We start from the raw sequence: 86,826 nt of genomic DNA, 5'->3' as shown, positions 1-86,826 counted from the left end.
TACGTCTGGCGACCATAGCGAGTTGGCCCCACGCCTTCCCATCCCGAACAGGACCGTGAAACGACTTAGCGCCGATGATAGTGCGGATTACCCGTGTGAAAGTAGGACATTGCCAGACACCCATATAGAACGCCCGTACAGATACCTGTACGGGCGTTTTGCTTTTACCCCCGCATTGCGCGTTCCGCGCTGCCGGTCATCGATATTTCAATCGCTTTGACCGATAAATTGATCATTTAAAATCCTTTATATTCAATTGCTTATCAATTATCTGGAGTTTTACGGATTTTGATTGTCGATTTCTCGTTGGCTGATTCGTCGTACCCTTGAGTGCCGCAAATCATCAGCGCCTGCCGTGCTGGATTTTCTTCAAGGCACAGAAGGAATATGACAATGCGATTCATGATTATCCGTAAAGCAGATCAGGCGACCGAGGCCGGGGTGATGCCCAGCCAGGAATTGATCAACGCCATGATGAAATACAACGAAGAGATGATTCAGGCCGGTGTGATGCTGGATGGGGTGGGGCTGCAGCCTTCCGCCAAAGGCATGCGCGTCAGTTTTGCCGATGGCAAGCCTGTGGTTACAGATGGGCCATTTGCCGAGGCCAAAGAGCTGATTGCCGGCTTTACGATGATTGAGGTCAAATCACGCGAAGAAGCGCTGGAATGGGTCAAGCGCTGGCCCGCCATAGATGCTGGCGGCAAGGTGCAACTGGAGTTACGGCAGGTTTTCGAGGCTGAAGATTTTGGCGCGGAAATGGCCGATGCTGTACGCAAGCAAGAAACAAATCTGCGCGAGCGCGCTACTCACTGAACGGAAGGAGTCGGTAATGGATTTCACGCCTTATCTGAATTTTGACGGTACCTGTGAAGAAGCATTCAATTTCTACGCCAAATTGTTTAACGGCAAGATCCTGATGATGATGAAGCACGGCGATATGCCGCCGGGCAATGAACCGCCGCCGGAATGGGGCGAGAAGATCGTGCACGCCCGCCTTGAAGCAAATGGCCGCATCTTGATGGGTTCTGACGCGCCGCCCGTGTACGCCAAAAAGCCGCAAGGTTTTGCCGTGTCTGTGCTGCTGGATACGCCGGAAGAGGCTGATCGGGTTTATGCCGGTCTGGCCGACGGTGCTGTGGCGGTTGATATGCCGATCCAGGAAACATTCTGGGCGCAACGTTTTGCCATGCTGACCGACCGTTTTGGCATCCCCTGGATGATCAACTGTGAAAAACGCGGCTGATTGATGCGGCCAGCTTCAAAGAAAAAATGCCGGCATGCAAGCCGGCATTTTTTATGGGCAAAACGTGGCGGCTACCAGGTCTGGCGCGTAATGCTGTAACCAAAGCGTACGACATTGCTGTGCGATTTGTAGTCCAGCATGTTCTCGCCATAGCCGGTAAAGAAGTCGGCAAAGAAGAACCCGCCCACCGCAGGCCAGAGCCGGGCCATGGGGTAAGTGAACTGGAATTCCGCGCTGCCGTAGTCCGACTGGGTGCCTTTACGCAGTGTGGTAGCCAGTTGCCAGCCATCCTGCGTGCCATAGATGACATCCAGATCAAGAAAGCCGCGATAGTTGCGCATATCGGCGTTGTCGCTGCCGGGCGGGTAATAGTACAGCTTGGGCGCGACCACCCACTCGCCCTTGAGCGGGTCGCCAAAATGCAGGATGGGCCGCACAAAGGCGTAGTTGATGCTGCGCGAGTCGTCCCCGGCCTTGCCATTGGATTCGTGCCGCACGCCGGTTTCAAGGCCCAGCCGGCTGAACCAGTCTGCTTTGATGCCCGTATCGGGCACGTAGTAGAACAGGCTGGGCATATAGCTGCTGTCTTCAAACGGGTGCGAGTCTTCCGAGAGATTCCACATGGATCGCTCGGTGAAGCTGAAGTACAGGTTGTCCAGAAAACTGCGCGAGGCCGGGTTCTCCGGCAAGCCCAGCCGGTATTTAAAGCTGATCTGGAACTTGGACGTCACGTCGCCATTTTTGCCAATGCCAAAGTACATGGGTTCATAAGGCGATAGCCGTGCTTCGGCTGCCCGCAGCAAAGTGGGCGGTGTCGCCTGCTGACCGGGCGTTGCGACGGTGGCCGGTGGCGCGGGCACGCCGTCATCTTGCGGAGACTGATGCGGCGCGGCGCTTTCTGCTGCCGACGCAGTAGTGGCGGTCGCACCAGTGTCTGCGGTGGCAGGCTGGCCGGTCGGGGCCGCGCCCAGCGCGATCAGGACGGGCGCGGTATCAAAGCCATTGAGTTGAACCCGGATGGTGCCGCGCAGATTGGCCGGCAGTGCCGCTTCATAGGCCACCTTGCGGTAAGCCCCTGGCGCCAGGGTGACGGTATCCGGGCTGTTGGCAGCGCGTTGCAGCTCGACCGGCACGACGGGAAAGTCCGGGCTGCTGACCATGGCGTGCAAGGTCGCGGGCAGGGTGATGGTGGTGTCTTGCTGGCCTGGGTTGTCCAGCAACAGCGTAAACGAGAGCGGGCTGCCGGTCTTGAGCGTGCTGGAGGGGTGCAGTAGCGTGATTTCGGCCTGTGCGGGCGCGTAAATCAGCGCCAGGAGCGCGGCAAGCTGACTGATGACAAACATACCGACTGCGCGCTGGCGTGGGCGGATGCAGGCATTCACGGTGTTTCTCCCTTGATTTGTTATTGCTGTTCCGGGTCGCACTGTGTGTGCCGCACCGTGGTTCACGGGGGATCACTGTTGCCCTGCATCAATCTTCTGACAGTGTCGCTTACGGTGTAGCCAGTAGCGGGCGCAACGCCGTGAAGGAATATTCCTGCACGTCGCGCCGGATCAGCCCTTGCCCGGGGCTGTCCAGGTCCAGCGTCACGTACACCACCATGGCGGTTAGCAGGGCAAAACCCAGATAACCCGCCCAGCTGAAACGGCCCCGGCCGCCATGAACATACCCGCTGGTATACGCGGTGGCCGTCGCCATGATGAACAAGAGCCAGATGATGGTGCCGGGCAACCGGGCCTGAGCGGCGATCTGCCGGCTGGCCGCCAGCGAAAATGCCCGGTCCAGCGCATTGATCGTCTGGGTGCTGGCAAGGCCGTTGGCGGGTTCGTGCGACCAGTTCGCCACCTTGTTCCAGATTTGCTGCTGCAGATCGTCGCTGCGCTGAATGATGTTCTGGCGGGCCGTTTTGTCATGCTCCTCGTCATAGAAGGCGATCTGGGCATCCAGATAAAGCCGCAGCGCGCTGCGCAGCTCGGCCCGTTCTGCCGGCGGGTAGAGGTCTGCCCGCAAAATGACGCCGTGCAAAGCATTGGCGGCATCCACCAGCAGGCTGGCGCGGTTATCAAAGCGTGATGCCGCGCCAGAAAAGGTGAAGGCCAGCAACAGCCCCAGCAAACCAAACAAGCCCGTTTCGACGGCACTCAGGCTGCTTTGGGATGCGCTGTTTGCGCTTTGGTTGCGCTGCCGGGCAGACCACGCGGCGCCTGCAGCGGCGGCCAGCAACATCAGGAATGCAAGAAGCACGGCAATGGGCAAGCTGCTCATGGTCGGCAGTGTCCGCAATGAAGGTAAAAACAGATTGGATGAAGGCCCCGGCAGATGCTGGCCGGGGCGAAGGGCTTACCAGGTGCTCATGAAGTCGGCAACTGCGGCTTCAAATTCGGGCTGGAGGGCCACATATTTGGGATTGGTCAGTTCTGGCGGCTCGATGGCGGTGCCGGGGGCGTCCAGCTTTTGCACTTCGTTGAGCCCGTCAGCCCACAGGTTGGCGACGTAGACGACATCTGCCAGCGAACGCAGATGCTCGACCGGCGTCGTGCGCGGGAAATCATGGTCTGCGGCGGATTCGACCACTTCTTCCGGCAGGCCCAGCGCATCCAGCAAGATCACGCCGATGCTTTCATGCCATTGCGCTACCAGATACTTCACCGAATCAGGCCGTTCTACGAGTTCCGGGTAACGCACTGCGTGGTGCAGGATGTAGAACGCGCCCAGATCATGTACCAGACCTGCCAGCATGGCGCTGTCGGCATGCAGGTGCGGCGCCAGCTTTTGCGCCAGTACCCGCGCCACCATCGATGCTTTCAGGCTGTGCAGCAGAATCTCGCGCGAGAAAGCTTCAAACGGCGAGACCGCCTTCGATTGCGACATCTGTTCCATGGCGCACGCCAGGGCCAGCGAGCGCGTCGCCTGCATGCCGATGCGCATCAAGGCCTGGTTCAGATCGGTGACATTGGCGCCGCCGGGGTTGTAGGTCACAGAGTTGGCCAGCTTCAGGATCTTGCTGGTAACCAGCGGGTCTTTCTGGATCTCGACTGCAATTTTCTGAATGGTCGGCGCTTTGCTGCGCATCACCAGGCTGATCTTGGCGGTAATTTCAAAGCAGACCGGGAACACGATATTGCCGCCCATTTCCTGGGCAATCTGCTCCAGGATATGAAAGCGCTGTTCGTTAAGCTTGGAACCGGAAATATCAGGCGATTGGTGTTCAGACATAATCTCTTGCAATCGGGTGTCAACATGACGGCTTTATTCTAGTTCATAAGCTACAAAGCGTGCAGGCTCAGATGAATCGTACTGTCAGCAACTGTACGCTGGTTGCAACGTTGGGGAACCGAGCCGGGTTTTGCGCATCACAACGCAGACCCCGCCGTGACCGGGGCGACTGATCACAAGCAAGGAGGCGTTGCCATTTCTGCTGACACTCTGACCGATATCCAGCGCGCGGCTTTTGGTTATTTTGAGCACGAGACCAACCCGCACAACGGCCTCGTGCTCGACAAGACCGCGCCTGACTGGCCGGCCAGCATTGCCGCGGTGGGCATGGGGCTGGCGTCCTGGCCTGTTGGCGTCATGCGCGGTTTTGTGCCGCGGCAAACGGCCGTGGCGCGGGTGCTGGCCACCTTGCGTTTCTTCTGGCATGCCCCGCACGGGCCAGAGCCCGATGCCACCGGGCATCACGGGTTTTACTATCACTTTCTGGATATGCAGACCGGCCGCCGTTTTGGCCAGTGCGAGCTTTCCACCATCGATACCGCGTTTTTGCTGGCTGGCGCGCTCAGTTGCGCCCAGTTCTTTCAGCAAGATGATCCGGCCGAGTGCGAGATTCGCAGCCTGGCGGATGAGTTGTATCGGCGGGCAGACTGGGTGTGGGCCATGGGCGGGTTTTCTGCCGTGTCCATGGGCTGGACGCCGGAGGCCGGGTTTTTGCCATCGCTGTGGGAGGGCTATGACGAAGCCTTGCTGCTCTATGTGCTGGGCCTTGGCTCGCCCACGCATGCCTTGCCGCCAGAGAGCTACCAGACCTGGGCGTCGGGCTATCAATGGCAGCGCAATTACGGCGTGGATTATCTGTATTCCGGTTCCATGTTCACGCATCAGTTGTCGCATGTGTGGGTGGATTTCCGGGGCATTCAGGACGAGTTCATGCGTGGCAAAGGCATCGATTATTTTGAGAACAGCCGCCGCGCCACGCTGGTACAACAGCGCTACGCCATGGATAACCCGCGCGGCTTCAAAGGCTATGGCGAGTACTGCTGGGGTATTACGGCGTCTGATGGTCCTGGCCCGGCCCGGCGCATGGTCGATGGCGTCATGCGCGAGTTCTACGACTACGTCGCACGCGGCGTGCCGCACGGCCCGGATGACGGCACGCTGGCGCCGTGGGTGGTGGTGGCCTCGTTGCCGTTTGCGCCCGATATCGTGCTGCCGTGCATTGATTACTTTGTGCATGAACTGGATCTGCACACGGGTAATCCATATGGCTTCAAGGCCAGTTTCAATCCGACCTGGCCGGAGTCAGTGGACGGCCCATACGGCTGGGTTTCGCCCTGGCATTTCGGTATCGATCAGGGCCCGGTGGTGTTGATGATCGAGAATCATCTGCACGGCACGGTGTGGGACTGGATGCGCCAGTGCAGCTATATTGGCGCCGGTTTGCGGCGGGCGGGCTTTGCGGGCGGCTGGCTGGATGCAACGGTTTAGCCGCGTGAAAAGTGACACGCAGCGCTGAAAACTTGTCATGCCACCGTCACAATCAGCCCTTAAGATGCGTGCATTCCCAAGGGAATGACTTCTGCAGGGCTGAGTCCGAGATGCCTTGCACCAGTTACCAGTACAAAGCCCCGCCAGCGCGGGGCTTTGTTGTTTCTGGCGTCAGGCGGGCACTAATTGACGGCAAAAGTGTGTTTGCCGCTGGCTTTGGCGCGATACATGGCCGCGTCGGCCACGGCCAGTAGCTGATCGGCCGTCAGCGTGCATGCGCCAGAGCAGGTGGCAATGCCGATACTCGAACGCAGCGCCACGGGCTTGCCGGCAATCTGTGCCACTTGCCCGATCTGATCAAGCACCTTGGTCGCGACAAGACTGGCGGCGGCCTCCGGACTATCAAGCCCTTCCAGGATGATGGTGAATTCGTCCCCGGCCAGCCGCGACACAATGTCGGTTTCACGCACGGTACGGCTGAGCGTATCGGCAAAGGTTTGCAGCACCTTGTCGCCAAACTCGTGGCCGAGCGTGTCGTTGATCTGTTTGAAACCATCCAGATCAAGAAACAGCAAGCCGATCCCCAGCGCGCTGCGGCGGCTGCGGGCAATGGTTTCATGCAGGATGCGCATGAAGGCGCGGCGATTGGGCAGCCCGGTCAACGGGTCATGCGCTGCCTCAAACGCCAGTTTGTTTTCCAGCACCTTGCGCTCGGTGATGTCTTGCGAGAGCGTGTAAAAGCCCTGCACATGACCATCTGCACGGATTTCCGGCACCAGCGTGGTGTGGGTATACAGCGTGCCTTCCGGGCGGACCACCTGGTTTTCATAGGTGACCTGCTTGCCGGCCAGCGCCTGGGCAATATAAGGCTGCGCCGTGGCCAGCGCCGCTGCATCCACAACTTCGGCCATATGCTTGCCAAGCAGGCTGCCATTGCTGCCGCCAAACCAGGCTTCATAGGTGCGATTGGTAAACAGGTAGCACAGGTTTTCGTCCACGTGGCTGATCGGGCCGGGCATGTTGTCCGTCAACAAGCGCAGGCGCCAGCGGCTGGAGAGAATCTCTTGCTCGTCGGCCTTGCGTTGCGAGATATCCCGCAAGAAGGCGTTGACGATACGCTGGCCTTCAATGGTGTTTTCCGCCAGCGTGAGTTCAGCCGGAAACTCGGAGCCGTCTTTGCGCAACGCCGGAAACTGGATGTGCGATTTCTTGCCGCGATCACTACCGACGAACTGGTCAAACCCCTTACGGCCAGGCGCGCGCAAGCCGGCGGGGATCACCAGCTCCTGGGCCTGGCAGTGCAATACTTCGTCGCGTGACCAGCCCAGAATCTGCTCCGCAGCCTGATTCCAGGCGGTGATGGCGCCTTGCGGGTCCAGTTCGATAAACGCGTCGGTCGCATTGGCCAGGGTAAGGCGAAAACGCTCTTTTTCCAGCTGCAATGAATGCTGCATGGCCTCGCGCAGGCCCATTTCTTCCCGCAGTTGGGCCAGCGCGGATGACAACTCTTGCGTGCGCGTCTGCACCCGCAGCTCCAGATCCGCCTGCAGGCTCAGCAGCTCGTTTTCCATCTGCTTGCGCTGGGTGATGTCATTGATGATGGCAATGAACGAGCGCGACTTGTCGAACTCGTCATAAAAGAGTGAAACGGTCAGCAAAACCCACACCACCGCGCCGTTGGCGTGCAGATAGCGTTTTTCCAGTGTGTAGCTGTTGATCTCGCCGGCGAGTACTTTGCCAACCAGTTCCAGATCGCCCGCCAGATCGTCCGGGTGGGTGATTTCCTGAAAAGTCTTGTGCAGTAATTCGGCCTCGGTGTAGCCCAGCATCTGGCACAGCTGCTGGTTAACGCGCTGCCAGCTGCCTTCAGTAGAAACCACCGCGATACCGACGGCGGCGTGTTCGAAGGTTTTCTCGAACAGCGTCTGCGAATGCGCCAGTTCCCGCTCGGCGCGGTGCGCGCGCATGAACGATTCTTGCTGGCCGAAATACTGTTCAACAATCGCCCCCAGATCACGCAGGGTATCGGCATCGGTATCGGAAAACTCGCGCGGGTGCGGGCTGATCAGGCACAAGGTGCCGATCGGGTGGCCTTCCAGCGAGCGGATCGGCTGGCCGGCGTAGAAACGGATAAAGGGCGGGCCGACGACCAGCGGGTTGTCGGCAAAGCGCACGTCACGGGTGGCATTGCGCACGACAAGCGCGCCCGGCGCCAGAATGGCGTGGCCGCAAAACGAGATATCACGGGGTGTTTCCGACGCGTCCAGACCCACGCGCGACTTGAACCACTGCCGGTTGGTGTCAACCAGCGACACCAGCGCGATGGGCACGTCAAACAGCCGGCTGGCCATCCGGGTAATGCGATCAAGCTCGTGCACTGGCGGCGTGTCCAGTACACACATGGTTTGCAGCGCTTCGAGTCGGGCCTTTTCCTCAGGATGCAGGCTGGGGGCGATCAATGCTTTATCTCCGGAAAGTACAAAGTCATGATAAATCATCCAGGACAAATTCCTACCTCGCGCTGTCACGGGCACGAAGGGCAGGTTGTCAGCCTTTTGCCGGGGTGTGACAGACAAGGACTGACGCAAGAAACGGCTGCGTGCCCACAGTTTGCTTGCGTCGCACGCCGTACCATGATTTCCGTGCAGAGCGATACCGGGATGTCTTCCGGCAAACGCTGAATACCTGCATTTCCTGTCATTTTCTGAACAGACAAAGAGGAAAGCATCATGAACAAGGATCAAGTGAAAGGCCGCATCAATGAAGCCAAGGGCGCCGTCAAGGAAACCGTGGGCAAGGCCACCGGTAATCCGGGCACCCAGCTGAAGGGCAATCTGCAAAAGAACGCCGGCAAGGTCCAGGCTGCCGTGGGTGACGCCCGCGAAGACGCAAAGCGGACTGTGCGTACTACCAAACACTGATTGTCCGTACCGACTGCACGGGGTAGCCGCCTGGCTACCTGACTTGCACCCGCCCAGACCGCGTCTGCGGTTGCCTCTCCTTTGTCAGGGTGCTGCCGCGTTGTGAGAGCCGCCATCTCGCAACGCGGCTTCTTTTTTTTGCCGCGTTCTGCGCGCAACGTCTTCGAAAATCGGCCTTGTTGTAGGAAGTAGACGACAAAAAAATGGAGCTTGCAGCGACATTCCCGCGCCGGGCGAGCAGTTACATTGGTATCACCCAACAGCGGCGCGCCTGCCGCGCGACCCACAACACACCAAGGAGAGTTGTCATGAAACGAGTTTGCGTACTTGCTGCCTTGTTGATCGCCGCCAGCCTGTCTGCCTGCAACACCGTCAAGGGTGCAGGGCAGGATATCCAGAAGGGTGGCGAAAAACTGGAAAACTCGGCTGACCAACACAGCTAAGCGCCGCCCTGAACCGGCTCACTCAAGACAGCACCTTCGGGTGCTGTTTTTCTTTGATGAAGGTGCGCGGCAACAGCACGCGGGTATACATCCCCTTGCCTGGCTCGCTGCGCATTTCCAGCTTGCCGCCAATGGCGGTGGCGCGATGGCGGATGCCTTGCAGGCCGTGTGTGTCGCCAGGCAGGTTATCCAGATTGCAGCCGACGCCGTTGTCCTCGATCTCCAGCTTCATGTGTTCATCGTCGACCATCAGCGTGATCCCGATCTTGCTGGCCTGGGCATATTTGGCGGCATTGGACAGGCTTTCCTGCACGATGCGGTAAATGATCAACGACAGCGTTTCGTCGATTTTGGTCTCGTCATCGGGCAAGGACAGCTCCATTTGCCAGTTGCTGCGCTGGGCCGCGTCTTCGGCCAGTGAGCGGATCGACGCGATCAGGCCGAACGTGGACAGCAGCGACGGATGCAGTTCCTGCACCACGCGGCGTTTGAACTGGATGCCCTGATCCAGATTGCGCAAGGTGCGTTTGAGCTTTTCAAAAATGGCCGGGTACTGTTCCTTGATCTCGCGCTGCACCCAGGAGATATCCATTTTGGTGGCGGTCAGGATCGAGCCCAGCTCGTCGTGCAGTTCCCGGGCCAGCTTGGCCCGTTCACGCTCCACGCCCATCTGGTAATCCATCGACAAGGCAGTCAGCGCGCTGGTTTTTTCGTGGATACGGGCGTCAAGCACGGCATGTCGCTGGGCCATGTCGCGCGCCTGACGGTTCTTTTGCGCTAGCAGATTGGCAAACAGCAGCAACAAACCCAGGTTGAGGATCAGCACCAGTACCCAGGCGGCTGCCACCGCCAGCCGCACATACAGCACCACGCGCAGGCGGGCCGCCCGTTCTTGCTCCAGAATCTGATGTTCATTGGTCAGCAGGTCATCGATCCGGCGGCTGATCGACGCGGCCAGTTCAAAGCCGCGGTTGGTGTTCACCAGCTCCCGCCCGCGTTCCAGATCACCATTGCGCGCATAACTGATGCCGATATCCATTTCAGACAGTTTCTCGCCGATCTCTATCGATAACTGCTGTACCCGGCGGGCATCTCTGGGCGGGCTGTTGGGTTGCACCTCGGCGTAGCGGTCCACCATCTGGCCAGACAACTGACGGATTTTGGGCACGGTCTGGTCATACGCCATCTGGTATTGCAGATCGCCGTTGACCAGAAAACCGCGCTGGGCGGATTCTGCCTCCAGCAACAGCCGTTGCAAGTCCTGGAAGGCCCGGATGCGTTGATGCGTGGCGATGATGGCCGTGTTGTCTTCTTCTGCCTGGCCAATCCAGGTGTCAGACAAAAAAGCCGCCAGCACGGGCAGCAAGACTGCCAGCGCCAGCCCCGCCTGCAAACGCCAGCCCAGTGCCATGAGCATGCCGGGCAGATTACGCAGCATTTTCTTCATGTGATCTGTGAACTCCAGTACGCGAACCGAGCATGCATCATGCCCTGGACGTCATCGCGCACCCGCCCGCGCGTTGCCGTTTGCCTTGTAGGAATGAGCTGACAGCACCTTCAGCGACGCCCGCCTGTGGCCGGCTGGGCAAGGTGCCTATAGTGGGTTTCAACACTACTGATACCGCTTGCCCCGACCGACAGCCTGGCTGCCGGTGCACAGGGCGGGTTGTTGTGTCAGATACCGCGTATTTTACACCACAGCGCGTAACCTGCTTGTGGCCGTAAGGGTCGGCAGTTGCGCCACGCTTTGGAGCCAAACATGTCCCATACCGATGATTTTGTACTCGATATCGGAGAGATTCGGGAAAAAGCGCGCAAGGACGTGCTCGACGGTGCCCAGACCTCTACCTATACCGGCGATATTGGCACGGTGATCCGCCTGCTGAACGAGGCACTGGCCACTGAACTGGTCTGTGTGCTGCGCTACAAACTGCACCACTATGTGGCCAGAGGTATCCAGTCTGAAGCGATTGCTGCCGAGTTCGAAGTACACGCGGCGCAGGAAATGGAACACGCTGACAAGCTGGCGGCACGGATTGTGCAACTGGGCGGCAAGCCGGATTTCTCGCCCAAGGGGCTGTCAGACCGGGCGCACTCTGATTATGTCGAGGTCGATACCCTGCATGAGATGATCCGCGAGAATCTTGTGGCCGAGCGCATTGCCATTGACGTGTACCGCGAACTGGTCCGCTTTATTGCCGACAAGGACCCGACCACGCGGCGCCTGCTGGAAGATATCCTGGCGGTAGAGGAAGAACACGCCGATGAACTGGCCGACTGGCTGGTCAAAACCAAATAAACTCCGTTTATCCAGATAGAGAGGCAGTGGGGTGGTCCGTGCATCGCCCCCAAAGACAACCATGGTGAACAGCACAAACAAACGACGCATTTTGCTCGTGGACGACCACGGCATTGTCAGATCGGGTATGCGCTCACTGATCGAGCTTGAAGACGATCTGGAAGTCACGGCAGAGGCCAGTTCCGGTATGGAAGCCCTGCAATTGATCCGCAAGCAGGATTTCGACATTGTCTTGCTGGATATCTCCATGCCCGACAAGAACGGCGTGGATACTCTGCGCGACATGCAGCGCATCAAGCCTGATCTGGCGGTGCTGATTCTCTCCGGCTATGCCGAAGAGTTGTACGCACTCAACCTGATCCGCTCTGGCTGCCGCGGCTACCTGTCCAAAGATGCCGATCCGTCCGAGATCATCAAGGCCATCCGCACCATCTGCAATGGCCGGCGCTATGTCTCGGCTGAACTGGCAGATCTGCTGGCCAACGAGTTGATCAAGCCCAGCGACAAGCGCATGCACGAAATGCTCTCAGAGCGCGAGTTCCAGGTGTTCTACAAGCTGGCCAGCGGCAAATCGCCCACGGACATCGCCAACGAACTCTTTTTGTCCGTCAAGACCGTGAGCACCTACCGGGCCCGCGTGCTGGAAAAGATGAACCTGAAAACCAATGCTGATCTGACCTACTACGCCATCAAGAATGAACTGATCAACTGATCAACTGATCAACTGATCAACTGACCGGGCGTTGCGGCCAGTGGGCCGCATCGCCGCCGGACATGAAAAAACGGGGGGATGGTTTGAGTGTCGAATGCCATATAGATGCACACAGTGAACTCGGCTGTCGGCCTGGCCATCATCTCTTTGTCGCATGCATAACAATGAATCACTTCGGTAGCATGCGCTGCCGGATGACGCCAGCGCCTGACCGCGCAGTCCGGAACGGATCATGAGTACAGAATTGACGTCCCCGCCGTCTGAAACCGGGACCGGGCAGGTGGTTACCGCCTTGCTGGTCGAAGACTCCGTATTGATCCGCGAAGCGCTGGTCGAAGCCTTGTCGGCCAGCGGACATGTGGTGTTTACCGCCTTTGCCGCGACAGCCAACGATGCCATCGCCGCGCTCAAGCAACAGCGCTTTGATCTGGCGGTGATTGATCTTGAATTGCTGGAGGGCACGGGTTTTGATGTGCTGTCCTACATCAAGAACAACGAGCTGAACCCACCCGTACGCGTCGTGCTGACCAATCATGCCTTCAGCCTGTACGAACGGCGGGCGCGCATGCTGGGTGTCGAGCACTTTTTTGACAAATCCATGCATTTTTCCGAAGCGGTGCAGACGATTGAAAACGTCCACCCGCGCCAGCCTGATCTGCCCGCCTGAAACCACCACCCGTACCCCGGCCCGTGGCTGACCCCAGGGGCGGGGTGGTGTCAGACAAGACCCACAAACGCACCATCTGGCCCCTACAGGGCAATCAGGACCCGTGGGACATTCCGCAGCAGGGCATCGTCATACATTGTAATCACCGAGCAATAACATCAAGGTGACGACGATGGCCAAATATCTTGTTGCGTGGATTTTGGGGGTGCCGTTTTCTTTGTTGCTGATGTGTTACCTGCTGTTTCACTGACCCTCGTCCCGGCCGCGCAGGCCGGGCACGCCACCTGATCTGATCGTTTGTTTGTCCATCGCGCTCAAAGCAAAGGAGTTAACCCAATGCCCGTCAAGCGTATCTTGAGTTCTACCCCATCTGTGCTGGCCCTTAGCGTGCTGGCGTTCAGCGTACTTGCAGGTTGTCAGAAACATGACGACAACGAGCCCGTGACCGCATCCAGCGTGGCGTCCGGCGCGGCGATGGAGGCCTCGGTGCCAGAAGCACCCGCCACCTCGCAGCAATCGGGCAGCGGCGATTCTTCTGCGTCGGCCAAGCTGCAAGATGCCGCCTCTGACATGGCCGCAGCGGCCTCCAGTGCCAAAGACGCGCTGGCAGATTCCTCTGCCAAGGCGGGGGCAAAACTGGATGACGCCACCGTCACCACACGCGTGAAAGCGGCCCTGGCCAAAGACGCCGGCCTGAACACGCTGGCGCTCAATGTCTCCACCAGCGCCGGCGTGGTGACGCTGTCGGGCGAGATCAATACCGAAGCCAAACACGCCGAGATCAAATCGGTGGTGTCCGGTGTCGATGGCGTGACTTCCCTGGTCGACAACACCACGGTGAAGAGTCAGTAAGCAGCAGTGTCTGACCCGTTCCGGCAACGCCAGCGCCTTTTGCGCTGGCGTTTTGCTTTTCCCGCAGGTGATCCCGCCGGATAATGGCGTTTTCTCACGCTACAGAAGCTTGCCGTGCCCAGTGCAGCGCTCCCCGTTCTTTACACCTTCCGCCGCTGCCCCTACGCCATCCGCGCCCGGCTGGCGCTGGCGGCCAGCCAGATCCCGGTGTTGCATCACGAAGTCAGCCTGCGGGACAAACCGGCCGCCATGCTGCTGATCTCGCCCAAGGGCACGGTGCCCGTGCTGCAGCTGGCCGATGGCACGGTGCTGGAACAAAGCCTGGACATCATGTTGTGGGCGCTCCACCAGCATGACCCGCTTGGCTGGCTGCCCGGCTGCGGTTGGGATGACGCCGCGCGCGAGCTGGTGGCCACCAACGATGGCGAGTTCAAACGCAATCTGGACCGCTACAAATACCCAGAGCGTTATCCGGAACTGGATCAGGCCGGGCATCGGCAACAAGGCGAGGTGTTCTTGCGCACGCTGGAACAGCGTCTTGACGGCCAGCCGTGGCTGGCAGGTGCCCATGCCGGCCTTGTGGATATGGCGATCCTGCCGTTTGTGCGGCAGTTTGCCCATGTCGACAAAGGCTGGTTTGCCAGCGCGCCTTATCCGCAAGTACGGACGTGGCTGGATGGCTTTCTGGAGAGCGCGTTGTTTGCAGGGGTAATGGAGAAGCGGTGAGCGCGCTCAGGGCGTTGCGCGCGCGGTGTAGATCAAACACTGCAGTAGTACCCGTGTGAGTCGAGCCGGGCCCCAGCCCTGGACCCTTGCGCGTGGCCAGTTCCTTGCTACCCGCAACCACGCCATCGAGTATCCCATCCTGACCCCGCCCAACACTCCGTCATACCAGCCCTGAGCCGGCATCCACGACAGCCGCCGCAATCCTGGTGCCCATCCAGCCTGTCTGCACAACCCCAAGCGCCCGCGCACGCAAATGCGCCGCCCAAAAAAAGACCGGATAACCCATCAGGGACTATCCGGTTGCCGAAGTAGAGCAGGGAGGGGAAAACAGGTTCAAAGCTCACACGATGGATCAGTAACGACAGGTAAGTCGTGACTGTTCAGCGTGCGCTACCAGCCTCTGAGGAAGCCCAGCACGATGCTGACGAGGAAAATCACGATGAACAGGAAGAACAGGATACGGGCGATGTCCGCTGCGCCAGCGGCGATGCCGGTAAAACCCAGCAGTGCGGCGATCAGGGCAATCACAAAGAACACAACAGCGTAGTGCAACATGACGGACTCCTTTGCGGTTCTGGCGTTATTGGAATAACGGTCTGGCAAAAAAGGCGCACAGGTTTCGTTGTGCGCAATGGCTTAAGCCATGCGGCGCTCTTGCCCTGCGTAGTGGCTGCCGGTGGCAAGCCGCAGGTCCGGGCGCAGCGGGGGTTCTGGCTGGATGGCGTTGATGCTGGTATTGATCGCGACGCTTTGTCCGAAGCCAAATTCGATCTCGTTCAAGGCAAACAGCAGCTCGTCGCGGCAAGAGGCCACCATTTCGCACACGGCACCGCGGTGGATGGTTTTCCAGCCTTCCAGGCAGCGCATGGCGGGTACAAACGGGCGGGTTTCCGCGTTGAGCTGGGCGACAAGCTGGCGCGGCCAGTTCTCGCGCAGTTCGTCATCATGTTTGCCCAACAGATACGGCATGTAGTCAGACACCGGGTTGCGCAAGTGGCTGTAGGCCAGGTCTTCACGCAGCCAGGCGGGGATCAGCTCGCCCGAGATCAGCATGGCGTCAATCACCACCTGGTTGCCCTGCAAACGTACCCACGCCTGCGCGCTGACGACGCGGTATTCGGGCAGTGCTTCGTCATCTGGATAACCGTTGAGTTCATGGTCAGCCCAGCGTTGCACCCGAACGTTACCAGCAGCAATGGCCAGCCGTTGCGTGCGTTTGAGCAAACTCACAAGACTGGTGGTGCGGTTATGCAGTGCGTCCCGGATGGCTTTGCATTCGTTCATGATGTGCTGCCTTTCTCTATGGGTTTTATTCAATCAATCCGTCCCTGGCGTTTGAGCGGGTGCCTGGCCGGGCCGGTATTCGCTTGTTCGATGGATGCATCGTACGGCGTACTGCGCTACAGAAATGTCGGGCGGCGGACGCGATGTGCTGTCGGCAGGGCTGACTGCCCGGGTAGTCCGCATCTGACATGGCGACAACCACGGCACGCCGCATGAAAAAGGCCGCCAGCACAAGGCTGGCGGCCATTTGCGCCCCCATGGGGCGGGGCGGGAACAACGTGCCGGCATCAGTGCGGCAGGTTGTCCTTCCAGTACGGATCGGCCCGGTAATAGCTATGCAGGTTGCTGGCCCATTGCTCGTCGGCAAAGGTCGGCCAGTGGTCCTTGTCGAACCCGGGCGCGTTCTTGAGGGTGTCTTTGTCCACGCCGATCAGCATGAACTCTTTATTGACTTCATCCAGTCTGAGGGCCGACCAGGGAATGGCGAACAGCTTGTCGCCCATGCCCAGAAAGCCGCCAAAAGACAGCACTGCGTACGCGACGCGACCATTGGTGACATCCAGCACAAACTGGTCAATCTTGCCCAGATGTTCGCCTTGCTCATTGACCACCTTGTAGCCTTCGACCTCGTGCGAGGCAATAACCTGTGCGTTTATGCCGGCAGCGTTCGTGGTGGTGGTTCGCGGTGTGGAGGTATACGACTGATTGCCTGGCAACGTCATGATGAACTCCTTTGATAGCGGATTGGCAATATGCCGGAACGGGGCTACCGTTCTGCCCCGGCAGCGTGTCCCGAACCGACAAGTCCATCTTGAACCGCCGGCCAGTGCGGAAATGTCGGTGAAGGACGGGATTGCTGTGCGGGTTTACGCAAGGGCGCTATGGGGAGAGGACTACAGCGACGCTGCGGCCCTGGTTTTGCGCTGATCCGCAAAAAAACCAGCCCGCAGGACTGGCACGTCCATGCGGGCTGACAGGGGCAGGGTTGAACTGAGCTGCAACGGGGCCTGGCCCGTTCAGATCAGGCGCAGGCCATCTGGCTGAACCAGTTCGTGTTCTTCGTTCAATTGCAGCCGGACGGTCGATGGCCGTGCGGCCGTGGCGCTGTGTTTGAGGGCACAACTGCCGGGCAGGCTGAGTAGATCACCGGCCGCCAGGGCGTGCTCTGCGATCAGGTAACGGCCGTAACCCCGCAACAGCGGGGATTCGGCGTCCTCAATCGGCGTACACGCCGTATTGGCGCGCCCCTGCGGCATGATCAACCCGGTGGGGCTGATGATGGCGACTGGAACGGGCGACTCCTCGGCGGCTGCCGCAGCCGGTCTACCCATATTGAGTGCCTGGGCAATGGCCATGCACAGGGCGGCGGCGGCCAGCAGATCAAGCATCAGCCCGCCGGCCCGCCAGCGTTTTGTTGAAGTGTCCATGACAGCATCTCCTCGATCCTGAAACGGCGCGTTGTTGAAAAAGAGCATGGTTTTTGACAGGGGTGAACAGTGAGTTTCAAACCAGGCGGGTCAGACCACGCCCATGACCAGCAGCACGATCAGCACCACCAGCAAAACGCCGGTGCCGCCGCTGGGCCCGTAGCCCCAGTTACGGCTATGCGGCCAGGCAGGCAGCGCGCCGATGAGGATCAGGATAAGAATCACTAACAAGATGGTGCCTAACATTGCGGTCTCCTTTGTGTGTTGTCGGTTTGCCGCAGGAAGCCCGGCAAGCCGGTATTCCACGTGATAGAGCTTACTTGCTGGGCCTGGCCGGACATGTCGGTGGCATACGCGGCCTGCAGGGGAAAGCCTCGCGTCGCCGTGTAGGACAATGCCGACATGGACGCCGTGTAGGTGTTTTCTGGCGTGGCAAGGGGCGGTGGGCGGATGGCGCGGGGACGATGGCGGCGAATAATGGTGACAGGGGGCGTATCCAACACCAAAGCTGCGGGGTATCCGGTTCATGACCACAAAACGCAGAAGACGCTGGCCTGCCGTGCTGGCGGTGATCGTGGCGCTGATTGCGCTGGCCATTTATCTCTTTAACTGGAACATGCTGCGCGGGCCGATTGCGGAACGCGTATCGGACAAGCTGGGCCGGCAATTTGCCATTACTGGCAATCTGGACGTCAAGCTGGGCTGGACGCCGACCATCACGGCCGAAGGGCTGACGCTGGCCAATGCGCCGTGGAGCAAGACGCCCACCATGGCGAGCTTGCAAAAACTGGAGTTCGACCTGCCGCTCAAGCCCCTGCTGCACAAGGAAGTCCAGTTGCCGCGTGTGGTGCTGACCGGCCCGGATGTCACGCTGGAGCAAAACGCACAGGGCCAGAATAACTGGACCTTCGACAAACTGGCCACCAGCAGCAATGACCAGACCAGCAGCAGCGCGCCCGCCGTGAAACTGGGCCAGGTCAATGTCGAGAACGGACACGTCCATTACCTGGATACCCAGGGTTCTGATGTCAACGCGACTGTGGCCACCCGAAACGGCTTGGAAGGCGCCGAAGCCGCGATTGATATCGCCGCGAAAGGGGCGTTCCGCAAGCTCGATTTCAATGTGAATGCCACCGGCGGCGGCGTGCTGGACCTGCGTGAAGCCGATAAACCATACCCGCTGGAAGCTTCCGGCGTGGTGGGACAAACGCGTTTTGCCGCCAAAGGCACCGTGACCAATCCGCAAAAGCTGGGCGTGTTGTCGCTCAACTTCAATCTGTCAGGCCAGAGCCTGGCGCAACTTTTTCCCATTCTGAAACTGCCGCTGCCCGCCACGCCGCCGTACCGCCTTGCCGGGCATTTGCAGCACCAGAATCAGGTCTGGCAATTGCAGCGCTTTACCGGGCGCGTGGGTAGCAGTGATCTGTCCGGCAATTTTGCGGTCGATCTGGCCCCAAAAACGAAGATGATCACGGCGGATCTGCAATCGCAAAAGGTGGATCTGGCCGATTTCTCCGGCTTTATCGGCGCCCGTTCGGAAAGCGGTCAGCCGGCGCCGCCCAAAGGTGATCGGGTACTGCCGGATAACCCGTTCAACGTGGAAAAGCTGAACGTGGCCAATGCCGACGTGAAGTTCCATGGGGCGCAGATCGTCAATGCCAGCTTGCCGCTGGATAACCTGGACGCGCATTTGCTGCTGCAAGATGGCGTGCTGCGGTTTGACCCGCTCAACGTCGGTGTGGCCGGTGGTCATGTGGTGTCAAAGCTCAGCCTGGACAGCAATGCCACGCCGCTCAAAACCGCGGTGGATGCTTCGGCCAGCCGCCTGCAACTGACGCAGCTGGTGCCGGAACTGGGTAAGAGCAAAGAGGCCAGCGCCGGTCTGGTTGGTGGCAAGGCGCGGCTGGATATGCAGGGCAACAGCGTGGCGAAAATGCTGGGCTCGGCCAATGGCAATGTGGCGGTGATCATGGATGGCGGCCAGATCAGCAAGCTTTTGATGCGGCTGACCAATCTGGATGTCGCCAACCTGGTGCCGATCCTGTTTACCGGCGACAAGCCCGTGCCGGTGCGCTGCATGGTGGCGGATCTGGGGGCAACCAATGGCGACGCCACCATCAAAACGCTGATTCTGGATACCGATAAACAGGTGGTCACCGGCAGCGGCAATATCAATTTCCGCGATGAGCACATTGATATGGCGCTCAAGTCCAACCCCAAGGACATCAGCCTGGTGGCGTTCCGCGGGCCGATTAATATCAGCGGCCCGTTCAAAAAGCCGTCGGTGCGCCCGTCGTTGCCGCAACCGGTGGGGCGTGCGGCCGCCGCGGTCGGGCTGGCGTTTATCTCGCCGCCGCTGGCGCTGCTGCCGCTGGTGGATATCGGCACCGCCAAAGACACGCCTTGCGCGCAGATGATGGAGACCGCCAGCGCGCATGCGGTGCAGACGCCAACGACGGTGCACAAGGCGCGGCCCTAAACGTTATGCGGACGCCTTGCCAAACTGCGCCTCGCAACACTGCAGCCAGCTACGGCCCGCGCGGGAGAGGTAATCGTGGCGCCAGACAAAGCCCAGTTGCCAGACCAGCGTCGGGTCTGCCAGGGGCCGCAGCGCCACCCGCGCCGGGTCCAGTTGCCGGGCAATGGGCTCCGGCAGCAGGGCAATGCCCATCTGCGCCGCGACCATCTCGCCAATGAAATCCCAGTGCCGACTATGCCCGGCCACTTGCGGCGAAAAACCGGCTTGCTCACACGCCGCGACAATCATGTGCGCCAGCGCAAAATCATCTTCGTACATCACAAAGGGCCAGTCGGCCAGATCGGCAATGGCCACCGGCGCAGCGCTGTCCGGTGCTTGTCCGGCGGGGTAAACCACCACCAGCGCCTGGCGGGTGACGGGCAGGGTGGCCAGGCCGGATGTGGTGGCCGGCAGCACGGTAATACCCAGATCAAGATCACCATTGACCACGCTTTCTTCCAGCGCGCGGCCACCTTGTTCCTGCAAGCGCAAGGTCACACCGGGATACAGCTTGCGAAACTGCCCGATCACCGGCGCCAGATAGCGCCCGGCCATGGGCGGAATGCCCACTTTCAACTCGCCCCGCGCCATGCCATCGACTTCGGCCACTTCCTGGCGTAGCCGCGCGGCTTCGGCCAGTACCGCCTGCGCCCGGATGTACGCCACCTTGCCGGCATCGGTCAGCAGTACCTTGCGGCCTTCACGCAGCAGCAACAGGCCGCCCAGCTCATCTTCCAGCTGTTTGACCATTTTGCTCACGGTCGGCTGGGTCACAAACAAGGCCTCGGCCGCGCGGGTAAAACTTTGCTGGCGGACCACTTCGACAAAATAACGCAGGGCGCGGATATCCATGACGATCAATGCATTCCATATTGGAATTGATCTGGTAATTATTATTCATTTTATGTCTGGATAGGACGTTTTTATACTGACGGCATTACTTAATGCATCGCCTTTGGTTTGCGCATCATGTCCAGTTCAATCACCTCTGCCGCTTTTGTCTCCGCCGCGCCCGGCAAGCCGCTGGCGCTACGCGTGCGCCAGTTCTCCAGTGTCACGGTGCAGGTGCTGGCGCTGTCGGCTTTATGGCTGCTGGCCGCGTGGATGCAGGCGCGTTGGCATGTGCCGATTCCGGCCAGTTTGCTGGGCCTGCTGATGCTGACCGTGTTGCTGTTTGCCGGCGTGGTGAAAACCGGCTGGATTCGTCACGGCGCCAACTGGTTGCTGGGCGAAATGCTGCTGTTCTTTGTGCCTGCCGTGCTGGCCGTGGTCAACCATCCGGAACTGATTCGCAGCGAGGGCTGGCGCGTGTGCACGGTGATTGGTGTCTCTACCGTGGCGGTCATGGTGGTGACCGCGTTTGTGGTCGACGTGGTGTACAAGTTTGAGCTCAAACTGGCCCGCCGCCGGAGTAACCGTCATGTCTGATTCAATGCTGGCCGCGTTCTGTTTTGTGCTGACCATTGCGCTGTATTACGCCAACAAGCGCATTTATGACCGCAGCTTGCGCATCGTGCTGATGCCGCTGCTGCTCACGCCGGCCATTCTGATTGCCATCGTGTTGCTGGCCGATATCCCGTATCAGGACTACATGGCGGATTCGCACTGGCTGATGTGGTTGCTGGGCCCGGCGACCATCGCGTTCGCACTGCCCATTTACGATAACCGCGCCATGGTGCGCAAACACTGGCTGTCGATCAGTGCCGGGGTGATTGCGGCGGTGATCACATCGGTGGTCAGCTCGGTCATGCTGGCGCGCTGGCTGGGCTTGTCGGTCATGCTGCAAAAGGGGCTGGCGGTACGCTCGGTGACCACGCCGTTTGCCATTGAAGCGGCCAGATCCATGGGCGGCCCGGCTGATCTGGCGGCGGTCTTTGTGGTGATTACCGGCGTGTTGGGGATGGCGATTGGTGAAACCGTGCTGGCCTGTTTGCCCATGATCCGCAGCCGCTTGGCCCATGGCGCCATTTTTGGCGCGGCGGCCCACGGCGCCGGCACCGCCAAAGCCCGGCAGATTGGCGAAGTACAAGGGGTAGTGGCCAGCCTGGTCATGATGACTGCCGGGTTGATCAGCGTGCTGGCCGCGCCGTTGATCGGGCATGTGTTCTTCTGATTCAGCCCGGCTGGCCGTCGGCGCGGGCTTGCCAGTACATCGGCACATAACGCCAGCCCCACGTGGCGACGGTCAGTAAAGCCAGGACTGCGGCCATGCTGAACCAGAGCGTGGCGGCATGGGGAAAGAATTCTCCTGCCAGCCGCGCCAGCGCTACGGCATGCATCAGCCAGTACAGCACCCACGTCACCCGCGTGATGGCGAGCGGCCGGCCGGAGTGGCCCAGCGAGACGCGCGTGACAAACCCCAGCAAGGTGCAGCAGAAAAACCCGATAGTCAGCGCGTGCAGCGGCGCCAGCCCACCCGCATACAGGCCAACTGAGGCCGCCCGACCCTGCGCGGCATACAAGGCCAGCGCGATCCCGGCCCACAGGAAAGCTGCATGCAACATCGCCAGCAGGGGCACTTTGAAGCTGCGCCGTAAACACCAGCGGTAGCTGGCGTACAGCAACAAACCGGCGAAAACCAGATCAGTGATACCGCTATTGATGCGTGGCGCAAACCAGCTGACAAGGCTCAGCCCGGCGTGCGCCAAAGCCAGCAGCAGCCACGCATACAGCAACCAGAAGGGTCGCCAGGCCTGATAAGGCTGCAAAACGGAGGCAGAAAAGAACGGCACCATGCGGTGACTGACAATCAGGAACACGGGTAGCAAAAACGCCCAGATGCCGATCTGGATGGCGCATTGCACCCATAACGCGGTGTACACGGTGGCGGGGTACAGACTGGCTGCCAACTGGAAGGCCAGTGCGGGTAATGCCAGCACAAAGGCCGCCAGCACCAGCCAGGCATGGCGGCGATCTGCCACTGCACTGGCCCGAATGCGATCCGCCCAGATCCACACTGCAAACGCCCAGGCTACGACGTGCAATGCATCTCCGGCCACCTGCAATGGCGGCAGCAGCGCGGCCAGCGCCACCAGCACGGACCCCAGCGCGTACAGGGCAATGCTGCCAACCCAGTGCACTTTGGCGGGGGCGGCGACATTCAGCCATTTGGGGCCGGCAGTATTGATAAAACCCAGCATGAACAGCGGAAAGAAGCCAAAGATCATCAGATCGGCATGCAGCCAGGCCGGCGGGATGGGCGAGGCCACGCTGACCCCGGTCAGCCGCAGCACAATCACCCAGGCCCACCAGGCCATGGCGGCCAGCAAAACCACGCTGCCGCTGAAAAAGCCGGCGCGATGCGGGGCCGACAGCAAGTTTGATCCGGGCATAGGGGGGGTCCTTCAGGCCTGCGTGAACAATGAAAAGGGCCATCGGGCCAGGCCAGGCCCGGATGGCCGGACGCTGCAGCAGCGCCGGGAAGGGGGTGAAGTCGTTACAGCAGATGGTCCAGTAGCTCCGGGCCAAATACCTCGCGGTGGATACGCGCTGGCGAAACCCCCATGGTCAGCAGCGCTTGCCATTGTTGCTGCATGAAACCCATCGGCCCGCACAGGTAGTACCGGGTGTCCGGCGTATCGGCAGCCAGCACGCTGGCCAGATGCATGCGGCCGCCGTGGGTGAAGTCCAGCCCGGCACGGTCTTCATCGCGCGGGGTTTCGTAGAAGGTGATATCACGCAGCTGGCGCATGGCCCGGCGGGCCACGGCAACGTCGTCGCGCAGTGCATGTTGATCACCATGCCGCGCACCGTGCACAAACGTTGTTGGCCGGTGCGGGTTGCGGGCAACCAGCGTGTTAAGTACCGACACCATCGGCGTAATGCCGACACCGGCACTTAGCAGCACGATGGGATGCTCACCCTCCAGCGTCGGATGAAAGTCGCCGTAGGCCACGGTGGCATTCACTAGGTCGCCCGGTTTCAGGTGCTGGTGCAACCAGCTGGAGACCTGGCCGGCCGGCGTGGTTTCATCGCCATCTTCACGCTTTACGGTAATGCGCCACCACGGTTTATCGGGCGAGTCTGACAGGCTGTACTGGCGGCGCTGGGTCAGGTCCTGGTCGTCCAGACGCACGGACACGCTGATGTACTGACCCGGCAAGAACGCGCCCGGCGAGCCGCCTTGCGGTTTTTCCAGGTAATACGACACGGCGTTGCTGCTTTCGCGACGGATTTCCATCACGCGCAGGGTTTGCAGGTGGCCAGCCTCTGCGCCGGATTGCTGATACAGACGCGCCTCGGCGGCGATCAGCTCGCCCGCCAGCAACCAGTACGCTTCATCCCACGCGGCCAGCAAGGCCGGTGTGGCGGCCTCGCCCAGCACTTCGTGAATGGCGGCCAGCAAATGGCGGCCGACAATTGGGTAGTGCGCTGGCTTGATACCGACCGCAGCGTGCTTGTGCACGATGCGTTCCAGCACCGGGCCCAGCGCGGCGGCGTTATCGATATTGGCGGCATAGGCAAACACGGCCGCAGCCAGGGATTGCTGCTGGCTGCCGTTGGCCTGGTTGCCCATATTGAACAGGTTGGCCAGCTCCGGGTGGGCCGCAAACATGCGCGCATAAAAGTGGCGGGTAATGGCCAGACCGTGTTCACGCAGAACCGGCACGCTGGCATCAATATACGGGCGGGAAGTGGCGGAAAGCATGCTGTTTGCCTTTTAAGTGGAATATAAAATGCATATTTAAAGGGGAAGAAAAAGGCCGTGATTCACGACCTGGTTTCTTGCCGGTTTATGGCTATCTGTGGCTGCAGTCACGGCGTTGTGTGCAGCAATGTGGTTAGCCTAACAAATATGTATTTTAAATGCAATTAATGCGGACAGAATACCAGGCACCGTGTTACGCCATCAGCGCGGCCTGGTTTTTGTACAAGGCAGCCAGCAAGTCAGACTGGGTGATCATGCCCACCAGGCGCTCGCCATCGACCACCGGCATGTGGTGCAAGCCGCGATCAGAAAACAGGGTCACCAGTTCGTCGATCGGTTGTTCTGCCCGGGCGCGAAGAACGCGCGTGGTCATGATGCTGGCCACTTTGTCTTCCAGCTCCACCCGCCGCAATTGCGGCAAGGGCTGTCTGGCTGCGCTATCGATCAGAAAATCGTGCAGCGACACAATACCCACAACCTGTTCCTGCGCATTCACCACGGGCAGGGCGGTGACGCGGTGTTCTGCCAGCAAGGCCCAGGCCTGGCCCAGCAGCGTGTCCGGCCGTACCGAGATCACATCACGCGACATGATTTCATCGCACCGTACCGTGCCAAAGTGGCGGCGGTGCGCCCGCAGTTCGGCGGCGAACAGGATGTCTTCCAGATCGTCGCGGCTGATATCCACTTCTTCGCCGCGGCTTTTCAGTACGGCTTCAAGATCGTCGGGCGTGACACCAATGCGCAGTGTGGGCTTGGGGTCAGAGGTGTGATGCACATTGGGTTGGACATGCGGCCGGTGCGGATAACGTCGTTGCAGGGCGTTGTTGAAAACCAGCGCAAAGGCCAGCAACAGCAGCGAGTTCAGCAACACAGGCCAGATCACAAAGTGAAACCCCAGTTGCGCTACCGCCGGCCCGCCAATCACGGCAGTGAGCGCCACCGCACCGCTGGGCGGATGCAGACAACGCAGTTTGAACATAGCGCCAATGGCCAGCGCGCCGGCCAGACCTGCGCCCAGGCCGTTGTGGCCGATCAGCATGCCGCAGGCCACGCCAATGGTGGCCGCCACCAGATTGCCGCCGATGATGGACCATGGCTGCGCCAGCGGACTGGAGGGCACCGCAAACAACAACACGGCCGAGGCCCCCATGGGTGCGATGAACCAGGGGTTCAAGCCACCCAGCGCATGGCGGCTGATGGTCTCGGTCACCAGCAAACCCAGGCCGGCACCCACGCAACCCAGCAAGCGCTCGCGCAAGCTGGCGGTTGATGGCGCCGGCACAAAGCCGCGCAGCCATTGTAAAAAGTGCGTCATTTCAAACGATTCCAGAGGCAGAACGTACGTTGGCGCAATGTATGCGCTCAGATTTTATGGTAAGTCGGCAAATATATCATATTGTGATATAAATGACGCTCCCGAATGTGCCTGTCGCCCCATGCTTACCAAAAAACACTACGAAGCGTTGTCCGAGTTCCGATACCAGTTGCGCCGTTTCATGCACTTCAGCGAAACCGCCGCCCGCCAGGAAGGGCTGACCCCGCAGCAATACCTGTTGATGCTGCACGTGCGCGGTTTCCCGGGGCGCGACTGGGCCACAGTGGGCGAACTGGCTGAACGGCTGCAGCTGCAGCATCACGGCGTGGTGGCGCTGGTCACCCGCTGCGAAGAAAACCATCTGGTCACGCGCAAGAAAAGCGAGACCGACCGCCGTCAGGTGGAAGTCCATCTCTTGCCGACTGGGCAAGCCTGCCTGGAACGCCTTGCCGCCTTGCATGAGGCAGAGTTGCAGTCCCTGCAAGGGGTATTCCGGGTCGCCCAGATCACTGCGTTCAACGATGCCGATATCGGCCACAAGAAAGAGGGCTAGCCCATGGCTGAAGCAAGCATCAAGCAGACCCCGCAGCATGCGCACAGGGATCACCGCCGCGACTACACCGTAGATCACCGGCTCTTGCTGCTGGCCGCTCTGGCCGTGCTGGTTGGCGGCCTGGGCACGCTGGCGGCGTTTGTGTTGCTCAAGCTGATCTTTTTCTTCACCAACCTGTTCTTTTTTCAGACGCTGTCTTTGGCGGAACACTCGCCCGCGCAGCATCATCTGGGTCTGTGGGTGGTGCTTGTGCCGGTGCTGGGTGGTTTGATGGTCGGGCTGATGGCGCGTTTTGGCAGCGACAAGATTCGTGGCCACGGTATTCCGGAAGCGCTGGAAGTCATCCTGTTTGGCAAAAGCCGCATGTCTGGCCGCGTGGCCGTTCTGAAACCGCTGTCTTCCGGCATTGTGATTGGCAGCGGCGGCCCGTTTGGCGCAGAGGGTCCGATCATCATGACCGGCGGCGCACTGGGATCATTGCTGGCGCAGTTCCTGCACCTGACCGCGGCCGAACGCAAAACCCTGCTGGTGGCTGGCGCTTGCGCGGGCATGACCGCCATCTTCGGTACGCCGGTCGCCGCCGTATTGCTGGCCGTGGAGTTGCTGCTGTTCGAATTGCGCCCACGCAGTTTGCTGCCGGTCGCCGTGGCCTGTGCCGTGGCCGGTTTTGCCCGGCCGCTGCTGTTGGGCGCCGGTCCTTTGTTTGCCCTGCAAACGCCGCCGGCGACCGATATGGCGCTGGTGTCGTGCGTCATTGCGGGCTTGCTCAGCGGTGCGCTTGCAGCGGTGGTGACGCTGGCGCTGTACAAAACCGAAGACCTGTTCGGCCATCTGAAACTGCACTGGATGTGGTGGCCGGCCATCGGCGGGCTGGTGGTCGGCCTGGGCGGATTGATCGAACCGCGCGCCCTGGGCGTGGGTTATGACGTGATTGGCGATTTGCTGAACAACCGGCTGGCGCTGGGCGTGGTGGTGGCGTTGCTGACGGTCAAAGCCGTGATCTGGGTGGCTGCGCTGGGCTCTGGCACCTCTGGCGGGGTGCTGGCACCGCTGTTGATGATCGGCGCTGGCCTGGGTGTGGCACTGGCGCACGTGCTCCCCGGTGGATCGCCCCAGTTGTGGGCGCTGGTGTGCATGGCCGGCGTGCTGGCCAGTGTGCTGGGCGCGCCACTGACAGCCATCGTGTTCGCGTTTGGCCTGACGCACGACACCGAAGCCTTGCTGCCGCTCTTGCTGACCACCGTTGTGGCCTACGGCTTTACCGCACTGGTGCTGCGCCGCTCCATCATGACCGAGAAAATTGCCCGTCGTGGTCTGCACATTTACCGCGAGTACGGTATTGATCCGCTGGAAAGCCAGCACGTGGCTGATCTGATGACGCGCAAGCTGGTTACGGTGGATGGAGCAGAGCCGGCCGCCGCCGTGTTTGCGCGCTATTTCAGCGGGCCGCAGGGGCACCGCCGTTATCCGGTGGTTCACAAAGGGCGCCTGATCGGCATGCTGGAGCGCGAAGTGTTGCGTGATCAGGAGCATAGCCTGCAGCCGTGTGCCGCGTTGTTCTGCGATATACCGGCGACCGCCCGGCCCGAAGAAACCGCGCGGGCGGTGGCGGGGCGGATGACGGAACTGCGGGTGTCCAGTTTGCCGGTGGTGGCAGATGAGGTGTCGATGCGGTTGGTGGGGGTGATTGCGTTGAGTGATTTGCTGCGGCCGCAGCAGGCGGTGGTGGTGGCGGAGACTGTGCGGGAGAGGTTGCGGTGAGGGGGGATGGTGGTTTTGTGCTGCTGTCTCTGCTGTCTTTAAAGTTTTTGCTGTTGTTAGCGCCTGACGGCGCGGTGTTTTGATACCGGCGGTGGCCGGAGCACGTTACTTTCTTTTGCTTCGCCAAAAGAAAGTAACCAAAGAAAAGGCGACCCCTGCGACGGCGCTCGCTGCGCGAGTTCCCTGTGCTTCTCGCAAGGCGCGGCTGGCTCGCGAGTTCGGCCTTTGGCCTACCGCTTCGCCTTGATCGCCGCGCCTTGCTGCGATGCTCGGCGCAGTCAAGGGGGAGGTACGTCAAAAGCAACGGCAACCCCAACCCCCGCAAACCACTATTCGCAAGAATGATTGGCTGGCCTCACCACTTTTCGTCATTCCGGACCTCGGCGGCCCCTTGGCCGGAATCCAGAACGGCCAAGGGGCGAAGTAAAGAAAGCAGGTGGGCCCGGCACCCCGCGTATCCAGACCACCCCACCGCAAGCGCTAACACCCTTCAATCATGCGGCAGCCAGAACGTCACTGCGTACCACATCACTTTCCCCAACCGCCTGGCCGACCAGAATAATCGCCGGACTCGCAAACCCTTGCTGCGTGCTACAGGCGGCGAGTTGATCCAGCGTCGTCAACAACCGTCGTTCCGTCGCAGTGCTGGCGTTCTGCACTACTGCGGCGGGGGTTGAGCCTGGCAAGGTGGCCATCAGGCCAGCGGCCAGGCTCTCGATCCGGCTCATGCCCATATAAATCACCAGTGTGGTCCCGGTGGCGGCCAGGGTGTGCCAGTCTGGTTCGCTGTGGTCTTGCATGTGGGCGGTGACAAAGGTGACGCCCTGGCAGTGTTCCCGGTGCGTGAGCGAGATATGCATGGCTGCCGCAGCCGCCAGGCCAGAGCTGATGCCGTTGATGATCTCGACGGCGATGCCATGTGCGCGCAGCCAGCTGATTTCTTCACCTGCGCGGCCAAATAGCAGCACTTCGCCACCTTTCACGCGTACTACGTGTTTGCCTTGCACGGCGTAACGGCGCATCAGGCGCTGGATGAAATCCTGCGGGGTGGATTTGCAGCCGCCGCGTTTGCCCACGCGGATCACGCGCGCCTGCGGGGCGAGGGTGGTGATGTCGGCGTTGGCCAGGTCATCCAGTAACAGGATGTCCGCCGCGGCCAGTGCGCGTACCGCTTTCAGGGTCAACAGTTCCAGGTCGCCAGGGCCTGCGCCCAGCAGCGTGACTTTGCCGTGATCCATGGTGTTCTCCAGTCTTGTCTTTATGCGTTACGGGGCAACGGCAGTGGTGCTGCACATGCGCTTGAGTTCGGGGACACAAGAGCCGCAGACGGTGCCGCAGCCCAGTTTGTTTTTCAGGCGATCCACATCTGCGCCCTGGCCGACCAGTTCGCGGATTTGCGATTCCTTGACCTGCTTGCAGTTGCAGACCACGCGGTCGCGCGTGGCGGTGCCGGTTTTGGGGCTGAATACGGTAATGCGCGCGCCTTGCCACGGTTCGCCGGCAATCAGTTGTTCCAGCAACTGGTCTGATCCGGTCACGTCGCCGGCCCAGACAAAGCCATGCAGCGCGCCATCTTGCCAGCCCACACGCTTGACCATGCCGCGGCGCACGTCGCGGTATTCCAGCACGTCGGCGCCGGGGAACAGGTTCAGCGCGGCGAAGAGTTGTTCCAGCCAGCCAGCCGGGGCGCTGTCGGCGGCGGCTTTCAGGATCACCACGTCTTCACCGGCCATGGTGAGGGCGGCGTAGGCGCAGTCTTTGAGCAACGGTTGCAATGCGGCTTGCAGCGCTTGCGTATCGCCCCGGCAAGCGGCGGTCAGGCGCCATGGCAGGTCGGCGCGTTCAACCCGTACGGCGGCGTGTTTGAGTTCCGGCTGGAACGATTTGCGATCCACCGCGCCGATGGTTGATTCGTTGATGCCACCGCTATTGAGGAACTGGCCGTTCCAGTGCATGGCGGCAAATACGCTGCCGGTGGTGACTTCGTCTGACAAACTCAGCGGCAGAATCAGCCCGCCGCGTTTGCTGGATACCTTCACCAGTTCGCCAGCCTTGAGACCACGGCGTTCGGCGTCCATCGGGTTCATGGTCAGCGCGGCTTCCGGTGTGTGCGCAAACAGGCGCGGCACGCGGCCGGTGCGGCTCATGCCGTGCCATTGGTCACGCAGGCGGCCCGTGAGCAAATGGAACGGATAGCGCGAGTTGGTCGGCTCGGCCACCGGCAGATACGGCGTGACATTGAAGCGGGCTTTGCCATCGGCGGTGGCGAACACGCCATCTTCATACCGGCGGGCCTGACCGCGCGTTTCGCCATACGCTTCGACAATCGGCATGGGCCATTGCTGCGGGCCGTGGCTGTCCAGAATGCCGTAAGAGAGACCCGTGATATCCAGGTCCTTGCCTTCAGTCAGCCGGCGGTGTTCGTTAAAGACTTGTTCTTCATTGGCAAAGCCAAACAGGCTGAAACGGGCAGGGTGGATTTGCGCTTCCAGCCGGCGCGCGACTTCATTGGCAATCCACCAGTCGCCGCGCACCTCGCCCGGGGCCGGAATGGCCGGCCGCACGCGAGAGATACGCCGTTCAGAGTTGGTCACCGTGCCGGATTTCTCGCCCCATGTGGCGGCCGGCAGGACAACGTCTGCATACTGCACGGTGTCGGTGTTCAGAAACGCTTCCTGGACGACCACAAACTCGGCCGTTTCCAGGGCTTCGCGCACCAGGTTGATATCCGGCATCGAGTGCACCGGGTTGGTACAGGCAATCCACACGGCCTTGATTTTGCCGGCGCGGATCGCGTTGAACATCTCTACCGCCGGCAGGCCCGGCGTAGGGGAGAGCCGCCCGGTATCGATCCCCCACAATCTGGCAACTTCCGCACGGTGATCGGCATTGGTGATATCGCGGTGCGCGGCCAGCATGGTGGCCATGCCGCCCACCTCACGCCCGCCCATGGCATTGGGCTGGCCGGTAAGCGAGAACGGCCCGGCGCCCGGTTTGCCAATCTGGCGCGTGGCCAGATGCAGATTGATCAGCGCCAGGTTCTTGTCCGTGCCGTGGGCCGACTGGTTCAGTCCCATGCAGTACAGCGAGAGCGCGCCCTGGCTGCGGCCGAACCATTCGGCGGCGGTCATCAGGTCGGCTTCAGTGATGCCGCACATTTCTGCCGCCATGCGCGGCGTGTAATCGCGCACCAGCTTTTTCAGCTCGGCAAAGCCTTCGGTGTGTTCGGCCACAAATGCCGGGTCGATCAGGTCTTCCCAGATCAGGTGATGCAGCATGCCGTTAAAGAGGGCGACATCGGTCCCCGGCTGGATTTGCAGATGCAGATCAGCCATGGCGGCGGTATCGGTGCGGCGCGGGTCGATGACAATCCATTTCACGTCGGCGCGGGTGGCTTTGGCGGCCTCAAGACGGCGGAACAGCACCGGGTGGGCCCACGCCATGTTTGAACCGGCAAACAGCACGCAGTCGGCCAGTTCCAGGTCTTCGTAGCAAGTGGGCGGGCCGTCCGCACCCAGGCTTAGCTTGTAGCCCGACACCGCGCTGGACATGCACAGGCGGGAGTTGGTATCGATATTGTTGGTGCCGATCAAACCCTTGGCCAGCTTGTTGAAGACGTAGTAGTCCTCGGTCAGCAACTGGCCAGAGATATAAAACGCCACCGAATCGGGCCCGTGCTGGCGGATGATGTCGGCAAATTTCAGCGCCACGGTGTCCAGCGCCGTATCCCAATCCACGCGCTGCCGTGCGCTGTCGCGATTGATGCGGATTTCCGGATACAGCGCGCGGTTGGTCTGGCTGGCCGCCGTCAGCGGCAGGGTCATGCCCTTGGTACACAAGCGCCCGAAATTGGCCGGATGCGCCGGGTCGCCCTGAATACCGGTGATGGTCTCGCCATCTGATTCAATCAGCACGCCGCAGCCGACGCCGCAGTAGCAGCAGGTGGATCGGGTGGTGGTTTTCATCTGTTGGCCTCCGGCTGTGAATCCGTGTTACGGGCAATGCGCAATCAACAATCAGGACAGGCTGACAAACACCTGGCCGTCTTCGACCTTGGCGGCAAAGCGCCGCGCACAGCCTTCATCCGGCGCGCGGGCCTGGCCGCTGGCCAGATCGATATTCCAGGCATGCAGCGGACAGGTCACGCTCTCGCCGTGGACAATGCCTTGCGACAGCGGGCCGCCCTTGTGCGGGCAGTGGTCCAGCAGGGCGAAGACGCTGTCGGTGGCGGTACGGAAGATGGCGACGTTGCCGGTGGGGCGTTCCAGCACGCGGCTGCCGAGCTGGGGGATGTCTGCCAGTGCGCAGATTTGCACCCAGGGGGTGGGGGTGTTCATGTTCATGGTGGTGGTCATCCTTTGTTGTTCCTGGTTTGCTATTCCTGGTACGCGCCAAGTGCAGCTGAATCTGATTGTTAGCGCCCTTCGGCGCGTTGTTTTACAACCCGGCGGTGGCCGGAGCACGTTACTTTCTTTTGCTTCGCCAAAAGAAAGTAACCAAAGAAAAGGCGACCCCTGCGACAGCGCCCTTCGGGTCCCTTGCGCTTCTCGCAGGGCCGGGCTGGCTCCAGGGAACTCGCTTCGCTCAAACACCCTTACGCCGAAACCCCCGGCCCCGCTGCGATGCTCAGCGCAGTCAAGGGGAGGCAAGTCAAATGCAACCTCAACCCCGCAAACCGTCTGTGTGCAAAGACCGTCGCTTTGCGGTGTTGCCGTTGCCGTCGCTTTTGACTTTCTCCCCCTGTCGAGGACTTTTCCGATTGAGGGAGGGAGACCTTAGGCTCCCGACTGATTGAGGGAAGCCCGGAGGGCAAAAGTCCGGGGTCGCCTTTCTTTTGGGTACTTTTCTTTGGCGGTGCAAAGAAAAGTACCGTGCTCCGGGCACCCCCGGTATCAAATGTCTTTCAAACCCGTGCCGAAGGCACTAACACCGTCAACCCTGACAAACAGCTCATGCCACCACCTTCAACGGAATAAACTCGTGCTTTTGCTTGCCGGCAATCCGTTCCGCCCACGGGTCCCGTAACCCTTCCAGCGAGTACAACAGCCGTTCAAACAACGCCTTGCGGCCTGCCTCGTCCTCGACCACTTTTTGCTTGATGTAATCGAGCCCCACGCGGTCGATGTAATGCACCGTGCGGTCCAGGTAATACGCTTCTTCCCGGTACAGCTGCAAAAACGCGCCGCTGTATTCCTTCACTTCCTCGGCTGTTTTTACCTTGCACAAGAACTGCGCTACTTCGGTCTTGATGCCGCCGTTGCCGCCGACATACAGCTCCCAGCCACTGTCGACGGCGATTACGCCGACGTCCTTGATCCCGGCTTCCGCACAGTTGCGCGGGCAGCCAGAGACGGCCAGTTTTACTTTGTGCGGGCTCCACATATTGGCCAGCATGGTTTCCAGATCAATACCCATCTGGGTGCTGTTTTGCGTGCCAAACCGGCAGAATTCGCTGCCGACGCAGGTTTTTACGGTACGGATGGATTTGCCGTAGGCGTGGCCCGATTGCATGCCCAGATCGGCCCACACGTTGACGAGGTCTTCTTTCTTTACGCCCAGCAAATCAATGCGTTGGCCGCCGGTGACCTTCACCATGGGGATGTGATACTTGTCGGCCACGTCGGCAATGCGGCGCAGTTCAGACGGGTTGGTTACGCCGCCTTTCATTTGCGGGATCACGCTGAAAGTGCCGTCTTTCTGGATGTTGGCGTGGGCGCGTTCGTTGATGAAGCGGCTTTGCGGGTCGTCCACGGCTTCTTTGGGCCAGGTGGAGAGCATGTAGTAGTTCACAGCCGGGCGGCAGGTGGCGCAGCCGTTGGGCGTGCGCCATTCCAGGAATTCGTACACGGCTTTGTGCGTCAGCAGTTTGTGCTCGCGGATAGCCTTGCGTACCTCGGCATGGGTGCGATCAGTACAGCCGCACACGGCCTTGGTCTTGGGCGTTTCCTGAAAGCTGGAGCCCAGCGTGTTCATCAGGATCTGTTCCACAAGGCCGGTACAGGACCCGCAAGAGCTGGCGGCCTTGGTGTGCTTCTTCACGTCATCCACCGTGAACAGACCCTTGTCCTTGATCGCCTTGACGATGGTGCCTTTGCATACGCCATTGCAGCCGCAGACCTCGTCGCTGTCCTGCATGGCGGCGGCGCGGCTTTGGCCTTGCACGCCAGAGTCGCCAATGGCGGATTCGCCAAACATCAGGTGGTCGCGCAGGTCGTGAATGGTGCGGCCTTCACGCAAGAGCTTGAAGTACCAGCCGCCGTCGGCGGTGTCGCCGTACAGGCAGGCGCCGACCAGTTTTTCGTCCTTGATCACCAGTTTTTTGTATACGCCGCCCGCCGGATCAGACAGCACGATGTCTTCAGTGCCTTCGCCGCCCATGAAGTCGCCCGCGCTGAAAAGGTCGATCCCGGTGACTTTCAGCTTGGTCGACAAGACGGAGCCCTTGTACTGGCCGATGCCCAGATGAGCCAGGTGATTGGCGCAGACCTTGGCCATTTCAAACAGCGGGGCGACCAGGCCGTACGCCACGCCACGATGGTTCACGCATTCGCCCACGGCATAGATGCGCGGGTCGTAAGTTTGCAGCGCGTCGCTGACCACAATGCCGCGGTTGCAATGCAAGCCGGCCGCTTCGGCCAGCGCGGTGTTGGGGCGGATGCCGACGGCCATCACCACCAGATCAGCTGCAACCTCTGTGCCGTCCTTGAAGCGCACGCCGGTGACCTCACCGGCTTCGTTGCCGAGGATTTCTGCGGTCTGTTTTTGCAGCAGAAAACTCAGGCCGCGTTCTTCCAGCGATTGCTGCAACAGCTTGCCGGCGGTGACGTCCAGTTGCTTGTCCAGCAGCCATTCGCCCAGATGCACCACCTTGACATCCATACCGCGGATTTTCAGGCCGTTGGCGGCTTCCAGACCCAGCAAGCCACCGCCAATGACGATCGCGTTGCGCTTTACTCTGGCGGTATCGATCATCATCTCGGTATCAAAAATATCCCGATAGCTGATCACGCCGCGCAGCTGTTTGCCTGGCACCGGCAAAATGAACGGCATGGAGCCAGTGGCCAGCAACAGGCGGTCATACGGCACCACCGTGCCATCATCGGCAATCACTTCGCGGCGGGCGCGGTTGATCTGGGTGATGGTCTTGCCGGTATGGAGTGTGATGCCGTTTTCTGCATACCAGGACAGCGGGTTCAGGATGATGTCCTTGAACTCCTGTTCGCCCGCCAGTACCGGCGAGAGCAAGATGCGGTTGTAGTTGGGGTGGGGCTCGCTGCCGAATACCGTGATGTCATAGTGGCCTGGCGCGAGCGCAAGCAGTTCTTCCACCGTACGGATGCCGGCCATACCGTTGCCGACGACGACGAGTCTGGGTTTGTTCATGGAGCGCTTTCCTGTTCAGTTACGGCAATCTTGCAAAGCGGGCGAGCAACTCAGACCCGCGCGGTGGCGACGGCCCAGCCGCTGCGCCATTTGGCTTTTACTTGCGACAGGCTGATCCAGCCCAGTGCGGTCAGGCAGGCAAACAGCCACAGGCCGGCGGCGTAGCTGCCGGTGCCTTGTTTGATGGCGCCAAGGCTGGCAGTCAGCAAAAAGCCCCCGACGCCACCGGCCATACCGATCAAACCGGTCATGACGCCGATCTCTGCACTGAAACGCTGCGGCACCAGCTGGAACACCGCGCCGTTACCGGCACCCAGACACAGCATTGCGCCGATAAACAACGTGATGACGCCTGCGGCCCCGCCGATATTGAAACCGGCTGCGGCAATCAGCACCGTGACGGCGGCATAGACCGACAGCAGCGAACGGGTGCCGCCAATGCGATCGGCAATCACGCCACCCAGCGGGCGCATGGCCGAGCCGGCAAACACACAGGCGGCGGTACACCAGCCGGCGGTTTTGGCATCAAAGGCAAACTGGTCATGAAAGAACCCGGGCAGTGCGCTGGCAAAGCCGGAGAAACCGCCAAAGGTCAGCGAGTAGAAGAACATGAACCACCACGCATCTTTGTGGCCCAGCATCTTGATGTAGTCGCCAAAGGTCTTGGGCTTGACGGTGGTGGGCGCGTCTTTGGCGCATGTCCAGTAGTAGCCCAGCACCAGCACCAGCGGAATGCACGCAATGCCGAACACGTTCTGCCAGCCAAACGCGGCGGCCAGGGTGGGGGCAAACAGCGCCGCCAGCACTGTGCCCGAGTTACCGGCACCGGCAATCCCCATGGCCGTGCCCTGGTGTTGCGATGGATACCAGCGCGAAGCCAGCGGCAGTGCCACGGCAAAAGAGGCGCCAGCAACACCGAGGAACAGGCCGAGCAGCAAGGCGCCACCCATGCTGGAAAAGCCCAGTTGCCACGCGGTCAGGAGGGCGGCGATCACAATCAGCTGGCCAATCAGACCGGCGCGTTTGGCACCGATACGGTCGCTCAACACGCCCATCACCACCCGCAATACCGCGCCGGCCAGAATCGGCGTGGCCACCATCAGGCCGCGTTGCTGGGTGGTCAGATGCAGCGTTTGGGCAATCTGGATCTGCAAGGGGCCCAAAAGGTACCAGACCATGAAACTCAGATCGAAATACAGAAAAGCTGCAAGCAGCGTGGGGGTATGACCAGAACGCCAGAAACTACGATCCATGTGCGTATCTCCAGATGCCTTGCCGTCTGTGTATCCAGGCGTGTGGGCAGGTGTGTGGCTGAAAAACAAAAACGGCGTCCGTTCCGCTCTTTGAAAGAGGGAAGGGACGCCGTTGTCCGCAGGTTGCTTGCCGTCGTTGGCCGCTAACCCGATGAAGTAATCCGGTGCACTACAGACCCGCCGCACGCCATTGCACGGGGGCAAGGGTGATGTAGCAAGCGGCGTGCCAGATCATGCTGCGGTCATGAAAAAAGTGCGGAAAGTGTGTGGCGACGCGGCCTGGCGGCCGGTGGAGGCGTGCTGCAACGCAGCCATGGGCGTGCTGCGTTGCGGTGCATCAAGCGTAAGCAAACGTGGGCGGTGCACTGGCCAAGTGCATTACAAGGGCGCGCTGATACCCTTGCGCGCGGCGACCTCGGCATACAGTGCGCTCTGGTTGACTTGCAAGGCGACGGCTTCCGGATCGACCTCGCTGCGGGTCAGCAAACCCCAGCGCTGGTACTGCTGCACAAACCAGGCGCCGTCGGCCACTTTGGGATAGTTGACCGTGCCATCGCCAAAAAAACGCAAGCCGGGCGGCTGGGCCAGCGCGCCGTAGTCGCCCAGAAAACGCGGCGTGATCCATTCTGCCGGGCAGCCGACGTACTCAGGCTGCGCCAGCGTTTGCGCGCATTCACGCCGGTGTGCGGGGTTATCCAGCCACTGGCAGGCATCCAGCAGCGTGGCGATCAGCGCTTTGGCCGTATTGGGGTAGAGCGCGGCAAAGTCGCGTCGGCAGGCCAGGACTTTTTCCGGGTGATCGGGCCAGATTTCGCTCGTCGCCAGCAAGGTGCGGCCAACGCCTTCGGCTTCGGCTTTGGCATTCCAGGGCTCGCCCGCACAAAAGCCATCCAGCAGGCCGCTGGCCATGGCGTCGGTCATTTCCGGCGGGGCGATGACCACACTGCGGATCTCCCGCATGGGGTCGATGCCTTCGCGTGCCAGCCAGTTATACAGCCACATGGCATGGGTGCCGGTGGGGAAGGTCTGGGCAAACATCAAGGGCTTGCTGGCGGTATCGACAATCTGGCGCAGGGTGCGGCCACTTTTAAGCAAACCGGCCAGCTGGCTGGAAACCGTAATGGCCTGGCCGTTCTGGTTCAGCGTCATCAGCACGGCCATATCGGCTTGCGGGCCGCCAATGCCCAGTTCCACGCCATACACCAGGCCGTACAGCGTATGCGCGGCATCCAGTTCGCCACTGATCAGCTTGTCACGCACCGCCGCCCAGGACGATTGCCGGACCAGTTCCAGTTCCAGCCCGTAGCGCTGGCCCAGTTGCCGGGTATGCGCCACCACCAGCGGGGCGCAATCGGTCAGCGGCACAAAACCCAGGCGCAAACGGGTTTTCTCCGGGGCGGCAAAGGCGGGGGCGGTACTGAAAAGCGAGGACATCCGGTTTCTCCGTCAGCCGAGCAGATCGGCCATGGCGATGATCTGGCGGGCCATTTCCGCCAGCGTCACGCCCTGTTTCATGGCTTGGGTGCGCAGCATTTCAAACGCGGCCGCTTCTGTCATGCCGCGTTTGTCCATCAACAAGCCCTTGGCCCGATCGATCAGTTTGCGATCGGCCAGTTGCTGTTCCACCTTGGCAAGGCGCTGGCGCAGTTTGTCGTCTGCGGCAAAGCGCACCATGGCCACTTCAATAATCGGTGACAACTTGTCGGCATCGAGCCCGTCGACCACATAGGTGGTGACGCCGGCGCCCACGGCGGCGCGGATCAGTTGCTGGTCTGAGTCGTGCGTGAACATCACCACCGGGCGCGGTGCCAGGGCGTTCATGACCGACAATTGCTCCAGCGTATCGCGCGAGGGGCTTTCGGTATCAATGATGACGACATCCGGCCGCTGGCGCTCGACGCTGCCGAGCAAGGCAGTCGAACTGGCCACGTCGGTGAGCACGTCGTAACCCTGTTGCAGCAAGGTTTCGCGCAGCTCGCCAATCGGTTTGGCGGTGTCGGTAACAAGCAGGATACGAAGCATTGAATCCGCTGAATCGGGGTTGGTTGCAGAAGTGATTCAAGCAAAAAACCGGCCAGACGTGCGGCGAATCTCGCGCTGCGCCGCCCGCCGTGCCAGTGTAGACCGCAAACGAACGCAGTCAGATCAACGTGCTGCTTACCACCAGGCGTGAAAGTGATGCACCGGGCCGATGCCGTGGCCCACATCCAGCCGGTCTGCCGCCTTGAGCGCCTCTTGCAGCCAGGCGCGGGCGGCGGCGACGGTATCTACCCAGTTGTCATGCTGCGGGCGCAAGGCTGCCAGCGCGGCAGACAAAGTGCAACCGGTGCCGTGCGTGTTGCGGGTGGCAATGCGCGGGTTGGCAAAGCGGGTTTCCGACTGCACGGTGATCAGCCAGTCCGGGCTCTCGCTGCCGCCCAGGTGGCCGCCTTTCATCAACACTGCTTTGGCACCGCCCGCGATCAGCGCATGGCCCTGACGGCGCATTTCCTCTTCGGTGGTGGCGACTTCACAATCCAGCAATGCGGCGGCTTCCGGCAAATTGGGTGTAATCAGGGAGGAGAGCGGTAACAGGCGTTCGCGGATGGCGCTGACGGCGTCGGCGGCCAGTAGCGGGTGGCCGCCCTTGGCGATCATCACGGTATCAAGCACAACGTGGGTGGGCTGGTAGCGGGCCAGACCAGCGGCGACGGCTTCAATGATGGGCGCGGTGGCCAGCATGCCCAGCTTTACTGCATCAACCCGGATGTCGCTGAACACGGCATCCATCTGCGCGGTGACAAATGCCGGTGGCACCGGGTGCACGGCGCTGACGCCGGTGGTGTTTTGTGCGGTCAGTGCGGTCAGTACGCTCATGCCGTACGCGCCCAGCGCAGAAAAGGTTTTCAGGTCAGCCTGGATACCGGCGCCGCCGCCAGAGTCAGAACCGGCAATGGTTAAAGCGTGGGCAATCATGAACGTGCTCCGGTAATTTCATTGAGTAACTGGCGGGTGGCGAGGGCCGGATCGGCCTGGCCGCAAATGGCTGAAACCACCGCCACGCCTTCCACGCCCGCGGCGATCAGCGGGGCGGCGGTGCCGTGCTTGATGCCGCCAATGGCCACGGCTGGCAATGTTTTGGCGCGCATCAGTTGCGCAAATTCATCCAGCCCGATCACGGGTGAGGCATCGAGCTTGGTGCCGGTGGGGTAAACCGGGCCGACGCCGATGTAGTCGACCAGATCCAGCGGCACGGCTGCCAGTTGCGCGGCATTGCTGGTAGAAAGCCCCAGAATCTTGTGCGGCCCGATCAGTTGGCGCACGGCTGCCGGCGGCAGGTCTGATTGCCCCACGTGCACGCCAGCGGCATCTACCGCCAGCGCAATATCAATATGGTCGTTGATGATCAGCGGCACGCCCAATGGGTCCAGTGCGGCCTTGAGTTGTTGTGCGGCGTCCAGCCACCAGCGTTTTTTCTGGTCGGGCGCGCGCAATTGCACCACGGTCGCACCGTTTTGCGCGGCGCTGCGGGCGGTCTGGACCATGTTCTCAAGACCGCCGCACAGGTCGGGGTCCAGCACCAGGTAAAGCGTCAGATCAACCGGGTTCACGCACTGATCTCCGCCAGGTTATCCGGCTGGATGTGATACAGCGCATCCAGAAACGCGGCCTTGAACGAACCCGGGCCCTGACTGTGTTTTTGCGCATGCTGGCCCGCCATGCCAGCCATGGCGCACGCACTGGCCACCGCGTCCAGGCGGTTGCGGGCGCCGGCGGTAAAGGCCGCAACCAGCGCCGAAAGCGCACAACCGGTGCCGACCACCTGCGTCATGATCGGGTGTCCCCAGGGCGTGGCCAGCGTGGTTTTGCCATCGGTGATGTAATCGGTCTCGCCTGTCACGGCGACAATGGCGCCGGTTTCATGCGCCAGAAAGCGGGCGGCATCCAGTGCGGCATCAGAGCCAGATGTGCTATCGACACCGCGGCCGCCCATGCCGGCACCGGCCAGGGCCATGATCTCGGAGGCATTGCCGCGAATGGCGGCGGGTTTCTGGCGGATCAGCTCACGGCAAAAGTCGGTGCGGTATTTGAGTGCGCCCACGGCAACGGGGTCGAGCGTCCATGGCACGCCGGCTGCGTTGGCGGCATTGACGGCTTGTTCCATGGCGGCAAGGCGTACGCTGTGCAATGTGCCAACATTGATCAGCACAGCGCCGGCGATCGCGGCGAAGGCGGGGACTTCTTCTTGCGCCACGATCATGGCCGGCGCTGCGCCCGCCGCCAGCAAGACATTGGCGGTAATTTCCTGCACCACTTCATTGGTCAGCACGTGGACCAGCGGCCGGGTGGCGCGAAAACGCGTCAGTTCCTGGGCCAGTGTGGCCAGTGGCAAAGGGGTAGGGGCGGAAGAGGGCATCCTGGAAGGCTCCTTGTAGGCAGCGGATGACGCGCAGACAGGGAGCCATAAGACTTCCCTACGCCAGCATTATCCGGATCAGGTAACGGGTATCTCTCAGCCTTTGCTTGTGCAAAAGCACCCCGAGTCGAGGGAGAGATTGTCCGCCCAACCGGTGGCAGCGGCAAGCTGCGCAGGTGCCGGAACACGTCGGGAAACTGGATCATTATCAAACAGGACAGAAAAGTCTTTCCGTTTCTGGCCAGATTATCGTCGCCAGCCATAAGGCCTACACTGCGCAGCATACCAACGCAGTTCACAGGAGATGATCATGACAACCTTGCAACATTTTGCGCAGCAACGGGTTCTGGTGGTGGGTGGCAGTTCTGGTATCGGTCTGGCGGTGGCGCAGTCTTTTGCCGCAGCAGGTGCCCGCGTCACCATCGCTTCGCGCTCTGCCGACAAGCTGGCCCAGGCCGCTGGCCAGATTGAGGGCGAGGTGACCTCCGTTGCGCTGGATGCCACCGACAACGCTGCCATCGAGGCTTTTTTTGCCCATGCCGAGCCCTGGGATCACATTGTGATTTCCGCCGCGCAAACCCCGACCGGGCCGGTAGGCAAGCTGGCGCTGGAAGACGCTTACCGCGCCATGGACAGCAAATTCTGGGGCGCCTACCGCATTGCCCGCGCTGCGCGGTTTGCTCCGGGTGCTTCGCTGACTTTTGTGTCGGGCTTTTTGTCGGTGCGCCCTAGCAAAAACTCGGTTCTGCAAGGCGCCATCAACGCGGCGATTGAATCGCTGGCGCGTGGCCTGGCGCTGGAACTTTCGCCGGTGCGCGTCAACACGGTATCCCCTGGCGTGATCGTCACGCCGCTGTGGGACAAGCTGCCAGAGGCAGACCGTGAGCAAGTGTTTGCCAAAACGGCAGACCACCTGCCGGCAAAACGGGTCGGGCAGCCGCAGGATATCGCCAATGCGGTGCTCTATCTGGCAGGCACACCGTTTGCGACGGGCTCGACCGTGCTGGTGGATGGTGGCGGGGCGATTGCGTGAGTCCGCAAACCGCCCATAACGCGGCCGCGCGCTGGGTTCCCTTCCTGGTGGCGGCGGCGTTTTTTATGGAAAACCTGGACGCCACGGTCATCACCACGGCCTTGCCGCAAATGGCCGTCAGCTTTGGCGTGGCACCGGCGCGGTTATCGGCCGGGATGAGCGCCTATATGCTGGCGCTGGCGGTGTTCATTCCGCTCAGCGGCTGGCTGGCAGACCGCTTCGGGCCGCGCCGGGTATTTGGTGCGGCCATTTTGCTGTTCACCTTTGCATCCTTGCTGTGCGGACTGTGCACCAGCCTGGCGCAATTTATCGCTGCACGGGTGCTGCAGGGCCTGGGCGGGGCGATGATGGTGCCGGTAGGGCGACTGGTGGTCTTGCGCAACACCCGGCCGCATGAACTGGTGCGCGCCATTGCCACCATTACCTGGCCTGGTCTGGTCGCCCCGGTGATCGGCCCGCCGGTGGGCGGTTTGATCAGCACCTGGTTATCCTGGCACTGGATTTTTCTGCTGAATGTGCCGCTGGGGCTGGTCGCGCTGGGGTTCGCCCTCAAGCTGGTGCCACCGGGCGGTGCCGGCAAACGCGCGTTCGATCTCTGGGGTTTTGTCAGCAGTGGCCTTGGTTGCAGTGCGCTGATGATGGGGCTGGATGCAGCCAGCCATCAGCCGGTTGATCTGGTCCTCACGGCCGGTTTGCTGGTGCTGGGTGTGGTGGCGCTGGCGGTAGCCGCCTGGCATATGGGCCGGGTCAGCCAGCCGCTGGTTGATCTTGCCGCCTTGCGCATTCCCACGTTCAGGGTAACGGTAGTGGGCGGGTCGCTGTTCCGGATCGCCATTGGCAGCGCGCCGTTCTTGCTGCCACTGATGTTCCAGCTGGCCTTTGGCTGGAGTGCAGTCACGTCCGGTTTTCTGGTGCTGGCGCTGTTTGCCGGCAATCTGGCCATGAAGCCGGGCACCACGTGGATCATGCGCCGGCTGGGTTTTCGCACGGTCATGGTTGGCAATGGGTTGCTGGTAGCCATCGGCTTTGCGCTGTGCGCCATGTTCCAGCCAGAGACCCCGCTGTGGTTCATCTGCCTGGTGCTGTTCTTCTGCGGCCTGTGCCGCTCCATGCAGTTTACGGCGCTCAATACCATCGGTTTTGCGGATGTCCCCCAGGCCCGCATGACCGGCGCGACGACGCTGTTCAGCGTGTTGCAGCAAATGAACGCGGGCATGGGGATTGCTTTGGCAGCAGTGGCGTTGCGGCTGGCTGACGCCGGGCTGGGACATGCCGGAGCACAACCGTCCGTGCTGGCATTCCGGCTCTCTTTTGCGCTGATTGCCGTGGTGGCGTTGCTGGCGGTGATCGATAGCGTCAGACTGGCGCCCGATGCGGGTGCAGCAGTCAGCGGGCATGGCGCACAAGATGCCCAACAAAAGTGAGGGAACTGTCATAATGCGGTTCGCATAAGAACGGCATACTCAAGCCGCAACAAAACTAATCGACTGGTCAATTCGCAATGGCGGTGTGGCAGACGCACCGGTAACAGGAATACACGATGTACCTTGCTCTACTGGCACTTGCCGCCGCTGCATTCGGAATCGGCACCACCGAGTTCGTCATCATGGGCCTTCTGCCCGAAGTCGCCAAAGATTTTGGTGTATCCACCCCGGCTGCCGGCATGCTGATTTCCGGCTACGCCATTGGTGTGACCATTGGTGCGCCGATCCTGGCCATTGTCACCGCCAAATGGCCGCGCAAGCAGGCGCTGGTGGGCTTGATGGGGCTGTTTATTCTGGGCAATGCGCTGTGTGCGTTGGCGCCGGGCTACTACGCCCTGATGGCCGCGCGCGTCATTACTGCGTTCTGCCATGCTGCATTTTTCGGGATTGGCTCGGTGGTGGCGGCAGATCTGGTGCCGCAGAACAAGCGCGCACAGGCGGTGGCGCTGATGTTTACCGGCCTGACCGTCGCCAATATCGTCGGCGTGCCGTTCGGTACAGCGCTGGGGCATGTGCTGGGCTGGCGTGCGCCGTTCTGGGCGGTGGTCGGCATTGGCGTGCTGGCGGCAAGTGCGTTGTCCGTCTGGTTGCCGCAAGTACCCACGCCCAAAGGTGACGGCATTCTGGGTGAGTTCCGCAAGATTGTGGATACGCAAACCCAGCTGGCGCTGCTGACCAGCACGCTGGCCTCGGTCAGCATGTTCAGCGTGGTGACTTATATCGCCTACATCTTGCTGGATGTCACCGGCTTTACCTCCACGCAAGAGAGCTGGGTGTTGCTGCTGTTTGGCGCAGGGATCACCGTGGGCGGCCTGTTGGGCGGGCGCCTGGCAGACTGGAAACTCATGCGCGGCATGGCGATCACGTTCTTCATGCTGGCGCTGATCCTGGCGGTGTTCTCCTGGGCGTGCCATTACAAGATTCCGACGCTGGTGGTGGTGTTCCTGTGGGGCATGTTCTCGTTTGCCGTGGTGCCGGCCGCGCAAGTGCGCGTGATCGACAAAGCCCATGGCGCACCCAACCTGGCGCCAACCTTGAACCAGGGCGCGTTCAATCTGGGCAATGCCTCTGGCGCCTGGCTGGGCGGTGCCATGATTGGCGCGGGTTTCCCGCTGTCTGATTTGCCGTGGATGGGCGCTGCTGTGGCATTGCTGGCCATGGGTGTGGTGGTGTTCTCCGGCCTGCTGGACCGCAAACTGGTTCCGGCCGCCGCGCAGGGTTAAAAGCACAATCGCGGGTGTATACGGGAATCTACGGACTCTTTCCTGTGTCAGATCGATATGATGAGAACTGTATCTACCCGCACCCGTGCATCGGGCTGACAATCTGTACGTATGGATAAGCTGGATCCTGTCTGCATGACCTTGCCCCGTTCTGTTTCTGATGGCGCCGCCCTGGCGCTGTTGCAGCATGCGCTGACGCAGCAGGGCTATTGTTTTGTGCCCGCCGCGCTGACCCGGGCACTCTTGGGCGCCGACGACGCCTTTGCGTCGGCCTGGCCGGCGTTTGCTGCCAGCTGGAACAACCTGGTGCTGGATGAATACATGGCCGATGGCGGCAAGTACCGCCAGCGTCGCCATGCCACGCTGAGCCTGGCGGCAGGTCAATCATCTTTCTGTCTGGAACCGCACCAGCCGCATTATCAAAGCCTGGAATACAACCCGCTCAACGGGGGCGTGGTGCGCCATTACCAGCCGGTTGAAGACGCCGTGATCCACAATCCGGTGCTGGCGCATTTGATGGCCGCTGGCAGCCAGGTCTTTGGCGCGATCCGCCCGGGTGTGGCCTGGCAGGTAGAAATGCACCAGTTCCGCATCACCACCGACGGCAGCAGCGCAGGCCAGCCCACGCCCGAAGGCATGCACCGCGACGGCGTGGATTTTGTGCTGATGGTGCTGATCAACCGCCACAACGTGCAACAAGGCATGAGCACGGTGCAAGACCCGGCCGGCAAGGTGTTGCAAACCTTCACCCTGACCGAAGCGCTGGATATGGCCGTCGTCAATGACGAGCGCGTGCGCCACGGCGTGACGGCGATCACGCCTGATCGCGCAGGGCAGAGCGCGTATCGCGATATCCTGGTCCTGACCTTCCGCCGCAAGGCCTGAACGCAGCCCGCCAGGGCGCTACATCGCCATGGGCGGGCTGGTTGCGCCCAGCAAGGCGGCGCAGACAAATACCCCGACAAACGCCAGTGCTTCCAGCCACAGCAAAGCCAGAAAACGCTGCCGGGCACCGCTTTGCTGCAAATCCAGCGCGGGCAGCACACTCCAGCGGTTGCTTGCGCCCAGAAACACCGCAATGCCGACAAACAGCAATTTCACCTTCAGTATCAGGCCCCAGGGTTGCTGCCAGAACCCGCTCACCATCGGGCCGGCCATGTTCAGCATGCGCCAGACATTGGCCGCGCCGCTAAGCGCAATCAACAGCAAGGCCCACGCCGCGATTTGTGACAAACGCCGGGCCGCATGGGCATCAAACGTGCGCTGGCCAAAGCCGTAACGCGCCACAAAGACCAGTACGCTGCCCGCCCAGGCGCCTGCCGCCAGCAGGTGCAAGGTGTGCACCAGCGCTGCCAGGCTCAGCATGCCGGCATCAGCCACATGCCCGGTACAGGCGCGCAGATAGGCCAGGGCCAGCAACGCCATGCCGCTTAGCCGTGCATCAGGCTGCTGGCGCAGCGCCACGCTGATCAGGCACGCCATCACCACGATGCCAGCCAGCCAGGTAAACCCGAAGTGCGTACTTAAAATGGCGGGCAGGGCGGGTATGACTGCGGTGATCTCGATCCCTGCCATGCCGGCGCCATTCACGGGCAGCAGCAGCAAAAACAGCAAACCGGCCAGGGCCGCCAGACGCCAACCCAGCCGGCCGCGATCCAGCAGCCACTGGCCTATCAGCAAGGCGGTCAGCGCATCAAGCGCCGCCGCCAGCGCAAACGGGCCAGGGCCGGCCCATTCCATGTTCATCACTTTATTTGACGGTAAAGCTGTATTTGCCTGTGGTGCGGTGACCATCTTCGGCCACGGCCACCCACTGCACCGTGTACTGACCTGCTGCCAGTTGCGGCAGCGGCAGATGCAGCACCTTGTGGTCCTGCGCGTCGATCACCGATTTATCCGCCAGCGTCTTGCCCGAGCTATCGCTCACTTTGATGCTGGACAGCGACGCCTCCAGCGCCTCGGTATACGCGATGCGCACTTCCTGCGGCGCGCTGACGGTGCTATCTGGCGCCGGGTTTTGTTCGTGCGGGTGAGCGTGAGCCTGGGCCAGGCCAGCGGCCAGCATCAAGGTGGCCGCAGCAAGGGCCAGGGTGGCGCGAATGGATTTCATGATGGTTTCCTGCAAAGGGGTGAGCGCGTTGCGCTGCGCAACGCGTGATGCATCACGCCGCACCATGCGGTCGTGACGCCGGTTCATTACGAATGCGTGATCCAGAACCGGTTTGCAGGCGGGGCGCGGGCAGGTGGGGTAACAAAAAGCGGTAAAGGCCAGTCCGGCAAGCGCTGTGGCAACAGCACCAGCCAGACATTGAAAGGCGCCAGCAAAGCCAGTTGGGGCGGGCCTGGCAGCGCAGGAATATGACAAAACAGCGAGCACAACGGGCAGCTTTGCGCCGAGCCTGAAGGGTTGCCGTCTGCGTGGTTGTCTGGCGACGGGGACGACGTCATGCCCGGCATGCCGCAATCACTCATCGGGGCGGGCGCGGCCAGCGGCGCCAGCGGCACCGGGTTGAGCATCTGCATGACCGGTGGCACCAGCGCGGCCGCCAGCATTGCCAGCAAGGCGGCAATCAGGGCAAGGCGGAAATGACGCAGGGACCAGTACATGGGGCGATTGTGCCGTTGTAACAGCGGGTTGTCGAGAACGGTTCTCAATTCAAGCGCTGCAACCCTTTAACCGGTTGGCCACGCACATTATTTCCAGGCTAGAAAGAATTCCCGACTAACGGTGGCATGGACTTGCCTGTTTTGGGGGCCCAATCTGCAGCAGATTTACCACAGTTCATCCGGTGCGCGGCGCTGGCGACACAGCGTTCCCAGGCCATATTAGCGACCGTTAATCATTGATACGGGCGTTTAATGCCCGGATTATCAGCAAACAGGGGAAGCGCGGATATGGACCCAATCGCTGGTGTGATCAGTGGGCCGTGATTGATTTTCTGGATTGATGTATTTGAAGGATTCATGTGCAGATATTTCTGATAGATTAGTTGTTGCTTGATCTTTGATTAAAAAAGGTGGATAAACCGGTTGCCATAAAACACGGTTTTTAATCAATTGCATTGGCAAAAATGATGAATCTGGTTTGAGATTTCATTGCGGGCCGTGACTGCCATAAGTGACAGGCAGATTTCTGCCGTCATTTGCTGCACAATCTGCCCGGTGATGAATGCCATATGGCATCAGCAATATCAATGAGAGGGTAGTGCAGGGGCAGCTCATCAAGGGGAAACGCCGGCTAATGCCGGCGTTGATGGTCAGCCCGGATATCCGGTTTTCAGATCAAACCGGATCAGAGCAGGCCGCGCAAAGCAGCCTGGACAACAGCGGAAGTTTTGTTGGCCGCATTCAGTTTGGCCAGCGTGCTGTTCACATGAAAATTAACCGTGCGTTCAGCAATATTCAGGATATCGCCAATTTCGGCCGATGTTTTGCCTTCGGCTGTCCAGCGCAGGATCTCTGTTTCACGCGGGGTCAGTTTGACTTCATGCCCGTAGGAGGAATGTTCAAGGAAAAACCGTGACAATCCGACATGTGTGACCTGGGTCAGGTAGGCCAGCAGCGGCTCTTTTTCGCCAAGCTCCGTTGCGGTGATGGACTCGCCAGAGCGGGCCACGGTCAACATGCCCACGACACCATTGCCATCGCGGCAACCTTGCGCCCAGCCATTGCGCAGGCCGTAGGAGCGGGCGTCCTCCCACAGATCCCTTGAGTCCGCGAACAACTCGTCGCTCCATACCAGCGGGACCATGGAACGCGCACCGTGGGCCACGGTGGGGTCCTGCATGATGTAGTGATGTTCGGCGTAGCAGTTCTGCCATGCGGCCGGGTAGTTGTTGACCATCTCGGTGCGGGGTGCGCTCAGCGGAAAAGGCATGCGCGCGCCGTAGGCGCAGAACTCGAAACCAATGGCCTGCGCCAGTTGTGTAACTTTGCTGAAATACAGGTTCTGGTCGTGAATAGTCAGCAAAGAGTGAAGATTTTCTTCAATAAAAGGTGACATTGTATTCCCCCGTTTTGCCCGTCTCGCCCCGTCATGGTGTGGCGCCAGAGGCCTGACAATCTGACAACTCTGACACTGGCAACGCTTTTGGCTTCTTTTATAAACTGGTCAACCCTGAATGCAGTAAAGGCTGCCGGAAATGTCTTCCCCCATTGTTTTGAAAACCGGCCCGGTTTTAACCGGCTCTTTGGGCCTGTGCGAAGACGGTTATATCCGGCTTGATTGCAAGGCACTTCTGGATACAGAGCTGATACATCTCGTGTCCGGGCTTGACGACGCGCCCACCGGCGGTTTGAAATGCGGCACCGGCGTGGCGGCCATCAGTGGCTTTACCGAGTGGATCAGTACTGCACGCCCCATATTGTCTGTAGGCTGGGACTGGGTAATTGGTTCGCGTGATGGCCGGGCGCATTACGTGATGAGTGGAAAACCCCGAAGCAACATCATGCTGGTGGATGATCAATGCCGTGATCTTGGATTCGAGGCGACGGCGGATTTGCTGATTGCCCGACTCGAACGATTAATCTGGCAAGACGCCACCAATGCCGCTATCACTTCCCGATACGCTTAGAAACTGTCGCCGTTGACAGCTTTTCCTTTCCCCGGGCCTGGCAAATTATTTCCCCTGCTTTAGCAACATATTCTATTGCGGGGTGATATGCATATATTGTCCGGACAGTCGGCACACCTTCCTGACGGTGTCGCCAATGCATTGTCGGTTTACCGCCACAAAGTTTTCGTGGAAATGCTGGGGTGGCAATTGGATACCCCGCCGGGAATCGAACAAGACCAATTCGACCGCACGGATACGGTTTATATCGTATCTCATGATGAAAGAGGCCAGATCAACGGCTGTGCGCGCCTCTTGCCTACCACGCGCCCCTATTTGCTCGGGGACGTATTTCCGCAATTACTCAATGGGCTTGCCCCGCCTGCATCGCCTGATATCTGGGAGTTATCGCGTTTTGCCGCTGTCGACTTTAGCGGCCAGACGCCGGTAGCTGCAGGCCAGTTCAGTTCGCCCGTCACGGCCCAATTGCTGCATGAATCAATTCGGTGTGCCGGGCAACTGGGCGCCAGAATGGTGATTACGGTGTCGCCACTGGGCGTAGAGCGCTTGCTGAGAAAACTGGGTTATACCGCCCGCCGCGCCGCACCGCCCATGGTGATTGATGGCTATCCCTTGTTTGCCTGCCTGATTGAGGTGCCGGAACCGGACTGAACCGTTTGCCAAAACAGTAAGCACCTGGGCACAGGTCAGGTAGCGCCTACAGACCTGTGCCTTTTGTCTTGCATAAAGCTGAAAGAGTGGATGACTGGCCGCCAGCGCGACGCCGGGTAGGGTAGAGCTGTGGCAAGCGCAGTGCTGCCGGTCATCTTCCCTGCCACGGTTCGTGCCGGCGTAGTCGCTGCGTTTGCCCTTTTTCTCATACAGATAAAAAGGTGCCGACATGCGTCAACTTGCTCTTCGTTCCCTGATTGCTGCCGCGCTGGTAGCGACCCCGGCCTTGAGTTTTGCCAAGCTGGCAACCGATCAGTACAACGCTCGCAAAGATGCGATCAGCCAGCGTTACGATGCCGCCAAATCAGAATGTAAATCCCTGGCCGGTAACGGCAAGGACGTCTGTGAAGCACAGGCTGATGCCGATAAAAGCATCGCCATGGCTGATCTGACGGCCCAGGACAAAGATACCGACGCCGCCCGCATTGACGCCGCCAAAGAGCGCGCCAAATCGGGCTATGACGTCTCGGTAGAGAAGTGTGGCCGTCTGGCCGGTAACGACAAGGATGTCTGCAAGCAGACGGCCAAGGCGGACCGCGACAAGATGCTGGCCGACATTGATGCCAACAAGGCGCGCTACAAGGCCGACAACGAAGCCGATCAGGCCCGTCGCGATGCCGACTACAAAGTGGCCGCGCAAAAATGTGACGCCTACAGTGGTGATCGCAAGGACAGCTGCGTAGCCCAGGCCAAGGCTCAGTACGGCAAGTAAGCCGCCGGCTTGATCAGACCGTTACGCCATGCCATACGCGGCTTGGCGTATCCCGAACCCTCCCGCACCGTGTGTGCCGGAGGGTTTTTACGTTTTCTTTGCACTTGCAGAGATTGCAACTTTCAAGGATTCCCGATTATCTTTCATCGCTAAATGACGATGTACTCATGTTTTGCGGCCAGCCATGAACCAGGCCGCGCCCAGGGCCGGTTTTGCCTGGTTTCTGGCCAGGTTCTGCCGGTGTTTTTGCCTTGTATCGGTGGCATGTAAAGCCTTTGTAAAGACAGTCAACGCTATGTAACTGATTGCGTTTTGCAGACTGGAAGGTGTTTTGACGCACTGCAAAAGACGCCGGGCGCGCCGGTTTTGCCACCGGCAGGCCGCCCAATGGTTATTCCCGCAGCGCCGGACAGGCGTAATTTGAAGGGGCTGCGGCAGGGAGAAGCGGGTCAGCCGGACAGGCGGCTCGCGCAATAACAACGGTTTCAATCGCATCGATGGCGCGAGCGGTCTGACCGTCCTGCGCTGTCCGGATATAAAACAGGCGCCAGTGTTAGCCTGGCCCAGCACAAGGTGTGAAGAAAGTCATGACCCGGCAAAGAAAAACCCAGTCCGCCATCGCCATTGCCTCTGCCCTTGTGGTGGTGGGCGGCGTGGTTGTATGGACCAGCACGCGCAAGGCCGATGCATCTACCCAGCCACCCGCGGCCGCTCCTGCCATCCGGGTGACCACGGTCAAGGCCGGCGACGAATCCGTGCCGGTGTACCTCACCGGCGTGGGCACGGTTCAAGCCAACGCCTCGGTCACGGTGAAAGTGCGTGTCGATGGCCAGTTGCAGAAAGTCGGCTTCCAGGAAGGGCAGGACGTGAAGGCCGGCCAGATGCTGGCGCAGATCGACCCCAGCCCGTTTCAGGCGCAGTTAGGCCAGGTGCAGGCCGCCAAAGCCAAAGATCAGGCCCAGCTGGATAACGCCCGTCGCGATCTGGCCCGTTACAGCGACCTGATCAAGCAGGACGCCACCACCCAGCAAACGCTGGACACCCAGAAGGCCCTGGTCGCGCAGCTGGAAGCCGCAGTCAAGAATGACGACGCGCAAATCCAGTACGCCCAGGTTCAACTGGGCTACACCACCATTGTTTCGCCGTTGTCTGGCCGGACCGGGGCGCGTCTGGTTGATCCGGGCAACATTGTGCACGCCACGGATACGACCGGTCTGGTCGTGATCAACCAGATTGATCCGATTGCCGCCACGTTCACCTTGCCGGAAGACGCCTTGCAACAAGTGAACAAGGCGTTGCAAGGCGGCAAATCGCTCAAGGTCGTGGCTTATGCCCGCACCGGCGGCGAGGCGCTGGCCCAGGGCACGCTGTCGCTGGTGAATAACCAGATCGATACCACCACTGGCACGGTCTCGCTCAAGGGGACGTTCCCCAACCCGCAACATGCCTTGTGGCCGGGGCAGTACATCAACGTGAATCTGGTGCTGGGTAACCGGGATCACGCGGTGACGCTGCCGGCCGCCGCTGTGCAGCGCGGCGTGAATGGTACTTATGTCTATACCGTGAACGGCAGCAATGCGGCCCAGACACAGCCGGTGAAAGTGGCGCTGATCCAGGACGGCAAAGCCATCATTGATGACGGTGTGCATGCCGGGGATCGCGTGGTGATCGATGGCCAGTACAAGCTCAAGCCCGGTGCGGTTGTGGCCGAAACCGAGAAACAGGCTGCGGCTAGCCACTAAGTAGAGACATCACCGTGAGTATTTCTGCTGCTTTTATCAAACGTCCCATCGGGACGTCGTTGCTGGCCGCGGCCATTTTGCTGGTCGGTATCGCGGTGTGGAGCCTGTTGCCGGTGGCACCGCTGCCGCAGGTGGATTTCCCGACCATCCAGGTCTCTGCCAGTTTGCCTGGCGCCAGCCCGGAAACCATGGCGTCCAACGTGGCGCAGCCGCTGGAACGGCAGTTCTCGCTGATTGCGGGGCTGTCGCAAATGACGTCATCCAGCGCGCTGGGCACCACCCAGATTACGCTGCAGTTTGATCTGAACCGCAATATTGACGCCGCGGCAGTGGATGTCCAGGCTGCCATCAATGCTGCGACCGGCCAGTTGCCCAACAACCTGCCCAACCCGCCGACCTGGCGCAAGATCAACCCGGCCGACTCGCCCATCATCGTGATGGCGGTGCAGTCTGACACCTTGCCGCTGACCGAGGTCAACGACTACGCCGATAACATCCTGGCGCAGCAGATCTCGCAGATTCAGGGTGTGGGTCTGGTGAACATTGGCGGCCAGCAAAAGCCGGCGGTGCGTATCCAGCTTGACCCGGCCAAACTGTCGGCCATGGGCATGAGCCTGGAAGACGTGCGCGCGGTCATCGCCACCACCACGGTCAATGCGCCCAAGGGCACGGTGGACGGTGATCGGCAAAGCTTCACGGTGTATACCAATGACCAGATTCTGAAGGCCGGCCCGTGGAACGACATGGTCATTGCCTACAAGAACGGGGCGCCGGTCCGGATCAAGGACATCGGCACCGCGATTGACGGCCCGGAAAACACCAAGCTGGCCGGCTGGGCTTATGCCGGCCAGGCCGTAGAGCCCAGCGCCACCATTCTCAATGGCCAGCGGGCCATTGTGCTGGCGATTACCAAGCAGCCAGGCGCCAACGTGATCGAGACCGTCGAGCGCGTCAAGGCGGCGCTGCCACGCCTGCAAGCGGCGATTCCGCCCACGGTGCATGTCAACATTCTGACTGACCGCACTCAGACCATCCGTGCCTCGGTGCGGGATGTGGAGTTCACGCTGGTCCTGACCATCTTGCTGGTGGTGGGCATCATCTTTGTGTTCCTGCGCAACGTCGCCGCCACGCTGATCCCCAGCGTGACCGTGCCGCTAGCGCTGATGGGCACGGCAGCGGTGATGTACCTTGTCGGCTTCAGCCTGGACAACCTGTCGCTGATGGCGCTGACCATCGCGGTCGGCTTTGTGGTGGATGATGCCATCGTGATGCTGGAGAACATCTACCGGCATGTGGAAGACGGCATGTCGCCGATGGATGCGGCCTACAAAGGCGCGGGCGAGATCGGCTTCACCATCATTTCGATCTCGGTTTCGCTGGTGGCGGTGTTTATTCCGCTGTTGTTGATGGGCGGCATCGTCGGGCGCCTGTTCCGCGAGTTCTCTATTACCGTTACGCTGACCATTGCGGTGTCGGTAGTGATTTCGCTGACGCTCACACCCATGTTGTGCTCGCGCTTTCTGAAAGACCATCACGGCGACAAGCACGGCAAGCTTTACCAGATGTTCGAGCGTGGTTTTGATGCCATGTTGTCGGGCTATCGCCGCGGGCTGGATCTGGTGATGAAGCACCAGTTCATCACGCTTTGCGTATTCCTGTGCACCGTGGCGCTGTCGGTCGTGCTGTTCATTTTCATTCCCAAAGGGTTCTTCCCGCAGCAAGACACCGGCTTTGTCTTCGGCTTTGCGGAAACCGCGCAAGACTCTTCGTTCAAAGCCATGAACGAGCGCATGCGCGCGCTGGCCGATGTCATCCGGCAAGATCCGGACGTAGCCAGCTTTGCCATGGTGGGCGGGCAGAGCACCTTCAATACCGGCAATTTCTACATCAACCTCAAGCCCAAGGATGAAGGCCGGACCTTGAGTGCGGATGAAGTCATTGCCCGCCTGCGCCCCAAACTGGCCAAGGTGGAAGGGGTGAACCTGTTCCTGCAGGCCGGTCAGGACATCAACGTCGGCGGGCGCCTGTCGCGGACGCAGTATCAATACACGCTGACCGACTCGAACCTGGATGAACTGAACAACTGGGCGCCGAAGTTGCTGGAGCGCTTTCGCAAACTGCCAGAGCTGACCGATCTGGCGTCTGACCAGCAGAACGCCGCCGCAACGGCCGTGCTGACGATCGACCGCGCCCGGGCCTCCAGTTTCGGCATTTCGCCCTCGCTGATCGACGCCACCTTGTACGACGCCATTGGCCAGCGCCAGGTTGCGCAGTACTACACGCAGGTGAATACCTATCACGTGGTGATGGAGGTCAACCCGCAGCTGCAGCTTGATCCGGCGCTGTTCGACAAGCTCTACCTCACCTCGCCGCTGACCAACCAGCAAGTGCCGCTGTCGACCTTTGTGCATATCGACACCAACAAGACGGCGTATTTGTCGATCAGCCACCAGAGCCAGTTCCCGGCGGTGACGATCTCGTTCAACCTGGCGCGTGGTGTATCGCTGGGCGAGGCGGTGGACGCCATCAACAAGGCGCAGACGGAAATGGGCGTGCCGCAAACGCTGACCGGCGCCTTCCAGGGCACGGCCAAGGCGTTTGGTGACTCGCTGGCTTCGCAACCGTACCTGATCGCCGCAGCGCTGATTGCCGTGTATATCGTGCTGGGTCTGCTGTACGAGAGCTATATCCACCCGCTGACTATCCTGTCGACGCTGCCGTCGGCCGGGGTGGGGGCGCTGCTGATCCTGATGGCGGCGGGGTTCGATCTGTCGGTCATCGCCTTGATCGGGATTATCTTGCTGATCGGTATCGTCAAGAAGAACGGCATCATGATGATCGACTTTGCGCTGACCGCAGAGCGCGATCACGGCATGAGCCCGCAGGAATCAATCTATCAAGCGTGTATCTTGCGGTTCCGCCCGATCATGATGACCACCATGTGCGCCTTGCTGGCCGGTCTGCCGCTGATGCTGGGCCATGGCGCCGGTTCTGAATTGCGCCGACCGCTGGGTTACGCCATGGTGGGGGGCCTCGTGTTGTCGCAAGCGTTGACGCTGTTTACCACGCCGGTGGTGTATTTGTATCTGGACCGCTTCAGCCATTGGGTCCAGACCCGCCGCGCCGCCAAAAAACAGGCGCGCAAGGAAGCCGCGGTCTTGCAAGGGGCGGGCGAATAAGCAGGCAAACAAAAAGCCGCATCGTGTGATGCGGCTTTTTTTATGGAAAACGCGTCTGAGGTGTAGCTCAGGCAGCAGCGCCGTTGGTCAGCGGGGAGCGCGGGCCGGCATAAGCACCAATACGGGCAGCCAGAGAGACTTCCAGGCAAATCTGCAAAAAGCGCTCGGCCGGATAAGACGCGCGCCCCACCAGGACGCCGTCGATCTCGGCCCCGATCATCAAACCGGCGGCGTTGTGTTCATCCACGCTACCGCCGTAAAGAATGCGCTGCGGGAACCCGACGCCGTTGTCTTCATGCAGTTCCAGCAACAACTGGCGCAGCGTGCGGATGGTACCGGCCAGTTGAATCACCGAGATCACCGTGGTGTCATCCAGCGCCCATTGCGGCTGGTACACCACAATCATGCGCGACCAGTTGGCGCCGAACAGCGCAATGGCCTGCTGCAATTGTTGCTGCAAGGCTTTGGTGGTCTGGTTGCTGCGGCGCTGGTCCGCGTCTTCGCCCAGACACAGCACAGGCGTCAGACCGGCCTGGATGGCTTGCTGAACCTTGTGGGCAATCTGATGATCGGCTTCGGCAAACATGCGGCGGCGCTCGGCATGGCCGACCACCACGTATTTACAGCCGGCGTCCACCAGCGCGCTGGCCGGGACATCAACGGCATCGGGCAGGTCCGGGTCAACGCTGCAGCTCTGGCCGCCCAGCACATAGCCATTGGCCAGCAGGGGCGCGGCGGTTTCTGCCAGCAATGTGTGCGAGGGGCAAACGACCGTTTCCACATCCTTGGGGTGTGGTACTTCGGCCAGCTCGGTCAGGACACCGGCGCTGGCCTCGCGTGAGACGTACGTCTTCCAGTTCCCGATCACCAGGGGTTTGAGGGTTTCTTCACTCATCAAATTTCGACTCCGGGTTGCGGGTAGGGGTCTGGCTGTTTTTTTTATAGCCTGGATATGGTTGTCGCACAGGGTCTGACCGGCTACCGGTAGTCATACCGGCATACGCTGGCCCGGTGCGGGGTGCCCATGAAAGGTGCATGGACACCTTAAACTGGCTCGCTACCCGCAATCAACCGGATTTTGTAGCTGTTGTCCCACAAGTACAAAATCCGGCCGCCTCAACCGGATTACTTGATCAGATTGAGTTTATCGTCTTTGTAAAACCGGGTGCCCTTGCCGGTCAGCTCGGCCGACAGGCCGGTATCGGTCAGCTCAAACATATACACGCCGGGCATGACCTGCACCCCGCCATAGTTGCTGATCCCGGTGTTGTTGACAGAGGCCGAAGCGGTAGCCTGGCCGCTGAACTCCCAGCCCTGATTGATAAAGTGCGTCAGGGCCGCCGTATTCTGGAACACAAAAATGCGCGTGGTTTTCTTGATACCAAAGCCAAGGCCAGCCTGGACCTCGACCATTTTCATGAAGGTATCTTTGTGGGTTTTGTTCTCGTGCGCCAGACCGTTGCCGCTGCCCCCGCCGGCCACCAGAATCTTCATGCCAAAGTTGCTGAACGTGGCATAACCGGCTGATTTGGCAATGATGGGTTTGAGTTCGGGTTGGGTCTGGTAAAGCCGCTCCAGCGCGGACTGGGAGGCGCTGCGCACGGCGGCGCGCTGATCGTCGGCCGATTCTTCGGCCAGGGCGTGCTGGCAGAACACCAGCGCGGCCAGTGTGAGCAAACCGGCACGACAAGTATTGAGAAAGACCATGACCCACCCCCGCGGTATCGCGTATCCAGCGCCCATAAAGCGGGCAGGCCACCCGGCCTGCCCGTGTCTGTCTCAACTATATATAGATGCCTGAATACAGATGCGCGCGGGGCAGGGGCGGTCAGGGCTTGAGTACGGTCGGCGTGGCTTCGGGCAGCATGCCCGGATAATCACGGCTGTAATGCAGGCCGCGGCTTTCCTTGCGCGCCATGGCCGATTGCACAATCAGCTGCGCGGTGGTGACCAGGTTGCGCAACTCGATCAGATCGTTACCTACGCGAAAATTGGTGTAGTAATCGTTGATCTCGTGCTGCAACAGTTCAATGCGGTGCAGCGCGCGTTCCAGCCGCTTGTTGGTGCGTACAATGCCAACGTAATCCCACATGAAGCGGCGCAGTTCATCCCAGTTGTGGGCAATGACCACTTCTTCGTCCGGGTCCGTCACCTGGCTTTCGTCCCACTCCGGCACGTTCGGGATGGTATCGGGCGGGGTGGCCAGAATGTCTTCTGCGGTGGCCTTGCCGATCACCATGCATTCCAGCAAAGAGTTGGAGGCCAGCCGGTTGGCGCCGTGCAGGCCGGTGCAGGCCGCTTCACCCACGGCGTAAAGGCCGGCGACATCGGTACGGCCAGACAGATCAACCACCAGCCCGCCGCAGGTGTAATGCGCGGCCGGCACCACCGGGATGGGCTCACGGGTGATGTCGATGCCCAGTTCCAGGCAGCGCTGGTAAATATTGGGGAAGTGTTCCTTGATAAAGCTGGCCGGCTTGTACGAGATATCCAGGTACACGCAGTCGTAGCCGCCTTTTTTCATTTCAAAGTCGATCGCGCGCGCCACCACATCACGCGGGGCCAGTTCGGCCCGTTCATCGTGCTGCGGCATGAAGCGCGTGCCATCCGGCAATTTCAGAATGCCGCCTTCACCGCGCACGGCTTCGGTAATCAGGAAAGACTTGGCATGCGGGTGGTAAAGGCACGTCGGGTGGAACTGGATGAACTCCATGTTCGACACACTGCAACCGGCCCGCCAGCCCATGGCAATGCCATCGCCAGTGGCGACATCCGGATTGGTTGTATATAGATAGACCTTGCCGGCGCCGCCCGTGGCCAGCACGGTATGACCTGCAACAAACGTCTCGACGCGATCATTGGTTTTGTCATAGACATACGCGCCCCAGCAACGATCATCGTCCAGCCCCAGTTTCCTGCCGGTGATGAGATCAAGTGCGATGTGATCTTCCAGCACCGTAATGCCGGGATGCGCCGCCACCTTTTTGGCCAGGGTATCAATCACCGCCGCGCCCGTGGCGTCGGCTGCATGAATGATGCGACGATGACTGTGACCGCCTTCACGTGTCAGATGGTAGCCGTGGTAATTGGTATCGCCGGAATCGTCGCGGGTAAAGGGCACACCCATTTCGATCAACCAGTCGATGGCATCACGTGAATTTTCAATAATGAAACGAGTGGCTTTCGCGTCGCATAATCCGGCTCCCGCTACAAACGTGTCACGGATATGCAGTTCTATGCTGTCGGCATCGTCCAGTACGGCCGCAATGCCGCCCTGGGCCCAACCGCTGCCGCCATCACGCAAGGCGCGTTTGGTAACAAGACCAACCTTGAGCTTGTCGGCAAGCTTGAGGGCAATGGTCATGCCGGCAAGGCCGCTTCCCATGATCAACACATCGAACTGGCGCATGGCTAATCGTTACTCCGTCAGACGTTGTCGCAAATGTGTAACTATAACAGTCCGGATGCGCTGGCGGCCTGCTCCAGGGCAGCCAGACCGGTTTTAAGCCGGTTTTAAGGCGGGAATGCGAGGATGGGTGCATGTCACCCGTCTTGTAAAACGGGCTTGTCAGCCCCACATAACAAAGAATCAATCAAGAAGGTCTGCACCTGACAGCAATCTGGATGTCATGCAATGGCATGGCATGCTGCCAGTCCGCCCGCGCGGGTTTTTCCGGGGGAACCACCCTCGCGTGGCATTGGCCCGGCGTCATGCTGGTACTCGCCGGGGCGTATTGTTGTCATTTGAATATTCAGCAGGCCGGTCCTTACGGAGCCCGCATTGGAAAACCTCACCGAACGGGATGTCGATCAGGCTCTTGTCGTGCGCGCGCAAGGCGGCGACAAGAAAGCCTTCGAGCTCCTGGTCGCCAAATACCAGCGCAGAATCGCGCGCTTGCTTTCAAGGCTCATCCGTGACCCGCACGAAATCGAAGATGTAACGCAAGAAGCGTTCATCAAGGCCTATCGCGCCTTGCCTTCCTTTCGGGGGGAGAGCGCGTTTTATACATGGCTTTACCGTATTGCCATCAATACCGCCAAGAATTACCTTGCGGCCATGGGCCGTCGCCCCCAGCTGGCCGCCGATTATGAAGACGATGAAGGCGAAACCCTGGATGCTGCCGCGCAGATTCCGGATTACCATACGCCCGATGCTGAACTCTCCAACAGGGAAATTGTCAGAACTGTCAATGAGGTGGTCGATACCCTTCCCGATGAGCTGAAAACCGCAATTACGTTGCGTGAAATGGACGGTTTGTCGTACGAAGATATCGCCGCCGTGATGAACTGTCCCATAGGTACCGTCCGATCGCGTATCTTTCGGGCTCGCGAAGCCATCGCCGGCAAATTGCGGCCCTTGCTTGAGACAGTAGGTAAAGACAGGCGCTGGTAACAGGAAGTACGCAGCACACAAAGCCCGCTGGCGGCGGGCAACAAGAGGGTAACGAATCATGAAAGAACATTTGTCCGCACTGATCGATGGAGAGCTGGAACCAGCCGAATTCGACCACGTTCTGGCGCAACTCAATGCCGATCCGGCGCTGCGCGACGATTGGCAAGACTGGCATCTGGTCGGTGACGTGATGCAGCAGCATCCGATCCTGTCGCCCGGTTTCATGAAAAACTTCTCTGATCGTCTGGCTACCGAGCCCGTCGTGCTGGTGCCGGCCGCTGCTTCCCGTCGTCGCCGTTTCATGCGCCGCGCCCTGGCGCCGCTGTCTGCCGCCGCGTCGGTCGCGTTCCTGAGCGTGGTGGGCTGGCAAGCATTCCATGGCGCTTATACCGGTTCGCCGCTGGCTGCGCCGCAAATGGCGGCCGTCAAGCAACAGGCCGTGCGCGTGGCGTCTACCGGCACTGACAACCGTTTCCGTGCTTACCTGGCTGCGCACCACGAAGATTCGGGCAACCCGATTGATGGCCGCGATATTGTTTACGCCTCGTTTGAGACCCAACCGACCAAATAATGATGAAAACCAAGGGCTGGATCCTTGCCGGCAGTTTGTTTCTGGCTGGCCACCGTTTGCTGGCTGCCACTCCCGTTCCCAATGAGCTTCTGAGCACTCAGGACGCAACCCAGCTGGTTGCGCGTGTGGCCAATGCCGCCCGCACGGTGACGTTCCAGGGGGTCTACGTGCACCAGCACGGCGACAATATGGAAGCGTTCCGCGTGATTCATGAAGCCACGTCCGGAAACGATATCGAACGCCGCGAGTCGCTGGATGGCCCCCCGCGTGAATTTTACCGTCAAGGCAACCAGATCAGCCTGTATCTGCCAGGCGGGCAGGTGTTCCCGATTGACCGGCGCCAGTCCTCCAAACTGTTTCCACGGCAGTTTCCGGATGACCCGGAGCACGTCCTCGTCAATTACCAGGTGCGCTATGTCGGCCAGGAGCGCGTGGCCGGGCAGGACGCCAATATTTACGATTTCGAGCCCAAGGACAAACTGCGTTACCCGCATCGTTACTGGGTACACGCCGATACCGGCCTGATGCTCAAGTCGGTGATGCTGGGTGTGCGGCACGAACCGGTGGAAGTCTTCGCCTTTTCGCAGGTGCAGATTGGCGGCGCCATCGACAAGCGTCAGCTCAAGCCGGTTTACCCGGTCAAGCCGGCGCCGGTGGATGACTCTCCTGGCTCCATGACCCTGCCCAAAGACCCGGCCTGGGACATTCACAATCTGCCGGGCGGGTTCCGTCTGCTGAAAGTGAGCCAGCGCGCCATGGTGGGCAAGCCCAGACCGGTGGTGCATCACTTGTATGGTGATGGTCTCGTCACCATCTCGGTCTTTATCGAACCGTTTGATCCGGCCGCGCCGCTGGGTATTGCGCAGCAAGCCGGTATTACCGTGTTTGCCCGCCAGGCTGGCCCGTATCTGTTGACGGTATTGGGTGAAGTGCCGGCAGAAACGGTTCAGGCATTCAGCTACGCCTATACGCCGAAGGGCGAAAAGTCCGGCGCGCAATGAGCGAACGCCGCATAATTGCGGATTGGCTCAAGGAACAAACTGCAAAATGATCGAAAGCGAAGCACAAGTGGTGCGCCGCGAAGGCGAACATGTCTGGGTCCGGATTCGTCCGCACGCACCGTGTGGCAACTGTGATCCGGAAACCGGCTGCAAGTCGGTAGCCATTACCCGCATGTTCGGCAATGCCAAAGAAGCATTCCGGGTGCGCAACACCGTTGACGCGCAGCCGGGCGACTTTGTGCGCATTGGCGTGGCCGATGGCATGTTGCTGCGCACCGCGTTTGCCGCATATGGTGTGCCGCTGATTGCCCTGATGGCTGGCGCTGTGCTCGGTCGCACCATTGCGCCGTTCGGTCTGCCTGATCTGGGCGCCGTGCTGGGTGCGGCGACGGGCTTTGTTGCGGGCTTTCTGATTTTGCGCAGCCGGCGCAATCTGGCAAGCCAGGCTGAACCTGCTACGCTGGAGCGTCTGGTGCCTGGCGCGCAACCCATCAAGTTTTGTGATCGCAATACGCCCAGCCCGGGTGGGGCGCACTGACCGCACAGATACAATCGGGCTACACGCGGCTTTGAACTTGCGCAGGGCGTATTTGTCTGTTTTTGTCCCGTTCCAGAACAGTGACCAGACCATGCAAATAAAAACCTTGTTTGTCAGCGGCTTGTTTGCGCTGAGCAGTGTCGCCGCGTCGGCTGCGGTAACCGGTTTGCCGGATTTCACCCAACTGGTTGAAAAAGAAGGCAAAGCCGTCGTCAACGTCTCTACCACCGCCACGCTGCGTGATTCGGGCGATGAATCCGGTCTGGATGAAGACACGCTCAACCTGCTGCGTCGTTTTGGTTTCCCCGTTCCTCCCTCTGCCGGCCAGCAACAACCGCGTGAACGTACCGCGCAATCGCTGGGCTCCGGTTTTGTCATTGATGCCAACGGTTATGTGCTGACCAATGCCCACGTCGTGGCGCAGGCGGACTCCATCAAGGTCACGTTGACCGACAAGAAGGAGTACAAGGCGACCGTTGTGGGGTCTGATACGCGGACCGATATCGCACTGTTGAAGATTGAAGCGACCAACTTGCCCAAGGTAGACTTGGGCAATTCGGATGTGCTCAAGCCAGGACAGTGGGTTGTCGCCATCGGCTCACCGTTCGGGTTTGAGAACACGGTCACCGCCGGCATTGTTTCGGCCACGGGCCGCAGGTTGCTCGACGAAAACCAGACCCCGTTCATCCAGACTGATGTGGCCATCAATCCGGGCAATTCGGGTGGTCCGCTGTTTAACATGGATGGTCAGGTTGTCGGGATCAATTCCCAGATCTATAGCCGTTCCGGCGGCTTCATGGGCCTGTCGTTTTCCATTCCGATCAATGAAGCCATGAAGGTCGTGGCAGAACTCAAAGCGCACGGCAAGGTGACGCGTGGCCGTATCGGCGTGGCCGTGCAATCGGTGAACGACGACCTTGCCAGGAGCTTTGGCTTGACCAAGGCGCAAGGCGCGCTGGTGTCTGCGGTCGACAAAGACGGCCCGGCGGGCAAGGCGGGCGTGAAGCCGGGCGATATCGTGCTCAAGTTCAATGGCCAGCCAGTGGAAGACAGCGGCGATCTGCCGCGCCTTGTCACCAGCAGCAAGCCGGGTTCCACCGCGACCATGCAAATCTGGCGCGACAAAGCCACGCGGGATATCACGCTGACTGTGGCGACGCTGGATGAACAGGATGAAGCCGCGCCGGGTAAACCCGGCAAGCCTGGCAGCAAGAAAAATGACGATGCGGCCTCGTCACGCCGTTTCGGTTTGTCGCTGGTTGAACTCAGCCCGCGTCAGCTCAAGCAACTGGGCATCAAGTACGGCGTGGGCGTGCAGGGCGCCAGCGGCCCTGCCATGCGCGCCGGGCTGCAGCAAGGTGATGTGCTGATCGGCATTGCTGGTGCTGAACTGACCAGCTTCGCCCAGCTCAAGCAAGCGCTGGATGCGCTCAAGCCGGGCGAAACCCTGGCATTGCGCGTCATGCGCCAGGATGGCTCGCTGTTCCTGACCATCAAGGCACCGGAAAAAACCGACAAGGACAAATAAGCCTCATGACCATGCAACTGCGTCTTTACGGCCGGGAGTATTGCAGTCTGTGCGTGAACATGCGCGAGCAGCTGGATGCGTTATCCCGGCAGCGCGGGTTCCATGTGACCTGGATCGACATTGATGACAATGACGATCTGGAAGAGCGTTACGGGGAACTCGTGCCGGTGCTGGCCGACAGCCTTGATGCCGAGATCTGCCATTACCACCTGGATCTGGAAGCGCTGGACGCCTGGCTGGTCAAGGCGCATTGAGCAGGCGGGCAGGGCGCCGGGCTGATGTTTTTGTTCACAGGCCCGATTTCCGGTAAAATCCGTTCCAGTTATCCGGCTATCAACCGAGGGGCACGCAGGGCGTGCCCCTTTTTGCAGTTGCGCGGCGTATCGGCCCACTGCCCTTAGGTTATTGAACTTACTCGATGAAGCACATTCGCAATTTCTCCATCATTGCCCACATTGACCATGGCAAGTCGACGCTGGCAGACCGTTTTATCCAGTTTTGTGGCGGCCTTGAAGCGCGCGAGATGTCCGAGCAAGTGCTCGACTCGATGGACATCGAAAAAGAGCGCGGCATTACCATCAAGGCGCAGACTGCCGCACTGACCTACAAGGCACGTGATGGTCAGGTCTACAACCTGAACCTGATCGACACCCCGGGGCATGTGGACTTCAGCTATGAAGTCAGCCGCTCGCTGGCCGCGTGTGAAGGCGCGCTGCTGGTGGTCGACGCTTCGCAAGGTGTGGAAGCCCAGACCGTTGCCAACTGCTACACCGCCATTGAACAAGGCGTGGAAGTGGTAGCCGTGCTCAACAAGATTGACCTGCCCGCAGCCGAGCCTGAGCGCGTGATTCAGGAAATCGAAGATATCGTAGGCATTGAAGCCACGGATGCCGTGCGTGCCTCTGCCAAGAACGGCATCGGTATCGAAGACATCCTGGAAGAAGTCGTGCGTCGCGTGCCGGCCCCGGTCGGTAATCCGGATGGCCCGCTCAAGGCGCTGATCATCGATTCCTGGTTCGACAACTACGTCGGCGTGATCATGCTGGTGCGCGTGGTGGATGGTGAGCTGCGCCCCAAGGACAAGATTCTGTTCATGTCGACCAAAGCACAGCATCTGTGCGAACAGGTCGGCGTGTTTACCCCCAAATCGATCCAGCGCGATGTGTTGCGCGCCGGCGAGGTGGGCTTTGTGATCGCCGGCATCAAAGAGCTGGCCAGCGCCAAGGTGGGTGACACCGTGACCCTGGTGAAACCGGCCGCGGAAGAACCGCTGCCTGGTTTCAAGGAAGTCAAATCGCAGGTGTTTGCCGGTTTGTACCCGGTTGAAAGCCATGACTTCGAAGCCCTGCGTGAATCGCTGGAAAAGCTGCAGCTGAACGACGCGTCGCTGCATTTCGAGCCTGAAGTCTCGCAAGCGCTGGGTTTTGGTTTCCGTTGCGGTTTCCTTGGCCTGTTGCACCTGGAAATCGTGCAGGAACGCCTTGAGCGCGAGTTCGATATGGACCTCATCACCACGGCGCCGACCGTGGTGTACGAAGTGCTCATGAAAGACGGCACCGTGGTGGAAGTGGAAAACCCATCCAAGCTGCCGGACCCGGGCAAGGTCGAGGAAATCCGCGAGCCGATCATTACCTCTACCATTCTGGTGCCGCAGGATTATGTCGGCGCCGTCATGACGCTGTGTAACCAGAAACGGGGCGCCCAGCGCAACATGCAGTACATGGGTCGTCAGGTCATGCTGACTTACGATCTGCCCATGGCCGAAGTGGTGATGGATTTCTTTGACAAGCTCAAGTCGGTCTCCCGCGGATATGCCTCGCTTGACTATGACTTCAAGGAATTTCGCGCGGATGACCTCGTCAAGCTGGATGTGCTGGTCAATGGCGAGCGCGTTGATGCGCTGAGCCTGATCGTGCACCGTGCCAGCTCGGTCTATCGTGGTCGCGAACTTGTTTCCAAAATGCGGGAACTCATTCCGCGCCAGATGTTCGATATTGCCATCCAGGCGGCCATTGGCGCCCACATCATCGCCCGTGAAACCGTCAAGGCCATGCGCAAGGACGTGCTGGCAAAATGTTACGGCGGGGATATTACCCGCAAGAAAAAGCTGCTTGAGAAACAGAAAGCAGGTAAAAAGCGCATGAAACAGGTGGGCAACGTGGAAATCCCGCAAGAGGCGTTCCTGGCCATCCTGCAAGTCAGCGACAAATAAACTGCTGCATACACCGTCAACTACACGTGCCGGCGGGGTCATCTGGCCCCGCCTGTTTCAATCCAATCCATAACAAGGTTTCTGATGAACTGGCTTTTTATCGGCATCGTGGTGACTTTGCTCGGCCCGGTCATGATCGCGCTGGGCAACAAGCAGGAACGTAACGGCCCGGAAGCGCCGCAACTGGTGCAGTACGGTTACCTTTTCGCCATTGTGGGTGTGTTCATCCTGCTGGTGCAGTTCATGTCGATCGCCGCAGCCATGCTGGTGTTTGTCATTCTGACCGGTATTGTGTGGACGCTGGACAAGTTCGTACTGGGCAAAAAGCGCGGTACGACACGGGTGCCGGACTGGGTTGAATACGGCCGCGGCTTTTTTCCGGTCATCCTGGTGGTGTTCCTGCTGCGCTCGTTCCTGATCGAGCCTTACCAGATTCCTTCGTCCTCCATGCGCCCGGGCCTTGTTGTGGGTGACTTCATTGTGGTCAACAAGTTTGCCTACGGTCTGCGTGTACCGGTGCTCAACAACGTGTTCGTTCCGGTGGGCAAGCCGCAACATGGCGACGTGATGGTGTTCAACTATCCGGAAAATCCGTCGGTGAACTACATCAAGCGCACCATCGGTGTGCCGGGCGATACGGTGGAATACCGCAACAAGAAACTGACCATCAACGGCCAGCCGGTACCCACGCAAGATGCCGGTACGCTTGATTATGTTGAAGACGGTGTGCAGCTGGTGCGCAACAAGCAGTTCCTGGAAAAGCAGGGCGAGCATGTCTACAACACGCTCGAAGCCATCGAGAATCCGCCGTACGTGATGCTTTCGGAGGTGCGTGACTTTCCGTACCGCGAAAACTGCCGCTATGATGACGAGGGTTTTAGCTGCAAGGTTCCGGACGGGTATTACTTCATGATGGGCGATAACCGCGATCACTCTGCGGATAGCCGCTACTGGGGTTTTGTGCCGGACAAATACGTGGTCGGCAAGGCGTTCCTGGTGTGGTTCAATCCCAAGCAACTGAGTCGCATCGGCACCGTCATTCACTAAACTGCATAGCCGCACAGGGCTGTTTGCCAACCGGGCAGGATGATCCGGGGGCATAGAAGGGGATATAAAAAATGCGCAAGCAAGCGGGTTTGTCGTTTTTCGGTTTTATTCTGGTAGCCATTGTTGTGGCTGCCGCTGCGGTCACCTTTTTCAAGGTGGTGCCGGCGTGGGTCGAGTATTTCAACATTGAGAAGACGATTACCACATTGGCCAAGGAAGAGGCGGGTGCAAGCCCGGCAGATATCCGGTCTTCGTTCAGCAAGCATGCGCAGATCAATGATATGGATTCGGTCAAGCCGGAAGATCTCAAGATCAGCCAGGCTGGTGGCATTACCACGATCAGCGTGAGCTACGAGCGCGTGGTCCCGCTGATAGGTAACTGCAGCTTGCTGTTTGCCTTTGATGTGTACAAAACAAGCGGCGCTTCGGCGGGTCAGTAAACAGTGTCCATTGTTCTCCCACCCGAGCACCTGCAAAAGGTGCTCGGTTATTCCTTTTCTGATCAACGCCTGATCAAGCAGGCGTTGACACACCGCAGCTTTGCTTCCACCCACAACGAACGCCTTGAGTTTGTCGGCGATGCGGTGTTGAACGCCGTCGTCGGTCGGTCATTGTTTATTCATTTTCCCAAGCTGAACGAAGGCGAGTTGTCGCGTTTGCGCGCCAGCCTGGTGCGGCAAGAGTCGCTGGCCAGCGTCGCCAGTGAACTTAACCTGGGTGATTATCTGTGGCTGGGCGAGGGCGAGCTTAAAAGTGGCGGTCATCGCCGGCCATCGATTCTGGCCGACGCGCTGGAAGCCATTTTTGGCGCGGCCTGGCTGGATGGCGGGTTTGAAGCGGCGCAAGCCATCATCGAACGGCTGTTTGTGAGCCGTATCGAATCCATTGATCCGGCCCGCGCGCTCAAAGACCCGAAAACTGCGCTGCAAGAATGGTTGCAGGCACGTCACCATGCCTTGCCGGTCTACGAGGTGGTGCGCCAGGAAGGCGAATCGCCTAACCTCGTCTTTGAGATGTCGTGCAGCATTCCCGCGCTGAAAGTCACTACACTGGCGCAAGGCCCAAGCCGGCGTTCAGCAGAACAACTTGCCGCGGGTGAAGCACTGGGTATGCTGAAAGAGAAATACCCAGGCAAAGCGCCCAAGCGCGCTTGAGGGTTAGCCCGGCCACACGGCCGGCCCTGACCCATTCCCCAATTCAATTCAAGTCTGGAGCCTGTCATGGCTGATTCCGAAATTATTGCCGGCCCGGAGAGCGCCGCAGGGTTCCGTTGTGGTTTTGTCGCCATCGTGGGGCGTCCCAATGTGGGCAAGTCCACGCTGATGAACCATCTCATCGGGCAGAAGATCAGTATTACTTCACGCAAGGCGCAGACGACGCGCCATCGCATCACCGGCGTGTATACCACTGATGAAGCGCAGTTCGTTTTTGTTGATACGCCTGGTTTCCAGACCAAATACAAAAACGCATTGAACGATGCCATGAACCGCAATGTGACCACGACGCTGGCCGACGTGGATGCCGTGCTGTTCCTGGTTGAAGCTGGCCAGTTTGGCGCGGCCGATGAAGCGGTGCTCAAGTTGCTGCCCAAACACCGCCCGGTGCTGCTGGTTATCACCAAGATCGACCAGCTGGCGCAGAAAGAAGCCTTGCTGCCGTTCATTGAAAAAATTGCCGAGCGCTTCGAGTTCCACGCGATTGTCCCGGTGTCGGCGCTGCGCGCCCAGCAGCTTGATGTTCTGCTGCAGACGGTTCAACCGCTGCTGCCTGAATCCGTACCGATGTACCCGGAAGACCACATCACCGACCGCAATTCGCGCTTCCTCGCGGCGGAGATTGTGCGCGAGAAGCTCTTTCGCACGCTGGGCGACGAGCTGCCTTATGCCATGACGGTGGAAATCGAGAAATTCGATGAAGAAACCATGCGTGATGGCCGGCCGCTGTACCGTATTTACGCGGCGGTGCTGGTGGATCGGGATGGCCAGAAGGCAATCCTGATCGGCAAGAATGGCGAAAAGCTCAAGCGCATCGCTACAGAATCGCGCCAGGATATGGAAAAGCTCTTTGACGCCAAGGTGTATCTGGAAGTCTGGGTCAAGGTCAAAAGCGGCTGGGCAGACGATACCCGCGTACTGCGCCAGCAAGGTTTCGAATAAACCGGCCGCGCGTGGAGCCTTGATTTGGCGCGACGCCCGGCAGGTTCTCCTCCTAAAGTGTCCCGTACCCGCGGCGGCAAAGGCCAGCCGCGCGTGGACACGCAACCGGTTTTTATCCTGCATCAATACGCCTGGCGCGAAACCAGCCGGCTGATTGAAGTGTTCTCCCGCGATTACGGTCGCGTTTCCATTGCCGCGCGCGGCGTACAACGGCCGGGCTCCCAGCTGCGGGGGACCTTGCTGGCTTTCCAGCCCTTGCTGATGTCCTGGTTTGGCGGCGCTGACGTCAAAACCCTGCACGCGGCAGAGTGGCAGGGCGGCATGACGCAGCCGGCCGGTCTGTCCTTGCTGTGCGGCTTTTACCTGAACGAGTTGCTGGTGCGCTTGATGCCGCGGGAAGAACCGCAGCCGGCCCTGTTTGCGGCCTATTTCGAAGCGATCCGTGACCTGACAAGCTTGCCAGTAGAGGCGGGCAGTGCAGTCGAACCCATCTTGCGCGGGTTTGAGCTTAAATTGCTGACCGAACTTGGGTATGGCGTGGATCTTGCGCACGATATTGCGGGGCGCAATATCGAAGCTGATCAGCAATATGACTTTGTTGCCGGTCAAGGTTTGCTGCTTGCTGACAGCGGCCGCGGGCGCTTTGATGGCGCTGTATTGCAGGAACTGGCAGCAGGCCGGCTTGCTGACGAGCGCGTTCTGGCGCAAGGCAAACTCTTGATGCGACAAGCGCTGACCGTAGCGCTGGGCGACGCGCCCTTGCATACCCGCCAGCTTTTGCTGGACCTGCAGCGCATCTGATCCGCCGAGGGTGGTAAATCAGGCGGATATCTGATTCTGGCTTGGGTGCCGGGCGCGGGTGGCTTATGATTGAAGTGTCAGTTTGTCCGGGCGAGGGTGGGTGCAACCCGGGTTGCGCCGCTTCTTCCGGCTGAACAGCATAGCTGCGGAGAGACTGCTATATGGTTGGTGACCTTTCGCTTGGCGTAAATATCGATCACGTTGCGACCCTGCGCAACGCGCGTGATGCCCGTTATCCCAGTCCGGTCTTTGCTGCCCAGGTGGCAGAGCAAGCCGGCGCGGATCACATTACCGTGCACCTGCGCGAAGACCGCCGCCATGTAGGCGATGAGGATGTCAGGCTGATCAAGGCCCTGTTGCAGACCCGCATGAACCTGCAAATGGCACTGAACCCGTCCTTGCTGGACTTCGTGCTGGGGATTGCGCCACAAGATGTCTGCCTGGTGCCGGCCGACGGCGATCAGCAAAGCACCTCGCACGGGCTGGATGTGCGCGGTAACAAGGCCGAGGTTGGCGAATACATCAAAAAGCTCAATGCCGCAGGCGTCAGAACCAGCGTCTTGCTGGCGCCGGATTTCGAACAGATCCGCCTGGCGCAGGCGCTGGGTGCGCAAGCCATCGAGCTTGATACAGGCAGGTACGCAGGCGCACTTGATCGGCGGGCCAGAGAGACGGAATATGCGCGGGTCAAAGTGGCGGCAGAATATGCGGCCAATCTGGGGCTGGTGGTTTCCGCCGGGCACGGTTTGAACTATCACAATGCAGAACCCATTGCCGCCATTGCCCAGGTTTCCGAGCTGAACATTGGTCACGCTATCATTGCGCAAGCATTGATTGTCGGGTTGCCAACGGCGGTGCGTGAAATGAAAATGCTGATGATTCGCGCCCGGTTGACCAACCGGCGTGACCTGGCGGAAGACGACGAAAACTGAAGTAATGAACTTCAGTGGCCCGGTCAGGGTCGCAGCGGATTGAACAATGTAAATGATGTAAACAGAGTGCCTGTTATCAGGCTTTGATTACTGAACAAGCCAGCCAGTGTCGGGGGTGCCATGATCAGCGTTACCCATGAGCCAGGTTATGTGTCGGTCGCTGTTTTCAACGAATTCACGGTGCATGATTTTCGTCAGTTTGAAGATGACGTGCGCTACAAGATCAATTTTGAAGGCAAACCCAACCTCTTGTTCGACATGACCGGCATGGTCCGCTACACGCTGGACATGGCGGTGGAGGAGTACAAGTTTGCCAAGACACACCGCAATGATTTTGGTCGGGTCGCCGTGGTGACAACAGACCAGTGGGTTGCCTGGTCCGCGTGGGTCAACACGCTGTTCTCCGAGGCCCGGATCGAAATCTTTGATAACCTGGAAGAAGCCGTTAACTGGGTACGCCAGGACGGGACACAAGGCGCAGCCGCGTAAGACGGCAAAGCACAGGAAAACCATGAGATCGTTTCTCAATAATCTGTTCTCAAGAGATGCATCCCCGCTTGAGAACCCGCGTCAGGTCAATGCATGGTGCAAGAAGCTTGAGCTGGCAGACCCGCAAGCCCAGCGGGCGAAAGTGGCCTCGGTCGTCAACGCGTTTTTGTCTGCGGATGACAAGCTGTCGCCTGAGGTGTTGCAGGCGTTGATCAAGATCGATGAAAGCGTGCAGATGGGCTACGAGCGCATCCGCTATCAGTACGTCTCTAACCCGCGCATGCCCAAGGAGATCGAGCAAAGCCTGTGGCTGGACATCACGGGGCTGGCCGACTCTATGGTCAAGGCGTATCTGCGCTTTGCCAAGGTGGAAGTCGATGGCGAAGAAAAGCAGGCTTACGATGGCATGATGCCGCTGGTGCTGGCACGTTGCCTGCATTACGTGGGCGTGCTGGCCAAATGGCACTATTTCCGCTTTGATCGCGTGCCGGGGCAGCTCTGGTCGCAGGCGCACAGCCTGTACCGGCTCTCCGAGATTGACGGCTTCGACTGCAATCCGTTTCCGCTGTATCCGCATCACGGCGCGGAAGTCAGTTCCTGCGCGGATGAATACATCCAGTTGTTGATGCTGAACACGGTGTCGTCCAACAACCTGGCTGTGCGTCAGCTTGACTGGGTGGATCAGTGGCTGGATAAATGGTCGCGCAATGTCCTGATTGCCCGCCGTTACCAGCCCGATCATCACCATTACTGTGTCAATCTGAGCGGCAAGCAAGGGCCGGAGAAAATTGGCGATGACAGTCAGGGTGACCCGTATCGTTACTGGGGCATTTACGAACTCTTGAACGAAGTGCAAAGCCTGATTGCGCGGCTGGAAGCTGGTGCCTCGCCGGCCAGTCTGGGGTTGGGCAATGATGTGCGCGGCCCGGCCTGCCTGGAACTCCTCAAGCATCTGGACGTGTTCTGGGGCATGGCAGTGCGCAATGCCCAGTTTGCCCGCAGTGATCGCCGTGACGTGCACAAAGAGGCCGATGTGGTGTTCGGCCTTGATCGCTTGCACCGCAAGATTCGCGCTGACAACGAGAAGTTCTCCCGTCAGCCGGACGAAGCCAAAACCGGCGTCGATTACGATGAAGTCATGGACATGCGTCTGTACGGGTTTGTCTCTGCGCGCACCCGTTCACGTCAGGCGCAGGCCCCGCAGATCGTGCAGCGCGCCGAGCAGCCTGACTGGCAGTCCTGGCGTGTGGAAAATGAATCTGAAGGCGGTTACGGCGCGACGCTGGAAGCCGCTGGTGCCGATTGGGTGCGTCCGGGCGTAATGATCGGCATGCGCTTTGGCGCAGAAGATAGCTGGAAGGTCTGTGTGGTGCGCCGTATCTCGCGCATGAACGAGTTCCAGATTTACGCCGGCCTGCAATTGCTGAGCGCGACGCCGGTCGCGGTGAATATCCAGACTACCGCTGCAGCCGCAGCACCGCCGCGCGCGCTGGAAGTGACTGATTTTGCCGAGTTTGATAGCTCTGCCTTGCACACCGCAAACTCAGCGTTGTACTTGCCCTACGAAGTTGATGGCGTGACCAGCAATACCTTGCTGATGCATTCGGCCAATTATGATGCGGATCGCACCTATGAAGTTCAGGCGCGGGACCGTCACTTTACGGTGAGTCTGACCCGGTCGCTGGACAAGGGCGTGGACTGGACCTGGGTCACTGTGCAGGTGATGGGCCAGAAGCACTGACCTGCAGCGGCGCCAAAAAACAAAAAGGCTTTGTCGGTGAACGACAAAGCCTTTTTTCATCTGGTGCAGCGTGCAATCAACCCAGCGCTTTGGTCAGAAACCGGCCGATCGCGTGGATTTCCGGCAGGCAGACCGAGTGCTGCATCGGCCAGTCATGCCACTCCACCGGGTTGCCCAGTGCTTCTGTAGCAGCGCGGGCGCGGCGCCCCAGTGCAACGGGCACGACCGGGTCTGCAGTGCCATGAGCGGCCAGAACCGGCGTTGCTGCGTTGGCAGCACTCCGGTTTTGTTCAATCAAGGCAGGCGAGGGCCAATAGGTGGAGAGCGCGACGATGCCGGCCAGTTGTTCCGGGTAGGTCAGCCCGGCTGTGTAGGCAATGGCGCCGCCTTGCGAGAAACCGGCCAGCACAATGCGCTGCGTCGGAATGCCGCGGGCGTTCTGGTCCTTGATCAGGGCCTCGACATCGGCCAATGACTGGCGGATACCGTTTTCATCCGCATGCCGGTCAATATCCTCAAAATAGAGAATGTCGTACCACGCCCGCATGGTGTAGCCATTGTTGCAGGTGATCGGCATGAAACGCGCATGCGGGAAAACAAAGCGGACGGCCATGTCATCAGGCAGCCCCAGCTCCGGCACGATACCGGCAAAGTCGTTGCCGTCGGCGCCCAGACCATGCATCCAGATCACGGCGGCAGTCGGGTTGTCGCCAGTTTCGACTTCAATGGTGTCCAGCAAAGACGGGGTGGTGCTCACGGTTCATTCCTGCGGTTTGATGGCGGATTTGGGGCGGAAAGCGGCGACCACGTCGGTGCGCGTTTCGATATACGGGCCTTCCAGCAACTGGATGCAATACGGCACGGCGGCAAAAATACCCGGCACGATCACATGATCCAGCCCATCCTTGAGTCCTTCCAGGGTTTCACGGATGGACTTGGGTTGACCGGGCAAATTCAGGATCAGGCAGCGCTTGCGGATGACGCCCACCTGGCGCGACAGGATCGCCGTGGGCACAAATTTCAGGCTGATCTGCCGCATTTGCTCGCCAAAACCGGGCATTTCGCGGTCAGCGACGGCCAGCGTGGCATCCGGGGTGACATCACGCAGGGCCGGGCCGGTGCCGCCTGTGGTCAGGATCAGGTCACACGCCAGTTCGTCGACGAGTTCGATCAGCGTGGCCTCGATCACCGGCTGTTCGTCAGCAATCAGCCGGGTGACGGTTTCAAATGGCGTGATCAGGGCATTGCGCAACCAGGCTTCCAGCGCGGGAATCCCCTTGTCTTCATACACGCCTTGCGAGGCCCGGTCAGAGACGGAGACAAGACCAATCCTGAATGTCATGAGCGTTGTTCCAGAATCAGCGCAGCACCCTCACCGGGGCGCAGGGTCAGTTCGTCGTAGTGCGCCACTTTGGCGCCAGCCAGACCGGTGGGTTCGTGGCCGCTGGCATGCAGGATGGCGACCACGTTCATGCCGGCAGCATGGCCGGAGCGGATGCCGGCTTCGGCGTCTTCAAACACCACACAACGCGACGGCGGCAAGCCGAGCAAGGCCGCGCCTTTCAGATAGGGCTCCGGATGCGGCTTGCCGTTCTCGACGTCGTCCGAGCTGACAAGCAGGTCTGGCACCGGCAGGCCGGCGGCGCGCAGTTTGGCCTGGGCGATCGCGCGGGAGGCCGAGGTCACCACCGCCCAGCGGCCGGCAGGCAGGCTGGCCAGAAAGGCCGCTGCCCCCGGGATGGCGGGGATGTCTTCCATCATCTCCATCTCTTGCGCCAGCAAAGCGACAACTTCGGCTTTGGCATCCATGTGCGGGGCGACGATCTCGATGGTTTCCACACCGCGGCGGCCGTGCACGTGCTGCATCAGGAAATCAAAATCGATGCCGTTCTTGAGCGCCCAGCCGTGCCAGATGCGTTCGATCAGCACGGTGGAATCCACCAGCGTGCCATCCATATCAAACAGAAAACCTTCGCACTGCATTTGCCAGCTCATCAGGGCTTATTCCTCGTCGGTTTCGGGCAGCGTGCCATCCGGATTGGGCTGAACCGGCTGGGCAAACTGTTCTTTCAAGAGCTGGAACAACTCGCGAAACGCCTTGGGCGGTTTTTGCTGTTCACGTTCCTTGATGGCATTGCGGATCAACTGGCGCAGGTGTTGCACGTCCACGTCCGGATGCTCGGCCACAAACGCTTCCACCGCTTTGGGCTCAACCAGCATTTTCTCGCGCAGGCGTTCCAGTTTGTGCAGCCATGCGTTGTGCTCGTCAGACTGGCCGGCAATACGGGCCAGCATGGCGCGGATCGGCTCCGGGTCTACATCACGCATCAGCTTGCCGATGTATTGTTTCTGGCGGGCAATGGCACCATGTGCCCTGAGTCGCTTGCATTCGCGGATCGCCATGACGAGGCGTTCAGGCAGGCCCAGATTTTCAATCAGTTTGATATCCAGCGGGATGAGTTCCGCCCCCAGATCCTGCAGCGCGGTCATTTCGCGCTTCATCTGGGATTTGCTTACCAGTTCGACGTCATCGTCGTGCTGGTCGTAAGAGTCGTTATGTGCCATGTTTGGGGCCATTACTGCAAAACCGCTATCATAACAAACTACGACATGGACCACGCCGCGGGCGTGCTCGCCAATCATCTAAAAGGAAAATCGTGTCCGGATTCAGTTTTAGCGAACAGCAACTGACCTCGCTGGTCGGTCAGGTTCTGGATGAAGCCAGGAAACAAGGCGCCAGCGATTGCGAAGTGGATATTTCCGAATCGTTTGGCCAGAACGTCAACGTGCGCCTGGGTGATGTGGAAACCATTGAATACAACCGTGACAAGGGCATGGGTGTGACCGTGTTCCTGGGCAAGCAAAAGGGCCACGCCAGCACGTCTGACTTCTCTGCGCAGGCGCTGGCCGATACCGTGAAAGCGGCGCTGGCCATTGCCCGCTATACCGCCGCAGATGAATACGCCGGCCTGCCGGACAAAAACCTGCTGGCGACGCATTTTCCGGATCTGGATCTTTACCACCCGTGGGATTTGCCGGTGGAAGACGCCATCCGCATCGCCACCGAGTGTGAAGACGCCGCGCGCGGGGTGGACCCGCGCATCACCAATTCGGAAGGCGGCTCAGCCTCGACCCATGCCTCGCGCTGGGCCTACGGCAATTCGCTGGGCTTTGTCGGCGCGGGTACCGGCTCGCGCTATGGCGTTTCGGCAGCCGTGATTGCAGAAGACGAAAGCGGTATGCAGCGCGACTACTGGTACACCAGCATGCGCGATCCCAAAGACCTGGAACCCGCCGTGATCGTCGGGCGCAAGGCGGGCGAACGCGCATTGCGTCGCCTGGGCGCGCGCCGCGTCAAAACGGGCGAATACCCGGTGCTGTTCGAAGCTTCACTGGCCTCGTCCTTGCTGGGCAACTGGGTCAACGCGGTCAGTGGCAGCAGCCTGTATCGCAAGTCGTCGTTCTTGCTCGACAGCCTGGGCAAGCCGGTGTTTTCCCCGTGCGTGACCATTGTGGACGACCCGTTCCTGAAAAAAGGCCTGGGCAGCGGCGCATTCGATGCCGAGGGCGTAGCTACGCAGCGCCGCACGGTGATTGATGCCGGCGTGCAACAAGGCTATTTCCTGTCCAGCTACAGCGCACGCAAGCTGGGCATGCAAAGCACCGGTAACGCCGGTGGCGCGCATAACCTGATCGTGACGCCGACCGCCTCGTTTGACGAGTTGCTGGCAGAACTGGGCACCGGCCTGCTGGTGACCGAGTTGCTGGGGCACGGCACCAATATGGTTACTGGCGATTACTCGCGTGGCGCCGCAGGTTTCTGGGTGGAAAACGGCCAGATCCAGTATCCGGTGGAAGAAATCACGGTCGCGGGCAACCTCAAGAACATGTTCCTGAATGTGGTTGGCGTGGGCAGTGACATTCAGTTGTCGTCCAGCCGCCGTATCGGCTCCTTGTTGATCAGTGGCATGACCGTGGCGGGCGAATGACCGGCACGCCGCGCCCGCCATACTGGGATGAAGCCACCGCCGCGCTGGCGGCGGCGGACCCGGTGCTGGCGGCGCTGATTGCGCAGTTCCCCAATATCAGCCTGCGCGGGCGTGGTGATGCCTGGCAGACGCTGGCGCGCTCCATTGTCGGGCAACAGATTTCGGTGAAAGCGGCAGAGTCCGTCTGGAACCGGTTTCTGGGGGCGCTGGGCGGCGAGTTATCCAGCGCTGCCGTGCTGGCCCTGCAAACCACCCAGTTGCGCGAATGCGGTCTTTCCGGCCGCAAGGTGGAATACCTGCAGGATCTGTCCCGGCATCACATCGCAGGGCGGCTGGATATGACGGTGTGGCAGGACTGGGACGACGAGGCCGTGATCAAGGAGCTGATCGCCATCCGTGGCATCGGGCGCTGGACGGCAGAGATGTTCCTGATGTTCTCCATGCTGCGGCCCAATATCCTGCCGCTGGATGATATCGGCGTGGTCAACGCCATCGCCCGCTTGTACAACCAGGGCGAACGCATGCCGCCCAAAGCCATGCGCGAGCTGGCGGAGCGCTGGCAGCCATGGCGCAGCGTGGCGACGTGGTATCTGTGGCGTAGCCTGGAAGCCACGCCGATCGAGTACTAGTCCGGCCCAGGCGGGCAGGGCCCGCCCGCCGGTTTAGCTGATCCGCTTCGCCATGGCTTTCATGACAGCTTCCCAGCCTTGAACTGCCTGAGGGCCGCATTGGGCAAAGACTTCGCCCAGCATTGCAAACTGGGGCGAGGAGAGCGCCGATTCCAGTTGCGCGCCAGCTTCGGTCAGGCTCAGGCATTTCACGCGCCGATCTTCTGCATCGGGCGCGGTCTCGACCAGCCCGGCTTCAACCAGCGCCTTGAGCGGGCCATGCACCGCCTGTTTGCTCACGCCCAGCTTTTCCAGCAGTTCATTCACGGCAATACCAGGATCGCGCCCGATAAAATGCAGCAGCCGGTGATGGACCCGATTCCAGCCGCGTTGATCCAGCAGCGCATCAGGCGCGGCGGTGAAAGCACGGTAGGCGTAAAACAGCAGTTCCTGGGCTTCGCTCAGAGCACGTTTGGTGGTCATGAAGGAGTTGGCAACTGTTATGGTTGATATGGTGGGTCAATGATATTGACAATCTGCCCGCAGGGAAACAATATATGGTCAAATATATTGACCTAACTATCTGTTTCTGTTGTTTTCTTCGCCACTTTGCCGACTGCAAGCCATAAATAGATGCTGGAGACTCTGCCATGTTCGCCAAGCGTATCGAACGCCTCACCTCGTCGCTGGTGCGCGACATTCTTGCCGCGGCCAGTCGCCCTGGCGTGATCTCTTTTGCTGGCGGCCTGCCGGCAGAAGAAGCGCTGTACCGGCCAGACCCGGCACGCATTCAGGATCTGAACTGCTGGCAATACGGCCAGACCGAGGGTGAGCCCCAACTGCGCGAGGCCATTGCCGCAGAAGCGCGCGCCCTGGGGATCGCCTGTGACGCGAGTCAGGTGCTGGTGCTGTCTGGCTCGCAACAGGGCATTGATCTGGTCTCCAAGCTGTTTATCGAAGAAGGCACGCGCGTGCTGGTCGAGGCCCCGGCCTACCTGGCGGCCGTGCAATCGTTCCGGCTGTTTGGTGCGGATTTCCTGCCGGTGACGGTAGACCCGGTGGCCGGCCCGGATGCCGGTGACTTCAACACCGCGCTGGAGCAAGCACAACTGGCGTATCTCACGCCCACTTTCCAGAATCCGTCTGGCTATTGCTACCCCGATGCCCAGCGCGATCGCATCGCTGCAGCGCTGGATGCGGCGGGCGTGCCGCTGTTTGAAGATGATCCCTACCGCGAACTGGCTTTTGATGGCGCCGCGCCGCAGCCTATCGTGGGCCGTTTGCAGCGCGCACCGTGGGTCTACCAGGGGTCTTTCTCCAAAACCCTGGCGCCGGGCTTGCGCTTGGGCTTTCTGATTGCACACCCTGACCTGGTGCCGCATCTGACCCGCCTGAAACAAGCGGCTGACCTGCATAGCAACCGCCTTAGCCAGCATTTGATCCTGCAGGCCCTGCAAGGCGGCTTGCATGAACATGTGGCGCAGATCCTGCCGATCTACCGCGAGCGCCGTGACGCCATGGCCGCCGCACTGGAACGCCATCTGGGCGATCTGGTGACCTGGCAAAAACCGGTGGGCGGCTTGTTCTTCTGGGTGCGTTTCAAGCAACCGCTGGACACCCATGCCCTGATGCAGCGCGCGCTGGAGGCCGGTGTGGCCATCATGCCGGGCGATGCGTTCTACACCGCGCCACCTGGCTTTAGTTGTTTGCGTCTGAATTTCAGTCATTCCACGCCGCAAGACATTGACGAGGGCATGGCCCGGCTTGCCAGCCTGCTGCGCTGATTTACAATGCCGCGGTGGCCAATCACGCGGAGTCGACAGCATGAATGCAGTGGGAACCAGCAAATCACAGAAGTGGCAGATGTGGTTGCTGCTGGGCGTGTTTCTGGTTGGCGCGGCCAGCATGTTGATCGATGTAGCCGGCGTGGGTAGCGACAACGCGAGTGCGCCGGCATTCAGGCTGCAAACGGGTATGGAAGTCGGCCCCACGCGGCCTGGCGCCTATGCCTGCGCCTTTATCGATACCGCACGCAACAGCGTGAGATATGTGCAAACCGGGCAGCGGGACAAGTTCCAGGCGTTGTTTGAAAGCCGGGAATGCCGGGAGCTACCGCGTGACCAGAACCTCCTGGTCATCGCGCAGGATCGGGATTATGTCCAGGTCCGCGGCAGGGACAGCTATTTTGCCAAGGGTGCCTGGGCGCCGCCCGACATGCTGCAGCCCGCGCAGTAAACCCTAGCCCAGTGCCTCACTCAGCCAGCGTGCCGCAGCGGTGCCGGCGGGGTGAGGGTCCCAGACCATATGCAGTTGCAGGTTCACGGTCTCTTGCAAGGGGCGGACAACCACGCCGGGGAACGTCATCCGGCTATACCCTTGGGGCAGCAGCGCCACGCCCATTCCCTGACCGATCAGCGCCAGCGCGCTCAACGGGCTGCCGACTGTATTGGCAATGCGTGACGTGAAACCATGGGCCAGGCAGAGCGTATTCAGAAACCCGCTGTGCCAGGCCTCGCCCGTCTGGCAGCGGATCAGGTCTTGCTGCGCCAGTTGCCGTAGCGACACGCCGGGCAGGGCGGCCAGGGCATGGTTCTGCGGCAGGAACAGCATCATGGCCTCGCGCTGGATCAGCCGGTGTGACAATTTGCCCGGCGCCTCATCGCCACTCAGATACCAGAAACCCGCATCCAGCTTGCGGTTGTTCAAGGCTTCAATTTGCTGCTCTGGGGTGAGTTCCCGGTACTGGAACTCAAGACCAGGCTTGCTGGCACGCGCACTGGCCAGACGGCCGGTCAGGTTGCTGACGAGCGTGGAGGCGCTTAAACCCAGCGTGATCTCGCCCTGGTCCAGTTGATCAACCTCGCACACCTGCGCGATGGATTGCCGCGCCTGCGCAAACAACTGCGCTAGCTCACGGGCCAGCTTTTCGCCGGCCGGGGTCAGCAGTACGGCGTTATGGCGGCGGATGATCAATGTGGTGCCGATCAGCTCTTCCAGTTCGCGCACCTGGCGCATCAACGGCGGTTGCGACATGCGCAACTGCACGGCCGCCCGCGCGAAATTACGTTCAGTGGCTACCGCGTGAAAAGCGTGCAGCAACAACAGGTTGACCTTGTCTGCCGCAACGGGCGGGACAAAGGCTTGTGCCCCAAGCAGGGCGGGCAGGACAGGCATGTTCATGGTAAGGCCACGCGGCAGGGCCGCAGATTCAATCAAGACGAATCGTATTTTCCTGGTCACAAGCCCCTGATTCCATCGGATAAGTCCGGAATTCTCAGAATGATGCTGCGTACAGTTCCGGCTTAAGGTATCGCGCCATTGCGGTAAACCCGCAGCGTAAAGGGCGGGCCTTGTACGTTATGCTGATGCCATTGGCAAACTGGAGAGGCCGGTGTTTGCGGGCATTTTGTATGGCGTGATGGCTGGCGCGTTGTGGGGCGTGATTTTTCTGGTGCCGCGCGTGTTGTCCATGTTCAGTGCCACTGAACTGATGGTGGGCCGCTACGTGGCCTACGGTATTGTCTCTCTGCTGTTCTTGCTGCCCGTGGCGCGCAGCGTATTGCCCCGGCTGGGGCGGCGTGACTGGTTCACCCTGTTGTGGCTGAGTGTCGCCGGGAATCTTGTTTATTACTTCATGCTGGCCATTGCCGTGCAGCGCGTGGGCGTGGCGGCGACCTCGCTGGTGATTGGCATGCTGCCGGTGCTGGTCACCCTGGCGGGCAGTACTGATCACAACGCGGTGCCGCTGCGCCGGTTGATTCTGCCGCTGACCGCCATTGTGCTGGGCGTGTTGTGTAACGGGGCCGACGTGCTCACGGCGCGGTTGCCGGCCGACTACGCCCAGAGCACGGGTGCCAGGTTGATCGGGCTGGGTGCGGCGGTGGCCGCCTTGCTGAGCTGGAGTGCCTATGCCATTGGCAATGCACGTTTTCTGATACGCCGCAGCGATCTGTCCAGCCATGACTGGTCTTTGCTGATGGGCGTAACCACGGGTGGATTGGCGCTCTTGACCGGGTTGGCGGTGCTGGGCCCGTCGGCCACCCCGCATGATGTGGTGCGGCCTTGGGGCTGGTTTACCCTGGCCATGTTCGCCATTGCCATTGGCGCTTCCATGATCGGCACCGGTTTGTGGAATGCCGCCACGCGGCGCCTGCCCCTCACGCTGGGCGGGCAGATGATCATCTTCGAGACGGTCTTTGCGTTGCTTTACGGCTTTTGTTATGACGCCCGCTGGCCGCGTCCGCTGGAGCTGGCGGCCATTTTCCTGTTGCTGGGCGGGGTGGTCGGATCGTCGTGGGCGCATGCGGTGCGTCATGCGCCGGAGCACCCGGGTTAAGCGCCGCCTGGCAAGCGACCGGTCATCTAGCGACGCTTGTGCTGGAAATCCCCAACTACACAGCACAATCTACTGCTGTATTTTTGCAACTTAGAAATAACAAATTGTTCCTTGTCAAAAGATTGGTTTATCGTCCTGCTCATTGAGGCGTGAATAGTGGGTTTTTTTCACGCGGTCTAAGGCACAAGTACGACGGGGATCGCATGGCCAAGCTGGATCAGATAGACCTGGAGATTCTGGAAAACCTGCAGCGGGAAGGGCGGATGACCAACGTGGCGCTGGCCCGGCAGGTCGGCCTCTCGACCACGCCCTGTCTGGAGCGGGTACGTTCGCTGGAAGAATCCGGCGTGATCAAGGGCTACGCCGCCCAGTTGTCGACAGAGAAGCTGGGGCTGGGCTTGATGGTGTTTGTCGAGGTGTCTATGGAGAAAACCTCGGAAGCTGCGTTTGACGAGTTCCGCAAGGCCGTGCTGGATATTCCGGAAATTCTGGAATGCTTCATGATTGCCGGCGGGTTTGACTACCTGTTGAAAATCCGCGTGCCGGATATGGGTTCTTATCGTTCGTTTCTGGGCAAGGTATTAAGCAGCGTGCCTGGTATTCGCGTAACTCACAGTTATACGGTGATGGAAGAAGTCAAAGAAACCACCTCGGTTTCTTTGGGGCATCTGGCGCATCGCAATGGCGATTGAATTGGCCAGGCAATATGCAATTTCAGATAATCATTATTTGATAATTGATATCGGATGTAACTGATTCAATAAAAACAGTCGGAACAATCAAAAATAATCATTGAAATACTGGTTTGTACCGGACTGGATACAAATCAGTAAAGTGGACCGGAAATCAAAAGTGTAATGCTTTGCCTTGTGTATTTAGCGGCAAGGTCACAAGCAGGCGCGTGCCAGCGGACAAAGATCCGCACGCCTGCTGTTTTCCGGCGACAAAGCCATGCTCGTGTCCGTACTCGTCAGGGTTGCGGCCGGCTCTGCGCATGTCTTTTCGCTGACTCTTTCTGTGTGGTTTTCTAATTGGAGACGAGGAATCATGAAAGTGGCAATGAAGAAAAGCATTGTGGCAGCCGGCATTGGCCTGCTGAGTGTGCTGGCTGTTCCGGCATGGGCTGATTATTCGGTCGGTATTGCCGGCCCAATGACGGGCGAATATGCCTCGGCCGGTGCGCAAATCCGCGCTGGTGCAGAAATGGCTGTGGCCGATATCAATGCCAAAGGCGGCGTATTGGGCCAGAAAATCAAACTGGAAATCGGTGATGATGCTTGTGATCCAAAACAAGCCGTTTCCGTTGCCAATGCCATGGTGAACAAACATATTGTGTTCATGCATGGTCACTGGTGTTCCAGTTCTACCATTCCGGCATCGGATATCTACAACGATGCGCAAATCCCCATGGCCACGGTCTCGACCAATCCCAAGGTGACCGAGCGCGGCCTGAAGAACATTTTCCGCATCATGGGTCGTGACGACCAGCAAGGCGGCGTGGGTGGCGGTTTCCTGGCTGAACACTTCGGCAGCAAGAAAATTGCCGTGGTGGATGACAAGAGCGCCTACGGCAAGGGTCTGGCTGATGAAATGGCCAAGGGCATGCAGGCCAAGGGCGTGAAGCCGGTGCTGCGTGAATCCATTACCGCGGGCGAGAAGGATTACTCCGGCCTGATCACCAAGCTCAAGGCCGCCGGCGTTGAAGTGGTGGCCTACGGCGGTTACCACACCGAAGTCGCGCTGATCTTGCGCCAGGCCCAGCAAGCCGGCCTGAAGCTGACCATCATGGGCGGCGATACCATGAGCAACAATGAAATCGTGACGGCGGCCGGTGGCGACAACGCCAACAACGTGCTGTTCACCTTCGCCCCGGATTCCCGCCTGGAACCGGCCGCTGCCGACGTGGTCAAGCGCTTCCGCGACAAGAAGGTGGAGCCGGATGGCTACGTGCTGTACGCCTACGCCGCCATGCAACTGTTCCAGCAAGCCGCAGAAAAAGCCAAGAGCGTGAAGTACGCCGATCTGGACAAGGCCATTGCCAATGGCTCGTTCAACACCGTGGTCGGTACGCTCTCGTTTGATGCCAAGGGCGACCTGAAAGTCCCGGCCTTCCGCGTGTATCAGTGGAAGGGCGGCAAGTATGAGTACTTCAAGTGAGTGAGGCGTAAGGGGTGAGGTGCGGTGGGCGGCTTGCCAGGGGCAAGACGTGGCCGCTGCCTCACCAGAGAGTCAGGCTGAAGTGAAGGGTGGTGCGTGAGCGGGCGCTGGCATGCCGGTTGTCCTTCTCACGCCCATCCTCGCTCCTCGCACATTATGGAGTAATGCTCCCATGGGGCAATTCATTCAACAGTTGATCAACGGCCTCACGCTAGGTGCGGTCTACGGGTTGATCGCACTGGGTTATACGATGGTGTACGGCATCATCGGCATGATCAATTTCGCCCACGGCGATATCTATATGGTCAGCGCCATCATTTCCGTCACTGCGCTGACGCTGATGAGCGCATTCGGGATCAGTTCCGTGCCGCTGGTGCTGGCACTGGTGCTTATCATTGCCATTGGCTTTACCTCGGTTTACGGCTGGGCGGTGGAGCGTACCGCGTACCGGCCGCTGCGCAACGCCTCGCGCCTGGCGCCGCTGATTTCCGCCATCGGGATGTCCATCTTTTTGCAGAACATGGTGCAAGTCAGCCAGGGCGCCCGCGTCAAGCCGGTGCCGACGCTGATTCCAGGCGGGCTGGAACTCTTCACCCACAACGGCTTTTCGGTACACCTGGCGTACACGCAAATCATGATCTGCGTGGTGACGGTGGTGCTGATGGTGGCGTTTACCGGGCTGATTACCCGCACCTCATTTGGCCGCCAGCAGCGCGCGTGCGAGCAAGACCGCACCATGGCGTCCTTGCTGGGTATTGATGTCGACAAGACCATCTCTTACACCTTCATGCTGGGGGCGGCGCTGGCCGCGGTCGCCGGCGTCATGGTTACGGTGTACTACGGCGTGGTGGATTTCTCGATTGGTTTTGTGGCCGGCATCAAGGCGTTTACTGCTGCCGTGCTCGGGGGCGTCGGCTCGTTGCCGGGTGCCATGCTGGGCGGTGTGCTGATCGGGCTGATCGAGTCTTACTGGAGCGCGTATCTCTCGCCGGAATACAAGGATGTCGCCACGTTTGCCATCCTGATCCTGGTTCTCATGTTCCGCCCGAGTGGTTTGCTGGGGCGTCCTGAAGTGGAGAAAGTCTGATGAGCGCGGCACATTCTCTGCCGCTGGCAGATCGTCTCAAAGATGCAGTGCGCATCGGCATTGTCGCCTTGCTGCTGGGGATTCCCATGCTGGGCCTGACCACGGCGGATCAGGGTGGCGGCTTGCAGGTGCTGACACGCTGGCCCTTGCTGGCCCAGTTTGTGGGCGTGGTGTTTTTTGGCCGCTTGATCTTGCAATGGCTGGTCTCGCATTTCCAGTTGCGCAAACTGCAACGGCAACGCGTGGCCGCCAAAACGGCTGTAGTGCAGCAACGGCCCTGGCTTAAATGGCTGGGACGGGTGGCGCTGGCGTTTGCCATTGTCCTGCCGATGGCGTTTTCCGGTAACCGCTACGTGATCGATACCGCCACCACCGTACTCATTTACGTGATGCTGGGCTGGGGCCTGAACGTGGTGGTGGGGCTGGCCGGTTTGCTGGATCTGGGCTACGTGGCGTTCTACGCCGTGGGCGCCTACAGCTATGGCTTGCTGTCCACGCTGTTTGGCTGGGGTTTCTGGGAAACCCTGCCGGTGGCCGGCGGCATGGCGGCCTTGTTCGGCGTCTTGCTGGGCTGGCCGACGCTGCGTTTGCGTGGTGATTACCTGGCCATTGTCACGCTGGGCTTTGGCGAGATCATTCGCATTATCCTTGTGAACTGGACCGATTTCTCGGGCGGCCCCAACGGCATCAACTCGATCCCGCGCCCGAGCTTTTTCGGGCTGGAATTCAAACCGCCGGGCGATACACCGACCTTTGCCGCGTTTTTCCATCTGGAATACTCGGCCGATCACCGCGTCACGTTTCTGTACTACCTGATTCTGGTATTGGCGCTGCTGACCAACGTGTTTGTCTCGCGCCTGCGCCGGCTGCCAGTGGGCATGGCGTGGGAAGCCGTGCGTGAAGATGAACTGGCCTGCAAGGCGCTGGGCATCAATGTCACCGGCGTCAAATTGTCTGCCTATGCCATTGGCGCCATGCTGGGCGGTTTTGCCGGCGTGTTCTTTGCCGCGCGCCAGGGGTTTATCTCGCCGGAAAGCTTTGTGTTTTCAGAGTCTGCCACCATCCTGGCGATTGTGGTGCTGGGCGGGCGGGGCAGTCAGCTGGGCGTGGTGTTTGCCGCGCTCTTGCTGGTGGTGCTGCCGGAACTGGGGCGCGATTTCTCTGACTACCGCATGCTGCTGTTCGGCGCGGCCATGGTGCTGATCATGGTGTGGCGCCCGGGTGGCCTTGTGGCGCGGCGTGAACCCACCATCCAGATCGACACCCCCGCAGCGCAAGGAGCGACGCCATGACCGACACGCCGCAAAATACCTTGCTGGAAGTCAATCACCTGACCATGCGCTTTGGCGGGCTGACCGCGCTGGATGACCTTTCGCTGGCGGTGCCGGCGGGCAAGGTGACCTCCATCATTGGCCCCAATGGCGCCGGCAAGACCACTTTCTTCAATTGCCTGACCGGGTTCTACAAACCCACC

86 protein-coding genes, 1 rRNA gene and 1 riboswitch (1 of these 88 running past the window's edge) are annotated in these 86,826 nt (G+C 60.3%); of the genes, 50 read left to right on the top strand and 37 right to left on the bottom strand.

What is annotated here, in order from left to right; genetic code table 11:
- Positions 1-4: 4 nt before the first annotated feature.
- The 3 genes from rrf to IEX57_RS06575 all read left to right on the top strand — a co-directional run bounded on the left by rrf (position 5) and on the right by IEX57_RS06575 (position 1,246).
- Positions 5-118 (top strand): 5S ribosomal RNA (rrf, locus tag IEX57_RS06585).
- A 212-nt stretch (positions 119-330) separates the two neighbouring features.
- Positions 331-816, top strand: coding sequence for a YciI family protein (locus tag IEX57_RS06580; RefSeq protein WP_229708812.1), 486 nt, complete (start codon positions 331-333; stop codon positions 814-816).
- 16 nt (positions 817-832) lie between these two features.
- A complete protein-coding gene (locus IEX57_RS06575) occupies positions 833-1,246 on the top strand; it encodes a VOC family protein (protein WP_188703409.1) in 414 nt (137 codons plus the stop codon).
- Between the two features lie 71 nt (positions 1,247-1,317).
- On the opposite strand, the gene IEX57_RS06570 is transcribed toward IEX57_RS06575, so the two are convergent.
- From IEX57_RS06570 to IEX57_RS06560, 3 genes are all read right to left on the bottom strand, one after another.
- Positions 1,318-2,628 (bottom strand): phospholipase A, encoded by a 1,311-nt coding sequence (locus tag IEX57_RS06570; RefSeq protein ID WP_188703408.1) that lies wholly within the window; start codon positions 2,626-2,628, stop codon positions 1,318-1,320.
- Positions 2,629-2,737: 109 nt separating this feature from the next.
- Entirely contained in the window at positions 2,738-3,511 is a 774-nt protein-coding gene (locus IEX57_RS06565) for a bestrophin-like domain (protein WP_188703407.1), read from the bottom strand.
- Positions 3,512-3,586: 75 nt separating this feature from the next.
- Positions 3,587-4,462, bottom strand: a complete 876-nt coding sequence (locus tag IEX57_RS06560; RefSeq protein WP_188703406.1) for an HDOD domain-containing protein — start codon at positions 4,460-4,462, stop codon at positions 3,587-3,589.
- Positions 4,463-4,564: 102 nt separating this feature from the next.
- On the opposite strand from IEX57_RS06560, the gene IEX57_RS06555 reads away from it, so the two are divergent.
- A complete protein-coding gene (locus IEX57_RS06555; protein WP_229708809.1) occupies positions 4,565-5,950 on the top strand; it encodes a glucoamylase family protein in 1,386 nt (461 codons plus the stop codon).
- Between the two features lie 182 nt (positions 5,951-6,132).
- Here IEX57_RS06555 and IEX57_RS06550 read toward each other — a convergent pair whose 3' ends face one another.
- Positions 6,133-8,409: a PAS domain S-box protein gene (locus tag IEX57_RS06550; RefSeq protein ID WP_188703405.1), complete on the bottom strand. Its 2,277-nt coding sequence runs from the start codon at positions 8,407-8,409 to the stop codon at positions 6,133-6,135.
- 270 nt (positions 8,410-8,679) lie between these two features.
- On the opposite strand from IEX57_RS06550, the gene IEX57_RS06545 reads away from it, so the two are divergent.
- Both IEX57_RS06545 and IEX57_RS06540 read left to right on the top strand, forming a co-directional pair.
- Entirely contained in the window at positions 8,680-8,871 is a 192-nt protein-coding gene (locus tag IEX57_RS06545; protein WP_188696075.1) for a CsbD family protein, read from the top strand.
- Positions 8,872-9,179: 308 nt separating this feature from the next.
- Positions 9,180-9,314, top strand: a complete 135-nt coding sequence (locus IEX57_RS06540) for an entericidin A/B family lipoprotein (RefSeq protein ID WP_188703404.1) — start codon at positions 9,180-9,182, stop codon at positions 9,312-9,314.
- Between the two features lie 22 nt (positions 9,315-9,336).
- Here IEX57_RS06540 and IEX57_RS06535 read toward each other — a convergent pair whose 3' ends face one another.
- On the bottom strand, positions 9,337-10,761 hold the full coding sequence (locus tag IEX57_RS06535) for a CHASE3 domain-containing protein (protein ID WP_188703403.1): 1,425 nt from the start codon (positions 10,759-10,761) through the stop codon (positions 9,337-9,339).
- 312 nt (positions 10,762-11,073) lie between these two features.
- Between IEX57_RS06535 and IEX57_RS06530 the strand changes: the two genes are divergently transcribed.
- The 5 genes from IEX57_RS06530 to IEX57_RS06510 all read left to right on the top strand — a co-directional run bounded on the left by IEX57_RS06530 (position 11,074) and on the right by IEX57_RS06510 (position 14,570).
- Positions 11,074-11,613, top strand: a complete 540-nt coding sequence (locus tag IEX57_RS06530) for a ferritin-like domain-containing protein (RefSeq protein ID WP_188703402.1) — start codon at positions 11,074-11,076, stop codon at positions 11,611-11,613.
- 61 nt (positions 11,614-11,674) lie between these two features.
- Positions 11,675-12,325, top strand: a complete 651-nt coding sequence (locus IEX57_RS06525) for a response regulator (RefSeq protein ID WP_188703401.1) — start codon at positions 11,675-11,677, stop codon at positions 12,323-12,325.
- Between the two features lie 232 nt (positions 12,326-12,557).
- The gene (locus IEX57_RS06520; RefSeq protein WP_188703400.1) at positions 12,558-12,992 is read left to right on the top strand and encodes a response regulator; all 435 of its coding nucleotides are present in this window, start codon (positions 12,558-12,560) and stop codon (positions 12,990-12,992) included.
- A 336-nt stretch (positions 12,993-13,328) separates the two neighbouring features.
- On the top strand, positions 13,329-13,844 hold the full coding sequence (locus IEX57_RS06515; RefSeq protein WP_188703399.1) for a BON domain-containing protein: 516 nt from the start codon (positions 13,329-13,331) through the stop codon (positions 13,842-13,844).
- A 114-nt stretch (positions 13,845-13,958) separates the two neighbouring features.
- On the top strand, positions 13,959-14,570 hold the full coding sequence (locus IEX57_RS06510; RefSeq protein ID WP_188703398.1) for a glutathione S-transferase: 612 nt from the start codon (positions 13,959-13,961) through the stop codon (positions 14,568-14,570).
- Between the two features lie 390 nt (positions 14,571-14,960).
- On the opposite strand, the gene IEX57_RS06505 is transcribed toward IEX57_RS06510, so the two are convergent.
- The 5 genes from IEX57_RS06505 to IEX57_RS06485 all read right to left on the bottom strand — a co-directional run bounded on the left by IEX57_RS06505 (position 14,961) and on the right by IEX57_RS06485 (position 17,527).
- On the bottom strand, positions 14,961-15,125 hold the full coding sequence (locus tag IEX57_RS06505; protein WP_188703397.1) for a DUF1328 domain-containing protein: 165 nt from the start codon (positions 15,123-15,125) through the stop codon (positions 14,961-14,963).
- Between the two features lie 81 nt (positions 15,126-15,206).
- A complete protein-coding gene (locus IEX57_RS06500) occupies positions 15,207-15,854 on the bottom strand; it encodes an AbiTii domain-containing protein (protein ID WP_188703396.1) in 648 nt (215 codons plus the stop codon).
- Between the two features lie 287 nt (positions 15,855-16,141).
- On the bottom strand, positions 16,142-16,576 hold the full coding sequence (locus tag IEX57_RS06495; RefSeq protein ID WP_188703395.1) for a PRC-barrel domain-containing protein: 435 nt from the start codon (positions 16,574-16,576) through the stop codon (positions 16,142-16,144).
- Between the two features lie 294 nt (positions 16,577-16,870).
- The gene (locus tag IEX57_RS06490; protein WP_188703394.1) at positions 16,871-17,281 is read right to left on the bottom strand and encodes a hypothetical protein; all 411 of its coding nucleotides are present in this window, start codon (positions 17,279-17,281) and stop codon (positions 16,871-16,873) included.
- Positions 17,282-17,371: 90 nt separating this feature from the next.
- Complete coding sequence (locus IEX57_RS06485; protein ID WP_188703393.1) at positions 17,372-17,527, bottom strand: DUF3309 family protein; 156 nt, start codon at positions 17,525-17,527, stop codon at positions 17,372-17,374.
- A gap of 280 nt (positions 17,528-17,807) precedes the next feature.
- Between IEX57_RS06485 and IEX57_RS06480 the strand changes: the two genes are divergently transcribed.
- Entirely contained in the window at positions 17,808-19,760 is a 1,953-nt protein-coding gene (locus tag IEX57_RS06480) for an AsmA family protein (RefSeq protein WP_188703392.1), read from the top strand.
- 3 nt (positions 19,761-19,763) lie between these two features.
- On the opposite strand, the gene IEX57_RS06475 is transcribed toward IEX57_RS06480, so the two are convergent.
- Positions 19,764-20,651: a LysR family transcriptional regulator gene (locus tag IEX57_RS06475; protein ID WP_188703391.1), complete on the bottom strand. Its 888-nt coding sequence runs from the start codon at positions 20,649-20,651 to the stop codon at positions 19,764-19,766.
- Positions 20,652-20,768: 117 nt separating this feature from the next.
- Here IEX57_RS06475 and IEX57_RS06470 point away from each other — a divergent pair, with 117 nt between their 5' ends.
- Both IEX57_RS06470 and IEX57_RS06465 read left to right on the top strand, forming a co-directional pair.
- A complete protein-coding gene (locus IEX57_RS06470) occupies positions 20,769-21,227 on the top strand; it encodes a CidA/LrgA family protein (RefSeq protein WP_188703390.1) in 459 nt (152 codons plus the stop codon).
- Entirely contained in the window at positions 21,220-21,912 is a 693-nt protein-coding gene (locus IEX57_RS06465; protein ID WP_188703389.1) for an LrgB family protein, read from the top strand. The genes IEX57_RS06470 and IEX57_RS06465 overlap by 8 nt, the downstream gene beginning before the upstream one ends.
- 1 nt (position 21,913) lies before the next feature.
- On the opposite strand, the gene IEX57_RS06460 is transcribed toward IEX57_RS06465, so the two are convergent.
- From IEX57_RS06460 to IEX57_RS06450, 3 genes are all read right to left on the bottom strand, one after another.
- A complete protein-coding gene (locus IEX57_RS06460) occupies positions 21,914-23,131 on the bottom strand; it encodes an NnrS family protein (protein WP_188703388.1) in 1,218 nt (405 codons plus the stop codon).
- Positions 23,132-23,235: 104 nt separating this feature from the next.
- Positions 23,236-24,447, bottom strand: coding sequence for an NO-inducible flavohemoprotein (gene hmpA, locus IEX57_RS06455; RefSeq protein WP_188703387.1), 1,212 nt, complete (start codon positions 24,445-24,447; stop codon positions 23,236-23,238).
- A 193-nt stretch (positions 24,448-24,640) separates the two neighbouring features.
- Entirely contained in the window at positions 24,641-25,762 is a 1,122-nt protein-coding gene (locus IEX57_RS06450) for an HPP family protein (RefSeq protein ID WP_188703386.1), read from the bottom strand.
- A gap of 121 nt (positions 25,763-25,883) precedes the next feature.
- On the opposite strand from IEX57_RS06450, the gene IEX57_RS06445 reads away from it, so the two are divergent.
- Together IEX57_RS06445 and IEX57_RS06440 are read left to right on the top strand one after the other, a co-directional pair.
- Complete coding sequence (locus tag IEX57_RS06445; protein WP_188703385.1) at positions 25,884-26,315, top strand: MarR family winged helix-turn-helix transcriptional regulator; 432 nt, start codon at positions 25,884-25,886, stop codon at positions 26,313-26,315.
- A 3-nt stretch (positions 26,316-26,318) separates the two neighbouring features.
- On the top strand, positions 26,319-28,076 hold the full coding sequence (locus IEX57_RS06440; protein WP_188703384.1) for a chloride channel protein: 1,758 nt from the start codon (positions 26,319-26,321) through the stop codon (positions 28,074-28,076).
- A 494-nt stretch (positions 28,077-28,570) separates the two neighbouring features.
- On the opposite strand, the gene cobA is transcribed toward IEX57_RS06440, so the two are convergent.
- The 10 genes from cobA to thiM all read right to left on the bottom strand — a co-directional run bounded on the left by cobA (position 28,571) and on the right by thiM (position 41,108).
- A complete protein-coding gene (gene cobA / locus IEX57_RS06435; RefSeq protein WP_188703383.1) occupies positions 28,571-29,314 on the bottom strand; it encodes a uroporphyrinogen-III C-methyltransferase in 744 nt (247 codons plus the stop codon).
- Between the two features lie 27 nt (positions 29,315-29,341).
- Positions 29,342-32,041 (bottom strand): nitrate reductase, encoded by a 2,700-nt coding sequence (locus tag IEX57_RS06430; protein WP_188703382.1) that lies wholly within the window; start codon positions 32,039-32,041, stop codon positions 29,342-29,344.
- A gap of 51 nt (positions 32,042-32,092) precedes the next feature.
- Positions 32,093-32,431 carry a nitrite reductase small subunit NirD gene (gene nirD, locus IEX57_RS06425; RefSeq protein WP_229708807.1) on the bottom strand — a complete coding sequence of 113 codons (339 nt, stop codon included), beginning with the start codon at positions 32,429-32,431 and terminating at the stop codon, positions 32,093-32,095.
- A gap of 595 nt (positions 32,432-33,026) precedes the next feature.
- Complete coding sequence (nirB, locus tag IEX57_RS06420; protein ID WP_188703381.1) at positions 33,027-35,459, bottom strand: nitrite reductase large subunit NirB; 2,433 nt, start codon at positions 35,457-35,459, stop codon at positions 33,027-33,029.
- A 50-nt stretch (positions 35,460-35,509) separates the two neighbouring features.
- Positions 35,510-36,712, bottom strand: a complete 1,203-nt coding sequence (locus IEX57_RS06415) for a nitrate/nitrite transporter (protein WP_188703380.1) — start codon at positions 36,710-36,712, stop codon at positions 35,510-35,512.
- Between the two features lie 378 nt (positions 36,713-37,090).
- Positions 37,091-38,146: a CmpA/NrtA family ABC transporter substrate-binding protein gene (locus tag IEX57_RS06410; protein WP_188703379.1), complete on the bottom strand. Its 1,056-nt coding sequence runs from the start codon at positions 38,144-38,146 to the stop codon at positions 37,091-37,093.
- Between the two features lie 12 nt (positions 38,147-38,158).
- Entirely contained in the window at positions 38,159-38,734 is a 576-nt protein-coding gene (locus IEX57_RS06405) for an ANTAR domain-containing response regulator (protein WP_188703378.1), read from the bottom strand.
- 135 nt (positions 38,735-38,869) lie between these two features.
- A complete protein-coding gene (gene thiD / locus IEX57_RS06400; protein WP_188703377.1) occupies positions 38,870-39,667 on the bottom strand; it encodes a bifunctional hydroxymethylpyrimidine kinase/phosphomethylpyrimidine kinase in 798 nt (265 codons plus the stop codon).
- Entirely contained in the window at positions 39,664-40,302 is a 639-nt protein-coding gene (thiE, locus tag IEX57_RS06395) for a thiamine phosphate synthase (RefSeq protein WP_188703376.1), read from the bottom strand. The genes thiD and thiE overlap by 4 nt, the downstream gene beginning before the upstream one ends.
- Entirely contained in the window at positions 40,299-41,108 is an 810-nt protein-coding gene (gene thiM / locus IEX57_RS06390) for a hydroxyethylthiazole kinase (protein ID WP_188703375.1), read from the bottom strand. The genes thiE and thiM overlap by 4 nt, the downstream gene beginning before the upstream one ends.
- A 38-nt stretch (positions 41,109-41,146) precedes the next feature.
- Positions 41,147-41,243, bottom strand: a riboswitch (TPP riboswitch).
- A gap of 175 nt (positions 41,244-41,418) precedes the next feature.
- Here thiM and IEX57_RS06385 point away from each other — a divergent pair.
- The 4 genes from IEX57_RS06385 to IEX57_RS06370 all read left to right on the top strand — a co-directional run bounded on the left by IEX57_RS06385 (position 41,419) and on the right by IEX57_RS06370 (position 45,733).
- Positions 41,419-42,141 (top strand): SDR family oxidoreductase, encoded by a 723-nt coding sequence (locus tag IEX57_RS06385; protein ID WP_188703374.1) that lies wholly within the window; start codon positions 41,419-41,421, stop codon positions 42,139-42,141.
- On the top strand, positions 42,138-43,565 hold the full coding sequence (locus tag IEX57_RS06380) for an MFS transporter (protein WP_229708804.1): 1,428 nt from the start codon (positions 42,138-42,140) through the stop codon (positions 43,563-43,565). Before IEX57_RS06385 ends, IEX57_RS06380 begins: the two co-directional genes overlap by 4 nt.
- A gap of 116 nt (positions 43,566-43,681) precedes the next feature.
- Positions 43,682-44,848 carry an MFS transporter gene (locus IEX57_RS06375; RefSeq protein WP_188703373.1) on the top strand — a complete coding sequence of 389 codons (1,167 nt, stop codon included), beginning with the start codon at positions 43,682-43,684 and terminating at the stop codon, positions 44,846-44,848.
- A 135-nt stretch (positions 44,849-44,983) separates the two neighbouring features.
- Positions 44,984-45,733, top strand: a complete 750-nt coding sequence (locus tag IEX57_RS06370; RefSeq protein WP_188703372.1) for a 2OG-Fe dioxygenase family protein — start codon at positions 44,984-44,986, stop codon at positions 45,731-45,733.
- Between the two features lie 18 nt (positions 45,734-45,751).
- Here IEX57_RS06370 and IEX57_RS06365 read toward each other — a convergent pair whose 3' ends face one another.
- From IEX57_RS06365 to IEX57_RS06350, 4 genes are all read right to left on the bottom strand, one after another.
- The gene (locus IEX57_RS06365; protein WP_188703371.1) at positions 45,752-46,588 is read right to left on the bottom strand and encodes a CopD family protein; all 837 of its coding nucleotides are present in this window, start codon (positions 46,586-46,588) and stop codon (positions 45,752-45,754) included.
- A gap of 10 nt (positions 46,589-46,598) precedes the next feature.
- Positions 46,599-47,045 (bottom strand): copper homeostasis periplasmic binding protein CopC, encoded by a 447-nt coding sequence (copC, locus tag IEX57_RS06360; RefSeq protein ID WP_229708801.1) that lies wholly within the window; start codon positions 47,043-47,045, stop codon positions 46,599-46,601.
- Positions 47,045-47,455 (bottom strand): DUF2946 family protein, encoded by a 411-nt coding sequence (locus tag IEX57_RS06355; RefSeq protein WP_188703370.1) that lies wholly within the window; start codon positions 47,453-47,455, stop codon positions 47,045-47,047. The genes copC and IEX57_RS06355 overlap by 1 nt, the downstream gene beginning before the upstream one ends.
- Before the next feature lie 685 nt (positions 47,456-48,140).
- Positions 48,141-48,851: an autoinducer binding domain-containing protein gene (locus tag IEX57_RS06350; RefSeq protein ID WP_188703369.1), complete on the bottom strand. Its 711-nt coding sequence runs from the start codon at positions 48,849-48,851 to the stop codon at positions 48,141-48,143.
- Positions 48,852-48,990: 139 nt separating this feature from the next.
- Between IEX57_RS06350 and IEX57_RS06345 the strand changes: the two genes are divergently transcribed.
- The 5 genes from IEX57_RS06345 to IEX57_RS06325 all read left to right on the top strand — a co-directional run bounded on the left by IEX57_RS06345 (position 48,991) and on the right by IEX57_RS06325 (position 55,766).
- Entirely contained in the window at positions 48,991-49,422 is a 432-nt protein-coding gene (locus IEX57_RS06345) for a DUF4902 domain-containing protein (RefSeq protein WP_188703368.1), read from the top strand.
- 87 nt (positions 49,423-49,509) lie between these two features.
- Complete coding sequence (locus IEX57_RS06340; protein ID WP_188703496.1) at positions 49,510-50,073, top strand: acyl-homoserine-lactone synthase; 564 nt, start codon at positions 49,510-49,512, stop codon at positions 50,071-50,073.
- A gap of 229 nt (positions 50,074-50,302) precedes the next feature.
- Positions 50,303-50,845 carry a hypothetical protein gene (locus IEX57_RS06335; protein WP_188703367.1) on the top strand — a complete coding sequence of 181 codons (543 nt, stop codon included), beginning with the start codon at positions 50,303-50,305 and terminating at the stop codon, positions 50,843-50,845.
- 587 nt (positions 50,846-51,432) lie between these two features.
- Positions 51,433-52,587, top strand: coding sequence for an efflux RND transporter periplasmic adaptor subunit (locus IEX57_RS06330; RefSeq protein ID WP_188703366.1), 1,155 nt, complete (start codon positions 51,433-51,435; stop codon positions 52,585-52,587).
- Positions 52,588-52,601: 14 nt separating this feature from the next.
- The gene (locus IEX57_RS06325) at positions 52,602-55,766 is read left to right on the top strand and encodes a multidrug efflux RND transporter permease subunit (RefSeq protein WP_188703365.1); all 3,165 of its coding nucleotides are present in this window, start codon (positions 52,602-52,604) and stop codon (positions 55,764-55,766) included.
- 67 nt (positions 55,767-55,833) lie between these two features.
- Here IEX57_RS06325 and IEX57_RS06320 read toward each other — a convergent pair whose 3' ends face one another.
- The 3 genes from IEX57_RS06320 to nadB all read right to left on the bottom strand — a co-directional run bounded on the left by IEX57_RS06320 (position 55,834) and on the right by nadB (position 59,175).
- Entirely contained in the window at positions 55,834-56,661 is an 828-nt protein-coding gene (locus tag IEX57_RS06320; RefSeq protein WP_188703364.1) for a triose-phosphate isomerase, read from the bottom strand.
- A gap of 230 nt (positions 56,662-56,891) precedes the next feature.
- Positions 56,892-57,473 (bottom strand): lipid-binding SYLF domain-containing protein, encoded by a 582-nt coding sequence (locus IEX57_RS06315; RefSeq protein ID WP_188703363.1) that lies wholly within the window; start codon positions 57,471-57,473, stop codon positions 56,892-56,894.
- Between the two features lie 121 nt (positions 57,474-57,594).
- Complete coding sequence (gene nadB, locus IEX57_RS06310) at positions 57,595-59,175, bottom strand: L-aspartate oxidase (RefSeq protein WP_188703362.1); 1,581 nt, start codon at positions 59,173-59,175, stop codon at positions 57,595-57,597.
- A 372-nt stretch (positions 59,176-59,547) separates the two neighbouring features.
- Between nadB and rpoE the strand changes: the two genes are divergently transcribed.
- The 15 genes from rpoE (at position 59,548) to IEX57_RS06235 (ending at position 73,175) form a co-directional block, all read left to right on the top strand.
- A complete protein-coding gene (rpoE, locus tag IEX57_RS06305) occupies positions 59,548-60,159 on the top strand; it encodes an RNA polymerase sigma factor RpoE (protein WP_188703361.1) in 612 nt (203 codons plus the stop codon).
- Between the two features lie 58 nt (positions 60,160-60,217).
- Positions 60,218-60,730: a sigma-E factor negative regulatory protein gene (locus IEX57_RS06300; RefSeq protein ID WP_188703360.1), complete on the top strand. Its 513-nt coding sequence runs from the start codon at positions 60,218-60,220 to the stop codon at positions 60,728-60,730.
- On the top strand, positions 60,730-61,731 hold the full coding sequence (locus IEX57_RS06295; protein WP_188703359.1) for a MucB/RseB C-terminal domain-containing protein: 1,002 nt from the start codon (positions 60,730-60,732) through the stop codon (positions 61,729-61,731). The genes IEX57_RS06300 and IEX57_RS06295 overlap by 1 nt, the downstream gene beginning before the upstream one ends.
- A gap of 46 nt (positions 61,732-61,777) precedes the next feature.
- Positions 61,778-62,269 carry a SoxR reducing system RseC family protein gene (locus tag IEX57_RS06290; RefSeq protein WP_188703358.1) on the top strand — a complete coding sequence of 164 codons (492 nt, stop codon included), beginning with the start codon at positions 61,778-61,780 and terminating at the stop codon, positions 62,267-62,269.
- 52 nt (positions 62,270-62,321) lie between these two features.
- The gene (locus IEX57_RS06285; protein WP_229708795.1) at positions 62,322-63,797 is read left to right on the top strand and encodes a DegQ family serine endoprotease; all 1,476 of its coding nucleotides are present in this window, start codon (positions 62,322-62,324) and stop codon (positions 63,795-63,797) included.
- A 5-nt stretch (positions 63,798-63,802) separates the two neighbouring features.
- Complete coding sequence (locus IEX57_RS06280) at positions 63,803-64,051, top strand: glutaredoxin family protein (protein WP_308433854.1); 249 nt, start codon at positions 63,803-63,805, stop codon at positions 64,049-64,051.
- A gap of 164 nt (positions 64,052-64,215) precedes the next feature.
- Positions 64,216-66,009, top strand: a complete 1,794-nt coding sequence (lepA, locus tag IEX57_RS06275) for a translation elongation factor 4 (RefSeq protein ID WP_188703357.1) — start codon at positions 64,216-64,218, stop codon at positions 66,007-66,009.
- Between the two features lie 84 nt (positions 66,010-66,093).
- A complete protein-coding gene (gene lepB / locus IEX57_RS06270; RefSeq protein ID WP_188703356.1) occupies positions 66,094-67,056 on the top strand; it encodes a signal peptidase I in 963 nt (320 codons plus the stop codon).
- A 71-nt stretch (positions 67,057-67,127) separates the two neighbouring features.
- Complete coding sequence (locus IEX57_RS06265; RefSeq protein ID WP_188703355.1) at positions 67,128-67,496, top strand: DUF4845 domain-containing protein; 369 nt, start codon at positions 67,128-67,130, stop codon at positions 67,494-67,496.
- A 3-nt stretch (positions 67,497-67,499) separates the two neighbouring features.
- Positions 67,500-68,210: a ribonuclease III gene (gene rnc, locus IEX57_RS06260; protein WP_188703354.1), complete on the top strand. Its 711-nt coding sequence runs from the start codon at positions 67,500-67,502 to the stop codon at positions 68,208-68,210.
- A gap of 66 nt (positions 68,211-68,276) precedes the next feature.
- Entirely contained in the window at positions 68,277-69,212 is a 936-nt protein-coding gene (gene era / locus IEX57_RS06255; RefSeq protein WP_188703353.1) for a GTPase Era, read from the top strand.
- 57 nt (positions 69,213-69,269) lie between these two features.
- The gene (recO, locus tag IEX57_RS06250; protein ID WP_188703352.1) at positions 69,270-70,013 is read left to right on the top strand and encodes a DNA repair protein RecO; all 744 of its coding nucleotides are present in this window, start codon (positions 69,270-69,272) and stop codon (positions 70,011-70,013) included.
- Positions 70,014-70,174: 161 nt separating this feature from the next.
- Positions 70,175-70,945 (top strand): pyridoxine 5'-phosphate synthase, encoded by a 771-nt coding sequence (locus IEX57_RS06245; protein WP_188703351.1) that lies wholly within the window; start codon positions 70,175-70,177, stop codon positions 70,943-70,945.
- Between the two features lie 120 nt (positions 70,946-71,065).
- Positions 71,066-71,434: a SpoIIAA family protein gene (locus IEX57_RS06240; protein ID WP_188703350.1), complete on the top strand. Its 369-nt coding sequence runs from the start codon at positions 71,066-71,068 to the stop codon at positions 71,432-71,434.
- Positions 71,435-71,456: 22 nt separating this feature from the next.
- Positions 71,457-73,175: a cyclic-di-GMP receptor FimW-related protein gene (locus IEX57_RS06235; protein WP_188703349.1), complete on the top strand. Its 1,719-nt coding sequence runs from the start codon at positions 71,457-71,459 to the stop codon at positions 73,173-73,175.
- 76 nt (positions 73,176-73,251) lie between these two features.
- Here IEX57_RS06235 and IEX57_RS06230 read toward each other — a convergent pair whose 3' ends face one another.
- From IEX57_RS06230 to yjgA, 4 genes are read right to left on the bottom strand one after another with little or no spacing between them, the layout of a single operon-like run.
- Complete coding sequence (locus IEX57_RS06230; protein ID WP_188703348.1) at positions 73,252-73,932, bottom strand: alpha/beta hydrolase; 681 nt, start codon at positions 73,930-73,932, stop codon at positions 73,252-73,254.
- Positions 73,933-73,935: 3 nt separating this feature from the next.
- Positions 73,936-74,517, bottom strand: coding sequence for a molybdopterin adenylyltransferase (mog, locus tag IEX57_RS06225; protein ID WP_188703347.1), 582 nt, complete (start codon positions 74,515-74,517; stop codon positions 73,936-73,938).
- Positions 74,514-75,170 (bottom strand): HAD family hydrolase, encoded by a 657-nt coding sequence (locus IEX57_RS06220; protein ID WP_188703346.1) that lies wholly within the window; start codon positions 75,168-75,170, stop codon positions 74,514-74,516. The genes mog and IEX57_RS06220 overlap by 4 nt, the downstream gene beginning before the upstream one ends.
- Positions 75,171-75,176: 6 nt before the next feature.
- On the bottom strand, positions 75,177-75,740 hold the full coding sequence (yjgA, locus tag IEX57_RS06215) for a ribosome biogenesis factor YjgA (RefSeq protein ID WP_188703345.1): 564 nt from the start codon (positions 75,738-75,740) through the stop codon (positions 75,177-75,179).
- A 92-nt stretch (positions 75,741-75,832) separates the two neighbouring features.
- Between yjgA and pmbA the strand changes: the two genes are divergently transcribed.
- Together pmbA and IEX57_RS06205 are read left to right on the top strand one after the other, a co-directional pair.
- Complete coding sequence (gene pmbA / locus IEX57_RS06210) at positions 75,833-77,164, top strand: metalloprotease PmbA (RefSeq protein WP_188703344.1); 1,332 nt, start codon at positions 75,833-75,835, stop codon at positions 77,162-77,164.
- Positions 77,161-77,793: a DNA-3-methyladenine glycosylase family protein gene (locus IEX57_RS06205; protein ID WP_188703343.1), complete on the top strand. Its 633-nt coding sequence runs from the start codon at positions 77,161-77,163 to the stop codon at positions 77,791-77,793. Before pmbA ends, IEX57_RS06205 begins: the two co-directional genes overlap by 4 nt.
- A 33-nt stretch (positions 77,794-77,826) precedes the next feature.
- Here the strand turns inward: IEX57_RS06205 and IEX57_RS06200 are convergent, their stop codons facing one another.
- On the bottom strand, positions 77,827-78,255 hold the full coding sequence (locus IEX57_RS06200) for a MarR family winged helix-turn-helix transcriptional regulator (RefSeq protein WP_188703342.1): 429 nt from the start codon (positions 78,253-78,255) through the stop codon (positions 77,827-77,829).
- A gap of 167 nt (positions 78,256-78,422) precedes the next feature.
- Between IEX57_RS06200 and IEX57_RS06195 the strand changes: the two genes are divergently transcribed.
- Both IEX57_RS06195 and IEX57_RS06190 read left to right on the top strand, forming a co-directional pair.
- Positions 78,423-79,556: an aminotransferase-like domain-containing protein gene (locus tag IEX57_RS06195; RefSeq protein WP_188703341.1), complete on the top strand. Its 1,134-nt coding sequence runs from the start codon at positions 78,423-78,425 to the stop codon at positions 79,554-79,556.
- 40 nt (positions 79,557-79,596) lie between these two features.
- A complete protein-coding gene (locus tag IEX57_RS06190) occupies positions 79,597-80,007 on the top strand; it encodes a hypothetical protein (protein WP_188703340.1) in 411 nt (136 codons plus the stop codon).
- 3 nt (positions 80,008-80,010) lie between these two features.
- Here IEX57_RS06190 and IEX57_RS06185 read toward each other — a convergent pair whose 3' ends face one another.
- Positions 80,011-80,952: a LysR substrate-binding domain-containing protein gene (locus tag IEX57_RS06185; RefSeq protein WP_188703339.1), complete on the bottom strand. Its 942-nt coding sequence runs from the start codon at positions 80,950-80,952 to the stop codon at positions 80,011-80,013.
- A 211-nt stretch (positions 80,953-81,163) separates the two neighbouring features.
- Here IEX57_RS06185 and IEX57_RS06180 point away from each other — a divergent pair, with 211 nt between their 5' ends.
- The 6 genes from IEX57_RS06180 to IEX57_RS06155 form a co-directional block, all read left to right on the top strand.
- Entirely contained in the window at positions 81,164-82,108 is a 945-nt protein-coding gene (locus tag IEX57_RS06180) for a DMT family transporter (protein WP_229708791.1), read from the top strand.
- A gap of 203 nt (positions 82,109-82,311) precedes the next feature.
- Positions 82,312-82,800: an Lrp/AsnC ligand binding domain-containing protein gene (locus IEX57_RS06175; protein ID WP_188703338.1), complete on the top strand. Its 489-nt coding sequence runs from the start codon at positions 82,312-82,314 to the stop codon at positions 82,798-82,800.
- Positions 82,801-83,167: 367 nt separating this feature from the next.
- Positions 83,168-84,265 carry a branched-chain amino acid ABC transporter substrate-binding protein gene (locus tag IEX57_RS06170; RefSeq protein ID WP_188703337.1) on the top strand — a complete coding sequence of 366 codons (1,098 nt, stop codon included), beginning with the start codon at positions 83,168-83,170 and terminating at the stop codon, positions 84,263-84,265.
- A 172-nt stretch (positions 84,266-84,437) separates the two neighbouring features.
- Positions 84,438-85,352 carry an ABC transporter permease subunit gene (locus IEX57_RS06165; RefSeq protein WP_188703336.1) on the top strand — a complete coding sequence of 305 codons (915 nt, stop codon included), beginning with the start codon at positions 84,438-84,440 and terminating at the stop codon, positions 85,350-85,352.
- Positions 85,352-86,644 (top strand): high-affinity branched-chain amino acid ABC transporter permease LivM, encoded by a 1,293-nt coding sequence (gene livM, locus IEX57_RS06160; RefSeq protein ID WP_188703335.1) that lies wholly within the window; start codon positions 85,352-85,354, stop codon positions 86,642-86,644. Before IEX57_RS06165 ends, livM begins: the two co-directional genes overlap by 1 nt.
- Positions 86,641-86,826 carry the 5' portion of an ABC transporter ATP-binding protein gene (locus IEX57_RS06155; RefSeq protein WP_188703334.1) on the top strand. The gene runs 642 nt beyond the window's last position, so the window shows 186 of its 828 coding nt (coding positions 1-186); it begins with the start codon at positions 86,641-86,643; the stop codon falls past the right edge of the window. The genes livM and IEX57_RS06155 overlap by 4 nt, the downstream gene beginning before the upstream one ends.

The sequence above is a fragment of the Silvimonas iriomotensis genome, from assembly GCF_014645535.1.
In the GTDB taxonomy this organism is placed as follows: Bacteria; Pseudomonadota; Gammaproteobacteria; order Burkholderiales; family Chitinibacteraceae; genus Silvimonas; species Silvimonas iriomotensis.
The sequence above is the reverse complement of the archived record's forward strand: the minus strand, read 5'-3'. Positions and strand labels throughout refer to the sequence as shown.

What these genes read in the sequence shown, in the direction of transcription:
- IEX57_RS06575 (WP_188703409.1), top strand. Translation starts at nt 833, where the DNA reads ATGGATTTCACGCCTTATCTGAATTTTGACGGTACCTGTGAAGAAGCA.
- IEX57_RS06565 (WP_188703407.1), bottom strand. Translation starts at nt 3,511, where the DNA reads ATGAGCAGCTTGCCCATTGCCGTGCTTCTTGCATTCCTGATGTTGCTG.
- IEX57_RS06560 (WP_188703406.1), bottom strand. Translation starts at nt 4,462, where the DNA reads ATGTCTGAACACCAATCGCCTGATATTTCCGGTTCCAAGCTTAACGAA.
- IEX57_RS06545 (WP_188696075.1), top strand. Translation starts at nt 8,680, where the DNA reads ATGAACAAGGATCAAGTGAAAGGCCGCATCAATGAAGCCAAGGGCGCC.
- IEX57_RS06540 (WP_188703404.1), top strand. Translation starts at nt 9,180, where the DNA reads ATGAAACGAGTTTGCGTACTTGCTGCCTTGTTGATCGCCGCCAGCCTG.
- IEX57_RS06535 (WP_188703403.1), bottom strand. Translation starts at nt 10,761, where the DNA reads ATGAAGAAAATGCTGCGTAATCTGCCCGGCATGCTCATGGCACTGGGC.
- IEX57_RS06530 (WP_188703402.1), top strand. Translation starts at nt 11,074, where the DNA reads ATGTCCCATACCGATGATTTTGTACTCGATATCGGAGAGATTCGGGAA.
- IEX57_RS06525 (WP_188703401.1), top strand. Translation starts at nt 11,675, where the DNA reads ATGGTGAACAGCACAAACAAACGACGCATTTTGCTCGTGGACGACCAC.
- IEX57_RS06520 (WP_188703400.1), top strand. Translation starts at nt 12,558, where the DNA reads ATGAGTACAGAATTGACGTCCCCGCCGTCTGAAACCGGGACCGGGCAG.
- IEX57_RS06515 (WP_188703399.1), top strand. Translation starts at nt 13,329, where the DNA reads ATGCCCGTCAAGCGTATCTTGAGTTCTACCCCATCTGTGCTGGCCCTT.
- IEX57_RS06505 (WP_188703397.1), bottom strand. Translation starts at nt 15,125, where the DNA reads ATGTTGCACTACGCTGTTGTGTTCTTTGTGATTGCCCTGATCGCCGCA.
- IEX57_RS06500 (WP_188703396.1), bottom strand. Translation starts at nt 15,854, where the DNA reads ATGAACGAATGCAAAGCCATCCGGGACGCACTGCATAACCGCACCACC.
- IEX57_RS06495 (WP_188703395.1), bottom strand. Translation starts at nt 16,576, where the DNA reads ATGACGTTGCCAGGCAATCAGTCGTATACCTCCACACCGCGAACCACC.
- IEX57_RS06490 (WP_188703394.1), bottom strand. Translation starts at nt 17,281, where the DNA reads ATGGACACTTCAACAAAACGCTGGCGGGCCGGCGGGCTGATGCTTGAT.
- IEX57_RS06485 (WP_188703393.1), bottom strand. Translation starts at nt 17,527, where the DNA reads ATGTTAGGCACCATCTTGTTAGTGATTCTTATCCTGATCCTCATCGGC.
- IEX57_RS06480 (WP_188703392.1), top strand. Translation starts at nt 17,808, where the DNA reads ATGACCACAAAACGCAGAAGACGCTGGCCTGCCGTGCTGGCGGTGATC.
- IEX57_RS06475 (WP_188703391.1), bottom strand. Translation starts at nt 20,651, where the DNA reads ATGGATATCCGCGCCCTGCGTTATTTTGTCGAAGTGGTCCGCCAGCAA.
- IEX57_RS06470 (WP_188703390.1), top strand. Translation starts at nt 20,769, where the DNA reads ATGTCCAGTTCAATCACCTCTGCCGCTTTTGTCTCCGCCGCGCCCGGC.
- IEX57_RS06465 (WP_188703389.1), top strand. Translation starts at nt 21,220, where the DNA reads ATGTCTGATTCAATGCTGGCCGCGTTCTGTTTTGTGCTGACCATTGCG.
- IEX57_RS06460 (WP_188703388.1), bottom strand. Translation starts at nt 23,131, where the DNA reads ATGCCCGGATCAAACTTGCTGTCGGCCCCGCATCGCGCCGGCTTTTTC.
- hmpA (WP_188703387.1), bottom strand. Translation starts at nt 24,447, where the DNA reads ATGCTTTCCGCCACTTCCCGCCCGTATATTGATGCCAGCGTGCCGGTT.
- IEX57_RS06450 (WP_188703386.1), bottom strand. Translation starts at nt 25,762, where the DNA reads ATGACGCACTTTTTACAATGGCTGCGCGGCTTTGTGCCGGCGCCATCA.
- IEX57_RS06445 (WP_188703385.1), top strand. Translation starts at nt 25,884, where the DNA reads ATGCTTACCAAAAAACACTACGAAGCGTTGTCCGAGTTCCGATACCAG.
- IEX57_RS06440 (WP_188703384.1), top strand. Translation starts at nt 26,319, where the DNA reads ATGGCTGAAGCAAGCATCAAGCAGACCCCGCAGCATGCGCACAGGGAT.
- cobA (WP_188703383.1), bottom strand. Translation starts at nt 29,314, where the DNA reads ATGGATCACGGCAAAGTCACGCTGCTGGGCGCAGGCCCTGGCGACCTG.
- IEX57_RS06430 (WP_188703382.1), bottom strand. Translation starts at nt 32,041, where the DNA reads ATGAAAACCACCACCCGATCCACCTGCTGCTACTGCGGCGTCGGCTGC.
- nirD (WP_229708807.1), bottom strand. Translation starts at nt 32,431, where the DNA reads ATGACCACCACCATGAACATGAACACCCCCACCCCCTGGGTGCAAATC.
- nirB (WP_188703381.1), bottom strand. Translation starts at nt 35,459, where the DNA reads ATGAACAAACCCAGACTCGTCGTCGTCGGCAACGGTATGGCCGGCATC.
- IEX57_RS06415 (WP_188703380.1), bottom strand. Translation starts at nt 36,712, where the DNA reads ATGGATCGTAGTTTCTGGCGTTCTGGTCATACCCCCACGCTGCTTGCA.
- IEX57_RS06410 (WP_188703379.1), bottom strand. Translation starts at nt 38,146, where the DNA reads ATGTCCTCGCTTTTCAGTACCGCCCCCGCCTTTGCCGCCCCGGAGAAA.
- IEX57_RS06405 (WP_188703378.1), bottom strand. Translation starts at nt 38,734, where the DNA reads ATGCTTCGTATCCTGCTTGTTACCGACACCGCCAAACCGATTGGCGAG.
- thiD (WP_188703377.1), bottom strand. Translation starts at nt 39,667, where the DNA reads ATGATTGCCCACGCTTTAACCATTGCCGGTTCTGACTCTGGCGGCGGC.
- thiM (WP_188703375.1), bottom strand. Translation starts at nt 41,108, where the DNA reads ATGCCCTCTTCCGCCCCTACCCCTTTGCCACTGGCCACACTGGCCCAG.
- IEX57_RS06385 (WP_188703374.1), top strand. Translation starts at nt 41,419, where the DNA reads ATGACAACCTTGCAACATTTTGCGCAGCAACGGGTTCTGGTGGTGGGT.
- IEX57_RS06375 (WP_188703373.1), top strand. Translation starts at nt 43,682, where the DNA reads ATGTACCTTGCTCTACTGGCACTTGCCGCCGCTGCATTCGGAATCGGC.
- IEX57_RS06370 (WP_188703372.1), top strand. Translation starts at nt 44,984, where the DNA reads ATGACCTTGCCCCGTTCTGTTTCTGATGGCGCCGCCCTGGCGCTGTTG.
- IEX57_RS06365 (WP_188703371.1), bottom strand. Translation starts at nt 46,588, where the DNA reads ATGGAATGGGCCGGCCCTGGCCCGTTTGCGCTGGCGGCGGCGCTTGAT.
- copC (WP_229708801.1), bottom strand. Translation starts at nt 47,045, where the DNA reads ATGAACCGGCGTCACGACCGCATGGTGCGGCGTGATGCATCACGCGTT.
- IEX57_RS06355 (WP_188703370.1), bottom strand. Translation starts at nt 47,455, where the DNA reads ATGTACTGGTCCCTGCGTCATTTCCGCCTTGCCCTGATTGCCGCCTTG.
- IEX57_RS06350 (WP_188703369.1), bottom strand. Translation starts at nt 48,851, where the DNA reads ATGTCACCTTTTATTGAAGAAAATCTTCACTCTTTGCTGACTATTCAC.
- IEX57_RS06345 (WP_188703368.1), top strand. Translation starts at nt 48,991, where the DNA reads ATGTCTTCCCCCATTGTTTTGAAAACCGGCCCGGTTTTAACCGGCTCT.
- IEX57_RS06340 (WP_188703496.1), top strand. Translation starts at nt 49,510, where the DNA reads ATGCATATATTGTCCGGACAGTCGGCACACCTTCCTGACGGTGTCGCC.
- IEX57_RS06335 (WP_188703367.1), top strand. Translation starts at nt 50,303, where the DNA reads ATGCGTCAACTTGCTCTTCGTTCCCTGATTGCTGCCGCGCTGGTAGCG.
- IEX57_RS06330 (WP_188703366.1), top strand. Translation starts at nt 51,433, where the DNA reads ATGACCCGGCAAAGAAAAACCCAGTCCGCCATCGCCATTGCCTCTGCC.
- IEX57_RS06320 (WP_188703364.1), bottom strand. Translation starts at nt 56,661, where the DNA reads ATGAGTGAAGAAACCCTCAAACCCCTGGTGATCGGGAACTGGAAGACG.
- IEX57_RS06315 (WP_188703363.1), bottom strand. Translation starts at nt 57,473, where the DNA reads ATGGTCTTTCTCAATACTTGTCGTGCCGGTTTGCTCACACTGGCCGCG.
- nadB (WP_188703362.1), bottom strand. Translation starts at nt 59,175, where the DNA reads ATGCGCCAGTTCGATGTGTTGATCATGGGAAGCGGCCTTGCCGGCATG.
- IEX57_RS06300 (WP_188703360.1), top strand. Translation starts at nt 60,218, where the DNA reads ATGAAAGAACATTTGTCCGCACTGATCGATGGAGAGCTGGAACCAGCC.
- IEX57_RS06295 (WP_188703359.1), top strand. Translation starts at nt 60,730, where the DNA reads ATGATGAAAACCAAGGGCTGGATCCTTGCCGGCAGTTTGTTTCTGGCT.
- IEX57_RS06290 (WP_188703358.1), top strand. Translation starts at nt 61,778, where the DNA reads ATGATCGAAAGCGAAGCACAAGTGGTGCGCCGCGAAGGCGAACATGTC.
- IEX57_RS06280 (WP_308433854.1), top strand. Translation starts at nt 63,803, where the DNA reads ATGACCATGCAACTGCGTCTTTACGGCCGGGAGTATTGCAGTCTGTGC.
- lepA (WP_188703357.1), top strand. Translation starts at nt 64,216, where the DNA reads ATGAAGCACATTCGCAATTTCTCCATCATTGCCCACATTGACCATGGC.
- lepB (WP_188703356.1), top strand. Translation starts at nt 66,094, where the DNA reads ATGAACTGGCTTTTTATCGGCATCGTGGTGACTTTGCTCGGCCCGGTC.
- IEX57_RS06265 (WP_188703355.1), top strand. Translation starts at nt 67,128, where the DNA reads ATGCGCAAGCAAGCGGGTTTGTCGTTTTTCGGTTTTATTCTGGTAGCC.
- era (WP_188703353.1), top strand. Translation starts at nt 68,277, where the DNA reads ATGGCTGATTCCGAAATTATTGCCGGCCCGGAGAGCGCCGCAGGGTTC.
- IEX57_RS06245 (WP_188703351.1), top strand. Translation starts at nt 70,175, where the DNA reads ATGGTTGGTGACCTTTCGCTTGGCGTAAATATCGATCACGTTGCGACC.
- IEX57_RS06240 (WP_188703350.1), top strand. Translation starts at nt 71,066, where the DNA reads ATGATCAGCGTTACCCATGAGCCAGGTTATGTGTCGGTCGCTGTTTTC.
- IEX57_RS06235 (WP_188703349.1), top strand. Translation starts at nt 71,457, where the DNA reads ATGAGATCGTTTCTCAATAATCTGTTCTCAAGAGATGCATCCCCGCTT.
- mog (WP_188703347.1), bottom strand. Translation starts at nt 74,517, where the DNA reads ATGACATTCAGGATTGGTCTTGTCTCCGTCTCTGACCGGGCCTCGCAA.
- IEX57_RS06220 (WP_188703346.1), bottom strand. Translation starts at nt 75,170, where the DNA reads ATGAGCTGGCAAATGCAGTGCGAAGGTTTTCTGTTTGATATGGATGGC.
- yjgA (WP_188703345.1), bottom strand. Translation starts at nt 75,740, where the DNA reads ATGGCACATAACGACTCTTACGACCAGCACGACGATGACGTCGAACTG.
- IEX57_RS06205 (WP_188703343.1), top strand. Translation starts at nt 77,161, where the DNA reads ATGACCGGCACGCCGCGCCCGCCATACTGGGATGAAGCCACCGCCGCG.
- IEX57_RS06200 (WP_188703342.1), bottom strand. Translation starts at nt 78,255, where the DNA reads ATGACCACCAAACGTGCTCTGAGCGAAGCCCAGGAACTGCTGTTTTAC.
- IEX57_RS06195 (WP_188703341.1), top strand. Translation starts at nt 78,423, where the DNA reads ATGTTCGCCAAGCGTATCGAACGCCTCACCTCGTCGCTGGTGCGCGAC.
- IEX57_RS06190 (WP_188703340.1), top strand. Translation starts at nt 79,597, where the DNA reads ATGAATGCAGTGGGAACCAGCAAATCACAGAAGTGGCAGATGTGGTTG.
- IEX57_RS06185 (WP_188703339.1), bottom strand. Translation starts at nt 80,952, where the DNA reads ATGAACATGCCTGTCCTGCCCGCCCTGCTTGGGGCACAAGCCTTTGTC.
- IEX57_RS06175 (WP_188703338.1), top strand. Translation starts at nt 82,312, where the DNA reads ATGGCCAAGCTGGATCAGATAGACCTGGAGATTCTGGAAAACCTGCAG.
- IEX57_RS06170 (WP_188703337.1), top strand. Translation starts at nt 83,168, where the DNA reads ATGAAGAAAAGCATTGTGGCAGCCGGCATTGGCCTGCTGAGTGTGCTG.
- IEX57_RS06165 (WP_188703336.1), top strand. Translation starts at nt 84,438, where the DNA reads ATGGGGCAATTCATTCAACAGTTGATCAACGGCCTCACGCTAGGTGCG.
- livM (WP_188703335.1), top strand. Translation starts at nt 85,352, where the DNA reads ATGAGCGCGGCACATTCTCTGCCGCTGGCAGATCGTCTCAAAGATGCA.